Origin of the sequence: Providencia sp. PROV268 (assembly GCF_028477805.1) — a bacterium.
Taxonomy (GTDB): Bacteria; Pseudomonadota; Gammaproteobacteria; order Enterobacterales; family Enterobacteriaceae; genus Providencia; species Providencia stuartii.
In genome coordinates, this window is sequence record NZ_JAMPLW010000015.1 from 57672 (window position 1) to 173014 (window position 115343).

The window sequence follows — 115343 nt, forward strand, 5'->3', positions numbered from 1 at the left end:
GTTATAGGCGGAATAGCCTTTAATTTTCCCCTGATTGACTTGGCAACCTCTGCCGCATCTCATACCAAATAAATTACCGTTTTGCTGTGCTAGCTGTGACGTTCCCCAACCTGACTCAGTGGCTGCTTGGGTCGCAACCAAATGGGTTGGCATGATATCAACACGGCTTAACAGCTTATCCCAATTGACTCTATTTGGGCTGGTACAGGTCATACCATAGCTATTACATATTTGAGCTAGACGGCGAAGTTCTTGTGCGCTCCACTTTTTGTTTTTGCGTACAGAAAGTAACCATTTACGCTCAGCCATGATTTCTTGATTGACTTTTTCAATCACAGGGACAATCGTTTTTAAAAACGCTTTCTTACGTGGTGTACCGGATGGGTATTTTCGCAAATCAGGCAGAGGTGTATGAGCCTGATTTGAGCTCTGCACGGCCTTGTGAGAATACTCTTTCTTGAGTGTGGTACTGGTACTTGTTGAGCCAAAACTCAACCCCGAAAATAAAAATAACAGTAAGAAAGCGAAGACGGCGTTTGTCCTCATCGTTCGAGAGGGCATTTGCTTCTCCTAATTTCTCTGAACAAAAATCGAGCGAATAGTAACAGAATAATTTTTGGGTAGCTACTTTTATCCGGCTGACTTTAGCTAAATTACTGCATTTTCACATTGTGATTTATTTTTTGTTTAATTTATCCTTGTTTAATAATGTTTTTATGTTTCTTGTGTTAATATTACACTTAAAACTAATAAATATTAATGATGAATTGATGCAAAAAACAAGTTAACCTAACTCAAATATGGGTAAATAACATACAGTTCACCTCGTTATTATAAGGTTATTTTGCTTATTTATTAAGCGATCGATAGCCTGTTTTTTATACAAAATTGGTAATTTGCGTTTTTATCAAAGGGTGATGATATTAATATGAGCAGTTTTCGGGTGAAAAAATGAGCTAAAAAATGCGGGGGAGGGGGTGAAAAATCGGTGAAAATTTAGCCTAAGTGAGCAATCTCCACCTATTTTCGTTTAGGTTGTTTTAAAACGACAATCGCTGCTGCTGTTGATCCTGTTTTTGCGCTTTGGTGGATAAGGCTGGAAAATCAGCGACGGTCCAATAGGTTTGCGGAATAGGCAATTGGGCCATCTTTTTTGTCGGTAATAACCTAAGTTGCGCAAGCTGGTGTAAAACATAGCCTCGATACTCGTTAGGCAAACTTAAACGTAAGTGCTCAGTGGGTATCATTTGCAAAGGTATTAAAGGATAACGATTATCTGAGGTATCGTAGTCACGGGTTAACACAAGGAATTTTTCAGGAACTCGTTGGTAGCTATTCCACCATAAGCCATCGACACGGTCGAACATCTTCCGAGTTTGTGATTTACTATTCGCACCTAGCTGCTCCAATGCGATAGGCAGGGTGTTTTCCAGAGATTGAGAAAACATCGGTAATGATTGCGCTCTCCCCTGTAAAATTAATGTCATGGCTAAACGGGCGCCAAGTAGGTTGGAATAGAGGTCTTCTGGTGAAAAAGCTGAGATCCCCTCGGAAAAGCCGGGAACAGATTGGTAACCATACCATTGGGCAATTTCATGCCAAGCTGCTAGCTGGAATGCCAATTTTGCTGCTAAATAAGCGCTAAGTGTATAACGCTCCTGAGCGGAAGTCGGGGGCGCAAATGAGTGGAAGACGATTTGTCGGCTAGCCAGTTCATCACTTAATTTGAGCGTCCAGCCTTCCCCCAGTTTTGGGTAAATTTGACTAAACAAAAAGAGGGTATAGTCAGCCGTGTCCCTGACATGGGAAATATCGATAAACCCGCCTTTCTCGCTATATAACAGGCCAACCTTTTCCTTACTCACGCCCATTAAAGCGGCGGTGGCCCCGAAAAAGCTATCGTTATAATGATGTTCACCTAACTTATCGGCTTCGACGATATTATCAATCGTATAGAAAGGAACTGGGATACCCCAAAGTTGTGCGTGCAGATCATAGCCAAAAGCGCAACAGGCTCTTAGGCCTTGAGGCGGTGCTAGAGGGGATAATACTGGCCATGTCTGAGTCGCTGATTCGTGAGTATCACTACTCAGCTCAGGAAGAACGTTGGGTAGCTTGTAGGGGGTAGTGCTTTGGCATGCTGCTAATAATAAAGTGAATATAAGCATGATTAATCGCTGTAACATTAAAAAGCTTCCCCTACTTGAAAATAAAAACCAGTGCTATTGCGACCAACCCCAAAATCGAGCCGTACATTCATACGTGGTTTGAATTCAAAACGATAACCGACACCCGTGGTAGGCAACCAATGACCTTCACCTAATTCAGCCGTTTTATCGCTCATCGTGCCTGTACCTACCCAGCCGACGATACCATGACGCCAATCGAGTTTATGCCGTAACTCTAATTGTGTCGTAAAAATATTATTATCGCGATAGCGACCTTCATAGTAGCCTCGCATACGATTGGCGTTACCTAATAATGACAGCTGATCCCATGGTACTTCACCCGTGGTAAATCGTGCATAGTTATCGAGTGCTATGACTGTGTTTTCAGTGAGCTCGTGGTAATAGGCGTATTGTAATTGGGTACTTTGAAAACGTGTATCGCTGCCAAAACTCGGCGAAAAATAAGTGTAGACCGCTTCGAAAGCCTGCCCGTGATGCGCATTTGGCAAAAAGTCGCGTGTATCATAACTAAAGTAGGCACTCATGCCTGAATTAATAACAGACTGCCCGCCAATTGATTGTTGAAAATAACGTTTAGCACCATCATCAGGGTCGTTAGCATTAATAGAAGAAAAGTTCCAGCCGAGCCCAATATAAGTAGCGTCGGTGAGACGATAGAGTGCACGAGGCGTAATTTCAAATTCTTGAGAGTGATATTTTTCTTTATTATGGTCATTCTTACCGGCGGCGTAACCTTTCCCCCAATAGTAGGTTGGAATATTGTTTAACGTACCAGAAACAAATAACCGCCATTGGTCATGGTCAATAAAGTTATAGTTGGTAAAGTTAACGCCAAATGCGCCTGTAGAAGAGGCAAAGCCACTTAAACCTATTGAAGACGGTTGAGTCTCTTTATCATTTTTATCAATGCGGTATAACCCCACTAATGCAGTACCTATACCAATCCCCATTTCGGGGGTGTAGAAAGGGCCGGGCAATAACCCCCAATCAATGGTTTTACTCTCATCGAAATGGTTTGTACCACCAAGATCATTTAACCAGCCATCAATTTTTTGCCGATCAGGTAGCAGTTCCGCTTGCGTGGGGAGGGCAATAAAAAGGCTGAGCAGTGTCAGCCTTAATAAAGAAGAGTGTTGTTGCTGCAGCATTAAAAACGAAACTCACCTGAGATATAAAAACTATTGCGGTTATTAAAGCCAACTTCGGTCAGAACATTAAAATTGCGAGTCAGTTCAACGCGTGCGCCGACAATGTTATTCCATTTATGGGCAAGATGTTGTTTAACATCGAATTTTGTGTCACCGGGTGCAAATATCATCCATTTGCTTAAGTCAGGAGGTAGATCAAGCTTACTGATATCCCCTTTAAAACGTTGGGTAATATCTTGGTACATAGCACCAGTCCAAACTTGAATTTTTGTATTTCCTTGACCGCTAATCAGAGGATCAAAAATAAACTCATAACCCACACGTGGGGTAATAACTAAGGCTGAGATATCGCCGTCTAAAATATCTAGATTTGTTCTAGTATAGTTAGCATCTAAGGTTGTAAAGAATTGGTTGTACCCGCCAGCAAAAGTGACACCACCGCCGTATGTTTTCCCTTCATACTCTAATTCGAAAGGTAAATTCTTCCCGATAGGGATAATCCAATCTGTGCCCCAAGGTAATTTCATTCGGGCTTCTACGTTATTTAGATTTGTTTTTGATGTTCCTTTTGTTTTTCCATAGAGCCCATACACATTCATAAAAGGGAACACCCAAGCATCAAGCTTTAAGACATGTGACTCATTTTTACTACGTGTATGCCCAGTTTCGATATGGAGTAATTTCTCTAAGTCCATATTTGAATTAGAAATAAAACCGATTTTATCCACGACAACATCTTGACGCAGGTTCATATAGCCGTAGCTCACACCAAAAGGCTCTGGGATATCGTAACCGCGGGCGCGTGCTTCATCGCCCCAAATTGGTAATACACGAGATTCGCTTGAGGATGAGCGCGTAATACCACCTTCGCTGTTATTTTGTGGAACGCCAGACTCACTCATGGTGATTGAAAAAAGTGGGCGATCACTATCAGCAAAGCTGACAGGAATAGAAAAACAACAAGAGAGTAGCAACGCTTTGCTAAGTTGAATGCGTGTCATAAATAGGCTCAACATTGAAATAAACAAGGGAAAACAAGTCTATAAAAGACGAGTGATAAGTTTAGCATAATAGGGGAATTAATAGATGGCGTTAAATGCTGTGTTTGAAGAAAACTTGAGCTTGGTCAATTACTTTTATAGTCTATTAGATTGAGAAGGAAGTGTTCACAAACAATAAAAGAAGCGGGGAGCTTCTTTTATTGACGATCGTCTGATTATTTCTGTTTGTTTTGATGAAAATGCACACGCTCATGGAAGTAGGCTTTTAAATGATCTTCCATTTGGTGTACTTTTTGCTCTAATGCATTGATCAAAACATCATCATTGTTCATATCAAAAACACGCTCCATCGCGAGCTGATCAACGTACTGTTTTTGCTCTTTGGTGAGTTCTGCCATATCTAAAGCCCATATTTAAATGTCATAAAAGAGAGTATCCAAGAGGATAGTTGAATTAAGGTTATTGTGCCTGAGTGACTTCGGATTGAAAAGTAGAATAAGTTGTTGTCGAATAATGACTATTTCTAAATATACAGATAATCATTTTAATATGAATTCGTTAAGATTATTCACAATATAAAACGATAGACTAAGCTGCTATCCTTTGCCGAGTAAATAAATTATAGGCTTATATAATGAATAATAAACAACAATACCTCGATATTGCCGCCGGTAAAGGTGAAAAAGAAGCATCTATGATGGTGGCAATCCCTGCCTCTGAATTAACGTTATCTCTCTTAGAGCTACGTTTAGAAGAGCAAGACTATTTTACTGAAGGTGAAATTGATTATTTACCTGAAAGTGAAAGTGATTTTTTCTTTTCATGTAAACGCGGAGAAGAAGAACTGCGTTTTTATGTCTCATTAGTGGATAGTGATCCTGAGTACGTCATTAATCCCTATTTTTCAACCGATCCAATCAGCCCGGAATTGTATGCAGAGGCAAGCGCTGCACCGCAAGCGGTGATTGTGGAGTGTCTATTTCGAGACCAGCCATTGGTTAGCTATCTACAGCAACTAAAACTTATTCAAATATTAGTCCCTGATTTATTGTTGGGGCTTGATTTATCGGCGGCAGGGAAAGTCTTTACTCGTGAATGGTTAAATTTCCAACTTATCGATGACTTAATGCCAAGTATCGATTCTTTATATGTTGTTCACGCTATTTATGATCATGACGAAAGTGAAGAGCAAGAGAACGAGGAGCGTGGCCCAACCATGTATTGGTTCCACACGCATGGCCTTGCACGTTGTGGCTTATCCGAAGCGGAAATCATTATTCCACATCCGATTGCTTCCTATTACGGTATTCCAGAGCTATTTTGGAGCTTTGTTAATAACAGCATTACACATGGCAAAATTGAGTTTAATGAACCAATTTTTATCGGACAAACAGAAAGTGGTTATGAGTATTTAGTGGCGCTACCGTTTGAAGAAGGCTTAAAACATGTTGGGCAATCAACGCCAATTGATAATTTGAAACCACTCGAAGAGATGAATTATGAATTTGGCGATGCTGATTCCAATCGTTTTATGGGGGATTGGCAGGATCGTGATGAGTCTCATCAACATCCGTCTGTGATGCTCTTTAGAGTGACACAAGAAGAACCAGTTTTAGAAAGCTTTTTTAAAGGTTTTGAAGATCAAAACGCCATGATGTTTATGCGTACCGACGAAGAAACGGCGGATATGTCTCGTAAGGCTAAATTGCGTTGGGAATACTTTACCCATATGCTGGATAACTATGGTCCGAAACCTGTAGTACAGAAAAAAGGCTTCTTTTCTAAGCTACTTGGAAAATCAGACACCGAAGAAGAGAGCGAATGGCGTTTCTTGGTGAAATGTGGCATCGGTTATCGTGACGAGGAAGATGACTACGATGGCCATGAGCATATGTGGTTTGAACCCGTTTCATGGAACGGTGATCAGTTTGAGGGGCGCTTGATCAATCATCCTTTCTATGTGAAGACGATGCAGGAAGGGGAAGTATATCCTTTGACTCGTGATGATATCACCGACTGGACCATCTATTACCAAGACGGTAATTATACTCCGGATACCATTTATAAATTACTGTCTGGGTCTCAAGTGCATTAAATCTCTGCTTAGCTGCGCTCGGATAATTTAGCGTATAGAATGGGTACTTTGAGTACCCATTTTTATTACAGAGTGTCGTATATGAATGAAACTGAATTATATCAATATGCGTTATTTATGCTGTCTCGCCGTGATTACGGAACGGCGGAATTATCAGCACGCATGAAACGGCGTATGTATGAAAAAAATGACGGTATTATTGACGAGCCGTTGATTGAGCGGGTAATTGAACGTTTAGGTGAACAGCATTTCCTGAATGATACTCGCGTCATAGAGCTACAGTTACGTAGTTATATTCGTAAAGGTTATGGACCATTACGGATCAAGCAGGAATTACGCCAAAAAGGTTTTACTGCGACTTTAATTGAACAGCAGTTTGAGCAGCTTGATGTGGATTGGTTTGAGCTTGCGACGGATGTGCGTTGTAAAAAATTCGGCGATGAAATTCCTCGCGACTTTAAAGAAAAAAGCAAGCAAGTCCGTTATTTACAGTATCGAGGTTTTTCAGGTGATATGATTTTTGAACAGTTTCGATAATTCATCATTTAATTTTTTAATCACATTCCTGCGCGTACACGCCCCCTCAAAGCAACTAGGTTGGTGCGGCTAATCGGTTTTCTCCAATTCCAGATAAGTGCTATTTGCAATACGACGTGAATAGTTTTTACCCTAGGAGGCATTATTACGGCCTTGATGGTGCCTGTTTTTTTACACGCCGGACAAAAGACTTTCATACCCTCTGTAGCGATATCGATATCTTTCCGACTAGCAACATCGCTTCCTTCTAATACAGTACCGCCCGTTGATGTGGTATCTCCTTTTTGAATCACTTTACGGTTATCAATGGTGCAGCGCATTTTCTTCTTTGTGCCTAATCAATTCGTTTTCCTTGACGTACTAAATGCCAAATGGTTGTGCCTAGATCATTTTTACCCACATCAAAAGCAAAATCCCCTTGCTCAAAATAGGCCTCTAATAGAGATCCTGTTTTATTGTGGTAATACCTGTCCACTCCCCATTAATTAAGACACCCTTAACTAGCGTTTTCTAACTGTTGACTGATTTCCCTGTATTGCATGGCTAACTGACTGTCCTGTGTCGCGAATTCCCCGACACACTGAGATAACGTGCTGATAACGCGCTCTTACGCTTGTCGTCCATGGTGCAGTTGGTCAATTCGATATTGTGGCTCTGCGTCTGATATCTTTTGGCTGACCGTTTTCACTCGGTCAGGTTCTGATACTCGCTCATGCTCCAATACGTGAGAAACAGACTGATCCCTGCCAATATCAACACCAGTACGTCCCCTTTAAACGCAAATTTTTCCCTCCAGTTTATCCATCGCGATCAGGAAATAGCTGTCTACGGTGAAGCAAATTCTGTGCTGTTTGATGAGGTACAAACGGCGCTGCACGTGGCGTGTCGAGATAATGGTTTCTCCGCTCGGCAGTGGGCTAGTCTTTCTTTTCCCATCCTTATAAAATTATTTACCATTTAATGTATTGCTAATGTGTTTATTTGTCATAATTATCTGATATTGACATGATCCGCGTCAGTAAATCCCGTTCATATCTTGGGCAAAGTACCATCAAATAAAAAATGAAACAGGCAGGGGAAGTATATGATTGAGTTGTTAATTGGCGTCATCGTCGCGATAGGCGTTGGGCGCTATATTATCAAAGGCTATTCAGCAACGGGTGTGTTGATGACAGGCGGTATTTTACTCCTGATCATTACCGTGCTTATGGGGAAAAGTATTTTACCAGAAGCAGTAAAACCTACGGGATGGCGTGCGACCGACATTATTGAGTATATAAAATACTTATTGATGGATCGTGGTGGCAACTTAGGGATGATGATCATGGTGTTGTGTGGGTTTGCCTCTTATATGACCCACATTGGCGCAAATGATGTTGTTGTCAAAATTGCGTCAAAACCATTAAAGATGATCAACTCACCTTATATGTTGATGGTTGCCGCTTATATTGTCGCTTGTTTAATGTCATTGGCCGTTTCTTCGGCGACGGGGCTAGGGGTATTATTAATGGCGACCTTGTTCCCTGTCATGGTAAATGTGGGGATTAGTCGTGGCGCCGCAGCCGCTATCTGTGCTTCACCAGCGGCCATTATTTTAGCGCCAACTTCTGGCGATGTGATTTTAGCGGCAGAAGCTGCCGAAATGCCGCTCATTGATTTTGCTTTTAAAACGACGTTACCTATTTCAATTATTGCGATCGTAGCCATGTCTATCGCTCACTTCTTCTGGCAGCGTTTCCTCGATAAAAAAGAGCAGGTCAACACAGAAATGTTGGATGTGAGTGAAATTAAAACTCATGCTCCGACTTTTTATGCCATCTTACCGTTCACCCCGATTATTGGTGTGCTGATCTTTGATGGTAAGTGGGCGCCTGAATTACACATCATCACAATTATTGTTGCTTGTATTATTTTGGCGGCAGTTATTGAATTTTTACGTAGTTTCAATGCCAAACAGGTCTATTCGGGGTTAGATGCCTGTTATAAAGGTATGGCTGATGCATTTGCCAGTGTGGTGATGCTGTTGGTGGCCGCTGGGGTCTTTGCACAAGGCTTAAGTAGTGTTGGCTTTATCAAGGGGCTAATTGGTTTAGCGCAATCCTTCGGCTCTGGTGCAATAGTGATGATGATTGTACTGGTCATTATCACCATGTTAGCGGCGATGACAACAGGCTCAGGGAACGCGCCTTTCTATGCCTTTGTTGAACTTATTCCTCATTTAGCAAAACAGATGGGAGTGAATCCAGCCTATTTAGTGATCCCTATGTTGCAGGCTTCTAACCTAGGACGAACATTATCACCCGTTTCTGGCGTTGTCGTCGCGGTATCCGGTATGGCAAAAATATCACCATTTGAAGTGGTCAAAAGAACCTCCGTTCCTGTATTAGTGGGCCTTTTGGTGGTGATTATTGCAACGGAAATTTTGGTTCCAGTATATCGCTGATCACTTTTTAGTGTTGTGATTGGAAAAGCGGCTGAAGCGATCTTTTTTCAGCCGCTTTTTTATTTGAAGGCGGATAGTTAATCACGCTAGTAATCGAAAATTTGTTAATTTTTAGTGTGTTTCTTTAAATAAAATAAGGTTTTTTATTTTTTATTCTCCCCCATTTTTCCCTATTAAGCGCCTTTTTTGAGATCTGCACCAAAAAGACAAACAAAAGCCGGAAAATAAGCTAGGTACTCAATAGTAATTGATGCAAAATCCGCACATCTTTTTTATATGAACAATTAATGATAATGCTATGAAGACGACAGACAAACCAGTTAACAAATGGACTTATAAAGATTTTACATGGGTCTTATCTTTATTCGGCACCGCGGTTGGTGCGGGGGTGTTATTTCTACCGATTAAAGCAGGCAGTGGCGGTTTTTGGCCGCTGGTAATACTTGCATTGATTGCGACGCCAATGATTTGGTTAGCACATAAAGGATTGGCTCGTTTTGTTTTATCCGCGAAAAATCCCAATTCAGATATTACGGATACGGTAGAAGAGCATTTTGGTAAAACGGGGGCGAACATTATCACGTTTGCCTACTTTTTCGCAATTTACCCAATCGTTCTGATTTACGGTGTGGGTATCACTAACACGGTTGACTCCTTTTTAGTTCACCAGTTACACATGGAGCAGATGCCACGTTGGCTACTGTCTGGGATATTAATTGGTGCGATGACGGCGGGTGTGTTGTTTGGGCGTGACTTGATGTTACGCCTGACTTCCGTGATGGTTTATCCTTTAGTTTTCATTTTGTTAGCTTTGTCCATCTACTTTATCCCTAGATGGAATACCTCTATGCTAGAAGTGAGTCCCGATTGGGCCGCAATGCCAGTCGTTATCTGGATGGCGATCCCGCTTATCGTGTTCTCATTCAACCATAGCCCGATTATCAGCCAGTTTACAAAAGATCAGCGTCAGCAATTCGGTGATAATGCGGTCATTAAAACGGATATGATCACAGGCGGCGCAGCATTGATGCTCACTGGATTTGTGATGTTTTTTGTTTTTTCGGTGGTCTTGTCATTAAGTCCTGCTGAGCTTAAAACCGCAAATGACAAAAACATTAGTGTGTTATCTCATATGGCGAATATTGACTCATCGTCGATTATCTCTTACCTCGGGCCGATTGTTTCTTTTACCGCTATCGTATCAAGTTACTTTGGACACTTCTTAGGGGCACATGAAGGCTTAGTTGGGTTAATTAAATCTCGTACTTCTTTCTCAGTGAGAAAAATTCAAACGGTATCCATGCTGTTTATTGTTCTCACAACATGGATTGTCGCTATCAAAAACCCAAATATTATCTATATGATTGAGACGCTGGGTGCGCCAATGATAGCTGCTATTTTGTTTATTCTGCCAGTCGTTGCGATGCGTATTGTGCCGGCGATGAAAAAATTCAGCACATCAATTGTTGCGCAGATCTTCACCATTATTTGTGGTTTAGCGGCTATCACTTCCGTCCTTTATGGTCTATTGCAACAATTACTCTAACAACTCCCCTCCTGTATGAGGGGGCTCACCCTAATAGGTACATAACGCTCTGATATTTAGGCCCGTAAACGGGCCTTCAGATAGAGGAGCGTTCACTACGCAAAGATGCGTCTCGTATTCTTACTCACCATATCGACAGCGTTCCCTCTACATCAAAATGCGCTATAGCGATATTTAAATTGCCAAAGCGTTCACTTTTCTTTCAGATATTCTGTCGAATGTGTGCCTTCTGCATTTCGGTGAAAAATAATAGGATATTCACACTTCCATCTAGTAAACGCTAAGCTTTTCGCGTTCTCCATTAGGGGCCTTTTTGATTTCTTTTTTAATCTTTGTGATCGCTAGGTCGCGGCTGTTTTAACAAATTAAAAGAGGCTTTTTATATTTTAAAGTTATGATTAAGCACTTAATAAATCACGAATGACACGGCGTTACTCCTTCGCCCTTGTTAATCAATAGGATATTCAGCTATGTGAAATAATTTCACATTGAGATGGGTTGTCTGCTTAATACAATTAGATAATATCTATTGATATAACAGATACGTAGTAAATACAGATATGCTATATCAGGTCATATTGTTTACTGCGGCATAATAAGGATAACAAATGAAATTAGAAACATTATCGATTCATGCCGGCTACTCACCCGATCCAACCACCAAAGCGGTTGCTGTTCCTATCTATCAAACAACGTCTTACGCTTTTGATGATACACAACATGGCGCAGATCTGTTTGACTTGAAAGTCGCGGGAAATATTTATACCCGTATTATGAACCCTACCAATGATGTTTTAGAGCAACGCGTTGCCGCCTTAGAAGGCGGGATTGCTGGGCTGGCTGTAGCATCTGGGATGGCGGCAATTACGTATGCTATCCAAACTATCGCACAAGCGGGCGATAATATTGTTTCGGTTGCCAAATTGTACGGTGGTACTTATAACTTAATGGCGCATGCACTACCTCGTTTTGGTATCGAAACGCGTTTTGCAGAACATGATGATTTAGCCGCTTTGGAAGCTCTGATTGATGATAAAACCAAAGCCGTATTTTGCGAATCTATCACTAACCCTGCTGGGTTTATTGTCGATATTGCGGCATTAGCGGAAGTGGCTCATCGCCATGGTGTGCCTCTAATTGTGGATAACACGGTGGCAACGCCTTATTTATGCCGTCCATTTGAACATGGTGCTGATATTGTCGTGCATTCCTTGACTAAATATATTGGCGGTCATGGCACTTCTATTGGCGGAATGGTCGTAGACTCAGGTAAGTTCCCTTGGACTGAGCATGCAGATCGTTTTTCGTTATTGATTGAGCCAGATATTGCATACCATGGAGTTAGCTATACTGAGCATTTTGGTGCGGCAGCTTTTATTGCTCGCTGCCGCGTAGCACCATTACGCGGAACGGGTGCCGCGCTTTCTCCATTTAATGCCTTTTTGATTTTACAAGGGCTAGAAACGTTGGCTTTACGTATGGAGCGCCATACAGAGAATGCGTTGAAAGTCGCACAGTTTTTGGAAAAACACCCTCAAGTGGCTTGGGTGAAATACGCGGGGCTGCCTAGCCACCCTGAGCATGCGTTGGCGCAAAAATATATGAATGGCAAGCCTGCCAGTATTATGTCGTTCGGTATTAAAGGTGGGCAGGACGCTGGGGCGCGTTTTATTGATGCTTTAAAATTAATCGTCAGGCTGGTCAATATTGGTGATGCTAAATCATTGGCGTGCCATCCGGCTTCAACGACCCACCGCCAGCTTAACGATGCTGAATTAGCGAAAGCGGGTGTTTCACGTGACATGATCCGCCTTTCTATTGGTATTGAACATATTGATGATATTTTGGCGGATCTTGAACAAGCGCTGCATGCTGCGCAATAAAGCCATCTACTGAATCAAGCTACTTAATATGTGCGATTATTGATAATACAATATTTATTGATAATCGCTTTTTTGTATCGCTTTATTTTATTTAAGTCTATTACTCCATTGATGGGTATTTGTCATCGTTAATTGATGTTATCGAATTAAGAGAGTAATTAAACGAATGATTATGTCTTAAATATTTTATGGAATAATGTTTTAACGTTGAACTATTTTAAACCACTCCAGTCTTACATTACCGAAAAGCTTGAAATGTGCGTTAACACTTTATTTTATATTCATTTATTGATTGTTTAAGAACGGCAAATTAATTTTTTATTTGTTTATATGAGGTTTACTCACACTGATGATAATAGTGTGATTAACCTGATTAAAGCTAAATAATAGCCCGATGTTATGTCACTTTAAGGTGAACAATAATATTCAGGTTTATATCTAATTATTATTAAACATTTATAGAAAGAATGGTTGAGAAACATGATTATGGCAAATAATAAGGTTGCCTACCTTAAGTGGTGCCTGCTATTTGGGTTTGTATTACTCACTTATTTTATTCCTCTTCCGGGGCGGCTTCTTTGGCAACCTGATGAGTTACGTTATGCTGAAATAAGTCGAGAATTGATTCTAAGTTATAACTGGAGCGTACCTGAACTTCTCAATATTCGTTATTTTGAAAAGCCCATTTTTGGGTATTGGGTAAACGCATTTTTTCAAATGCTGTTTGGTGAGAACAACGTTTCCGTTAGGCTTGGTGTTGTTTTTAGTACCTTAATCAGTGCATTGTTTGTTTATCTCAGTGCAAAAAGGGCATGGCAAAAAGCCGATCTTGCATTTAATGCCACACTGATTTACCTCTCAATGCTCATGATACTCGCGATGGGAACATACAATATCCTTGACCCGATATTGACCGCGTTTATCACAATGGCGATTTTCTTTTATCAGTGGGGGCTAACAACACAGGTTTTTTCACAAAAGCTAACCGCCTTTATCTTATTAGGTATCGCAGGTGGATTGGGGCTGATGACAAAAGGCTTTTTGGTTTTAGTCATCCCAGGCTTAGTGATTTTTTTAACGTCAATTTACTATAAACAGTTTAAGGAAGTTTTCTGCTTTGCCTTTGTGGCTTTGTGCAGCATGTTTATTGTCTGCTTGCCTTGGGCCATCATGATTGCTAGTCGCGAGCCAGATTATTGGCGTTATTTCTTTTGGGTGGAACATGTGCAGCGCTTTATGTCAGAGAACGCCCAAAACCGTTCACCTTTCTGGTTTTATATTCCAATAATGCTTGCAGCAGTATTACCTTGGCTGGGCTATTTTTTTGCTTCACTGATAAACAGTGTTCGCCAAAAAGGGCTACATCTCTATTTCTTGCTGTGGTTCTTAGTTCCTTTCATCTTTTTTAGTATTACGAAAGGGAAGTTACTGACCTATATTTTGCCTTGTATTGCCCCCGTTGCGATCTTAATGGCCGCGTATATTGATAAGATACAGCAACAACAACAGACTGGCGCTATCCGCCTGAATGCCATTATCAATATTTGTATTGGCTTATTTACGGCAGCGGCAATCTTCTTTTTACCTTACTTTGGGCAACTCGATATTTATGCGGCAGATGAAGATAATAAGCGGTTACTTGCAGCAAGCGCATTTTTATTTTGGGGCGTGATTGGCATCATTTCATATCGCAGACGTTTTTGGGCGTGGGCAGCGGCATGTACTTTGGTATTGAGCCTCAGTGTGGGGTATGTGATCCCAAATCATATCGCCAGCAATAATACGCCACAAAAGCTCATCGAAAAATATCGCCCTCAGCTATCGAATAAAACCTATTTATTGACGAATAATGTGGGGTTAGGTACGGCACTCGCATGGGTCTTAAAGCGTAGTGATATTACGATGCTCCATCAAAGTGGTGAATTGAGTTATGGGTTGAAATACCCAGATGCAGCAAACCGCTTCTATCGGTTAGATCAGTTACCTACCTTGTTAGAGCAACATAATTATCAGGATGTTGCGGTCGTTGTTGAAGGCACGCAAGATAGGATATTAAATTCGTTACCGGGGAAACCGATTATTATTCGAGAGGGGAATTTAGTTTTAGTCCTCTATGAGGGCCGAAAATAATCGCATGCTCAACAAAAAAGCCGCATAGTGACTATGCGGCTGATTATGTATTTAGGCTATCTCGTGGCCTTATAGAAGGTTGGTACCTCTTTTTCATGCGAGGATTTAGCTTCGCTACTTGTTAGCCCATGATAAATCATTAGCATAGCAAAGCTATTGTTCATCGTACTCATTTCGTTGCCACTGATACCTCGACTATTTTTCGAATGACGATTCGTTATGCTGTGGTTCATGACGCTTTCTCCTCATCTTCTTTTAGCAGGCGGTTCGCTTCGGCAAGCTCATAACGCCTTGGTGTTAATGCGGTTGCACTGTGATTACGTGCAAGCAATGAGTAAATGGTTGGTAAAACGAACAGTGTGAATAGGGTTCCAACTAACATACCTGTGACAATCACTAAGCCCAGACCGAAACGGCTGTTTGCGCCCGCACCTGTCGCAAATAACAGGGGAACTAAGCCAATCACCATCGCGGCAGTTGTCATCAAAATGGGGCGTAAACGAATTTGAGCGGCTTTCAAAATAGCTTGGCGCTTGTCGAGGCCCTCATGAGCTTGTAATTCGTTAGCAAACTCCACCATCAAAATACCGTGTTTACTGATGAGGCCAATGAGCGTCACCAAGCCAATCTGGGTATAAATATTGAGGGTGGCATATCCCAAGGCGAGAGGAATTAATGCCCCACAAATTGACAACGGTACGGTGATTAAAATAATCAGTGGGTCGACTAAGCTTTCATACTGTGCAGCAAGAACCAGATAAATGATGATGAGCGCCGCCATAAACGCAAAGGTGAGGGTATTGCCTTCTTGCTTATATTGGCGCGAATCAGATTGCCAGTCATGGCTGAAACCTGCGGGTAGTGCACTAGCAATACTCTCTAAGTAAGAAACGGCTTGTCCTAATGTGACGCCCGGTGCAGGGATAGCTTGGAAAATCGCCGCATTTTGCTGATTGAACTGAGTTAACTTGTTCGGTTCAATTTGCGTATTGATCTCAACAACTGTTGATAGCGGGATCATTGTGCCATCTTGTGCTTTGACATAGTGACGAGCAAGCGCATCGGGTGTTAATCGTTGGCTGCGTACACTTTGAGGGATCACATCATATGAACGTCCGTCCATACCAAAGCGGTTAATATAGTTTTCACCAACCAATAATGTGAGTGATTCACCGATATCTTGCATGCTGATACCAAGACTATTGGCTTTGGAGCGGTTAATTTTGACTTCAACCACAGGGTTGTTGTAGTCAAGATCACTGTCTACGACCATAAACAATCCACTTTCGCGAGCTTGTTGCTTGATCTCTTCCATGGTTTTATACAAAACGGGGTAACCTTGTGGGCTACGCAGCACCATTTGTACTGGCAAACCGCCTGTAGAGCCAGGTAGAGCCGGTAACTGGAAGACAAAGATACTGTTACCTTCAACGTCACCTACTTTAGCTTGTAAGTCTGATTGAATGGCAGAAGCAGGGCGATCTCGTTTCTCCCATGAGGTGAGGTTAGTTCCCCCAAAGCTTGATGAGATACCGTCTGTGCCATTGATGATCCAAGTACTTTCCGTCTCAGGCAATTCCATCATCACATCATGCAGTTTATGAGAAAAACGCTCTACATACTCTAAGTTAGCGTGTTGTGGTGACTTAATTGCCGTCAATACGGCAGACTGGTCCTCAACCGGCGCGAGTTCACGGGGGGCTGATTGGTACAGGAGAGGTAAGCTGATGAAGACAAATACCGCGATAATGCCGGTGATCCAACGATGCCTCAGTGAGAAATTCAGCCCTTTGGTATAGTAATGAGCGAGGAAAGCGAAGAACTTTTCCGCCATATGTGCCATGCGGCCTTCATTCTGTTTTGAGTTCAACATAAACGAACTCATCACAGGTGATAAAGTTAAGGCCACAATACCTGAAACAATCACGGAGCCTGCGAGCGTCAAGGCAAACTCTTTAAACAACGCCCCTGTTAGACCAGACATCAAGCCAATCGGTGCATACACCGCTGCTAATGTGATGGTCATGGCAATCACAGGCCCTGCCACTTCACGAGCGCCTATCAGTGCAGCGAGAACTGGCGATTTACCTTCCTCAATATGACGATGGACGTTTTCCACGACAACAATGGCATCATCCACCACCAATCCGATGGCAAGCACCATGGCAAGTAACGTTAATAAGTTGATACTAAAGCCAAATGCCATCATTAGTGCGGCGGCCCCTAACATTGACAATGGGATCGCCAATATAGGAATAATAACGCTGCGAATAGAGCCTAAGCATAAATAAATAACAGCAATAACAATCAATAATGCTTCAACCAACGTATGGAATACCTGATCGATTGAGGCTTTGATAAAGCGAGAAGTTTCAAATGCCATCTCTACTTTAACGTTCGGTGGTAACGTTTTAATGATATCAGGCATCAATTTATTCATACCATCGACAATCACCAACGGGTTCCCGGTTGGGGTTGCAAATAGGCCTAAATAAATTGCAGGCTCTCCATTCATCAAACCACTGGTTTCAGTGGCTGCGGCACCTAGCTCTATAGTACCAACATCACGTAAACGAACTAACCCATTACCATCGTTGCGTATGACTAAGTCTTGGAATTCAGAGACGTTAGTCAGATCTGTATTCACATAGACGTTAGAAATCACATACTCGCCTTTCACTTTACCGGGCGCCGCTTGGTAGTTATTTTGGCGAACCGCTTGCGCAACATCAGCGGCAGATAATCCTCGACCCGCAAGTTTATCGGCATCTAACCATAAACGCATGGCTAACTGTTGACCACCAAACACTTGTACTTTTGCTACACCTTCGATGGAGGAGTACATCGGCTCAACAACCCGAGATAAATAGTCCGTCAGTGCCGGAATAGAAAGGGTTGTACTGGAAAAACCGATATATGCAACAGCGGTAGATTCACCGGAAGACAGCTCTATAACTGGGTCATAAGCTTCTTTTGGAAGCTTGTAGCGAACCTGATTAACTTTCGCCATGACTTGTGCAAGTGCTTGCGTTGAATCACGGTTAAGCTCCATTCGTACGGTCACTAAGCTACTGCCCTGTACAGAGGAAGAGGACAAGTAATCGACCCCTTCGACAGAAGAGACAGCTTGCGCAATAGGCTGAGTCACAAAGCCCTGCATCAACTTAGCGGATGCGCCGGGGTATTGTGTAGTGATAGTAATGGTAGAACTTTCCAATTGTGGATACTGGCGAATAGGCAATTTACTTAATGCAAACAACCCTATCAATACAATCAATGAACTCACAACCAGCGCCAAAACGGGTCGGCGCACAAAAACATCAGTAAATTTCATTGCGCCTTCCTTATGAATCCTGAGCGGTCTTAACCGGTGATTCTGCTAATGTATCTTGTGCGACAGGGGTGATGGCGGAGCCATTGTTAAGACGTAATTGCCCTGAGGTGATCACTTTGTCACCCAATTTTAGCCCTTGCTCAATTTCGATTTTGCCATCCCAGCGTTGGCCCGTTTTCACAGAGACTTGTTTTGCCGTCATTTTTTCGCCGCTGCCTTCAGCGATGAAAACTGTGTCACCATAGGCCGTATAAGTCACTGCCGTTTCAGGTATTGTTAGTACCTCACTGTTTGCTTGGCGTACGACATTCACATTGGCATACATACCCGCCTTTAACTCACCGTCACTATTTTCAAGCGTGGCTTGTAATTGGATGGTACGCGATTTACCCACTAATGGGTCGATGGCACTGATACGTGCAGGGAAGGTTTTACCTGGATAAGCATCGACATGAATATCAGCAATTTGGCCAACATGTAACTCTGGCGCAGCTTGCTCATCAAGGGAAAAATTAAGTTTTAATGTTTTGGTATCGACGAGGCTTGCAATGGCTTCGCCGGGGCTGAGGTATTGACCCTCGTGAACCTGACGAATACCGATAGTGCCGTCAAATGGAGCACGGATCGCCTTTTGTGCAATCAACGCTTGTGTTTGCCGGATCAAACCTTGCGCGATATCACGTTCCGCACGAGTGCTATCGACCTGTGCTTCTGCAACGAGATGTTTAGCAGCCAAGGTACGGGTTCTGTCGTACAAACGTGCCGCATTGCGCAACTGAGCCTGATAGCGAGCTAAGTCAGCTTGTTCAACTGCATCGTTGAGTTGAACCAGAAGCTGGCCTTTTTTCACTTGTTGACCCGATTCAAAATTGATTTTGGTAATGCGGCCACTGGTTTCCTCCGCAACAAAGACTTGGCTGCCAGCCTCTAATTCACCGACACCATAAAAAGTGCGTGGTGCATTGTCTTGAGTCACTGGTGCTAATGCGACTTTCACTGGTGGATATTGGTAAGCCGCCTGTTCGTCTTTTCCGTCTTGGGCGTAGGAGGTGTAAATCGCTGCGCCACCACCAGCAACAATCAGCAGTGAGCACAGCGTGACAATTGTTTTTTTATTCATTATAAATACCTACTATTTCTGTGCCTTAACAGCGAAATAAAGATCACGGAAATGACCTGCGATGGCGACAGCCATTAATCCCCCAATGACAGAGGTGTGCTCAATAGCCCAAAACATCGCGAGTTTGGCTTCTTCACCGGTATAGCTCCAAAAAGTATGAACAATCACGATGGTCAGGAATAAAAATACGGCGAGTGCGCCAGTTCCAAGCCAAAGTAGGCGGTTAAAGAGTACTAATAGCGAGCCTACTAGCAGCACAAATGCAGAGGCGATGTTGAAGAACCAGTCTGGATGTAAACCTGCTGCGCGCATTTCTGCTAGGCTATTTTCATAGTCAAAAACCTTTGCTAAGCCAGATGAAATAAACAGAATTAATATCAGCAAGCGAGCGATAATCCATAATGTGTTACTTTCTAAAATTTTGGCAATTACCGATGGCATAGCCTATCCCCTTTAAAATCAAGTTAGCCTGCATGTCACAAAATAAGCGCTGTCACCACCTCATGCAGAAAATAGAATGGAATAATCTGAATTGACAAATTCAGTGGCTAGAACTATAAAACCTTAAGTTAAGTTGAGGTCAAGAGCAGGTAGTCAAAAATGGCTGAGAAAAACACGAAAACGACAAAAAGGCGTGGAGACGGTGAACATAAGATTGATTTCACAAGGGCATTGACTGTCGGAGAGGTTGCTAAACGCTCTGGCGTTCCCGTTTCTACCGTGCATTTTTACGAGTCAAAAGGATTGATCCAAAGTACGAGAACACAAGGCAACCAACGACGTTTTCCGTCGGTGGTATTACGTTATATTGCGATTATCAAAGTGGCACAGAGCACAGGGATACCTTTAAAAGAGATCCAAGATGCGTTAGGTAAGTTTCCGGCCAACAGTAAACTGACTTCAGAGCAGTGGAAAGAGATGTCGACGGAGTGGAAAACCTCGTTGGATAGGCGGATCCGGCAACTGACTCGCTTACGTAATGAGTTAGACCATTGTATTGGTTGTGGCTGTTTATCTCTGAGTGAATGTCCACTGCGTAACCCTGATGATATTTTAGGGCGTAAAGGGCCGGGGGCTCGAATTTTAGAACGTCCATAACAAGTGGCGTGATGACTGGTGAAGTGAAATGTTATCGACTTGACCAGTCAACCCGCTTTGCGGGTCAGGGAAAGAGTCACTGAAAAATAGCACATTGAAAGATGAAAGCAGTAATAGGTAATTTAAATGATTTTAACGTTTTATGTGTTTGTTGATTTTTGAACAATAAAGTAATAGTGAGTATGGCAATGATGATTGTGACAACTTTTATTGTCAGTACCCTTTTATATGACTTAAATATAGCCTTAGGTGATTACGACAGATGTAAGTGAACACAAGATGGTATAAGAAAAATAGCAAAACAGATAAAACCAACGAGTTATTGATAATTTATCACGAATAATCGTTATAACTATTTAATTATCATCATAATAGGATTTTATTAAGCTCGGCTCGATAAAGTTTGTAATATTCTGTAACAGAATGATTGTACTGATAGTTTTCTGAAAATTCTGTTTTTTTATTTTCTAGTAAATAGATACTTTACATTGATTCAATTTATCTATTTACTTCACTACTGATAACTTCTGCTTAGCTTAATACTGGAGCAAATCCATGTCAGTTGTGACCCTTGTGTTAGTTTTTTTATTGGCCGTTATTGTGAGCGTATTTGTCTCTCGGCTACTTAAGGATATTATTCCTTTACCTATTATTCAGATAGCGCTAGGTGCAGCGTTGTCAGCTTTTGGTTTTGTGGTTGAATTTGAACCGCATCTCTTCTTGTTTTTGTTTATTCCTCCATTACTGTTCTTGGATGGCTGGCGTATTCCTAAGGAAGCGTTATTCCAAGAGATTAAGCCAATTATGTCATTGGCGATAGGTCTTGTGGTGGTGACAGTGGTTGGGATGGGCTTCTTTATTCATTGGTTGATCCCTGCAATTTCATTAGCCGTTGCTTTTGCGCTGGCGGCAATTTTGTCACCAACCGACCCCGTGTCTGTTTCTGCAATGACAGTCAATTCACCACTCCCTTCACGTATGGCACATATTCTTGAAGGTGAATCTCTGCTCAATGATGCGACAGGCTTGGTGTGTTTTAAATTCGCTGTAGCGGCAGCATTAACAGGTACCTTCTCTTTAACATCCGCAACAGGAGAATTTGCCCTTGTCGCGTTTGGCGGGATCTTAATTGGTTTATTAGTGGCTTGGGTTATTGGCTGGTTAAACCAATTTTTGGTGAAACGTACCGGTGAAGAGCCGGCAATCCAAATCATGATCAGCTTATTGATGCCATTTAGTGCTTACTTATTGGCTGAACATCTTCATGTCTCTGGGATCCTAGCCGCAGTGGTTGCGGGTATCGCTATGCACTATGAAAAAATTGCAGGGCGCATGCAGGCGGCAACTCGTATGCAAAGTAAAGCGGTATGGGACACGGTGCAAACGGCACTTAATGGGATGATCTTTATCTTATTAGGGGAACAATTACCAGGTATGTGGAATAACATGCCGCAAGTCGCGGAAGCGGCGGGAGCAAGCCACCCTTGGATGCTATTTGTGTATGTGATTGTTATCACCGTCGCATTAGCGATTTTACGCTTTGCTTGGGTTTGGATCTCAATGACCTTAACCGTATTTAACAACCGTCGTCGTGGTAAAGAAGCGGATGTTTTACACATTCGCATGATGGCGGTAATGGCAACGGCGGGGGTTCGTGGTGCGATTACTTTGGCGGGTATCCTAACATTACCACTGCTAATGCCGGATAATAGCCTATTCCCAAATCGTGATGTGGCTATCTTCTTGGCAATGGGGGTGATTTTGTGTTCATTGTTAATCGCTAGCGTTGCATTGCCTATTTTGACGAAAGGGTTGGTACAGGATTTACCGTATGATAATGATGAGATCCGTGCTCGTATGGCTCTCAATGAGGCTGCAATGGCACATTTACGTGAATTGATGAACCATCCTTCAGAAGATGTTGATGAAATTGCAATGCGCACCGAAGTAGGCTCTCAATTATTGGAAATCTACGGCAGACGCTTAGATAATACTGATGAAACTGAGTCTGATGTCTATGACCTACACAAAATGATTGATATGGAACGGGAAATGTCTCGCTCAGCTTTACAAGCAAAACGCGATGCCTTGTATCTCATGCGTAAAGGTAAGAATATCAGTGAGCGCGTATATCATCGCTTACGTGATGAATTAGATCTTAAAGAAGAAACGCTCAATCATCATAAAAGCAAAAAACACTAATTAAAATAGCGGCTAGAGTTTCGATTCTAGCCGTTTTTTTAATGTCCAATAGGAGGGAATAAGGCATGGAAAATAAGCAATTTTCAGATCAAGAATTAGATGAGCTATGGAAAAAAGCGTTATTTATTTCCCGTGATAATGAAGGAAAAGGCTTCCGCAAGGATGAACAGGGAAACTGGATCTGTCGTCATGAATATGGCAATCGGAAAAGTGAATATGGTTGGTTTCCAATGAAAATAGAACACAGCCAAGGTACCAATCAGCTTAATGATTATACCCCCGTGCATTGGAAGGTCGTTGACAAGTTAGGTCAGCCTTTTGAGCCGAAATATCGTTTAAAAATGCTACCAATAGAAAGTATCAGTGCTGAGCGGATTAACCAATTATGGCAAATGGCAGTAAAACACTCCGCGGATAATGAGCAAAAAGGGTTTCGAGTAGATATTTTTGGTCAGTGGGTTGGTCATAAGAACTATGGTGAGCAAAATAGCCCATATGGTTGGGCCGCGGTGTTAGTTGATGACATTTCCAATAAAGGCGCAGATAAAAAACTCGGCGTACTCCCCATTAACTTACAACTTCTGTTGACGTTGCAAAATGAGATGAATAAAGATGAAGAAGGGTGGACAGTGTGGGATACAGCTTGCTTAAGCGTTAATGCTTTACAGTTTGGTTTTGATTTTATTGGCGCTTCTTTTAGTGCCGCTTTCTCGGCTCCATTTTCTTTTTTTGACATATAGCACTCGTCGTTTCATAGACTCTATTTAAGCGGTTAGTTGGTATCGGCTAGATATGCTAAACGTTGCAGCTTGTACTATCTCTGAGTGGTAGGAATAAGTTGCACTCATCGCCCGCCAGATAAAGCGGGTTTTTTTGTTGTATTAAAGAAGGAAGCCCATGAATGGTCATACGGAGTGAAGTGAACATGGTGGAATAACATTATGGAATTTCTTCGATAAATAGGGCGTGCTTAAATTGAAATTCATGTTATATGCTTAAAATAGAAAAGCGCAACAGTTAATATCAGTCAGATTATGATTGGTTTTGGTTTTCAGTAGTAAAATAAAAGTTTAAATAGAGCATAGTCATACTATGGTTCTTTATTAAAAATTATTTGATATAAAATGGATAATGCCATGGTTAAAATATAATTAAATAATTAGTTTCTATATAAAAATATATCTTAATAATAATGGTGTAATTTCAATTTCTTATGTTGTAAGTGTTTTTTATTTAGTTTTCTTGAGTGGGATTATTACTTTTCTTAGCTTTAATATACTGTTTTATATCCTATAGTTTTGATTTAAATAATTACTTTAGATAAGTGTATTTTTATCTGTTTATTTTCGCTATTTTTATTGAAATAGCAAGAAAATTAATTGCAAAAAACATTATTCAATATTGAAGTATATTTTTTAACTATTTGATAATAATGATTTTATATTATTATCCCATCGTGATAAACGATCGATTTGCTTATTTTTGATAGGATTTAGCTATTGATAATTGGGTGTTTGATCGATATAAACGTATTTACACATTTAATTGATAAATCTATATTTTAATAAAATTATATTTTTATTTATTATCAGTGAATCCATTTGCTAATTTAATTATTAGTAATAAGAGAAGGCTATTTAAAAATAGTGACTTTATTATGAAACTTAAATATCTGACGATTGGTTTTTTAATATGAGCAAAAATAGAATTTTATTAAGACAAGATATTGGTGATTTTTTAAGAGCAGCGAGAAGAGGTAAATCTTTAACTGGTCTTCAACTTGGAAAAATGTTGCATATTAGCCAACAACAAATTTCCCGTTACGAACGAGGAGAAACAAGTATCAGCATTGAAACATTAGATGTTTTATTAAAAGGATTAGATATGGATTGGTCAGACTTTTTTTTCAAAGTGATGGCAAATTATTCGGCTGAAATAGCGGAATTAAAACTCTACAGATAGCCTCCAGTAGCAGAATTTAACGACGGTAATTTATACGCGAAGCGCCATTGCGTATGCAAGGAGACGAAAGCGGTTTGATCAGGGATGATTTTTTTATTGTTACCTATTAAGAATCAATTAGTAAATTCCATAATATCAATGCCTTATGATGAATTTATAGCAATTTAAGTCTTATTTTATATTGAAAGGAAAAACACATGAAACTAGTAAAATTCACGCAAGTGGTTGTTGTTGCTACATCTGTTGCCTCTTTCAACACGACTGCGGATAACTTAGGTACAGTGGATTTTATCGGTACAGTCGTCAGTACCCCCTGTAATATCGCCCAATCATCATTAAAACAAACTATTGATTTCGGACAGCTTTCTCGTCGTGCACTTGAGAATGGTAGGGTTGCCGAGGTGGATTTTAATATTGAATTCACGGGGTGTGATTTTACAGACTTCGATAAAGATGCAGAAGGAAAGCCAATGGCAGTGAAAACCATGGAATTGGTGTTTACAGGTAAAAGCTATGCTGACGCTGCAAGCACATTACTCTCAACATCGGTGGACAACACGAATAATGTCGGTGTTGGTATTGAGGGTTTCGAGTTCGGTAAAGCGAAGGATGTTTTATCGCGGATAGCGAACAAAAAAGGAGATAATACATTAAAATTCAAAGCATTTGCGAAAGCCGTAGACACAACAAAAGATGTTGTTGAAGGGCAGTTCAATGCAACCTCCAACTTCCGAATTACTTACCAGTAAACAGGATAGCCGTCCGCCAGCCTTTTGCTGGCGGAATCATCAAGGCATTCGGAGGGTGCTGTGAGTGCTTACAAACATTTTAGTCGCCACATTATACAATTCATGATGCTGTGGGTACTTGGTCACGCTACCGTGTATGCTGCGATTGATACACAGCGCCATTCTTTCAATGGAATGACCCGAATAGTAGGAACAGTGATTGCCACTCCCTGTTCAATAGCCATGACTGATCGTTACCAAACAATCAATTTTTCCCCGTTGACCTTAACGCTATTATCCACAGCCAGCGGTCGTGAGCGCTATAGCCAACCCTTTATCATTGAGCTACATGGTTGCGGCAGCATGCACTCGACAATCGACAGTAAAACATGGTCAATACGTTTTTCCGGACATACAACTCAAAATATAAATGCCTTTGTATTACAGGGGCCTTCACACGGTTTAGGCATTTCCGTATTGGATGAACAACGAAAAAGATTGGTTCCTGAGCAGCGCTATTTTTTGTCTAACCACGTGTTACGACAAGACAAATCTGGGGAGACTCTTTTTTTACGTTACTTCTTACAACTAGAGCTGACAGGGCAACCGATTCAAGCAGGTAGCTATCAAGGTTTGGTTCGTTTTTTCATCGACTATCAATAAGAAACAGAAATAAGGGCCTCATCACTTATTTTTGAGGTGCTTCTTTGTCGTATTAGGGATGGAACAGAGCATGGTGTTTAAACATAGCAAACTACGGCGGGTTATTTTATTGGCGTTTGGCCTGACGACATGGGGCGCGAGTGCTGCTGAATTCAATACTGATGTGCTGGATGCAGAAGATCTGCAAAATATCGATATAAGCCGATTCTCTGTCGCCGGATATGTACCGCCGGGAGATTATGTTTTAACTGTGTGGGTTAATGGGCTGCGCTTAGGCGCCCCACGTGATATTTCCGTATATGAGAAAAGCCCTTCTGCCGAGCAACGCTCTCCGTTTGTTTGTATACCAACAGATATGCTGCAATTAATAGGATTGACGCATTCTGCAAAGCGCAAATTAACCACGTTAAACGAAGGGCGATGCCTAGATTTATCATTGTTATCCGGGGCACAAACTCAAGTTGAGCTATCAACATTATCATTAAAAATAACTATCCCTCAAATGTGGATGGAGTACAGAGATCCCTACTGGATACCGCCAGCATTATGGGAGGAAGGTGTAAACGGGGGATTTATTGATTTCAATGCGAACGCGTCAGCAACAAAAGAAAAAGGCGGCACTAAACGAGTTTATTTATCAACCAATGGAACGATGGGGATAAATACCGGCGCTTGGCGCTTTCGCGGGGATTATAATGGAAGCTACCAAAAACAGCGTGGAGGATACTCGCCACAAGAAACACATCAGTTTGATTTCAGCCGGTTATATGCATTCACTTCATTAACAGAGTCAGCCGCTATTTTGACGTTAGGCGAGAATTATTTTTATTCTGATATTTTTGACGCTTGGCAATATAGCGGGGTGTCGTTAGAAAGTGACGATAGAATGCTCCCTCCCAAGCTGGTTGGTTATGCGCCTGAAATTATCGGCGTAGCCAATACCAATGCGACGGTGATCGTCCGTAGCCAAGATAGGGTTATCTCTGAAACGCTTGTTCCACCAGGGCCTTTTCGTATTCAAACATTAGAGAGTGGGATTCGAGGTATATTGGATGTCACCGTGAGAGAAGAAAATGGTGAAGAGAAGACATTTACGGTTAGCACAGCGTCACTGCCTTATTTAACGCGACCGGGACGCCTTATTTATAAGTTAGTCGGTGGAAAAACGCGTTATGATAGCCATCATCTTACAGGTAAGCCCGTTATTGGTGGCGAGTTTTCCTATGGCGTCTCTAATGCTTGGTCATTGTACGGAGGCTCTCAGTTAAATGGTTATTATCAGGCGCTAGCGGTAGGTTTAGGGCGTGATCTTTTTTCCATTGGCGCTATTTCCGTTGATATCACTCAGTCCTTTGCTGATCTTGAAGATAAGAAGCGACGAGGGCGCTCTTATCGAGTCAACTATGCTAAATCCTTTGATGATTTGCGTACGGATATTACATTTGCAGGCTACCGTTTTGCCGATAAAGACTACCGGACGTTGACACAATTTTCTGATGAGGCGCGTACAGGTATTACCCCCTATGCGCCGAAAACGAATTATCAAATTTACCTGAATAAGTACTTTGAACACTTTAATATTTCCTTAAATTATCAATACAGTACTTATTGGCAAAACGATCCTCAAACACAATATGGGATGTATGCAAGTACCCATCTCAACTTGCCAGCCTTATCTCAACATGGGGCGAGTTTATCGCTGTCTGCTACGCGAACAGAGCGGGATAATGGTTTTGAAGATGATGCAATTAATCTATACCTAACGGTTCCTCTTTATACAGGGCATAGCTTAACGTTTTCAGAGCTTTACTCTCGCTCATCCGGTCATAATCAATTCAATCACAACGTGGGTTATAGCGGCTACAACACGACCGATAATTACAGCTTAAATATGGGTTATCACCATGGCCAAAACATGGATAACCAAACCAGCCTTAGTGGTTTCTATTCTCGAGACTTATCGCAAGCGAATATCTCAGCAAATGCCAGCTATGTACCGCATGAATATCGTAGTGTGGGAGCCTCCATAAACAGTGGAATAACCGCGACCGCTAAAGGTGTTGCATTACATCGTTCAGCAAATGGTGACACGCGATTAATGATAGATACGTCGGGGATCAGCGGCGTGCCTTTAGATAATGGCGTGATCAAAACCAACGCTTTTGGGTTAGCGGTGATCCCAAATGTGAATAGCTATCGTAAGTCTACTGCATCCATTAATACCAGCAAATTACCCGATAATTTAGAGACGTTAACGTCGACAACCGATATTACGCTTACTAAAGGAGCGATTGGTTATCGCCATTTAACGGTGATGAAGGGAGAAAAACTCTTTGCCATTTTGTCATTAGAGAACGGCAAGAAACCGCCTTTTGGTGCCAGTGTACGCAATGCTGATAATCGTGAATTAGGTATTGTCGGGGAAGATGGAGTGACTTGGTTAGTGGGCGTTTCGGCACAAGAGTCGTTATTTGTTTATTGGGATAACCAAAAGCAATGCAGGATCAAATTGCCAGAGACGTTTGTTGTGTCGTCGGACATGTTGTTACTGCCATGCCTACGGGGGAAGTTGTAGTTTCATTCATCATCTAGGTAAAAAATAATTAAATTAGGTTTATGAGGTTAGGTATGTTGAATTTATATTTACGTCATGGGCTGTTTGTCGGTTGTTGTTTATTTCTGTTGCTAACCACGCTATATGCGCATAGTGCCGTCACATTAGATAGAACTCGGATCGTTTTTCCCGGAGATGAACGCGCGATCAATATCAGGATCACGAATGATAATCCTGAAGAAGTTTATTTGGCACAAAGCTGGATAGAAGATTTACAAGGAAATAAATTAACCAAAGGGGCGATTTTAGCGACACCACCTTTGCAGCGAATTGAACCCAATAGCGATAGTTTAGTGCGATTAAGTGTGACACCGCTGCTGGAACAATTACCGCAAGATAGAGAATCGGTATTTTATTTTAATTTACGGGAAGTACCTCCTAAATCGACAGAAGGAAATACATTACAAATTGCGTTGCAGTCTCGCGTTAAGTTGTTTTATCGCCCTAAGAATATTTTGTCAGAGTCGCAGACACAATGGGCACATAAGATCACACTGGCGAGAACGGCAAAAGGTTATCAACTGAATAATCATACGCCTTTTCATTTAACTGTTATTGGCTTAGGTAACAGCAAATCTCAATCTGAACAAAGTCGCTTTGATGTTGTTATGGTTCCACCTAAATCAACGCACGACATTATATCACCTTCATTATCAACTCCTTATCTTACTTACATTAACGACTACGGTGGCAAGCCAACTCTGGCATTTCGTTGTATTGATGCGATTTGCACCGTGAGAGAGGAGCTGTGATAGCCATCTTGGCAGCAAACAATAAAAAGGAAGGAAATAATGAATTCAAAAATTGTATTGCTATGTCTACTTGCTCTGATTGGCGCTATAGGTAATTGGGCAAAAGCCGCGCCATTGATATCCAATACATTGATAACGGGAGACAATGATGGGCAGCTATTACAAGGATGGGTAAGGGTTAATGCTGTTTTATTTCATGCTCCTTGTAATTTAATCAGCCACACTGAGGCTATTTTGACAGGATGTGGAAGTGGTGGGCTATTTCGTGACAGTGCCCTTTTGAAAGGGGCTGCGAAAACGCCTGTCAAAGTACAATTTATTGATAGGCGGCAAGGCGTTGTATTGGAATATTTTGAGATGAGCTTAGATAATGGCAATAACCCAATACCGCTTCCTGAACTCAATAAAAATCAAAATAGAGTGGGGCTAGAGGTGAGTTATGAATAAAGCATTTATCTTAATTGCCATATGCTCTTTCAGCCCATTAAATGCGTTGGGTAAAAATCATTTAGATGTTGAATTTAAAGGTGAACTTATTCATCACGATTGCCAAATTGCAGCGGGATCTATTAATAAACAAATTCAATTAGGTTATTTGCGTAAACAATATCTTAATGAACATAGCGTCAGCGACGTGTTTCCCTTTTTTATTGAAATTAATAAATGTAGCCCATCTGATCTGAATAAAATAATCCGTCTAACATGGCAAAGCCATCAATTAATCGACATTGATGGTAACCATTATCTAACGACGCAAGGCGCAAGCGGGGCGTTACTTGGATTGATAGAAATGGATAAAGACAAGCAGCCTGTTATTTGGAATCAACCCATTAAGGCTGGTGTCGTGTCAGTCGTAGATAATCGCCAACAATTAAACTTTGGGGTATTTGTTCGTAAACCTGCAAGCGGTGAAATTAAAACGGGGGATTTTAAAGGCACGGCGACATTTGTGGTGGAGTACGAATAATGAAACAACACAAGACACTGATCACCGTGTTAATGCTATTTGGCTCGTTAGTTCATGCAGATGTTTTAGTGGAGGTCAGTGCAACTATGGTGGCGCCTAGCTGCAATATTCACAGTGAACATCATGGCTCTACGTTAAAAATAGATTTCGGTACGGTAAAGTTTGATGAATTAAATAGCGCTTCGCACCATAGAGCGTTTGCGATTCAACTTTCAGGGTGTGACTTTAATAAAGATTTAGCGATTATGCTGGCGCCGAAAGGGAACAATACATTCATTCATAATGGGCAAACAGTATTAGCGACCTCAATTTCTGGATTAGGGATCTCTTTCAATGAAGTCATCGACGGGGGCATCCGTCCTTTGGCGATGAACAAGCTGCAACGAATTAACCCACAACGGCTTAGCGCTACCGAATACCAAACTGATTTACAGGCTCGCCTTGTTAATCGCATTCCTGCTGAACAATTAGCGGCAGGTAAGTTCACTTCTGCTATGACAATTTTAGTCGCGTATGACTAATAAGGGCTAAAGCGATGTGTGATTTTAAAGATGATGGTCGTAGGTATATGACAGCTAAAAATTATGCGTGGATGATAGGTTTATCTTTAATGATAAATAGCTTAGATGCAACGGCTGATTACGCAGCTCAAATTGTCGACCCCAACACAGGGTATGTGATCAAATTAGAGCGTAACAGTGAATTAGTGGCGACGCCACTTGTTGGCTCTAATGGAAAAAATTATTACCGCATTGGCAATACGATGCTAATTGATAGTGCCAGTAAAGATGTGAGTGTATCCGGTTATGTTAAATGCTTAGGTCGGCAATGGGGAGAGAGCAGTGTAGGCATCCCATCGGAAAACGCATTTCATCGCTTATTTATGTATGCGCCAATGGCTGGTGTCTATATTGAAGGGAGACCTGCCTATCAAATCAACAGTAATTTAGTCATGACGGTTGAAACAAACTTGATGAGTTGGGTCAATATTGACGCTGCGGTTTGTTCTAATGGCTTTGATGGAGACATTTTTCCTTCGGGGCAGTTCTATAGCCAATTTCCAATCAAATTAACCTTCTATATTAATGAGCGAATTATTGATGGGCAATTAGTGATAAATGCTATGGATTTAGGTGGCTATGTTCGCGCTTATACCGCCAAGAAAACGGTACCGCCTTACGACAGTTGGCCTATCAATGAGACAACGGTTCCATTACGGCTGGCTGCTTCACAAATTCATATTGGCTCTCTGTGCACGACCATGACTAGCACAGGGCAAGCAGAAACCGTCAGCCTACGTCATGGCAAACTCAGTAGTGTGAATTACGATAGTACAGTGGTAGAAAAAGTCACTTACAGTTGTAAGTTTAAATCATCGACTAACATCCGATTACGTTTGGATTACACCAAAGATGATGACCCTCAAAAGCGCTTGCCATTAAAAAGCCAGTTAAACCATCACGATGTCATTTATAGTGAATTAACAATGACCGATGAAGCGACAGGGCAAACGGGGCAAAGTTTAAACCTTGAGATCCATCAACTCGATACCATCAGCATTACCAGTCGCATTCAAGGGCAAAATGCAGCTGCGGGGGATTATCGAGGATCAGCGTGGTTGATTGCGACTTATGATTAACTTGTCTTGCTGACAATAAGCTATTCGGTTGAGCCGTAAGAGCCAGTTATCTTGAAACAGGTTTGGGAAGCGTGCCTTGGTCTGTTTTTGTTAGATAATCATCTCGCTGGCTTCATTTATTGCATTAGGAGGAAAATGGCGGCTCAACCCATCCTCTGTTATTGATGAATACGCTGAATAAAATTTGAAGGTGTTTTGCCCAACCATTTTTTAAACATGGTCGAGAATGCACCCACACATCGCGTTTTATGCTATCGACGCGATTTAGAGGGATATTTCGCATAATGGCTCGCATTAACTCAGATGGAAATATCATTTCTATTTTTGGCAGCTTGGCTAGCCTTGTTTGTTTTCTATTGCCATTTTTAGCGATAATGGATAGGGGCTATCCGTAGTTATGAGTGAAATACCGGTCATAATTATGACCGGCATAAATGAAAAGATAACGATCATTTGCTATTAAAAAACCTAAGCATCCAAGAAAAATAAATTTAATAAATTATTGTGTTAATTAAAAAATCGTAAATGGGGCAGTCACAATAAATTTGATATCTTTTTCATCTTGGAAAATGTTATTAAATCCTCCACCCCAGCTTGGGATATCGCTGTGGTTATCAAAACGAGTGTAATGTAATTTAAAGGTAGTATCCTTAGCTTTACCAGTTTGAATGGTGTAGAGAATATCAAAATTCCATGCACTTTCTCTGACGCGTTGGCTTTGGTCATAAATTGGATTATTACTCGGTTTTGCATCCCAAGCATAAACATAAGAGGTGCCGATTTTCCAACCCGCGAGATCCCAACTGGATAAATCATAGGTCACACCAGCAAATAGCGCTTTTTCATTGTCGGAGTTGAAATCTGAACGGGCATCCCACCAAACATCTATACGACCATTTGAAGTGCCGTAAGCCGAGGTCATGCGCTGTAAAAAGTAACCTTGTTGACCAGGAGAGTGCACCATCGTTCCTTCAACTTGGAAGTCTAAAGCATCGTAGGTATAGCCTAAAGTGAACGCCTGTAACCAAGCTAATCCATCATAGACATCATTAACACCACCACTATTATCTTTATCTTGTGCGCCGTAGAATTGATACGATACTCTTAAATCACGACCAGCGAGCGGGAATGCGTAAGAGATCTTGGCAAGATATTGATCCATATAACCTTCAGCTTGACCAACTGCACCCTCTAGCACCAGCTTGTTTTTGGCATCATATTTCACACCCAGTGAGTGTAAATAATCAATCGTGGTTGTTGAGTCGGCTTCGCGGAATTCATACATTTCACGATACCATGGCGCTTTATATTGATCCGTCCACATATAGGAAATATTAAATTTCCCACTGTCCTCGGTATCAAATTCAGCCCCCACTTCGGCACCACGGTAAGTACCGGGTAAAAAGCTCCAGTTGGTGGCTAACAAAGTTTGACCACTTGGTTGTATATAGCCTGCTTTACCCCAAAATGGCCCTAATTTTAATTTTGTTGCAGCGGTCGTGAAGGTAAACCCATTGCGGTCGCCTGTACCTTTCTCATCCCAAACATTTTTGGCATCACTAAAGCCAATTTCATTCGGTGCGGCAGGGCCGCCGTTTGATAATTCGACAGCAGTATACCCGGCAAAATCAAAGCCAATAAAATCTTGAATATAACCAGAAGAAAAGTCGAGAGCTATATTTAATGATGAGTGTTTAAGATTATCTGTATATTGACCATATTTATCACTGCCGGGTGTTAATTCTTTTCTTGATCTATCCCTTTGCCAATAATAGATACCACCTTTTAATGTTGCATCATCAAAAAATGGTTGAGCATTGATTTTAGGAATATAACAACTTGCGGTTAATATAGAAAATATCTCTAATGCTAATGGTTTTTTAGTATGCTTAATCATGGAATTAGCCATTCTTTATTCCTCAATATTGATTGAATTAATTAATTGATTTTTATTTTTTATAAATAATGAAGGGCAAAGTGATAAATAAAACACTAAGCCAATAACATTTATATTTTGTGATTAATATTAAGCAATCTGAAAAGTAGGGTTTTATGAATTTAAGAGAATGTCATTTGCCAATAGGGACCATGGTAGCTGTTGATATCGAGATATTATATAAGGTTGGGTTTTTATACTGAGTGATCTTGTTTTTTTTGGATTAAATTGCGGCGCTGGATTTCTAAATGCTGTTTTTAAAAGTGAAAACCTTTAATGCATTATCCAGTATTTTATTATGTGACGTATAAAAACAAAAAAATGTCACCTTTAGCTATTAAAAGTTTTTTAAATTTATATTTATATTATGAAAAATGGAAAATAAGAGGGTTTGATATGAGTGAATCAGTCGGATCTATGAAGTCTCAAAAAATGCAGTTATCAACATGGCGAGTTTATCTTTCACCTATTATAGGTGGAATATTTATTCCGATGATGTTCTTGTGGGCACCATTAATTACTATTCAAATGGATAAGGAACTTGGTTTTTCGCCAGAAAAAGTAGGTTTTATCTATATGATAGAAATTTTAACCGGGATGTTAGCAAACGTTATTGCCTTCTTTTGGTTAAAAACAAAGATAAACTGGTATCATATTTATGTGGCTATGATCCTACTTACCGCGGTATTAAACATTATCTCAGGTTTTTTAATTAAAGATCATTTTAATCTTTATATTGCTATCAGAATCCTCTCTGCAATATCAGGATCGACTATTTTTATCATAACCAATTCGTGTATGGCGTTATTGCCAAACTCGTATCGAGCGTTCAGTATCTCCCTATTTAGCCAAATTATATTAGGGAGTTTAGGGCTGTTTATTTTACCGCTATTCCTTGAAAGTTATGGCATATTTTCAGTTTATGTTTTCGTGTCCATACTGTTAGTTTGTGTTTTACCGCTAACTAAAGGTATAGATGCTATTTGGCGAATGAAAGAGGAAAATATTTTTAAAGAACAAGCCCAAGGAGCGGTAAAAAATCGTACAGTAAAAAATGAGATGTATCTATGCTTAGCAGGTATCTTCTTATTTAATGTCGTGGTTGCTGGTGTTTGGACATTTATTGGAGGTTATCTTAGCGCGTTACAAGTCGATCTTTCAGTCGTGTATAACATTTTAGGTTCGGCAAGTATGGTCGGTATATTGGGCGCGGGAACTTCAATTTTATTTAGTAAAAAAGTAAATTTAGTTTTTGTTACTTGCTTTATATTTTTAATCGCATCTGTGCTAGCAATGTACTTAAATACTAGCATCATGCTTGTGATTATCAGTTGTTACGCTTTTAAATATATATGGACACTAATATTACCATTTACGATGAGTATTGCTGCTGAATATGAAGTCGATGGAAATGTTATGAACCTTACATCACTTACATTGGGGCTGGGTATCGCATTAGGGCCGATGTTTAGCGGAATGTTAATTGAGCGTGTTAGTTTTTCTGCAATGTTTTTATTCAATTTATTATTACTTGTTGCCTCCATGGTAATCATTATGAAAATAATTTTTAAAAATAATAAAGATAAGGCTTAATAATGACAAAAAATTTAAATCATTATCATGTGCATACTACGTGGAATGAAGTACTAGACGGAATATCGTTGAAGAATAAAAAGTATTTAATCACAGGTGCTAATATTGGATTAGGCAAAGAGTCTGCTAAGGCAATATTAAGCCATGAAGGATATGTTGTTCTTACCGTCAGGACAGAGGAAAAAAAACAACAACTTTATACGGAGCTTTCTTCACAATTTGATGATGCTTTATTTGAAATTAAATTGCTTGATTTGTCATCGTTAAATGATATTCGGCGTTTCGTAAAGCAAATTATTCTAGAAGATGTGAAACTTGATGGGATATTGGCTAATGCCGGGGTAATGGCCACTGATTTTAAATTAACCGTCGATGGATTTGAACAGCAGTTTGGCATTAATCATTTAGGGCATTTTCTATTAATTAACAAACTGACACCTTGCTTATTAAAAGGTGCAAGGGTTGTTATGATGACATCGGGGGCGCATCGCTTAAGTAATGTCGATTTAGATGATCCAAATTTCAATCATCGACCATACAGCCGTTGGACTGCGTACGGGCAATCTAAATCAGCAAATGTATTATTTGCATTTGAGTTTGATAGGCGCTGGAAAGATTATAATATTCGAGCTTTTGCGGTAGCTCCCGGCATTGTTCTTGATACAAACCTACATCTGCATTTGCAGCACGATGATTTTAAAGAGTTAGCAGAGAAACAGGACACCAATAAAGTACCTGTAAAATCATTATCAGCCGGTGTTGCAACACAGATTATGGCATTGTGTCACCCTGAATTCGCGGATAAAGGGGGGATTTTTTTAGAACATTGCAGTTATTCTCAAATTAATGAGGATACGCGGCAGGGAACGGGGGTTATTCCATGGGTACTGGATGTCGCTTTTGGTCAAAAATTATGGCACCTCTCGGAAGAAATGGTGAATGAAACATTTACAGAATACGCCAAACTGAAATCTGAAGTGAGTTATGGGGAGTTGGCCCATAATCGTTTACCTCAAAGCAAAAAAATTAGCCTGACAGGGATAGAATTTAAAACAGAAAACGCAGTGATTGAGATCTTTTTCGATCAAAAGAGCTGCACGATAGAAGGTTATCACCAACAAGGTATTTTTATCCCGAAAGAGGCAAATTATGAAGCGGTTGAGGTGAGAAATAATCTGTTTTTTGTGGATCTTTTATTTCCAGAGCATACGGAAATTACGCTATCTATTGCACTCGATTTTACCACAAATAAAGCGCTATTTATTCTTACACAATATCAGCCTAAAAGTTTGCCTGATCACAGCAAGCCAATACCATTAAAGTTAGCGTCTAATTATCAGCAATATTTTACACCAGCAATAATACTGACTGGAAACCATAAAGTTAATGAATGCCGGTATCCTTTTATTACGAGTGATTTGATTGGCAGTCGGGCGTTATATTGTTATTCGAATTTACCACCGACAGTGTATGAGCATATTTATATCAATTCACATTGGTATTGCTATAACGTCATTAATGGTATCAGAAAAGGTGATGGGGGATGCGATCAAGTGAGTTATTATAAGTTTGACGATTCTACTTATGTGGTGACTTGGCGAGAGCTATTAATCGACCTATCCTTTGTTTTTGTTTATGACTTGGAGAATAAGACGACAACAGGGAAAGGCTGGGGAAATCTGTCTGAAGTGAATAAAATGATTAATATTCCAGCCGGTGCAAATATTATTTCTCTTAACTCATTAAATTACCCATTAAATTATATTCCAACATAAGGTGTTTATAATGAGTCAAGATGCTGATTTAGTCATTATTAATGCCAAGGTTGCAACGGTAGATAAAAACTTCTCTTTCTATGAGGCGATAGCGATTGCAAAAGAGAGAATTATTGCTGTTGGTGATAATGATGATATTTTTAAAAAAATAGGTTTTCATACTCAGATAATTGATGCAAAAAATAAGCTTGTGTTACCTGCTGCACATGATGCGCATATCCATGCGACACACACGGGCATGCTGATTTCTGGTGATTTCCTAAATTTGTTTGAGAGTAAATTAAAAAATGAGTTTGAAAGTCAGTTGGAGACTCATTTAACCGCTAAAAAAAACAGGGACTGGATCTACGGCATTGGATGCCCCTTTGAACTCCTTGATGATAACGACGAAAAAATCGCGGTTAACCAAGCTTACTTATCCCAAAAAACGAATGGGAAATTAGCAAGCTTTAGCGATTTTAGTTTACATAACCTAATTGTTAATCAGGAGGTTATAGAATTATCAGGGTTAAATTCTAAATCCATAGAGCTACCGAAAGAGGTCGGACGGATAGGTATTGATCAGCAAGGTGAGCCTAACGGTATTATTTCTGAATGGGGAGCCATGAACCTTGTCGGGAAATATTTACCTCAGCTATCTGATGAAGAACTTAAAAACTATATTTTACTTATCCAATATCATTTACTGCAAAATGGCATCACAAGTTACACCGATATTTTAGGGCCAGGAGGCGATAATCTATTTCATGGTGCTTGGAGTAGCAGAGTCATAAAGCTCTATAAGGCGCTTTATGATGAAAATAAGTTATTAACTCGGGTTAGTGTTAATTTATTTGCGGCAAAAGAAGGTGTGCACAGTTTTAAAAATATTATTTCTGGTGCCGAAGCGTTTTCATATCCACTTCATACCGATAAATCATGGTTAAAAGTCGATACGATAAAGTTATTTGGTGATAGTTCACCTTGTATTCGAAGATCATGCAATGGTTATCAAGGAGAGCTAACCTTTGCTGGTCATAGTGTTGAAGAACAAATTGCCGAACTTAATAAAACCATTGTTGAATTACACCGCTTAGGTTGGCAGGTTGGTATTCATGCAATTGGTGGAACAACGATTGATGCAGCAATAGATGCCTTTTCTTATGCAGAAAAGATCATGCCAAATAAAGACTTACGCCATTTTATTATTCATGGTGATGATCTCACGATTGAGAATGCGAAAACAATGGCAAAAAATAATATTTTGCTATCCTGCCAACCAATCGCAGGCTATAGCATGATCAATGATATTAAGCAGATTATACCCGATGAGTACAACGCTAAGTTATTTGACTGGCAGTCTTATATTAATGAAGGCGTTGTGGTTGCTGCTGGCTCTGATGCCTGTTGCTTCCCATTTAATTGGTTAAAAGGACTTGAATTTACGCTGACTAGAAAAGCTAAAAACAATCAAATTTATCAATCTGACCTAGGTTGTAAGATTGAGGATGCCATTCGCATGTACACCATTAATGGTGCCATTCAGGAACATCTTGAACATGAAAGAGGTTCGATAGAAGTAGGGAAATTGGCTGACTTACAAATATTAAGTCATGACCTATTTACTATTCCGGCTGAGCAAATAGGGAAAACCAATGTCATTATGACCATTTGTAATGGAAAAGTTGTGTATCAACGGTAATGGAATACCAGATGTGCTCGCGATTATTGAAGCTACACCAGATTATCTACTTAGGGGAATAATATGTTTTGCAGCATGAAAGACTCCACGATTAAAACTGGTCTTTTTTATCATGAATATTGTTTATGGGGGCGGAGTTATAAATCATCACCGCTAGCTTATAATCAAATGAATTGGATGCAACCTTTCGCGAATAATGAATTTGGGGCTAGCTCTGCAAGTTGCGTACGTCGTTTTAAATCCTTAATTGATGTGAGTGGTATGAATGAATTTTTATTTTCATACAGTGCACCCCCCATTACTTATAATGATGCGGCGCGTGTTCATACCCAAGAGTATTTGAATGATTTTATTGAACTGAGTAAAAATGAAGGGGGGGAATTAGGTTTACAGGCACCATTTGGACCGGGGGGGTATCAAATAGCGCTATTATCCGCAGGCCAAGCAAAAGCCGCTGTTCATCAAGTGATGGACGGTTCTTTAAATAGGGCTTATGCCGTATGTGTGCCAGCAGGCCATCATGCTTTGCCAGATAAAGCGATGGGGGCGACCTATTTAGCGAACAGCAGTATTGCCGCTAAATATGCCCTTGAGAATTTAGGGGCAAAAAAAGTCGCTATATTGGATTGGGATGTTCATCATGGAAATGGAACTCAAGCTATTTTTTATAACGATAATAAAGTGCTTACCATCTCTATGCATCAAGATAACTGCTTCCCAATTAACTCAGGAGGTATCGAAGAACAAGGTAACCGAGAAGGTTTAGGATTCAATATTAATATTCCGTTATTACCGGGATGTGGCCATGATGAATATTTATATGCATTAAGAACAATAGCAATCCCTGCTCTTAGGACCTACAAACCGGATCTCATTATTATTGGCAGTGGTTATGATGCAAGTACCTTTGATCCTCTAGGACATATGCAACTCCATAGCCAGAGTTATCGAGAAATGATAGAAAGTATTGTCGCGGTCGCTCAGGACGTTTGCCATGGAAAAGTGGTTGTCATACATGAAGGAGGCTATTCTGAGCATTATGTTCCCTTTTGTGCATTAGCACTACTAGAAGGGTTAAGTGGCATAAATACTCAGGTTGTCGACCCTTTTATTTCTTTTATCCAACAACAAACGATTCCTCAAGCACTCAAAGAGTTACAAGAAAATTTAATAAATCACCAAGCGATTAAATTGGGTTTGTAACAATATTCTATTAGAGCAAGCGTTACACATTAAATTGATCTATTAATTGGGTGAGACATAATGAATATATTAAAAACCAATGATAATGTCATTGTTGGGTGGCACTCTTCTTTTTCGGGAGGCGATTTTGATACTCAATTAGCAATAATTATCTCTGAAGTAAATAATGCATTAATAAAAATGGGGATTAGTTATGCGGATATGCTAAAACATACAATAGCGATTAAAAGTGATAAAGTTGATCCCATCTATGCGATTAATCAATTTCATAAAGTTAGCCACGAAATAGCACAAGGCTACGGTAATAAAAAGCCTGTTGGAACAATTATTCGGCTTCCGAATTTTAGCAATGATAATGCTCTGGTAGCCATTGAGTTTATTTTTCCTCGTCATAACAAGGCGGTTCAATGCTTACCTTTCTATAATATGGAAATGGACGTTAGCCGCTCTTTAATTTATGAGGAGCTACTTTATATTACAGGCACGGAAGCTTTGATTGTTTCCGATGATAATAGCCATGCTTATTACATCAATGATACCCTTGAAGAGCAAGTTGCGGTGATTTTTGATAAAATTAATCGTTCAATAATTGAGTTAGATTACTCAATGGATGATCTTATTTTATTAAATGTTTATCTTCGTAGTGATGTCGCATATCAGCCAGTAATAGATCTGATAAAAGACGAGATTGCTAAATATACTGGAAATATTCAAGCTATTAATTGTGAACTCAATGTCACCTATTGTGATGGGATGGCCGTTGATGAATTTTTAATAGAAATAGACGGTTTTGTAAAAAGCCCATTATCACAGTTGGCTGCACCTATTCACTATGCTTGCTTTCAACTTAACCTAGATTTATATGATAGCTTTATACATGCAAAAAAACATATAGATAATATATTGGAAAATAATTTTTCATCCAGTATTAGAGTCACAATAAAATATGTTAAGAGTAAAAATAGTAGTGAGGCTTATATTGATATTATACATGATGAGCTAATGACGAAGTTAACAAGCGCCCATGTGGAAAATTATATTGTAGAGACATTGCCAGTCAAAAAACTCATGAATAACAAGTCATTTTTAGAAATAAGCATTCATTCATTTTAATTTATATCACAGGTGATAACATGACAGAGCAAATAATTTCTGATACATCATTTGATATGTTTACGAATGAGTTAAAAAAGAATCGAATAAAGAGAAGTTATGACATTATTAATATTGAATTTAATCTTTATTTAAACAATGAAAGTTTTTATTTTCGTATTGATGAACATGACCATATTATAACGAATAGTGTTTTTTTAAGCTCTTATTTTGATAAGAAAAAAAGAAAAGTCAGCGATATGACCGAAGTTGCGGATAAAGTATTTTTAATTGAATTATCAAAAGGGAGCATTGATTTTGCTCACTCAATTTTAGTACTAGACCTCAATAATAGCCATGTTGTCCTGTTTAGCTCTCAATACCAGCCAAGTAAGAAAACGACGCCGAGATTCGAACAGCATTATCATGTTGGAAAGATTATTGGTGATAACGATAATACGCTTCTCCCCGCAGAAACACGAGATCTTATTGGCTTACATATTCTGAATGAATACAGTGAAAGTACCGCCGTTGAACATATTTATATTAATAGCCAATGGTATGCGTATCATATTTATGGAGGGGTAAGACATGGTGAATGTGATTGTGACCAAGCAACTTACCTAAAAATTAAAGATGATGTGTATTTACTTGGTTTTAGAGAGTTAGCGGTCGATGTCGCGATTATTTTGCTCTTAGACTTAAAGTCAATGCGCAACACCGGGTTTGCCGTTGGCTATACGGATGAGCAATGGTTTAGCATCCCTATTGGAGCCTATATGAAGCGGATTAATAAACGGCTTGAAGAGCACAATTTTCACGCTTTATGATAGCCCTGTTTTTTGATGTATTGAAGTGGCGGTGAGCCAGTCCAGCGTTTAAATGCTTTTGAAAAAGCGGCGCTGTCCGTATAGCCTAGTAGTTCAGCTAGGCTATCTATTCTAATCTTCTCTTCAACGAGTTTATCGATAGAAATATCACAGCGAATTTTATCCAGAATATCTGAATAATTAATATTTTCTTTTGCTAATTTACGTTGTAATGTCCTTGGTGAGATATACAGCTTTGCCGCTACCCAAGATAATGAAATGTCTTTTTGTGATAAAATATGTTGGTACATAATATCTTGCACTTTCATACTCATGGATTCGGGCATACAACTTGAGTGTTTAAGTTTATTTAGATGATTTTTTAAGAAAAAAATGAACGTTTCATCATGCTCTTTTTTATTAATACCAGCATTTAGCCACTCTTCATCAAATGAAATACCATTGAATTTAGCATTGTCTTCATAGTGAGTTGGAATGATTTTTTTCAAATTATCTTTATCTTTTCGACTTAATGCATATTGGAAATAAAATGTATCAGGTATCCAATCTTTACCAAGTCGCTCTCTTATTTGACTCACTAACCTAAATAAACTGTACTCAATGTCAAACTTATAGTATTCAGGCTTAAATATACTCACTTCATAATTGATTAAAACCTTTTTGTTTTCTATGAAAATATTAGTGTGTGTTTTGCCTTGAAATAGATCGGTATATTGGTTGAGTTCGATTAAAGCGGCATGTAATGTTTTTGCCGACATAAAAATTTCACTGATCGGTGAGTAACTATGATAGGGTGCTGCGATACCCGCTTTCGCACACCAATGCTGATCTTTTGTTTCATGAGCAATTAAACGTAGAAACTCGTTATAAGCTTGTATGGGGGCAACTTCTGTTAATTTTAGTAATTTAAATTTATTATATAAAATTTTTGATCTATATGAAAAAGGAATATCCAGTGACTGTAAATAACTCATGATCTCGGATATTTTTAGCTGATGTATATAAGAGTTATATGAATGATGGGCGTTAGTTTCAGGTTTCATTTTTATGCCTCGTATTAATGAGATGCTATTTTGCTTGAATTCATTAACCGCACATTCTTTGATATGACAAAATTACATGTTAGTAACAAAATAGCAATGAATTTATATCATTATTATTTTATATTGATGATATAAATATATTGTTATATTCTTTATTTTTGATTGAAATCTTAAATAAATAACAATTATTTTGAACATCAATTATCTTAATTCATTAACGCTCTTTTTAGAATGCTCTTATTTAGTATTTTTTGTTTTTTTTAAACTTGACTTAATTGTTGTTGATTGACCTTTTATTTTTTAGTTCATACCTTAGTTTTATGAATAAATGCTATTGGTGTCACCAAAGTAAGAGTAAAAGCTATTAAATAACTACAATGCTGCTATAACAATAATAAATAAAAGTCACTCTTATTGTATTGGTCGTAAACGCGTCATAGGTTGCAGTATATTTTTCTTGGAGAAGCACACAATGATAGGCACAGTAAATCGGTTATTGGCACATGACGATGCTGGAAAATTGTTATTACGTATTACTATTGGCGGATTAATGTTATTCCATGGCATGAGTAAATTGTTAACAGGCGCTAGTGGCATTAAAGCTATGCTTGCTGCATATGGTTTACCCGAATTTATTGCTTATGGAACTATTTTGGGGGAAGTTGTCGCACCGATTTTCATTATATTAGGGATACTCACTCGGCCAGCCGCGCTGCTTGTCGCTTTTACCATGTTTATTGCTTGGTTAATGGTAGGGCTTGATAAAACGTTTTTATTGGATAAAACGGGGGCATGGGCAATTGAAAGTATTGTTTATTTCTTTGTGGGATCAATTGCACTTGCGTTAATGGGAGCAGGGCGCTTTTCTGTTATGAAGAGTGCAACGTGGCGTTAAGGCTCAATACGATGAATATCAGGCCATCATAAATGGTGGCCTGTATCCTTAAAAGCTTATGATGCAATGCTTTTGGCGAACTTTGGATGAGATTTTAATGTGTCGAGATAATGATTAATGACCGCGGAGTTTTCGATAAAATTTATCTTTTCCATAAATAGAAGAAAAGCCCCGACATACACATCGATTGCGGTTAGTTGTTGGCCGCAAATATAAGGTGCAGCGTTACTAAGTCCTGTTTCTAGGCAATCCATAACGCGTTTAAATGAGCCAAAACCTGACATTTTTTGCTGTGCTTCATCTAACTGTAAGCCCATTGCATGCGTTGTAAATGCCGCTTCAATAGGGCCTGCGGTAAAAAAGAACCAGCGATAATAGGCTGCTCGTTGTGGGGAATTAAACGCCGGCGCTAACCCTTTTTCTATAAATTTATCGGCTAAATAGACACAGATAGCTGCAGTTTCAGTGATAATATGTTCACCATCGACTAAAGCGGGAACTTTTCCCATCGGATTAATAGCAAGATATTCGGCAGTATGCATTTGCTCGCCATATTCAAGCTCAATTCGCTGATAAGGTACATCTAACAGTTTAAATAGCAGGTCGACCGTATTGCCGCGTGACATCGAATTTGTATATAGGGTAAGTGAGCTCATCGCCTTTTCCTTATGATTAAGTTGAGTCGCTATCATAAGGTAGCGGTGTGTCAGATTCTGTCAGTAGTCACACATAAAGTCTCTTTTCGCCATTGCTCAAATAAATAATGTTTGGGATAGGGTAATTTATCCTCCAGAGCAATATAGGATTGGATCCGATCTAAGCGAAAATGGCGATAACTTTCTCTGAGTTCGCACCAAGCGGCTAAGACTTGGGTATCTTTCATATAGCCAATTGCGATTGGCCAGATAACTCTACTGCTAAATTTCCCACTTTCATCTTGATAGTCAATTTTAGCTTTTATTTCTTTTCGTAAACTCAGTCTTAGGTTTTTCGCAATCACATTATTAATCGGTGCAATTTGTGTGCTAGGTGCAAATAATGTTGTTTGGTTGATAAGGTTTTGTGACCCCTGTTTGACAACCGCATTGATTTTATTGATTGCGCGCATGGCGGATAATTTCAGCTCTTCATCGGCATTACTTTGTACCCAGCGTAAACCTAAGATCAGCGCTTCGAGTTCGTTGTCATCGAACATTAAAGGGGGAAGTAACAAACCGGATTTTAGCTGATAGCCGATACCTGCTTCACCTGTAATTTCGGCACCTTGGCAGCGTAGTTCATCAATATCACGGTAAACAGACCGAATACTGATGTGCAATTGTGACGCGAGAGACTCTGCCGTAATGGGATAGCGACTTTCTTTTAATATCTGTAATAAAGTCAATAAACGTTGAGTGCGGGTCATTGGTTACTCTGTGCGTTGGCTGGAAATCGTATTATAACATTGGTGCTTAAGGCGAGAATAAAAAATAGCGGCGAGAATGGCCTCACCGCTAATTAAAAATGACTGGATTGATGGTGGCTATCTATCGTTTGCTAAGATAGCTTTTTGCAAAAACTTATCTAATAAAGCGCTATCACGGCAATAAGGCTCTGGAAGATTGAGTTTTTCTGATTTTTCAATCGTCTCAATAATCAACCTGTCGATAGCAGGGCGCCGTGAACCATATTCGCTTTCATCTACATTTTGTTTGATCACTAACAGTTCATTGATTTCCGCCAAAACGGCGTGATCGGTGACTGTTGCACTGACCAATTGTGAAAAAGCCATTGGTGGCATGATTTTTGAGTGTTCAATCCAACGCAACGCCAGTATTGCCCTTAAGATATAAAAATATTTTTTTAGGCGTACTGTTTCCCCTTTAAAATCTTCCCGCAAGTTACGTTTTGCTATGGATAAATAGTGATAACGCGCCTTTAGCGGTGAATAGAATTTTGACGCTAATAATTCAAATTGTTGAATAAATGACGCATCCTTGTGGTAAACAATTGGCGAATGCAGCCATTCAATTAACGCAGGGTTAGAATTACGCATCAATTTTAAAGCTTTTGATAATTCCCAACCGGAAACATCCAGTTCATTATCAATGGGTTTTTCAATCACATCGCGTTTTCTATCGAGTGTTAAATACCAATCTAATTGATGAACATAAATAAACCTCACATCATAATCGCTATCACAAGAAGCAAGACCCCAACCGCGGCTTCCAGACTCGCACGCAAACAGGATTTTTACCCGATGGGCTGTTTCTATTTCAGCTAATGTTTTTTGTATGCGCTCTCGCATTAATGGCGTTATGCTTTCACTCTCCATGCCATTCTCCTATCCTTTCACACACACGACCTGACGCAGTGTATGTACGATTTCTACTAATGACGATTGTGCGGCCATCACGGCATCAATATCTTTGTATGCCATTGGGATCTCATCAATGACGTCACTATCTTTTCGACACTCTACATGGGCTGTTGCTAGTTTTTGATCTGCCACAGAATAGCGCTTTTTCGCTTCTGTTCGACTCATCACACGGCCTGCACCATGGCTGCAAGAGCAGAAACTTTCTTCATTCCCTAAACCGCGTACGATAAAGCTTTTAGCCCCCATAGAGCCGGGAATGATCCCCATTTGCCCTTTTCTCGCAGATACGGCACCTTTACGGGTTACCAGTATCTCTTCACCAAAATGGTGCTCTTTTTGTACATAATTATGGTGGCAATTCACCGCTTCTTGTTGTGTGGTGAATGGCTTCGTGATCGTTTTTGATAGTGCTTCTAGTACTCGGTGCATCATGACTTCACGGTTATGGCGAGCGAAATCTTGTGCCCAACCTACGGCTTCCATGTAATCATTAAAGTGTTGGCTCCCTTCTTCAAAGTACGCCAAATCGCGATCAGGCAGATTGGCAATATGCTGTTGCATATCTTTATGTGCTAATGAAATAAATAAGTTACCAATCGCGTTACCGACACCGCGAGAACCACTATGTAGCATCACCCATACACGATCTTGTTCATCTAAACACAGTTCAATAAAGTGGTTACCTGTTCCTAATGTTCCTAAATGGTTGTAGTGGTTTGTTCCACGCAGTTTTGGGTATTTATCACAAATACGTTTAAATTCTTCATCTAAATGCGCCCAATGCTGATCAACAATTTCGGGTGCTCGATGCCAGGCTCCTTTATCACGACCATGGCGTTGAGTTGTACGTCCATGTGGAACAGCCGCTTCAATTGCAAAACGGATATTTTGCAGGCTATCCGGTAAATCAGAGGCGGTTAGTGAAGTTCGCACTGCTATCATCCCACAACCGATATCAACGCCAACGGCAGCCGGAATAATGGCGCCTTTGGTTGGGATCACACTACCAATAGTGGAACCTTTACCGACATGTACATCAGGCATTACTGCTAAGTGTTTAAAAATAAAAGGCATTTTAGCGGTGTTTTGCAGTTGTACTACGGCTTTAGGATCAACCGGTACACCGTTAGTCCACATTTTTACAGGTGCGCTATTTTCCAAAATAAGTTCGTTAACAGCGTTATTGTTCATTCTTTATTCCTTAATTTTTACCAGTCCGTTTAATACTTGATCCAATCCACCATAAACGGATATTTGGTCGATTCGATGCGCAATGCTTTCTAGTGTTTCCAGCTCTTTTAAACGTAAAGCAATGGGGTTGTTTTCCATGACTTTTGCCGTGTTTAATAATGAGCGTGTTGCCGCGGTTTCTTCTCGACGGCGGATCACGTTTGCTTGGGCGGCCTTTTCCGCTTCTACCACTTGCGACAAAATAGTTCGCATATCACCCGGCAAAATAATGTCTTTTACGCCAATGCTATCGACATCCAAGCCAAATTCAGCGACACATTGGGTAATTTGTTCTAGCATCAATTCATCAATGAGTTGCTTGTTTTCCAGTAACTCATCTAATGAGCGTGTGCCGATAATTTCTCGTAAGGCAAACTGTAGCTCACGGTAGAGATAATCGACGGGTTGGCTCAACTTTGAGAAGGCCAACAAAATATCACGGTAGCGCCAGTTGGCTGACAAATTGATACGCAATGTCACTTTGTCTTTGGTTAGGATCTCTTGACCACTGACCTCAATCGCCAGTAAACGGGTATCAATAACGTCTACCTGAGGCTGGTGTTCAATACACCAGTAACCATAATTTCCGGGTTGCAATAATGTTTTGACTTCACCATCAACCTTTAATACCCCAACATGCCACGCTGGAACTTGGACCACTAAGCTGATATCTCGACCCTTAATCCATTTTTTGCTATTTAGGCGGTTGACTAATGTTTGTGGGATAGCAATATCACCAGTTTGTTGAATTTCTACACGTAATGTTTCTGCAATTTTCCAATACAGGCGTCGCGTTGCCGGCGCTAAAATTTCAGTCAAATTATTATGAAGATATAAAAAAGCGATCTCGTTATCCGATAAATTAATATCTATACAATGCGCTTCCACCCAATCAGGGTGATATTGGCGCAAATGATCAGCCAACTTTGCATCAATAGGTTCATGATTAAGTGTGAACAGGCTAACGGTGAGTTTATTAAACCAATCATTGATACGGTGTTCACCTGCTAGCAAAAGATGCTGAAAATTACCGTTTTTCTCGGTCAGCGCAATTTGTCCTTGTGCCACAATTATTTTTTTCATTATTTATTCCTTTATTATTATGAGCCACCATCGAAGAAAAGTATGGAGTGATGGGGGGAAAGTTAGAGTGCCGTCAAACTGGCTGTCTAAGGTTCTGCCCATGACCCGATAAAGATCTCGGAGGGTGGTGTGTTGCCTAATTTTTATAACCCGTTGTTATATCAAGTTTTTTGTTCTGGAAGGAACAGATTAACTATCATTAAGTTATTATCTTACTGACGGCGGAATACAGACCATGTAGTGACATCATTTCGCCACCATGTCTGCACCGGTAGAACCGAAGTTCTGACAATATCCGGCAGTGGATGATTTTAATATTGCGATAAGCGTGCCAACTTTGTTTAAAATAACAAAAAAATATTTATCTTATTGATATGTAATAACTTAATTTTTTTGGAATTATTCTGGTATGATTCAGATAAAAAATAACCTATGCTATTTTTTATCTTTAATTATCGTGATTTATAAATTTATATAAAATGAATAAGAAGCGTAAGGTTGTTATTGGCGTATTAGGTACGGCACTGGATCGACGTGGAAAAAGAACGAATCGGTGGACGAAATGGCGCCCTTCAGTTGGGCTATGTCAGCAACCTGACCTGGATATTCATCGCTTTGAATTAATCCATCAGGTAAATAATTATAATATGGCTCATCATGTGAAAGAGGATATTGAGCAAGTCTCACCACAGACGGAGGTCATATTACGCGAGGTGGATATTGCTGATCCGTGGGATTTTGAAGAGGTTTATACCTCGTTACTGGATTTTTCTTCAAATTACCCTTTTGACACTGAGAATGAAGAGTATTTGGTTCATATCACGACGGGTACTCACGTGGTGCAAATCTGCTGGTTCTTGTTAACAGAAGCACACTATTTACCCGCTAAATTATTGCAAACCTCACCGACAGAAGCGGGAAGAGAAAAAGATCCCGCGGGTATCTATACGGTGATTGATCTCGACCTCAGTCGCTATACGCACATCACGAGCCGTTTTCAAAAAGAGCAACAGGCTCAAGTGTCTTTTTTGAAATCAGGTATCGCAACTCGTAACGCGAATTTTAACGCGATGATTGAGCGGATCGAACGAGTCGCTTTACGTTCAAAAGCGCCTATCTTATTAAATGGCCCTACAGGGGCGGGTAAATCCTTTTTGGCGCGCAGAATTTATCAATTGCGAGAAAGTCGCCATCATATTAAAGGGCGCTTTGTTGAGGTTAACTGTGCCACGTTACGCGGTGATAACGCGATGTCAACGCTATTTGGGCATATTAAAGGCGCGTTTACAGGCGCGATTAACCCACGTCGTGGCCTGCTTAAAGAGGCTGACGGTGGTATCTTATTTTTAGATGAAATTGCTGAATTAGGGCTGGACGAACAAGCCATGCTACTAAAAGCCATTGAAGAAAAAAGTTTTTTTCCGTACGGTTCCGATGAGGAAGTGCAAAGTGACTTTCAATTGATAGCGGGTACACATCGTAATTTGGCGCAATGGGTTGAAGAGGGTAAATTTCGCGAAGATTTATTTGCACGTATCAATATGTGGACTTTCACCTTACCTGGGCTGGCGGAAAGACGTGAGGATATTGAGCCTAATATCGATTATGAGTTGGCTAAATTTAGTCAGGATGCACAAAGCCAAATCCGCTTTGATAGTGAAGCTCGCCAAGCTTACTTAACGTTTGCCTGTTCAGCGCAAGCTTTGTGGCGGGGTAACTTCCGTGAACTCGGAGCATCAATCAGCCGCATGGCAACCTTTGCTGAACGTGGTCGTGTGACAAAAGCGGTCGTTGATGAAGAGATCATGAGATTGCAATCACAGTGGGTCACAAAAGCAAAAGACACGTTGCCGCCAGAAGTTGGCGAAATTGACCTATTTGAACAGCAACAATTAGCCACAGTATTAGATGTATGCCGTCGCTCATCAAGTCTCTCAGAAGCGGGTAGAGTACTGTTTGCTGTTTCAAGACAGCAGAAAAAGCAGCCGAATGATGCAGATAGGTTACGTAAGTATTTGGCGCGTTTTGGATTAGATTGGGATAAGGTGAAAAAGGCTTAGTGCTTGGCGAAATTGATAAGATACTCAGTAATCTATTAGAAACATTAAGTTTATTTATTATAAAAATAATAAAAACAGTTAAGTATGGAGTGTGAAAAGATGGAGTTAACCTTTTTAGGAACGAGTGCCGGTGTGCCGACCAAAGAGCGTAACGTCACCAGTATGCTATTAAACCTAACAGGCATACGTAAAACATACTGGATGTTTGATTGTGGTGAAGGAACTCAACATCGCATTTTAAATAGCGTATTTAAGGCGCCAAGAATTGAAAAAATTTTTATTACCCATCTACATGGAGATCATATTTTTGGATTACCGGGGCTGTTATGTAGCCGCTCAATGGGGGGATCAACTGATCCATTAACGTTATATGGTCCAAAAGGTTTAAAACAGTATGTCGAAACAGTACTGACCCTGAGCAGCTCTTATATGACTTATCCTCTTGAAATGATCGAAATAGAGCCAGGGCAGTTGTTTGATGATGGTGAGTTAATCGTGACAGCCTACCCGCTTGACCATCGCGTTGAATGCTATGGTTACCGTATTGAAGAACATCCTAAACGAGGTTCATTAGATGTTGATAAATTAGCGCAAGATAACATTCCACGCGGCCCGTGGATGCAAGCGTTAAAGGCCGGTGAAACTATTATGTTAGCCGACGGTCGCCGTGTTAATGGTGCTGATTATTTAGGTGAGCCAAAGCCTGGCAAAGTCATTGCGATCTTTGGGGATACCAAACCAACGGAACAGGCTCTTTTCTTGGCAAAGAATGCCGATGTTATGGTGCATGAAACGACGCTGGAAAATGCGTATCATGAAAAAGCCAATGATCGGGGGCACAGTACCACAGGGCAAGCGGCGCAGTTAGCGCGAGACGCGGGTGTGAAACGTTTTATTGCGACGCATATCAGTGGTCGTTATAGCGCTGAAGATATGCCGATGCTGCTGGCGGAGTGCCAAGCCATTTTCCCTAATACCGAGATAGCGAGCGACTATTTAACCATTAAAATTTAGAGCGATGGCATGGCCTCTTGTTCGCTAATAGATGAACTCGGCACGTTATCATGCGTGTCGAAAAAATAGGCAGTAAATTGGGTATCACTGCTGTCAGTAAATGACTTTCACAAACCCATTGCGGCAATAGGTTTCATATTCATCAGCGAGTTGCCGATTGGTAATAATGACATCAAATTGCGAAAGTTCCCCCATATTGGCCGTGGCGACTTCATCAAACAGGTTGTATTTGGCGAGCAAAATTTTGCGGATTGATTTTTCCATCGCTTTTTTCTTCATTGCTAAATCGTCTAAGTTATAGCATGTGACGCCATAGTGACTATGAATACCGGCAGCCGAGATAAAGGCTTTTTTCGGGTTAATCGAATCAAGGAGAGAAGGTTGGGTCGGGTTATAAAATGAGTCGCTTTTAGGGCGATATTCCCCCCCACAGAGTAATGCGGTGGCATTTTTTTTCTGGCTTAGAGCCAAAAAAACGTTATGTGAATAACAAATCCCTGTAAAGCTTATCTCTTCTGGGATCAAGGCGATTAAGGTGGCCATTTCGATCCCATTATCGAAAAAGATCACATCGTCTTCTGACACCATACTCGCCGCTAAATTGGGGATATGTAGCTCTTCGGTTTGATCGGGGGTAAAGATGTCGGCTTGAGGATCATTTTGTGCCAGTGAGGAAGGTTGGGTGACAGAAACGATATAACCACCAAGCAGAGACATTGGAATAGGCCCTTCGGTCTCGGCATTCAGATCACGGCGGATCGTCATTTCAGAGACTTCAAGTATTCTTGCGGCATCTTTAAGGTGAATTCTTCCTGAGCGTTTAATACATTCACTCAAACGACGAAGGCGTTCTTTTTGTTTCGTTTCTATCACCGAGCAATCCTTTCTTTATTGGCGCGGGCTAACCGCGCCCCAACATTTAGTAGCCATTAGAGGTTACACTGTTTCCCGAAACAATCGCTACACTGGCACTTGCCCCAACGCGATTAGCTCCGGCTTTGATCATTTTTTCTGCGGTTTCGCGATCACGCACACCACCTGATGCTTTAACGCCGATTTTATCACCAACGACTTTACGCATTAACGCGACATGGTGCTCTGTAGCGCCCATTGTACTGAAACCTGTTGAAGTTTTCACAAAACCAACGTTTAATGTGCGGCAAATTTCACAAACTTGGGTGATTTCATCATCGGTTAATAGGCAAGTTTCCAAAATAACTTTTAAAGTTGCCTCACCACAAGCCGCTAAAACGGCGGCAATATCTTGGCGAACGAACTCAAGGTCACCACTTTTTAGCATACCAACGTTAATCACCATATCAACTTCATTAGCACCACGGCGTACGGCTTCTGCGGCTTCAAATGCTTTGGCCTCAGTTAAGCATGCACCGAGCGGAAAGCCTACCACACAACAGACCATAACATCGCTGTTTTTCAGACATTCGCTGGCTAAAGGAACATAACCTGTGTTCACGCAGACAGAAGCAAAGTGGTGCTCTGCGGCTTCGGCACAAAGCTGTTTGATGTCATTGACGGTTGCATTGGCGGCCAACAGAGTATGATCGATATATTGTGCTATATTTTTCATGTAAATTTTTCCTATTGAGAATAGAGAGAGTCAATAATAAGGAATGAAAAAATGTGGCGGATATGACACTTGCTCATTCGTTATTCGCGATCTTAATCACGAATGATATTTATGCAACATGATAATGTTAATATAGTATCATAATGTGATTTATTTAACATGAGAGGCGTTATGGATATAGCAGTTATAGGTTCAAATATGGTCGATCTGATCACTTATACGGATCAGATGCCAAAAGAGGGTGAGACCTTGGAGGCGCCTGCATTTAAAATCGGCTGTGGTGGTAAAGGTGCCAATCAAGCGGTTGCTGCGGCAAAACTTAATTCAAAAGTGATTATGTTAACAAAAGTCGGTGATGATATTTTTGCTGATAACACCATTCGTAATCTTGAGTCTTATGGTATTAACACCCGTTATGTGGAAAAAGTGCCATGTACTTCTAGCGGTGTAGCACCGATTTTTGTTAATCCGAATTCTGCTAATCGCATTCTCATTGTGAAAGGAGCAAATAAGTTTTTATCCCCTGAAGATATTGAGCGTGCGGCTGACGATTTGAAAAAATGCAAATTGATCGTATTGCAGCTTGAGGTTCAATTAGAAACGGTTTATCACGCGATTGCTTTTGGTAACAAACATAACATTCCTGTATTGCTGAATCCTGCACCAGCACAGCGTACGTTAGATCTTGATTTTGCTTGTCGTTGTGATTTCTTTGTGCCGAATGAAACTGAGCTTGAAATCCTCACTAATATGCCTGTTGATTCGATGGAAAACATCCGCCGTGCAGCCAAGTCTTTGCTCGATAAAGGGTTGAAAAATCTTATCGTCACGTTGGGTGATAAAGGTGCACTCTGGATGACTCGCGATAACGAGTTGTTGATCCCTGCCATTAAAGTGAATGCGGTGGATACCAGTGGTGCAGGAGATGCTTTTATTGGCTGTTTCTCTCATTATTATGTGCATACAGGCAATATCGCGGAAGCTTTGAAAAAGGCTGTCATGTTTTCTGCATTTAGTGTGACAGGTAAAGGAACGCAATCCTCTTATCTAAGTATTGAAGAATTTGCTGAATTCGTGCAGCTTAAATCGTGAATCGCTAAGAGCGAGAGTGGCAATTAGGCTGATAAGCTCATAAGGCTGACTCATGTGAGAAAGTTTTATTCCTTATGGCTAATTATCAGCCTAAATCGATGAGCTGCGGTGCTTACACGCTTCAATTAAATCTTGTAATAGCGACTTCGCTTCGGCAATCACATAAGTTTGGCATTGACTGTCTACCATCATGGCAACTGTCATATTTGCGCCATCCATATCTGGCAATATCTCTGTCATAAAGTGGGTCAGTGTTAGCTTGGTTGCCGTACACTTGGCCCATTGACCATTAAGATTACGCTGTGCATAGGCTTGAGCAGGCCAAACAGGTAATAATAAGCGTTTATTATTATCTCGCATGGTAACAAGCTCCTCTTGGCAGAAAATCACCCAAACTTCCTCCCAATCGGCAACTTTACTGACAAAATAGCGGTATTTTTGTTGTAGATTTAATCGAAGTACAGTATCAATTTCTTTGGGATCAGGGGTAAACATTATGCGTTATATCCATATTAGATGGTCTAAAAAAACAGTTGATAATTGTTGAGAAAATCACGTTTAAAGTTGCTATCTTAGTGAGGTTTTTTTATTGCTGCGTTTGATCCATCAAGAGTTTATCGAAAATAGCGTAGTAGACATATAAGTTTTATTAAAAAGTAAAATGGGCAGCTTGGAGCGGTGAGATATGATTGATTCATTACTCGAAAAATATGCCATTGGCGTTACTATCGTTGCGGTGTGTTTAGCCGTGGCTATTATTTTCGAGATGATAAGTAAAAAACGTAGGCATAAGCATAAGAATAAAAGTATTTTTATTCATGTTATTCAGACCGCTGTGCTGTGTAGTATGGTGATGGTTGCCGCTCAATATTTGGATATGGCGGCAACGGATTTTAATTTAACCTTTATTTCAACGCCGCTGATTAATTTCATCACTGTTGCCATCATTGCGATCATTCTCGTGCGTAAGCTGTTTCAGCTCGTCAATAGACTTGAAAAAACGCAAATAAAAAGAGGAAGTGATCCAACCTCTGCACGTATTATCGCTCGAGTCTTTAAAACCACCATTTTTGTCGTAATGGTTTTACTATTTGGCGAACATTTCGGCATGAGCCTATCGGGGTTGATGGCCTTCGGCGGGATTGGCGGCATTGCTATCGGTATGGCCGGTAAAGATATTCTGAGTAACTTCTTCTCAGGGATCATGCTTTACTTTGATAGGCCTTTTAATATCGGCGATTGGGTTAGCTCACCCGACAGAAACATTGAAGGTACGGTGGTTGAGATTGGTTGGCGAATTACTAAAATTATCACCTTTGACCATCGACCCTTGTATATCCCTAACTCACTCTTTTCGTCGATAAGCGTTGAAAACCCTGGGCGTATGACTAACCGCCGAATCAAAACGTCATTAGGTCTGCGCTATGAAGATGCCGATAAAATCGGCGCTATTGTGAGTGATATTCGGACTATGTTGCAACAAGAGCCAAGTATTGATACTGGGCAAACATTATTAGTTTATTTTGATGAGTTTGCGGATTCGTCACTGAATATTATGGTGTATTGTTTTACGAAAACCACCGTGTGGGCCGAATGGTTAGCCGCACAACAAGAAGTCTATTTAAAAATAATTGCCATCGTCAAACAGCATGGTGCGGACTTCGCTTATCCTACACAGACACTGTATATGGAAAAAAACAACTAAGCTCCCAGTTTAGAGAAATTGGCCGACTAATATTCTGCTAATAGGCTTAATGTTAGTCGGTTAATGAATTTCGCACCCATTTCTCCTTGTTTAATGCTGATAACTTAAAAATGGCATAGAAATTTTTTATGCTATTAAACAGTAGGTTATCAAATATTATCTCCTCCCGAAAAATTAGAATTATTCCCGCACTTTATGGCAATTCCAATCTGATTTCCTATCAAGTATATTGTCGGCCTCTTTTCCTCAGCTAACTAAGAGCCAGACTGTTATGAAAAAAATCAATGTGGCATGTAGCCAGGGGGTCGCTATCTACTTTACGGGAGAATTCCAATGGGTAGATATTCGCGATGCACAGTTAAACAATATTGCTGCTGTTGTGCTATCCGAGTTGGATGCCAATCAAGGGCTGTGGAAAAGGGTTGCAGAGAGTAAACTCAGTATTCCGCTGTTTATCATTAGTGATAAACAGCTTCCAGATGATATCCCTCATCCTCCTTATTTAACGGGAATTTTGCCGCCTGCACCGGCTGAGCGTAGTGAAAATAGTCGTCAATTATTTGCGGCGGCAAATCACTATCTTGAACAGCTATTACCGCCATTTTTTGCGCGAATGATGGATTATGCTGCGGGGCATAATGTCACTTTTGCTTGTCCGGGCCATCAAGGTGGACAATTTTTTCGCCGCCATCCAACTGGCGAACAGTTTTACCAATTTTATGGCGAAAACCTGTTTCGTACCGACTTGTGTAATGCTGATGTCGCGATGGGAGACCTGCTGATCCATGAAGGGGCTGCGAAAGAAGCACAGAAATTTGCGGCTCGCGTATTTAATGCAGATAAAACCTATTTTGTACTAAACGGCACCTCTTCTTCCAATAAAGTCGTGTTAAATGCCTTGCTAACACCGGGAGACTTGGTTTTATTCGATCGCAATAATCATAAATCAAACCACCATGGCGCCCTGATCCAAGCGGGCGCAACACCGGTTTACCTTGAAACGGCACGTAACCCATTTGGTTTTATCGGGGGAATCGATGCGCATTGTTTTGAAGAGGACTACTTGCGTTCATTGATTAATGACGTCATGCCTGAAAAAAATACGCGTGAACGTCCATTCCGCTTAGCGGTGATCCAGCTCGGTACTTATGACGGCACGGTTTACAATGCAAGGCAGGTTGTCGATAAAATTGGTCATTTATGTGAGTATATTTTGTTCGATTCTGCGTGGGTTGGCTACGAACAATTTATCCCTATGATGCGCCAATGTTCGCCACTATTACTTGAATTAAATGAAAATGATCCTGGTATTATGGTGACTCAATCGGTGCATAAACAATTGGCAGGGTTCTCGCAAGCGTCGCAAATCCATAAAAAAGATAACCATATTAAAGGGCAAGAGCGCTTTGTCTCGCATAAAAAGCTGAATAACGCTTTTATGATGCACGCGTCTACCAGTCCATTTTATCCGCTGTTTGCCTCGTTAGATGTCAATGCGCGTATGCATCAAGGGGATGCAGGGGAAATGATGTGGATGGAGTGCGTAAGACTTGGCATTGAGGTTAGAAAAGCCATTATCAACCACTGCCATTATTTTAGACCCTTTGTGCCTGAATTTGTCGACGGAAAACCATGGCAAGAGTACCCAACGGCGCAAATTGCTTCTGAACAGCGCTTCTTTAATTTTATTCCTAATGAACGTTGGCATGCGTTTGAAGGGTATGCGGAAAATCAATATTTTGTTGACCCTTGTAAGTTGATGCTAACAACGCCGGGTATCGATGCTCAAAGTGGTGAATACGAATCCTTTGGCGTTCCGGCGACTATATTGGCGCATTTCTTACGTGAACATGGTGTGATCCCCGAGAAATGTGACTTAAATTCCATCCTATTTTTACTCACCCCCGCAGAGAGTAAAGAGAAGTTAGAGCTACTAGTTACCCATTTGGTTCGTTTTGAACAATTACTGGATGAAGATGCTTCACTGGAAGAAGTGTTACCGTCCGTTTATCAACGCTACCAAGAGCATTATCAAGGCTACACATTACGTCGTTTGTGCCAAGAAATGCACCAGTTGAGTGTTCAGTATAATATTAAGCAATTGCAAAAAGAGATGTTCCGTAAGCAGCATTTTCCGACAGTGAAAATGAACCCACAACAAGCGCACCTTGAGTTTATTCGCGGCAACGTGGAGCTGCTTCCTCTATGTGAGCTAGAAGGGCGTATTGCCGCTGAGGGGGCGCTGCCTTATCCTCCGGGCGTATTGTGTGTGGTGCCCGGTGAAGTTTGGGAAGGGCCTGTCTTGCGTTACTTCCAAGCTTTGGAGGCGGGGATCAACTTGCTTCCGGGATTTGCGCCTGAGCTACAAGGGGTATATATCCCGAAAACAGAAGATGGACAAAAACGTGTCTATGCGCATGTTTTGAAGTAAACATTTTTTAAATCGGCGAAAGCTCATAGATTTTACTTTGTTAGCTGGTTACATTGGGAGCTTTAATAAAAGGCTCCCTTTTAATTCAATAAGGTAAGGTGTATGGCAAAGAAAATCATCCTTGATTGCGACCCCGGACATGACGATGCAATTGCGATGCTATTAGCTTATGGCAACCCTGAAATTGACTTACTGGCAGTGACGACCGTTGCTGGTAACCAAACGCTTGAAAAAGTGACTCGCAATGCCTTAGCCGTTGCTGAAATGGCAAAAATTCGTGGTATTCCTTTTGCAGCCGGCTCCTCACGACCACTGGTACGTGAAGTTGAAATTGCCCCCGATATTCATGGTGACTCTGGGTTAGATGGTCCTCAACTACCTGAGCCATCGTTGACTTTAGAAAACTGCCATGCGGTAGAATTGATCATTAAATTGATCATGTCGCATCCACCCAAAACAATCACTTTAGTGCCTACTGGGGCGCTAACCAATATCGCATTAGCCGCAAGGTTGGAGCCACGTATCGTCGAACGCGTCAAAGAAGTCGTGCTGATGGGCGGAGGCTACCATGTAGGAAATTGGAGTCCTGTGGCTGAGTTTAATATCAAAATTGATCCAGAAGCGGCACATATTGTTTTTAATGAAAAATGGCCACTAACGATGGTTGGTTTAGATCTCACCCATCAAGCGCTTGCCACCACAGATATCGTTGCTAACATTGCTGACGTGGGAACACCTTGCGCGAAATTTGTCGTCGAATTACTCGATTTCTTTGGCAAAATGTATAAACAAGCACAAGGATTTGATGCTCCACCAGTGCATGATCCCTGTGCCGTTGCCTATGTTATCGACCCTTCCGTCATGACGACACAGCGCGTACCTGTAGATATTGAACTGACAGGAACTCTCACCCTTGGAATGACTGTGGCCGATTTCCGCCATCCGGCTCCTGAAGATTGCCATACTCAGGTTGCCGTCAAACTCGATCATGCTAAGTTTTGGCAATTGGTCGTCGATGCATTAAAAAATATTGGTTAGTGAATAAGACAGTTTATAGGATAAATAAGATAAAAAACTGACGTTCGATAATCACGCTGTAGTTTAAGGAATATATGAATGAATCAAGAACTTGAAGATTTACCTTACGATACGTTAATCGAGCGAAGTATGAATGCTCTACAGCATAAAAGCCAATTCCACTGTGATACTTGGCATCTTGATCAGGCAAGTTGGTCAGTCGATCAAGAAGAGGGCACAATTGTTTTTCATGCTCCAGACGGTCTCGTTGCTGTTGCTCCCGTGCAAATCATTGGTACTTATGATCAAAACCAAGGGAGTTGGATGTGGGGATGGGCAAATAGCTCGATTGAGGAGCCATTGTTACAAGACGCATTGGCTGTACAAGAATTTGCTGAACGCAAAGGTTATGAGCAGCTTACCGATGCGATGTGTGACATCTCGGAAAATGAAGCATGGCTATTTACGGCACTCGCTTGCGAATTGAATCAGCAGCAAGGGGCTTATCGTGGGGTCGCAGGGAGCACATTGATTTTTATGACCTTTGGTGAGGTCAAACTGCATAAAACCCAAGCATAATCATGGGTTATGATTGCCATAATGTTATATTTTAAATAGGAGCCCACAGTATGCTGGCGATTGCGCTTGAAGCGGCAAAATCAGTCAGAGCGATGACCGTAGAAGCATTTCAAGGTGCGGGCAGTTTTGACTATAAGCCCGACCGTTCAGTGGTCACGGAAACAGATTTACGTGTTGAGTCGGCATTGCGTGAGCACTTTGCCCAACACACACCGGATGTGCCGATCCTTGGTGAAGAATTTGGCCTTGAAGGCGATACTGTTTTCGAATCTGGATGGGTGATTGACCCGATTGATGGCACGCGCGCCTTTATTTATGGCATTCCACTCTTTAGCACTTTGATTGCTTATGTTGAAAAGGGGGAGCCTATCGTTGGGGTGATCAGCTTCCCTGCCATTTCAACGGTAGTTTACGCAGCAAAAGGGCAAGGTTGCTACTTGGAAACACATAACGGTTTATCTCGGCGGCTAACATTAGGTACTGATGCGCCTAAAGAGGTCGCTAATGCCGTCATTTCCGCATCGGGGATCCACAGTAGCACTTACAATCAACGAGAAGGTACAACGATTTACCATCTTGACCGTGTTGTCAGTTGCGCTCGAGACTTTATTTTTGCCAACGATGCTTACCAGCATGCCATGGTGGCAACAGGGCGTCTACATGGGGCCATTGATACGATTATGAAACCGTGGGATAGCGCAGCATTGATACCATGTATTCGTGAAGCGGGGGGGGATGTGTGTTCGTTAAGTGGTGAGCGCGATAACGTCATGTTTAGTGGCAGCCTATTGAGTGCCTCAACGCCTGAACTTGCCGATCAACTGGTTAAGTTAATGAATCCGTAAATAGAGTAAACTCGACCGTAGGTAATGAAAGTTTCTACTCTAAAAAAATCGGCGTGCTTTATGGCCGCAAATCAGTTTTACGGCGGGGAGCCGTCATTTGTTGAGGACACCAAAGCCATGGTGTCCTTAGTCGTGTTTCCAATACAGCAAAAACAGATTAAATAGGTTAAGATACACCGAAACACGTCAAATATAAAAATGACTGAAAACAAGGTTTTTCAAGGTATGACAGGCTATAAAAACATAAATCGATTTTCCGTTGCGCCGATGCTCGACTGGACTGACCGCCATTGCCGATATTTTCATCGCTTATTGAGTAAAAATACGTTGCTCTATACTGAAATGGTTACAACAGGTGCCATTATTCATGGTAAGGGCGATTATCTGGCATTTAGTGAAGAAGAGCAGCCAGTAGCATTACAGCTGGGGGGGAGCGACCCTGAGGCATTAGCGCAATGTGCAAAGTTGGCGCAAGAGCGTGGTTATGATGAAATCAACCTCAATGTTGGTTGCCCTTCAGACCGCGTACAAAATGGTCGTTTTGGCGCTTGCCTAATGGCGGATGCTCAGCTTGTGGCTGATTGCGTGAAAGCGATGCAGGATGTTGTGTCGATACCTGTCACAGTGAAAACACGCATTGGCATTGATGAGCAAGATAGCTACGAATTCCTGTGTGATTTTATTGATACCGTCTCAACTAAAGGCGGTTGTGAAATGTTTATCATCCATGCGCGTAAAGCGTGGTTATCCGGCCTAAGTCCGAAAGAAAACCGTGAAATTCCTCCATTGGACTATCCGCGCGTTTATCAGCTAAAACGGGATTTTCCCCACTTAACCATGGCGATTAACGGGGGAATAAAAACACTGGAAGAGGCAAAAGAGCATTTACGTCACCTTGATGGCGTGATGGTAGGGCGTGAAGCCTATCAAAATCCCTCTATTTTGACTGCGGTAGATAACCAATTATTCGATAGCCAATTACCCGTGGTGAATGCGGTGGATGCTGTGCGCCAAATGTTCCCGTATATCGAAAAAGAGTTATCACAAGGCACTTATCTTGGTCATATCACTCGTCATATGTTAGGGATATTTCAAGGAATACCCGGTGCTCGCCAATGGCGGCGCTATTTGAGTGAAAATGCCCATAAGAAAGGGGCTGATCTGGCGGTGGTCGAGCAGGCTCTTGCATTCGTCACCCGCGACCAATAATGTAGTGTGAGGTGCCAACCGTCGTTGGCATCTCACTCAAAATTATGGGATTAGCAGGCTAGAGCCTTGGGTTTTTCTCGACTCTAATGTGCGGTGGGCCGTTTGCACATCTTTCAAGGCAAAGATCTGTTTTTCAGGGACATCCACATTCAATTTGCCACTTAAGATCATATCAAACAGCGCATGGCTTGCCTGATCTAACTCCGCCCGATTAGTGACATAGACCCCTAATGATGGGCGAGTGACGTATAAGCCGCCTTTTTGGTTTAAAATCCCTAAGTTCACGCCAGTCACAGGGCCGGATGCGTTACCAAAGCTCACCATTAAACCTCGGCGTTTTAGTGAATCTAATGAGGCAATCCAAGTTGATTGGCCCACTGAGTCGTACACGACATTCACCTTTTCACCTTGAGTGATCTCTTTGACTCGTGCCGCGATATCTTCTGTTTGATAATTGATGACTTCCCATGCCCCCGCAGCTTTAGCGCGCTCTGCTTTTTCAGCGCTGCCAACGGTACCAATCATTTTAGCGCCAAGCGCTTTTGCCCATTGGCAAGCAATCAGGCCTACACCACCCGCAGCCGCATGGAATAAAAAGATTTCATCTCGTTTGATTTGATAGGTTTGATTCAGCAGATAATAGACAGTCATACCTTTCAGGCCACAGGCGGCAGCCTGTTGAAATGAAATTCCATCAGGAAGATGGGCAACGGCATGTTCAGGAACATTATGAACTTCACTATAAGCACCTAGCGGGCCTTGAGCATACATCACTCGGTCACCTGAGCGAAAACCTGTCACTTGGGAGCCGGTTTTTACCACAATGCCCGCAGCTTCAGTACCAAGCCCCGATGGTAAACTCGCGACGGGGTATAACCCACTACGGACATAAGTATCAATATAGTTGATGCCGATTGCATGATTTTCTATCTGAATTTCGTTATCGGCAGGCTCTTTTAGGTCGAAATCGGAATAGCTGAGAACTTCTGGGCCACCATGTTGTGCAAATTCAATACGTTTTACCATGATCATCTCCGATAGGAACAGTCTGCTTGTACTTGTCGTATAATCAAATTACCGGCTGGATGATGGGCAGACAACGCCCATTTTCTCATCGCTGGCTCAATAGGGATAATTTCACTTGCCTTCAACAAACAACACAAATGATTTCACGTTTGATTTGCCTACCATATCAATCACGCAATAATAACGCTATGGTTTGATGATAGAATTATTGGTTAGTGCCACAACGACGAAAGGCACAATACCCGTTAGAAAAACACAAAGAAAGCCAACGTCAGTAACAAGTTTGGCGTATACTAATGTGCTAGTTAATTATGGATGTGGATAAGAAAGTATGGCTAAGAAATACCCTTCAGAAAACAAGTACAGTGCGCCGCGCGATCAGCAAATGGAAGGCTTAAAACTTCCACCACACTCTATCGAAGCCGAGCAGTCTGTATTGGGAGGGTTGATGCTGGATAATGACCGTTGGGATACTGTTTCCGAGCGTGTCACCCATGCAGACTTTTACAGTCATCCGCATCGTACCATTTTTGCTCAAATGCAAACTCTGCTTGAGCAGGGTAAACCCATCGATTTGATCACATTATCCGAATCCCTTGAACAGGAAGGTAAATTGGATGATGTCGGGGGGTTTGCTTACCTTGCCGAGTTATCAAAAAATACCCCAAGTGCCGCGAATATCAATGCTTACGCCGACATCGTCCGCGAACGTGCTGTTGTGCGTGACATGATCAAAGTCGCGAATGATATCGCCGATGCGGGTTACGACCCACAGGGGCGTAGCAGTGAAGATTTACTCGACTTTGCCGAAACGAAGGTGTTCCAAATTGCAGAGTCGAGAGCGAATAAGGACGAAGGGCCAAAAGATATTGAAGCAATTTTGGCTGAAACCATTGAAAAAATAGAAAAACTGTATCAGCAACCTCACGATGGTGTGACAGGGGTGTCGACAGGTTACCAAGATCTCGATAAGAAAACGGCGGGTCTACAAGGCTCTGACCTTATTATTGTTGCAGCTCGTCCATCAATGGGGAAAACCACTTTTGCGATGAACTTGTGTGAAAATGCAGCGATGACGGAAGAAAAACCCGTGTTGATCTTCAGTTTGGAGATGCCCGGTAGCCAGATCATGATGCGTATGTTGGCCTCCTTATCGCGTGTTGATCAAACACGTATTCGTACAGGCCAGCTTGACGACGAGGACTGGGCGCGTATTTCTAGCACCATGGGGATTCTGTCAGAAAAGCGCAACATGTACATCGATGACTCCTCTGGCTTAACACCAACAGAAGTACGTTCCCGTGCGCGTCGTATCTATCGAGAGCATGGTGGTTTAAGTCTGATTATGATTGACTATTTACAGTTAATGAGAGTCCCTGCATTATCGGATAACCGTACACTTGAAATTGCTGAAATTTCTCGGTCACTGAAGGCATTAGCTAAAGAACTTAATGTGCCTGTTGTGGCGCTATCACAGCTTAACCGGAGCTTGGAACAACGCGCGGATAAACGTCCAGTCAACTCAGACTTACGTGAATCAGGCTCTATTGAGCAGGATGCTGACCTTATTATGTTTATCTATCGTGATGAGGTTTATCACGATAACAGTGACTTGAAAGGGGTGGCGGAAATCATTATCGGTAAACAGCGTAACGGTCCGATTGGTACGGTTCGATTAACGTTCAATGGTCAATGGTCTCGCTTTGATAACTATGCGGGGCCTGCCTATGACGATGAGTGATCTGTCATACTAAAAGCGGCAGTGTTGTTGACTAGGCTCATGTGGGCTAGTCAGATGCGTATGTATGCAGCAAGCGGCTTATCTATCTTTGGCGCTGAGCTGCATCTTGGATGATTTATAAGAAAGTAAAAAGAGGACATAATGAAAGCGGCAACCGCTTTAATTAACCGCCGCGCTCTGCGACATAATCTGCAACGAGTTAGAGAACTCGCACCACACAGCCGTTTAATTGCCATTGTTAAAGCAAATGCTTATGGCCATGGATTAACCGAAGTCAGCACCACCCTTGAAGATCTCGTTGATGGTTTTGGTGTCGCCCGACTTAAAGAAGCTCTGGCACTGAGGGAACGAGGGATAACGGCTCCTATTGTATTACTTGAAGGTTTTTTCGAACATTCTGATCTCCCCTTGTTAGTGGAACATCAAATCGATACGGTTATCCACTGTGTTGAACAGCTTGTAATGCTGGAAGCAACCGAATTGGCGAACCCGATTAAAGTTTGGATGAAACTCGACACAGGCATGCACCGCTTAGGCGTGTTGCCTCAAGATGCGGAAGCATTCTATCAGCGCTTGCAAGCGTGTAAAAACGTCAAACACCCCATCAATATTATCAGCCATTTCTGTCAGGCTGATGAGCCTGAATTACCGACAACAGCAAATCAAATTCACTGCTTTAAACAGTTTGTTGCCAATAAGGCCGGAGAAAAATCGATTGCGGCATCGGCAGGGATCTTATTATGGCCAGATGCCCATTATGACTGGGTTAGGCCGGGGATCATCATGTATGGTGCCTCCCCTCAAGAAGGTACATCCGCCGAGCATTTTGGTTTACAAAGTGTGATGACACTAAAATCAACATTGATTGCTGTTAGGGAGCATGCTGCTGGGCAATGTGTGGGTTATGGTGCAACATGGTGTAGCCAGCGTGACACTCGGTTGGGCGTTGTTGCGATAGGTTATGGTGATGGTTATCCCCGAAGCGCGCCTTCAGGTACGCCAGTTTTGGTAAATGGGCGAAAAGTGCCTATTGTAGGACGAGTTTCAATGGATATGATCACCGTTGATCTTGGGCCAAATGCCAATGATAAAGTGGGTGATGAGGTGATTTTATGGGGGAAATCTCTGCCAGTTGAAGAAATCGCCGCACAAACAGGCATTATCAATTATGAGTTACTGACTAAATTAACCTCAAGAGTTGTCATGGAATATGTAGACGAATAGCAAACAAAGGGTTATTTTCAAAAGACGAAACAAAAAAATATTATTTTTATCTGATTATGGAGATGTACTGTGTACCAACATGTTGATTCTTACCCGGGCGATCCGATCTTATCGCTGATGGATGAATTTAATAAAGATACTCGTGAAAACAAGATCAACCTGAGTATCGGCTTATACTATGATGGGGAAGGTAAAACACCTGAGCTGAAAACTGTTGGTCATGCGAAAGCGGAATTAAACAAGTTACCAGCAAGCGCGTCACTGTATTTACCGATGGAAGGTCTCAAAGATTATCGCCTAGAGATCCAAAAATTACTCTTCGGTGCTGATTGTCCTCTTATTGCGCAAGAACGTATCGCGACAGTACAAACTATCGGTGGTTCAGGGGCACTAAAATTGGGTGCGGATTTCCTCAACCATTACTTCCCTAAATCAGAGGTGTGGTGCAGTGACCCTACATGGGAAAACCATGCATCAATTTTCTCTGGAGCAGGCACTAAAGTTCACTATTACCCTTACTTTGATGAAAAGAGTAAAGGGGTAAAATTTGCTGAAATGCTGGCAACATTTAAGACATTGCCGGAAAATAGCATCATTTTAATGCACCCTTGCTGCCATAACCCAACCGGTTCAGATCTCACGCCAGAGCAGTGGGATGAAGTGACTAAAGTGGCTAAGGCACAAAAACTGATCCCATTCTTGGATATTGCATATCAAGGATTTGCGGAAGGTATTGAAGAAGATGCTTATGCTATCCGTGCGATGGTAAAAGCAGGCTTGCCTGTGTTTGTGAGTAATTCATTCTCTAAAATTTTTGGTATCTATGGTGAACGTGCTGGTGGTTTGTCAGTTATTTGTGAAAGCCAAGAAGAACGTGACCGCGTATTAGGCCAATTAAAAGCAGGGGTACGTCGCCTATACTCAAGCCCACCGTCAAATGGGGCTAAAATTGTGGCGCAAGTTCTCACAAACAGTGAACAGAAAGCACAATGGTTGAAGGAAGTTGAAGAGATGCGCGTACGTATTTTAGAAATGCGTACTGTTCTGGTGGATGAACTGAAAAAAGCACTACCAGAAAAAAACTTTGACCATCTGTTAAAACAACGCGGTATGTTTAGTTACACAGGCTTCTCGAAAGAGCAGGTTGCGCGTTTGAAAGATGAGTTTGCTGTCTACTTAGTGGGTACGGGGCGTGTTTGTATGGCTGGTGTAAACCGTCATAATGTTCAACGTATTGTTGAAGCGTTCGCTGCTGTAAGCAAATAATTCGTGAATTATTGATTAAAAAACGCGGGTTTTGCCCTAATGCTTGCCAGTTAAGTCATTAATATCGCCGTAACGGATACCGTTGCGGCTTTTTCTTTACTGCTCGGGGTAATGCCTTTGTCGCCTACTAGGTAGTACAAAACTTCCAACCATAGCCAATATCTCATTGATGAATTTCGGTATTTTCCCCAGAGCTACTGCGGAAAGTAGGCTTAATTGAGCACTCAGGTATAGCGCAGTTTGTTTAAATCCCATCTGATACGGTTCTGTATCTTTCAGGCTGTATGCCATCTGTGCCATCATAAATCGCAGTAAGTTATACGCGAGTACTATTCTCCATAATTCTTGATTTACCAATGCTGGCTTTTTGCTCCTCAATGTGAGTTCATTATTCAACATATGCTGCTTCATTTCCCTGAAGCCATGCTCTATTTCCCAACGATGCCTATAAAGGTCTGCAATATCGGCTTTGGGGTATCGAAGTGGCTCACTCATTGATGTTAATATCTGAACACCCTTTCCATTGATATTTTTTGTTATCAATCGGGCTCTCAATGTTATTGGGGAGTTAGCCCACTTTTTGCGTGCTTGGGGTGTAAAAGGGTTAAAGCAATCTGGCACAGGGATATTTGAAGAGAGTTATACACCAATGAGAACGCAGTATCCGATCGAACGAGAAGAGGCGTTCACGGTGCCTGTTTCATTCCAGAATTATTTGGATGGCAAGAAAAATAATTTTTAGAAGCTTGATGTCATTGAAGTCACAGGTGATTTCCATAAACAGTATCCAAATATCGACAATCTCACGCCATCAGATAAAGGAACTATGATTCTATTTTTTGAATTTGCCAAATCGTCAGCGAAAATAGGCGGAGAGGCAACAAGTTTTGATGGTGGTGAAATGGGTGGCGATGTCTTGGGTAGCACTTATGATAAATAGAACGTTTTTAAGATGGTTTTTGACTATTTTGTTGGTTTTATTATTTTATTTAGGCTTGGGCATTTTTGAATTCGGGTTTAGTTCAAGCTTTACATACAACTACACAGTGATAGGTAATGATGATCCAGTTACCGTTTGGCGCGCTTTCGTAGAGAGTTTGCGAATGAATCATGACACTGCAATGGCTTATGTTATTTTTGGCACTCCTATTTTGCTAATATTGTTATTTTTCATTCATAAAAAGATAAGATAGCAACTGTCATGACAGCTTTGGTGAGGGGGCACCCTCATCGGTATCGTTCGACCGCATTGAACCGTTTGATCCGGTCCGGTAACGACTCAGTAAGCCCATGATAGGCAATGGCCTTTTCACTTGCAGTCTTCCCCATTATCCCATTTTCCACAACGAGAAAAGCCACTGTTCCGCGTATATCGTTAACTGAAATGCGCAGGAATATCTCTGGAGCCGTGGAGTATGCGCTCTATGCGTACTTCAGCTTCCAGTACGCGGAAAAATAACAGGTATCGGCCATAAGCACAGCTTCTCAAGCCTGGCAAAATTTCTGGGCGTTCAGCATAGAGGGTCGGAGAGTCTGCAATAAGAAGACATTTTTGATACAGCTCTTCAATAAAACTCAGGGCCCTAATGGGATTATCCTTTGCTATCCAGTCACCGATCGATTCTAAATCCTGTACTGCCAGCGGTGATATACCCAATTTCATTTGCTACCGTTATCCTCAGCCAATGTGGCATACTTACTTGATAAACGGCTAAATACCGCGCTCGCATCTTTACTTTCACCGCTATTAATACCGTCAACTATTGCCGTTTGAAGTGCGGCAAGTTTTAATTGATTTTCCTGCTCTTCTAAAGCGCGAAGTCCTGCACGGATCACTTCACTTGTATTATTATATCGCCCGCTCTTAATCTGACTTTGGATAAATTCCTCAAAGTAAGGGCTTAAAGCTACACTCGTTGACATGGTTAAAATCCCTACTAGTTACCAACTATTATTAACTATTAGTATAAACCCGTTCTTATTTTTATCAATATCGAACAATCAACAATACCGTTCACCTGCATTATAACGGCGGATAAGATCTGGCAAGGACGTTTCCAAACCATAATAGGTGACCGTATGCGCACTGGCGGTCTGGCGCATAAAACCGTTCTCAACAGCAACGAATGCACTGATACGTGCAAAAATGGCGTTTTCGTCATGGTTAACTTCGACGAGAATGCCAGGTTCGATCAGCACACGTCGTTTCTTTCCCGTTTTACGACTCGTTGAACAGTGCTCGCCTTTAACGGTACTGGCACTCCTCGGCATAAATTGACCACCTTTGTAATACTCGCCATTGACGCCTAATTCCCCTCCTTTCTTTGCTTGGCCTTTCATTGGAACCCCCTTATTAAAGAAAGCCGGGGTTAGCCCGTAATGCTTGTCAGTTGAGTTATTAATATTGCCGTAACGGATACCGTTACGGCTTTTTCTTTACTGCTCGGGGTAATGCCTTTGTCGCCTACTAGGTAGTACAAAACTTCCAACCATAGCCAATATCTCATTGATGAATTTCGGTATTTTCCCCGGAGCTACTGCGGAAAGTAGGCTTAGACTTGAGCCATGGAAAGAGAACGAAAAAGAGAGATTTCCATTACAGCCCATACCATCATTCCCATCGGAAGACGGCGTTTTCTTATTGTAACAACCCCAGTATCCACGAGACATTCGTCAATGAGTTCAGCGGAAAGGAGCTCAGAAAGGGCTGTAAATTATTTTGGCGAGAAAGCCTGAACAGTCTTGAGAGCTTGACTAAGTAACATAAAAAAATCCGTAATCTTGGGATGATTACGGATTTTTACAGCACTGTAGGATCGTTCAACCTATTATTGAGTTCTTAACTGACTGATCGGCATTAGGGTTTTGCCCGCGTTTTTCGATTTCAAAATAAGGCGCTGTCACGCTTGTGGTTAGTAGCCCCGTGCTAAGATGGGTTTTAAGAAACGAGCAGTATGCGATTTTTCACATTCAGCCACTTCTTCAGGTGTACCAGAAATCAAGATTTCACCGCCACCACTTCCCCCTTCAGGACCTAAATCAACAATCCAATCAGCGGTTTTGATCACATCTAAGTTATGTTCAATGACGACAATCGTATTGCCTTGGTCACGTAATTGATGTAGTACCGTCAAGAGCTGCTGAATATCGGCAAAATGCAGCCCAGTGGTTGGCTCATCAAGGATATAGATGGTTTGCCCAGTACCGCGTTTCGATAGCTCACGAGCCAGTTTCACACGTTGTGCTTCACCACCGGATAAGGTCGTCGCTGATTGGCCTAAGCGGATATAGGATAACCCCACATCCATCAAGGTTTGCAGCTTACGAGCCAGTGCTGGCACAGCATCAAAGAAATCACGAGCCTCTTCGATAGTCATATCAAGCACTTCGTGGATACTTTTGCCTTTATATTTTATCTCTAATGTTTCGCGGTTATAGCGCTTACCTTTACATTGATCACAGGGCACATAAACGTCAGGTAAGAAGTGCATTTCAACTTTGATAACACCATCACCTTGGCAGGCTTCACAGCGCCCCCCTTTAACGTTAAAGCTAAAACGACCTGGATTGTAGCCACGAGTACGAGATTCCGGTACACCAGCAAATAACTCACGAATCGGTGTAAACACCCCCGTATAAGTCGCCGGGTTTGAGCGAGGCGTTCGCCCGATAGGGCTTTGGTCGATATCGATGACTTTGTCAAAGTGTTCAAGCCCTTCAACATCAAGATAAGGTGCTGGTGTAATTGTGGTGGCACCATTCAATTGACGTTGTGCGATAGGGAATAAGGTATCGTTGATCAATGTGGATTTCCCTGAACCCGACACCCCAGTGATACAGGTAAATAGGCCAACAGGGAGTTTTAAGGTCACATTTTTCAGGTTATTCCCTTTAGCGCCAAACAGTTTGAGCATCTTGTCTTTATTGACGGGAACCCGTTTTTTAGGGATATCAATGCGCCGCTCGCCACTTAGGAACTTGCCTGTTAAAGAGTCTGTATTGGCGACGATATCTTCTAAGGTACCTTGTGCAACGATTTGACCACCATGGACGCCAGCCCCCGGACCAATATCAATGATATGATCTGCGGCGCGAATAGCATCTTCATCGTGCTCTACCACAATAACGGTATTACCTAGATTGCGTAGATGAATGAGGGTTTCCAACAAGCGATCATTATCGCGTTGATGGAGACCGATCGACGGTTCATCCAGAACATACATGACCCCGACAAGGCCTGCACCAATTTGGCTAGCGAGACGGATACGTTGCGCCTCACCGCCCGATAAAGTATCTGCCGAACGAGAAAGCGTTAAGTAATTAAGACCAACATTCACCAAAAATTTTAATCGGTCACTAATTTCTTTAAGGACTTTTTCTGCAATTTTTGCCCGTTGCCCGCTGAGTTTAAGATTTTGGAAAAACGCCATCGCATGACCAATACTGTAGTCAGCAATTTCAGGCAACGTGGTATTTTCGACAAAAACAAAACGTGCCTCTTTACGTAAACGTGTTCCGTGACATGTCACGCAAGGGCGATTGCTAATGTATTTGGCGAGTTCTTCCCGTACCGCCGTTGATTCCGTTTCTTTATAGCGGCGTTCCATGTTATTGAGCACCCCTTCAAAAGGGTGGTGACGAACCGTAATATCGCCGCGATCATTACGATATTTGAACTCAATCGTCTCTTTACCTGAGCCGTACAGAATAATTTTCTGAATGGAAGGACTCAGAGAATCATAAGGGGCCTCAACATCAAATTTATAATGCTCAGCAAGGGATTGCAGCATTTGGAAGTAGTAGAAGTTCCGGCGATCCCAGCCGCGAATAGCCCCACCTGCGAGTGATATCTCGGTATTTTGGATCACCCTTTCAGGATCAAAAAATTGTTGAACACCAAGGCCATCACAGCTCGGACATGCCCCGGCGGGGTTATTAAAGGAGAATAAGCGAGGCTCTAATTCCACCATGCTATAGCCGCATACCGAGCAGGCAAAATTGGCTGAAAACACTAACTCTTCTGCGTCGGGATCATCCATATCGGCAACAATCGCGGTACCGCCGGATAGCTCAAGAGCGGTTTCGAAAGATTCAGCGAGGCGCTGTGCGATATCATCACGGATCTTAAAGCGGTCAACCACAACTTCAATGGTATGCTTCTTTTGTAACTCCAACGTTGGAGGATCGGACAGATCACACACTTCACCGTCGATACGTGCACGAATATAGCCCTGAGAGGCCAAGTTATCTAACAATTTGACATGTTCACCTTTGCGGTCTTTCACGACAGGGGCTAATAACATCATGCGACGATCAACAGGCTGTGCTAGCACGTTATCGACCATTTGACTCACGGTTTGAGCCGCTAGCGGAATATCGTGATCTGGGCAGCGTGGTTCACCTACACGGGCAAATAATAAACGTAAGTAGTCATGGATTTCGGTGATTGTGCCCACCGTTGACCTTGGGTTATGAGAGGTGGATTTTTGTTCAATCGAAATAGCGGGTGATAACCCTTCTATATGATCAACATCGGGTTTCTCCATCAGTGAGAGAAATTGCCTTGCATAGGCGGATAAGGACTCTACATAGCGCCGTTGACCTTCTGCATAGAGTGTGTCAAAAGCTAATGATGATTTCCCTGAACCTGACAACCCCGTAATAACTATCAGTTTGTCTCGGGGGATGATGAGATTGATGTTTTTCAGATTATGAGTGCGGGCACCGCGTACTTCGATATTATCCATTTACCACTTCCCGGATGATTTGATAGTGAACAATCATAAGTGAATCATTATCGCACAATTCAGACTGAATGAATATACAGTGTTTTATTAAAAAACAGATTATAATCATGTGATCTTGAGTTGTCGCGTTGTTGATTATATTCATTCGCACTGAACAAGGCTGGTGTTTGCATTGTCGAATTATTAATGTATCGCGTAGCTGCACAGTAAATTATTCAGGTTGTCAGTTTGTGAACCTTCAAGAACGATACAATTTAAATTTTCAAAGCTGCTCGCAACTTGAGCAAGCTACATCTATTTTAGTATGCAATTCGTATGCATTATGGGTTGGTCGTGCTAAACTTCACGACTAATACAGAGATTAAATTTAATGGATCAGGAGTGTTTAAATGGCCAGCAGAGGCGTAAATAAAGTAATTCTTATCGGTAACTTAGGGCAAGATCCTGAAATCCGTTACATGCCTAACGGTGGTGCTGTTGCAAACCTGACTCTGGCAACTTCTGAAAGCTGGCGCGATAAGCAAACTGGTGAAATGCGTGAGAAAACAGAATGGCATCGTGTCGTGATTTTCGGCAAATTAGCTGAAGTTGCTGGTGAATATCTGAAAAAAGGTTCTCAAGTCTATATTGAAGGTTCTTTGCAGACTCGCAAATGGCAAGACCAAAGTGGTCAAGACCGTTACACCACTGAAGTTGTGGTTAACATCGGTGGCTCAATGCAAATGTTAGGCGGTCGTGGTGGCGAATCATCAGGCCAAAGCCAAGGTGGTCAAAGCGGTTGGGGTCAGCCTCAGCAACCAGCGGCTCAGCAATTCAGTGGCGGCGGCGCCCCAGCGCGTTCACCAGCACCTGCGCCACAAAGCAGCGAACCACCAATGGACTTCGATGACGATATTCCGTTCTGATTGGAATAAAAATCGAATTAAAGTAGATCTGAGGTTTTTTTAGCCGTCTGATTTACAAAGTGCAGAAAACAAACTTCAGCCTTCTAAGTGTGAGAGCATTTAGAAGGTTTTTTGTTTTAGACAAATGTTGGGTGTTGAATAAATACTAAAAATATTATTTTTTATTTAGGTAAATAGTGGTCGTTCCCTCTCTTTTCACCAATCAGAATCATTCCATTAGACTGAAAGATAATTCCCTAAAAGAAGCTATATGTAATGGCTAACAATACGGAAAGAGTGTTTGTGCTTTTACCAAATGAATTTATTGTTTCAGAAGCATTTTAATATCAATAAATTGAACAGAAATTTGAGAACGTTCGCAGTTTTTTACCTCCGGCTGGAAAAGGTAAAATGTGGCTTTATTATGCAGTTCATGAAGCGAGAAAATAATAATGGAAGTCGTGCTATTGCCTTTAAATATAAATAATATTAATGCAGTTGATATTTTTTGTTTCCTATTAGCTTGAATGAATACACGTGATATTCAGGTTGAAAATCGATGCTCTAAATTATCAGGCTGTTTGAATATAGCGAACATTATGTAATTTCACGACTTGTTGCTACCCAAACTTATCAACGGTGAACTTACCGAATAAATTAAGGAGTAATAATGAACCGTGCCGAAGCCCTACAACTACTAAGAACCGCTCTAGCTAGCCCTACTGCCGAATTTCGAGATGGTCAGTGGGAAGCGATTGATACACTAGTAAATCATCGACAGAAGTTACTCGTTGTACAGCGAACAGGTTGGGGGAAGAGTTCGGTTTATTTTATCAGTACGAAGATTTTCCGCGATAGAGGTATGGGGCCAACGATTATTGTATCGCCATTGTTGGCCTTGATGCGCAACCAAATTGAATCAGCGGAACGTTTGGGGATTGTGGCTGAGACGATGAACTCAACTAACCAAGATGATTGGCAAAGTGTTACGCAGCGTATTCACAATAATCAAATTGATTGTTTGTTGATTTCACCTGAACGGTTAGCTAATGATAGTTTTATTGAAACAGTACTTCAGCCTATTGCAGATCGTATCGCTTTGATGGTGATTGATGAAACTCATTGTATTTCCGATTGGGGGCATGATTTCCGCCCTGACTACCGTCGCATTGTGAATATTTTGCGTCAGTTACCTGCAAACACCCCAGTATTAGGCACCACTGCGACGGCTAATAATCGTGTTGTCGATGATATTCAGGCCTTACTTGGTCATATCCGGATCCAGCGTGGTTCATTGATCCGAGAGAGCCTTGCATTGCAAACCATGGTTCTGCCCGATCAAAGTTCTCGTCTAGCATGGCTAGCTCAGGTAATTCCCAATTTGCCGGGTACAGGCATCGTTTACACATTAACAGTACGTGATGCTGAACAAGTTGCTGAATGGCTAAATCGTAACGGTATCGATGCGAAGGCTTATCATAGCAGCGTTGAAAGTGATGATTTTGAAAATAGTAATGTTTACCGTCAACATTTAGAGGAATTACTATTTAATAATCAATTAAAGGTGTTGGTGGCGACGACCGCGTTAGGCATGGGTTATGATAAACCCGACCTAAGTTTCGTCATTCACTATCAAGCTCCGGGGTCTATTGTCGCTTATTATCAGCAAGTAGGGCGTGCTGGCCGTGGTATTGACCATGCAGTAGGCGTATTAATGTCTGGTGTAGAGGATCGGGACATTCATGAATTTTTCTGGGGCTCAGCGTTTCCATCTGAAATGCAAGTCAATGAGGTTTTACAGGCGCTAGAACAGGGTGATGGTTTATCAATACGTAATATCGAGGAGAAAACTAACCTGCGCTACGGGCAGATTGAGAAGGTACTTAAATTATTGAGCGTGGAAAACCCGGCGCCCGTCATTAAAAATGGTAGCCGCTGGGTAAGGACGCCTGTACATTACCAAATGGATCATGCGCGTATTGAACATTTAACAGGACAGCGTGTTCAAGAGTGGCAAGAAGTACAGGCCTATTTGAAAGACAGTGGATGCAAGATGACCTTTCTGCGCAAAGCTCTAGACGACCATGACCCGACTCCTTGCGGTAAGTGTGCATCCTGTATAGCACGCCCAGTTGTCAACCAAGCCATCGACCCCGCTTTGGTTCATCGGGCGGGAACTTTTCTTAAGCACGCCGAGATGGCGATTAAACCTAAAGCACAGGTTGCCGCTAATGCTTTCTTGGAGTATGGCTTTAAAGGTAGTCTGCCACAAAATCTCCGTGCTCAAGAAGGACGGGTTTTATCACGTTGGGGGGATGCTGGTTGGGGGCGTTTAGTTGCAAACAACAAATATGCTGGGTATTTTAGTGATGAATTAGTTGAAGCGATGGCAGAAATGATCCAAAACCGCTGGAAACCAACCCCTGCACCACAATGGGTCTGTTGTGTACCATCGCGAAACCATCCAGAATTAGTACCAAGTTTTGCTCGCCGTTTAGCCTCGCGACTAGGCTTGCCATTTGTGAATTCTGTGAGCAAAATTAAAGATAACCAGCCACAAAAAAGTCAGCAAAATCGTTTCCACCAGTGCCAGAATTTGGATGGCGCATTTGCTATTACAGAATTATTATGTGGGCAGCCCGTACTTTTGGTCGATGACATTGTGGACTCCGGCTGGACGCTAACAGTCATCGCGGCATTATTACAGCAGGCAGGCAGTGGTATGGTATATCCAGTTGCACTTGCCTCTTCTTCGGTAAAAGACTCATGAATGTATCTAGCTCATTGTCACCAACAGCGCAAGCGACTTTATTGCTAACTAGCTATTTTTCCAAGGCGAGTAGTGAAGCCGTCAAGCCGCTCACTAATACGGAGTGGGGGCGGTTTGCGTTATGGTTGAAAGAAAAATCAACGACACCAGCAGACCTTTTAGTCTCTGATCCGAAGGCACTACTCAGTGGGTGGCACGATGCTCGTATTAGTACAGAACGGATTGTGGAGCTATTGAACCGTGGGCATAGCCTTGCTCTTGCCATAGAAAAATGGCAACGGGCGGGTTTGTGGGTGGTTACGCGTTCTGATCCTGAATACCCAAAACGTTTAAAACAGCGGTTAAAAACAGATTCTCCCCCCGTGTTATTTGGTTGTGGGAATAAAGCGTTATTGAATATGGGGGGATTAGCCGTTATTGGTTCACGTAATGCAAGTGTGTCTGATCTCACTTATACAGACCAAATTGGTGCTAAAGCAGCATCCGATAATGTCGCGATTATTTCAGGGGCAGCACGTGGTGTCGATGAAACGGCAATGTTAGGCGCTATGCGGCAAGGTGGCGTAATTATTGGTGTGGTGGCGGATAATTTACTAAAAGCCGCAACGAGTAGTAAATGGCGTAAAGGGCTAATGGAGGGGCATGCGGTATTAGTATCACCTTTTTATCCAGAAGCGGGTTTTAGCACCGGTAATGCGATGGCACGCAATAAGTATATTTACTGTTTAGCAGATAGCGCTCTTGTGATCCATTCAGGTAAAAAAGGGGGCACGTTAAGTGGTGCTGAAGAAAATCTAAAAAAAATGTGGGTGCCTCTATGGGTCAAGCCGACAATTGACAAAAGTGCTGCTAATGCTGATTTGGTCGCTAAAGGCGCGCGCTGGTTAACGGATGATGTGCAACATTCTAATATTGCAGAACTCATTAGAAATGACGTCAATAGTGTTGAGCAGGTAAAAGAAGAACAGCCTGATCTTTTTTCATCTACCGTTCCTGAACAACCAGAATTATTTGCAGAGCCTAATCCAATATTAGAAGTCAACCTGCCAGAGATAGAGAGCAATGTATCAAGTGGTGTGGAGCAAACAGACAGTTTGGCCGTTTCAAAGCAGTCTATAGAGATTGAGGAGCTGCGTTCAACCCCTGTGGATTTTTATCAATTATTCACAATGGAGCTTCAAGGGTTGGCTAAAGAACCAATTTCACTTGATGAACTTATTGCAAAGACAGAATTACACAAATCACAATTAAATGAGTGGTTGAAGCGCGCAGAAAAAGATGGCTTAGTAAAAAAACTCAAACGGCCAGTCCGTTATCAAGCGGTAATTGAGAAAGAGCAGGGCTAAATACCACGCAGTGGAACAAGGATGTTTTACTTAATTGGTAACAATTGAACGAGTGATGGCAGAGTAAGGGGGTTTTAGGGATTTATAGCATTGATAAACAATATCGCTTAATATGCCGATGATCCAATGGGGGAAGCTATTACAATATAGGAAATTAATACTGAGTATCATATTATTGTGATTTGAATGTAGAAAATGACACTAATATTATCACCGTATGCAATAGGTCTAGAAAAACACCTAAATATAAAAAGTTTCTAATTAGTATGGTTTTTTATTTAACCTAATAATGAAAATTTGTCTTTTTATATCAATTATAAAATATTTATCGAGGATGAACATTAAGGGTTTCTTAATATTCAATCAAAAGGAAAAAGGATAACAAATGGATTTAAATAAAAATAAAGCTCCAGTAAGTATTATTACTAGGAGTATATTCGTCAGTAATACAGTAATGCGTCAAATTTCGATGTCTTTTCATATTCAATGGTTAAGCGACCTTAGGCTCTAGTAACAAGAGGTCATTATAACCAGTGTCGGAAAGACGATATAAAGAAGGTGAAATACCTAAATAAGCTTTAAACCTTTTGGCAAAGGATTGTTGGGAGTCAAATTGGTATTTCAATGCAATATCAATTACTTGAAGGTTTGTGGTTTGTAGCTCTTTCGCCGCTTCACAGATCCGTCGACGGCGTATATATTCCCCTAAAGGCATACCGACAATTTTACGAAATACCCGTTGCAAGTGCCATTTGGTATATCCAGAATGTTGTGCAATATCATCTAATGATAATCGATTAGTAAGGTTTCCTTCTATCCAAACTAGGATTTCAGAGATAATAGAGGACTGAAATTGAGTATGTTTTCTGCTATATGAAATGGGTAATTTATTATACATAATACATTTCCTATTTGTTAGATTATAAGCATATTACTCATCGGATAGCTTTTGAATAAATAAAACTTAAACAGGTTATAATACAGTGTATTCCACTATGGCAGACGACGATTACACCTGTATATATAAAATTAAATACCTATCTTATTGTTTAATTCATTGCGTAATATGTTTTTTTAAAGCAATACAAAAAACAAGAATGAAAATTGAAATGACCATTGACAGGACATTCATCAATTGCCAACCGAGCGAGAAAAATAACACACCGGCTGCAAGGCTACCTAAAGCACCAAAAGAATAAATAAGAAAATCTGTCATACCTTGCACTTTTGCTCTTTCGTGATCTTCATAGCCGAGAGGCAATAGTTGGGTGGTACTGATTAAAATAAAATTCCACGCGACACCAACGAATATGCCTGATAGTAGATAGTGATAAAATTGGCTTCCCAGCAGGTTTATTGTGGCAGAGAGAAACAGCAACAAAATACCGATAACGATGATCTTTTTTGTTCCAATACGATGAATAAGGTGCCCTGTAAAAAAAGAGGGTGCGAACATACCGAGTACATGGCACTGGAATACAAGAGCTATTAAAGAGAAGGGGAAATTGTGTTGTTTCATAGAGAGTGGAATGGAAGCGAAAGTCAATACCACTAACGCATAGCCAACCGCACTTACGATAGTAATTAATTTTAATATCGGTTGTGAATACAGTTGTTTATAACTACGTTTCGCTTTGATATGGTTTTGCCTTTGTTGTTCGACTTTTTTCAAAGGCACTCTTAATAATAAAATAAAAGCGATAACATAGATGAGCGTTAATGCACTAAAGGGGCCAGCAAAAGGGTATTCAGTGAAAAAGCGCTGTGTCATAACGGCCAACGTTGGGCCGATTAAGGCGGCTGCAATTCCTCCACTCATCACTAACCCAACCGCTTTAGCATGTAAAGCTTTAGGAGCTTCTTCGAGCGCTGCAAAACGAAATTGTTGTGCTGTACCAATGGCAATTCCTGTAAAGAATAGGCCAATTGAGAAATAGGTTAAGTTGTAATAAATAATACCAACAATGGATAGAATGGCTCCGATCATCCCAGAAAAACTCCCCAGTATAAAGCCGAGTTTTCTTGAGTATTTCTGCATTAAATATGCAATAGGAATGGTTGCCATAATTAAACCAATATATTGGCTCAGGAGTGGAACCGTAGAGTAAGTCGGATCTACGGAAAGTTTCTCGCCGATCACGACTGCCACTGAAAGTACAATAGCATTCCCCGTTGTAAACAGTGCTAATGCGATAGCTAACCACCAAACATTTTTAGGCATAATACCCTCTAAAAATCAAATAAACTAATAGAAATAATCAGTTAAGCTGAGTTTGCTTTGCCAGTTTATTGTTGTGAAATACAGGAAATGTGCAGCTTACAACTTCAAGTCAACTTGAAGTCAAGAGGGAATATCAGTCAATTTAAGAGCCTGGTTGTTATCTCGGTTTAACGAGTGGATAAAACCAAAAAATAACTAATTGCCAGTTAAATGCTCTGGTAAGTTAGTAGTGTGATATTGATCGCGTTTTAAATGTGAGATGAATAAAAATGGAAAAAATGATTGTCATTGTGAACAAGATGTGTTTTCTTAAATGCACTTACACAAAATAATGATTAATAATTTAAACCAAATTAATATCGACAGACAGGAATAACCCGTGAACATGACTCTTCATCATTCAAACCTACTACTAACCGCGCCACGTGCCGCGGTGGTCGTGCGTGTGGTGGTGGTCGTGGGCTTAGCGCCGTAACGGGAACAATCAACGCAGATTAAAAACCCCGCCGGCGCAAACCGAGCGGGGTTTTTTTATGAATCGCCGCTCGAATCTCACCGGCTAGTGTGAAGGATAAGATTATGAGCGAATCGGGTACAACATCATCAGATAAAACCTGCTACACAGGTGCAGAACTGATAGTCCATTTGTTAGAAAAACATGGCATTACCATTGTTTCAGGGATCCCTGGCGGTGCAGCCCTCCCTTTTTATGATGCTTTAGGTAAAAGCAAGCAAATCCGCCATATTTTGGCGCGTCATGAACAAGGTGCTGGCTTTATTGCACAAGGTATTGCGCGTACAACCGGAAAAGCGGCAGTGTGTATTTCATCGAGTGGCCCAGGAGCAACGAATTTAGTCACGGCCATTGCGGACGCTAAGCTTGACTCTATTCCACTGGTTTGTATTACAGGCCAAGTTCCTTCTTCAATGATTGGCACCGATGCTTTTCAGGAAGTTGATACTTATGGGATTTCTATTCCTGTCACAAAACACAACTATTTAGTTCGTAACATCAATGAATTACCGCAAGTAATTTGTGACGCCTTCCGAATCGCAGAGTCCGGTCGTCCCGGCCCAGTATGGATTGATATTCCTAAAGATGTGCAGACGGCAACGATCGAATTAGACGCATTGCCAGATATTCAGCCAAAAGATAAGGCGCCGAACTTTGAGATGGAAAAAGTGATCCAAGCGGCGGAAATGATTAATCAGTCGAAACGTCCTGTACTTTATTTTGGGGGCGGCGTGATTAGTTCAGGCTCCACAGAAACGGCGATTGCGTTTGCAGAGAAAGCGACATTACCAACGACGATGACACTGATGGCATTAGGGACTATTCCTATGCGCCACCCGCTCTACTTGGGAATGTTGGGAATGCATGCGGCGCGTAGCACGAATATGGTGATGGAAGAAGCTGATTTGCTAATTGTTATCGGTGCTCGCTTTGATGACCGAGCGATAGGTCGTGCAGAAAAATTCTGTCCTAATGCCAAAATTATTCATGTAGATATTGATAAAGCAGAGATCAGTAAAATTAAACGACCTGATATTGCTATCAATGCAGATGCAGGGCAAATTCTCGAGTTATTACTGCCGTTAGTTGAAAAAAATCAACGTGAAGAGTGGATGACAAGAGTTAATCAATTAAAGCAGGACTACCCATTAAATTTAAGCGAAGCCGATAATCCATTAAGCCATTACGGCTTAGTGCTTGCTGCTGCAAGAGCCGCGGGCGAAGAAGCGATAGTGACCACTGACGTTGGGCAGCATCAAATGTGGGCGGCACAGGTTTATCCGCTATCACGTCCTCGCCAGTGGTTAACATCTGGCGGTTTAGGCACGATGGGCTTTGGCCTTCCTGCCGCGATTGGTGCGGCATTGGCGAACCCAGAGCAAACCATCGTATGTTTCTCTGGTGACGGCAGCTTGATGATGAATATTCAAGAGCTTGCCACCGCAGTTGAGCACCAATTAAATATCAAAATTGTTCTGATGAATAACCAAGCATTGGGGATGGTGTATCAGCAACAAGAGCTGTTTTTTGATAACCGCATATATGCCGCAGCTTATCCATATCAAACAGATTTTATTAAAATTGCGGCGGGGTTTGGTTTGAAAACCTGTGATTTAAATACGGAAGCGGATCCTGAAATGGCATTAGAAGCGATTATGAACACGAAAGGTCCTTGCTTAATTCATGCCCTGATCGATGTGAATCAAAAGGTTTATCCAATGGTTCCACCGGGTGCAGCAAATATTGATATGATCGGAGCGTAATTATGGTTTTTGAACATCACCCAATTGCATTAGAACTTATTGTCCGCAACCATCCTGGTGTTATGTCGCATATTTGTGGCCTGTTTGCGCGTCGTGCTTTTAATGTGGACGGCATTTTATGTATGCCAATAAAAGATAAAGATGAAAGCCGAATTTGGCTATTAGTACAAAAAGATGAGCGCTTGTCACAAATGGTGAATCAAGTTGAAAAACTAGAAGATGTTAGGGAAGTCCGTTTTAGTGATGACCTAAGACTATTTGAGACAATGCAAAACTATTTGCAATAACATTGCATCGCCACTGGCTCTCTATATTCAACCTACATTTATCCTGTAGGTTGAATTTTTTATTTGGTTTGAACGCACAATTTAAGCACATTTGTTTGTTTTAATGTTCTATTGTTTCTTAAAGTGAACAATGGTGGTATAACAAACTCAGCATTACGCTGTAAAGCATCAACAAATAAGTGGGGCATTTTATGCAGAATAATATTTATCTGACTGATACTTATCGCTATGAAATTCAAACAACTGTACTTGAAAAAGGCCAAGATGATGAGGGGCAATGGGTTGCGCTAAGGGATAATATTTTTCATCCACAAGGCGGAGGTCAACCAGCCGATGCCGGGTGGATCAATGATCAGCCTGTTCGTATTAAGAAACACCCAAATGGCTGGATAATTGCTTATTTAGCGCCGGATCAGAATTTGAATGTTGGTGATGCTGTCAGTGCGAAAATTGATAAGGCACAGCGCCAATATCATGCGGCTTTGCATACGACGGGGCACTTATTAAGTTGGGAAATGGCTTGTTTTGGATGGAAGGGGCAAAAAGGGCACCATTTTCCGAATGAGTCACGAGTAGAGTTTAGTGCAATTAGTGATAACCCCACCCCCATTGAACAACTAGATGAAAGGGAAATAGAAGCTTTAGTCAATCAACGCTTGCACGGTGACTATCCTGTATCTGTTGAACAACGAGGAGAGTTACGCCTTTGTCGCGTTTCTGAAGGTGATGAGGTGCCTTGTGGCGGCACTCATGTTGATTCACTCGGTAAAATTTGCCAGTTTGTGATTAAGTCGATGAAATATAAAAAAGGGATCTTGCGGATCAGTTATGATGCGAAGCATGTCGAAGTTTAGATACTGTCACTAAGATGCGAGTACGTCATCACGACTGTTGCATTTAATTCCCCCTCCATGCAGAGATAGGAGTGGGGAAAATCACAACTAAAGGCATAAAAATCCCCTTCTTCTAATAACACGGTTTGTTCATCTTTTAAGCGTAACATCAATGAACCAGTATGCAGCATGATATGTTCATGAGTTCCGCTCATATGTGCGGGGCTATTAATAATGGCGCCTCGTTTCATATTCAACTGCCATATTTCAGAAATATTGCCCATATTGATACGAAATTTAAATTGTTGTGAATAATCCCCTTGCTGAGGAGCTGACTTCACAAAGTAGGGGTAGGCTTCATGCTGTAATGTAAATAGATCACTCAATGGGAAGCGTAATGCGATGGCGATGGCTTCTAAGGTATCAACTCTTGGGTTTGAATCGCCAGACTCCAGTTTAGAAAGAGCCGCTTTTGAGATCCCTGATAAACGTGCTAGTTCATTCAAGGAGAGGTTCCTTGCTTGCCGGAGTAAGCGTACTTTTTGACCAATTTTAATGTTGATTTTTTTATCCACCCTGTGTCTTCCTTGAAAGTTAAATTATGCTGCTAATTCTACCATCATAACAACGTTATGTCAGAAACGTACTGATAAAGGCATAATATTTCGACAATGGAAGAAAATGAAGATGGCAACCTGATTTAATAATCAATCCGTTCACTTAGGTAATAAAAACAGGGCTTTTTTATTTATTCAGAAAAAATTATAGTGAACAAAAATACTCCCTGTAAGGGCTAATTATGCCGTTTGATTTTTTCTCGCTAGAAATGGCGATCTGTTTTTTTACACTACTGTGCGCTTATTTAGTTTTTGGGATGGCTGGGTTTGGATCCGCTTTGATAGCCACGCCTGTATTAGCAATGTATCTTCCTTTAAATATGATCGTGCCTATATTAGCACTGATTGATTTAACGGCGGCGCTGATCAATCTAGTAAAAGATGGTAAAAACGCGGATTATCAAGAAATAAAATGGATTATTCCACTCATGGTTGTGGGGAGTTTAATTGGTGCGGCTATCTTACTAAAAACACGCCCAGATATTCTGATTTTATTACTTGGTATATTTGTGATTTTTTATGTCATGAACGCCTTTTTTTCAAAGAAAGGCCAATCGCATTTTTCTAAGATATTAGTTGTTCCTTTCAGCTTGATCGGCGGTATTTTTAGTGCGTTATTTGGTAGCGGTGGCTTTATTTATGCTATGTACTTATCAAGCCGCATAGCCGATAAACAGCGCTTTCGCATCACCCAAATGACATTAATAGGCTTTAGCACGTTAACGCGTGTCACAATCTTTTTAGTGATGGGTGTCTATGTGAATGTCGATATTCTGCTGATGGCATTAGCGTTCTCACCCGCAATGTTGATTGGTATTTGGGCTGGGCGCCATATTACCTTGAAAATATCGCGAGAATCTTTCCTGAAAATTATCAATATTATTATTTTAATTTCAGGTATTGCCTTGCTATATCGTTATTTTTTTATTTTGTAACTCACGTCACTGTTAAAGATTTATCAGTATAAAATATAAAGCATGATACAATTACCTTTCGTCATCTCCGGTAATTCCAGATGATGAAGGGTTTTTATATTGTGTTTAACGTTAATAAATAGAATTTAAAATGGAAGCTTTCATTAATGAAAGCAGATTAATATCAAAATGAGCTCTGATAATCAGCGTTTACAGCATTTTCGTCGTACCCCTTCGTTCGCTATTTTTACCATTACAACCAGTATTGCTGTCATTGGTATCGTTATTGGTTTAAGTATCCCAATGGTCGCTTTGCGATTAAATAACTATGGTGTTAGCGAACTCTATATTGGCATTATTTCAGCTGCACCTGCTTTAGGGATGTTTTTAATTGCCCCTATGGTGCAACGGATTGTTCGTTGGTGTGGGAAACGACAAGCAATGCTTATCGCAACCATTATTTCTGCAATAAGTTTGCTACCGTTACTGAGTTCGTTACCATTGTGGCTGCTCTTTCCATTACGTTTGATTACAGGGTTAGCCAGCGGTGTACTGATTTGTTTAGGGGAAACATGGATTAATGAACTTAGCCCTGAAAGCAAGCGAGGCCGTATCCTCGCCATCTACACCACCGTTTTTACCGTGAGCCAACTACTCGGCCCCTCTTTTATTGCTTACTATGGCGTAGAAGATAAATCTCCATTATTGATTTGCACCTTACTTCACCTGATATCTATAGCACTCTTTTTAATTATGGAACAAAAGGTGGGTGACCGTATTTCCGCGACAGCCAGTGAATCACGTTTTTCAATTATTCAGTTTGTTAAAGTCGCTCCGGGCATTTGTGCTGGTATTCTATTTTTCGCTTTTTTTGATGGCACGATTTTATCGATGTTCCCTATTTATGGTATGGGAATGGGGCATACTGAGGCGATTGCCGCGATGATGATCAGTGCAATTTTAGCGGGGGATGCGGTGATGCAAATGCCATTTGGATGGTTAGCGGACCATATGAACCGTGAAAAACTGTATCGGATTTGCGGCGTTGTCACATTAGGAGCGAGTTGTTTATTACCTTTCTTGATAACTCACCATTATTTAATTTGGGTCTTGTTATTTGTTTTGGGGGCAACAGCCGGTGCTATTTACACCATTGCGCTTGTGCAAATTGGTCAATATTTTAAAGGCAATGACCTAATTATTGCGAATGCCGCTGCGGCTATGTTATGGGGAATTGGTAATTTGTCCGGGCCGTTATTAGCTGGCGTCGCGACATCTCTTTCGTTGGCGGGGTTACCCGTATTACTCATTTTTATTGCTACAGAGTTTTTGTGGTTTACGCGTGAAAAATATAGCGCCCAAAGCACGCAACAAGCTTAACTAAAAAATAGTGTGCCAGTGGTGATAAACTGGCACAGATTTTTCATTTCTCTACTCAATGCTTTTATAAACAACTAAGTTTTCGGTGAATTCATCGGGGCGGTGGTTGCTCCAAAATAGCGTCATACCTGCGGGAGCTGGCTTGATCTGTTTTGATAACACAATTAACCAGCGGCACTGCTCTGGTTTTTCAAAGCGATCTTGCCGTTGATGTAAGATCTTTGTGTAGTAGTACAGCATAGGGGCTTCGGATTCACCGATATTATCAGATGCCATACAGTCATTAGCATGATAATGGCCTTTTAGATGTTGTTCTAAATCGACAAAGACATCTTTAAACCCTTTGGTATAGTCTATCCAGCCCAAAAATAAGCTGAATGTGATCCCCCATACGATACACATGCCTAGCGTCCAGTTTTGCATGGCACGTAAGGTAATCTGTCGGCTCAATAACACTCCGCGTAAAAACCAGATGGCGGTGAGGATTGTCGCGACTAGCAAAGCAACTATCGAAAATGGCATTTGGTAACTCATCGGTAGCCATTTACTAAAAGGTGTAAGCCACACCTGCGTCTGACCCGAAAGGGCGATAAAATAGCAAACCCACAGGAAAATAATAAGTAGTGACCATAGCGTAGCCGCAAAGCATGAGAAACCGCGTAGCACTTTTTCAGGAAGCGCAAGCACGGTTTGGGTCCCTAAGATTGCAAGTGGGGCGATGAAAGGGAGCAAATAGAGCGCTCTACCTGTTGCTGAAATTTGTAAAAATACAATCCCAAGTAGCGGGAAAATGGTGACTAAGTACTCGTTACGGCTACGTAATCGTTTTAACGGATTTCTAATAAAATAGAGGGTAGCCAGTATGCCTGCTGGCAGTGCAAATAGCAGCACGGATGCTGGAACACGTGTTAAGTTCGCTTTGGCACCTAATTTTTCAACAGAGAAGCCTAGAAAACGACCGATATTATTTTCCCAAAACCAAGTCATAAACAGATCGGGATGTTGGCGATAGAGTAAAATAGGCCAAGGTAAAATCAAGATAAGAGCAGCGAGACCGGCGATGATTGCAGGTAGCCAAAAAAGCTTTTGGCGGCAGTGTGGTAGAAAGATCGGGGCTAGCAGTAAGCTTAACCATAACACACCCGGAATAAACACCCCTTTTGATAGCATGGTGATCACTGTGCCAAACATTAGCCATAATGCGGACATCGCAACCTTTTCTTGGCGTATTAGTCCAAGAATGCCGTACAAACCGATAGTAGCACCTGTAATGAGTGCAACATCCGTAAACATATCATGGCTATGCCTTAAAATGCCGGGGGCGCAAAGGTAGAGTGCGAATGCAATCCAAATACGTTTATCACTAATATGGTCTGTATTGAAGGCACGGCGAGCAAGTAGAATAAAAAATGAAAAGTTAATCACTGAAAATAACAATGTCGCACTGCGCGCCGCATCATAAAGCGGCATAAAGCCAGATAGCAAATGGGCACTGATGGTGGCGACCCAATAGTACAGTGGTGGCTTCTCCATAAACGGTTCGCCAGCATTCGTTGGTACGAGCCAATTACCTGTTTCGAACATAGTTTGGATAATACCAAAGCTATAGTTTTCATCTTGCTTCCACGGAGTGTGCCCGTAAATACCAGGTAAAAGATAGATGGCGAGAAAGCCAATAAATAAAATTAATGACTTTTGATTAGGTGTTAATTTTTTTTGCATTGTTCTTGCAGTGAATATATGTCAGTAATTAATAATTTTATGTGATATTTAATTTTAACGAGATCAAATATAATTAATGTTTACACATAAAAATTGTTAACATGATGAAATTAAAGTTGATTTTTATTTAAATTCTCGTTGTCAGATTATATTTTTGCAGCATTATATTCTATGTAATAAATGCGATTTAAAAAATAAGTTATTTGTCATCCTCTCGCTAATACCTCTCACTATTATTTAGCGAAGCAACACTTAACTCTAACAAAATATTTATTAACTGTAGCTAAACGAAAAGAAAATCCATTCACAATAGAGAGGGTTAATAAGTCGGATAGTAAGGATGCCAAATTCGGTAAAACCTCCTCACTGTGCTAGGGATAAAATCTAAAAATTTATGTTAAGTTTGCTTTGTTGTGTGCGATTGCCCCATGTAACTTGAAAACACTTGATCAATACGTCGATTTCGATTGATAATTGCCCGCTTCATAGTCTGCCATCTCTATTGTTAAAGCCAAACGATTGCGTGAGAGTGGGGAGTGAGTAAATCACTCGCTCAATCAGTTTTTTCTAAAAACGTAATCGTTTTCGTCAGTGAGATTAGGCGCTTTTTGTCATATTTAGCAGGGGTATTTCCATGTCTGGCCAACAGGCTTCAACCAATTGCAAATTGGATAAATATTTTAAAATTTCTGCGCGCGGCTCTTCGGTTCGCCGTGAAATTATTGCAGGGTTAACGACATTTTTGGCGATGGTGTATTCCGTCATTGTCGTTCCGGGAATGTTAGGGCAGGCAGGGTTCCCTCCTACAGCTGTCTTTATTGCGACCTGCTTAGTGGCGGGTTTTGGCTCACTATTGATGGGGCTGTGGGCTAACCTGCCAATGGCGATTGGTTGTGCGATTTCACTTACCGCATTTACGGCTTTTAGCTTGGTGTTAGGCCAGAAAATCAGTATCCCTGTTGCTTTAGGGGCCGTGTTTCTTATGGGGTGCCTGTTTACTATTATTTCGGTGACAGGAATTCGTAGCTGGATCCTGCGTAATATGCCTATGGGGATTGCGCACGGTACTGGGATTGGTATTGGGTTATTTTTATTACTGATAGCCGCAAATGGTGTCGGGCTGGTCGTTAAAAACCCAAATGAAGGGCTACCTGTTGCACTTGGCGATTTTACCTCTTTCCCTGTATTAATGGCATTAGCGGGTTTAGCGGTTATTTTTGGCTTAGAGAAGCGTCGCGTGCCCGGTGGTGTTCTGTTGGTGATTATTGCTATTTCAATCATAGGGTTAATTTTTGACCCTGCCGTTAAGTACCAAGGTTTCTTTAAACTTCCTTCATTAGGTGAAGATGGTTTATCACTGATCATGAGCATGGACATTATGGGGGCCTTGCAACCTATCGTGTTGCCAAGCTTATTAGCATTGGTCATGACCGCAGTCTTTGATGCGACAGGAACCATCCGTGCGGTTGCTGGTCAAGCTAACTTGCTGGATAAAGATGGGCAAATTATTAATGGTGGTAAAGCATTAACTGCGGACTCGGTAAGCAGTATCTTTGCTGGAGCGATTGGGGCTTCTCCTGCTGCGGTTTATATCGAATCTGCTGCTGGTACTGCTGCTGGTGGTCGTACGGGGCTTACTGCGGTGGTCGTTGGCCTGTTGTTCTTATTGATTCTATTTTTATCACCTCTGTCTTATTTAGTACCTGCGTATGCGACGGCGCCAGCTTTGATGTATGTCGGTCTGTTGATGTTGAGTAATGTTTCTAAACTGAACTTTGATGACTTTGTCGATTCGATGTCCGGTTTATTATGTGCTGTGTTTATTGTTCTGACCTGTAACATTGTTACTGGCATTATGTTAGGTTTCGCCGCATTGGTGATTGGACGTATCTTTGCAGGTGAGTGGCGTAAGCTGAATATTGGAACCGTGGTTATTGCTGTTCTATTAGTGGCATTTTATGCTGCTGATTTAGCGATTTAAGATTCGTTGTTCTGTGGGGGCTGGCGCATCGGCTGCCCCCTAATGTATTATCGCGATTAATCTTAAAGTTTGAATTATTTTCCCGCCTAGTAGTTAGTTAAGGATAGAATAGACAAAAGGCGGTGAAACATGTGAAATCCGCGGGTTTTCACGAGTTGCTGGCTTTACTGAAAAATTTCATGGCCTGACGAGCTACCTAATATTCTGCTGCGACGGGTCATATTTGGGTTTGGTTCATTTCGTTAATCAGTAAGGGCAACATGGAAATTTTCTTTACTATTCTCATCTTAATTTTGGCAGTTTCTGTTTCAGGTGTGGTGACAAAAGTCATCCCTGTTCGCGTTCCATTACCCTTAATTCAAATCGCGATTGGTGCATTGCTTGCATGGCCTCAGTTTGGATTACATGTCACGTTTGACCCTGAACTCTTTATGGTTCTATTGATCCCGCCATTGCTATTCGTTGATGGCTGGAAAACGCCAACACGTGAATTTTTCCAAAATGGTCGTGAGATTTTCATCCTAGTATTAGTACTGGTATTGGTAACCGTTGTGGGTATCGGTTATCTCATTTACTGGTTAATGCCGGGTATTCCTTTGATTGCTGCATTTGCACTTGCTGCTGTCCTTTCGCCAACGGATGCGGTAGCGCTCTCTTCGATTGTCGGTAAAGGTCGTATACCTAAGCGTATGATGAGCGTGTTGGAAGGCGAAGCATTGATGAATGACGCTTCAGGTCTGGTTGCATTAAAATTTGCGGTTGCGATTGCAATGGAAACCATGATGTTCTCAGTGTCTGGTGTCACGATTGAATTCTTTAAAGTGGCGATAGGTGGTTTGCTATCCGGTATCATTGTGACTTGGGTTTACAGCAAGTCATTGCGCTTAATGAGTCGCTGGAGTGGCGATGATCCTGCAACCCAAATTGTCTTTATGTTATTGCTGCCTTTTGCCTCTTATATGATTGCGGAGCATATTGGTTTCTCAGGCATTTTGGCTGCGGTGGCTGCGGGGATGACAATCACCAAATCTGGGGTGATCCGTAATGCGCCATTAGCGATGAGACTGCGTGCTGACAGCGTATGGTCAATGTTAGAATTCGTATTTAACGGTTTGGTGTTTATCATGCTTGGCTTACAATTGCCGGGGATTTGGGAAACATCAGTACTGCAAGCGGAACTGGATCCTAGCGTAGAAACGTGGATGTTGTTTGCGGCAGTCGCCATTATCTACTTTGCCTTGCTAATTTTGCGTTTTTGTTGGTTATGGCTCATGAAAAGGTTTAGCCGCCTGTTCCTGAAAAAAAGGCCACTGCAATTTGCTAACTATACGGTACGTGAGCTGTGGCTAGCTTCTTTTGCGGGAGTTCGTGGGGCGATTACCTTAGCCGGTGTGCTTTCAGTACCCCTCTTTTTAAGTGATGGTTCACCTTTCCCAGCGCGTTATCAATTAGTCTTTATTGCGGCAGGGGTGATTTTATTCTCAATATTCGCGGGCGTCATCGCGTTACCGCTGTTGCTGCGCAACTTTAAAGTCGGTGATAAAGAAGCGGATATTAACGAAATTCGTATGGCGAAAGCCGCAATGGCTGAAGTCGCCATTGTGAGTTTAAACAAGATGGAAGAGCGTTTATCGGCGGATGTTGATGAAAAATTAGACCCAGAGGATATTAGTGAAGTGGCCTCAAGGGTTACGGGGCATTTGCGCCGACGTACCGCTAGCCAAGATGAAATCGAACATAACTTACAGATTGAAGATTTAGAGCGGCGCTTTAGGCTAACCGCATTACGTGCTGAACGTGGTGAGTTATATCACCTGCGTGCAACGCGTAAAATTAGCAATGAAACGCTGCAATCTTTACTGACGGATCTCGATTTGTTGGAAGCTGTATTGATTGAAAAAGAGCATTAATTGAGAACAATACAATAATGTGGTTACTTGTGATTACGACGCTGCTTTGGGCAGCGTCTTTTAGTCTTATTGGTGAATATCTCGCTGGGCAAGTGGATAGCTGGCTATCCGTCCTAATACGTGTTTCTTTAGCGGCATTGGTCTTCTTGCCATTTTTACGTTGGCGAGGGCTGGGATTCAAAGTGATTGTGCTGTACATGATTGTTGGTGCATGCCAACTCGGTATTATGTATTTCTTTGTGTTCCAAGCGTATCGCCATCTCACCGTCGCGGAATTTTTGTTATTTACGGTACTCACCCCTCTGTATGTGACGCTCATTTATGATCTATTGGAGCGCCAACGTTTACGGATGGGCTATTTGTTTAGCTCGCTACTTGCCGTTATTGGTGCAGCCATCATTCGTTATGACCATCTTAGTGAATCTTTCTGGGTAGGTCTGATATTTGTGCAATTAGCTAATATCTTCTTTGCTGTCGGTCAGGTGGGATATAAGCGTTTGATGGAAATATATCCTATCCCTCAGCATCAAGCTTTTTCATGGTTTTATATCGGTGCAACGCTGGTCGCACTGTTCGGATGGGGGCTATTTGGGGATAAATCGCTAGTGCCAACCACACATGTTCAATGGTGGGTTTTACTGTGGTTAGGTGTTGTGGCTTCTGGCATCGGTTACTTTATGTGGAATTATGGCGCCACAAAAGTAGACGCCGGAACCCTTGCTATCATGAATAATATGATGGTTCCAGCGGGGCTACTGGTTAATTTTGCCATCTGGCAACAGCATCCAGATTGGTTGAGTTTTACCATTGGAGCGAGCCTGATTGTCGCGTCTCTGTGGGTACATAGGCGTTGGATACTTTCACCGGTTTCACGTAAGACAGATTCTCAACGGCATGATTAGTGGCCGTTTTGGTAAAAGCTTCAATAGCGGGTTGGCGTTGCTCTCCTTCACGGCATGCAGCGTACAACCGGCTCCACAAACCACTCCCTAATGTTTTTATACTAATTAACCCCTGTTTTTCAAACGAATCCACCGCCCAATGTGGTAATGCGGCGATCCCCATTTTAGCTGCCACCATCTGTATTAAAATCAATGTATTATCAACGGCTTTCACCTTTGGTGAAACCCCGGCTGGCTGTAAGAAATGGCGCCAAACATCAAAGCGATGACGTTGTACTGGGTAAATTAGTAAGGTCTCATCGGCGAGATCATGAGGCTCGATAATCGGTTTTTTTGCTAAAGGGTGATCATTAGCCACAATTAATTTTACTTCATAATCAAACAGCGGCGTGTAGTGGATCTCTTTATCAGCCAAGATATCTGAAGTCAGTACAATATCCAGCTCTCGTGAAAGTAATTCGGGCTGCGGGTCAAAAGTCACTCCCGATTTAAAATCCACTGAAACTTGCGGCCATGTTTGCCTAAATTGCTGTAATGCAGGTGTTAGCCATTGAATGCAGCTATGGCATTCGATAGCGATACGTAGCGTCGACACGCCCGGTTCATTACAAATACGAATAGCATCTTTCACCATTGGTAATACTTGGTGTGCCAGTTGCAATAGCACTTCCCCTTGCGGTGTAAATCGTAATGGCTGGCTTTTACGAATAAATAGCTTAAAGCCCAAACGATGTTCTAAGTCACTAAATTGATGTGACAATGCTGACTGAGTCTGGTGCAGGTAAGTTGCAGCCGCTGCCAATGAGCCATGTTGGCTGAGCGCATGCAATGTTTTTAGATGTTTTAATTCGATCATGAGAAACCTTCAAGATGACAATGAATAATTTGCGCTTGTGCTTTATACAGTACCTGTTGATTATAGATGTGTAAACATCTAGACGGCTAAAAATTTTAAGGGGTCAATATGTCTGTTATAAATCATACACTTGGATTTCCTCGTGTCGGTCTGAAAAGGGAGCTAAAACGCGCACAAGAAGATTATTGGGCTGGAAAAATTGACCAAGCAGCGCTTTTAGCAACGGGTCGTGAATTACGTGCTCGTCACTGGCAACAACAAAAAGATGCCGGTGTGCAACTATTACCGGTCGGTGATTTTGCTTGGTATGACCAAGTATTAACGACGAGCTTATTGCTGGGGAATGTACCTCCACGTCATCAAAACGAAGATGGCTCAATTGATTTAGATACACTATTTAGAGTGGCTCGTGGCCGCGCGCCAACAGGAAAGCCAGCAGCGGCAGGCGAGATGACTAAGTGGTTCAATACCAATTACCACTACATCGTACCTGAGTTCCAAAAAGGGCAGAAATTCAGCTTATCATGGACACAACTGTTTGATGAAGTCGATGAAGCGTTAGCACTAGGCCATACTATCAAACCTGTTGTAATTGGTCCGTTGACTTACCTATGGTTAGGCAAAGTAAAAGGTGAATCATTCGATCGTTTATCATTATTGAATGATCTGCTACCTGTCTATCAAGAAATTCTTGCACGTTTAGCGCAAAAAGGAATTGAGTGGGTACAAATTGATGAGCCAGCACTGGTGTTAGATTTACCAACAGAGTGGCAGCAGGCGTATCAAACGGCTTATCAAGCGTTAGCTGGGAAAACCAAACTGTTGCTGACAACCTATTTTGATGGCATCAGTCACCATCTGGATCTGATTAAACAGCTACCAGTACAGGGATTGCATGTTGATGTTGTCGCTGGGCAAGATGACATCGAAAAATTACACCAAGCGTTACCACAAGATTGGGTGCTCTCATTAGGCATTATCAATGGTCGTAACGTATGGAAAGCTGACTTAGGTGAAAAGTTTGCACGTATTAAGCCGTTGTTAGGCCAACGTAATTTGTGGGTCGGCTCATCGTGTTCACTACTCCATAGCCCTATCGATCTCAACGATGAGACTCGCTTAGATGAAGAAGTGAAAAGTTGGTTTGCTTTTGCGCTACAAAAATGTGCGGAATTAGCATTACTAAGCCAAGCGTTAAATGAGCCAACGGCAGAGCATCTTGCTGGATTAGAACAATACAGCGCTCCGGTTCGTGCTCGTAAGACATCAACTCGTGTCAATAATGTGGCGGTCAATCAGCGTTTGCAAGGGATCCGTAAAGGGGATGCCGAACGTAATAGCCCATATGAAATACGCGCTCAACGTCAACGTGAACGCTTTAATTTGCCATTATGGCCAACCACAACAATTGGTTCGTTCCCACAAACGAGTGAAATTAGAACACTGCGCCTTGATTTCAAAAAAGGTAACTTAGATAAAACGCACTATCGTACCAGTATCAGTGAACACATTAAGCAGGCGATTAAAGAGCAAGAACTGCTTGATATTGATGTGTTAGTGCATGGTGAAGCCGAACGTAACGACATGGTTGAATACTTTGGTGAGCATTTTGACGGTTATGTCTTTACACAAAATGGCTGGGTACAAAGCTATGGTTCTCGCTGTGTGAAACCCCCCGTCATTATTGGAGATATTAGCCGACCAGAAGCTATCACGGTAGAGTGGGCGAAATACGCACAATCGCTGACTGAAAAGCCAGTCAAAGGGATGTTAACGGGGCCTGTGACTATCCTATGTTGGTCATTCCCGCGTGAAGACATTAGTCGTGAAACAATTGCCAAACAAATTGCTTTGGCGCTACGCGATGAAGTGGATGATCTACAAAAAGCGGGGATTGGCATTATTCAAATCGATGAGCCTGCACTTCGCGAAGGCTTGCCATTACGTAAGGATGAGTGGGCTGAATATTTAAATTGGGCAGTAGAAGCATTTAAACTCAGTGCGGCAATTGCCGATGATGACACTCAGATCCACACCCATATGTGTTATTGCGAGTTCAATGACATCATGGATTCGATTGCTGCGCTGGATGCTGATGTGATCACGATTGAGACTTCGCGCTCTGACATGGAATTGTTGGATGCTTTCGAAGACTTCCATTATCCCAATGAAATTGGCCCAGGTGTATATGATATTCACTCACCAAACGTGCCAAATGTTGAGTGGATTGTGGCGCTACTGAGAAAAGCTGCTAAACGTGTTCCGGTTGAACGTCTGTGGGTGAACCCTGACTGTGGCTTGAAAACCCGTGGTTGGACAGAGACACGTCAATCATTGGCTAACATGGTGGAAGCTGCTAAAAGGTTAAGAAGCGAATACTAAGCTAAATATTGGTGAGTGGTAGGTTAGCATGTTGGTTAACCTACCACTTTTGCTTTGATGAGGCAGTATTAACCAAACAACTTTTCTTTCAGCATATTCATGCCAACTGCAGACAAATCAACGTGTTCTGGCAGAACACCTTCTGGTGTAGCTTGATTAACGAGTTTTGGGAGATATTTGGCGATCAATTCTGTCGTTTCTTGCGGGTCAATACCCACTTTTTGAGCTAATTGTTGGATATCTAAGTTACCAAAAACTTGAATTAATTGGTTAACGCTCACAGGTAGGTTCTCAGAGTTACTGATCCATGATTGAATAATGTCACCTAAGCCTTGTTGGTTAAATTTATCAACAACCCCTGCTAACCCACCTTGTTTATCAATCCATTCAATTACGGATTGAAACTGGCTCATTTTATCACCGGCAACCATGGTGATCAGTTGATCGAACAAACCCATTTAATACTCCTCATTATTTCTCAAATTGTGGGCTTCAACAGCGTGTTCAGTGCGTTAAAGGATCCCTAAAAATTAAGTAATCGGCTATTTTGGTCAATTTCAGCGAGGCGTCAATCAAAAATGATGCTATTGCGATTTAACTGAACGGAAAAGCGGAAAAGTTTTATTTTTTACACTTGATAGGTATAAACCACGCTCTCATCACATTTTTTATCACATTGCGATGTGAATTGTTTTGTGAATTACCAAAAATTAAAAATGCATTAAAAACAATAAATTAAAATAATATTGGTGATTTTTTATATTATTCATAATGTGATATCCATCATGTGTTTGTGAATTTTGTTATGTGAGAATTCACATCAATAACAAAGATTAACAACATCAGGGGTTGTTATGGGAAATTTCGTTAAGAACGTCGGTGTTATTGGCTTAGGCTCAATGGGTATGGGGATCGCTAAATCCCTAATAAAAAATAATATTCCTACCTATGGCTTTGACCTAAACCAAGATGCCTGCCAAACCTTAAAGCAAGCCGGTGCTGTCGCAGTAGGCCAAAATGCGGCGGAGTACGCTCAACATCTGCAAGCTTTACTGTTAGTTGTCGTCAATGGTCGCCAAGTCGAGGCAATCCTATTTGGTGGCGATAAGCCTCTGGTAGAGCAGTTGCAGCCAGGCACTATTATTATGTTGCATAGTACGCTATCTGCTGAGCAAACAAAACAGATTGCTCAGCGTTTGGCGCAATATCAGTTACCACTGATGGATGCACCTATTTCAGGCGGCGCGCTGAAAGCGGCAGAAGGCAAACTAACGGTGATGGCATCTGGCGCTCCGATCTTGTTTGAACAGCTTAACGAAGTTTTTGAGGCGATAGCTGAGCGTTTATATCGTGTCGGTGATGAGGTGGGGTTGGGGTCGACAGTAAAAACCATCCATCAACTACTTGCTGGGGTTCATATTGCGGTTGCTGCCGAAAGCATGGCATTAGCCGCCAAAGCGGGTATCGACCTGAATATGATGTATGACATCGTGACACATGCAGCGGGTAACTCGTGGATGTTTGAGAACCGTATGCAGCATGTTCTTGATGGTGATTATACGCCCAAATCGTCCGTTGATATTTTTGTGAAAGACTTAGGGTTGGTCATGGAAACAGGGAAAGCCTTGAACTTCCCATTACCTATCGCGGCCACTGCTCATCAAATGTTTATCTCTGCAAGTAACGAAGGTTTTGGCCTTCAAGATGACAGTGCAGTGATCAAAACTTTCAAAGGCATTGCTTTACCGGAGAAAAAAGTATGACTGTGAAATTAGGTGTGATTGCCGATGATTTTACTGGTGCAACCGACATCGCAGGATTTATGGTCCAGAACGGCTGGCGAGTCGTTCAATTACTGAATGAACCAGATGACAATACAGTCGTACCACACGATGTTGATGCGATTGTTATCAGCCTAAAAAGCCGTTCTTGTCCTGTTGATGAAGCAATTAACGCATCGTTAAACGCATGTCGTTGGTTAAAGCAACAAGCACACTGCCAACAAATTTTCTTTAAATATTGCTCCACATTTGATTCTACTGACAAAGGCAATATTGGCCCAGTGACTGACGCGTTGATGAAGCAGCTTGATACTCAAGTTGCACTGATTTGTCCTGCACTGCCCATTAATGGCAGAACCGTGGTTCACGGACATTTATTTGTCAATGGTCAGCTGCTCAATGAAAGTGGTATGCAGCATCACCCCGTGACGCCAATGACGGATGCTAACTTGATGAGGGTGATGGAAAAGCAATCTGAAGGTAAAGCTGGGCTGATCCCATTATCTGATATTCAGCAAGGCAGCACGCTAATTAAACAGCGTTTAGCAACCTTAGCCGAGCAAGGTGCGAGTTACATCGTTGTTGATTCATTAACAATGAATGATTTGTTACCGATCGCCAAAGCGGTAAAAGAGATGCCTTTACTGACAGGTGGCTCTGGACTTGGGGCGGCATTAGCCAATGTGGATACCGGATGTGAATGGGGGGCAGGTGGTAGCCGTGGTGAAACGCCTAGCCGCCAAGGCCGTCAGACCGTGATTTTATCTGGCAGTTGCTCAGCAATGACCAACAAACAAGTGCAAAACTACCAACAAATTGCACCAGCTAAAATCGTGGATGTCGGGGAGTGTATTGATAACCCTCTCTATGCCCAACAATTAGCAACGTGGGTTCAAGAGCAAAAATTAACAGGACTCGCACCACTATTATATGCGACCCAACCACCTGAAATTCTGAGAAAAATTCAAGAGACGTATGGGGCAGATATAGCGAGTAGCGCAGTGGAAAATGTGTTTGGGGAAGTGGTAAAACTTTTACAAGCACAAGGTTATAACACCTTTATTATTGCGGGTGGCGAAACATCCGGCAAAGTCGTTCAAAGCCTAGGAACCGAGCAATTAAGCATTGGTGCGCCAATCGCACCGGGCGTTCCATGGGTTCAAGATTTAACAAGCGGTCACTGGTTGGCACTCAAATCGGGTAATTTCGGCCAAGAGAATTTCTTCCAGTACGCACAGGAGATGTTTAATGAGTGAAGAAAAGGCACTACGCCAAGAGCTGGCTGATTGGGCTAAATCGATGTTTAACCGTGGCTATAGTAGCGGCGGAGCTGGAAACATCAGTGCCAAACTTCCGGATGGGAACATTATCGTCACGCCAACTAACTCCAGCTTTGGGGATTTAGATCCTGAAAGACTAAGTAAGTTGGATGCAGAAGGGAACTGGATCGATGGCGATAAGCCCACTAAAGAAGTCTCTATGCATATGGCGATGTATCGACAGCGTCCTGATTGCCGAGCGGTGGTTCACTTACACTCCCCTTGGCTAACCGCACTGTCGTGTTTATCAGGGCTTGATAGCAGCAATTGCTTGCCGCCAATCACGCCTTATTACGTGATGCGAGTCGGCAAATTGCCATTAATTCAATACTTGCCACCGGGGGATGACCGTATTGGTGAAGAAATTGAAAAATTGGCTCCTAACCATAACGCAGTACTGCTATCGAATCATGGACCCGTAGTTGGCGGTAAAACCTTAAGGCAAGCTTTCTTCAATGCTGAAGAGTTGGAAGATACGGCGCGTTTATATATCACATTACGCCAGCAAGGTTTTACAACACTCACTGAAGAGCAAGTTAACGAGCTAGAAAGCCGTTATCCAAAGAAATGAGGCACCTGATATGGCTAAATTTGCAGCAAACCTCAGTATGATGTTTAACGAAGTTCCTTTTATTCAGCGCTTTGAACGCGCTGCACAAGCGGGCTTTACTGGCGTTGAATATCTTTTCCCCTATGAAGAACAACCTGAAGCGATAGCTGAACAGTTGGAAAAATATGGTTTAACTCAAGCGCTGTTCAACATGCCAGCGGGCGATTGGGCGGCGGGTGAACGCGGCATGGCATCTATTCCGGGTCGTGAAGATGAGTTCGCACAAGGCGTACAGACGGCACTGAAATATGCCAAAGCGTTGGGTTGTAAGCAGGTGCATGCAATGGCAGGTAAATTGGATGCCCGATTTACCCCTGAACAGCAGCAAGCGTGTTTTATTAAAAATATTCAATATGCCGCAGATATTATGGCTGAGCATGGCATTCGTGTATTAATTGAGCCTATCAATACGCGTGATATGCCGGGTTACTTTTTGACTACGCAAAAGCAAGCTGAGGCATTGCTACCAAAGATCGCACGTGAAAATGTGTTTATTCAATTGGATCTCTATCACTGCCAAATCATGGAAGGTGATTTATTGAAAACAATTGAGCGTTTATGGGGTAAATTTAGTCATATTCAGATAGCTTCAGTTCCTTATCGTCATGAGCCTGATAGCGGTGAAGTCAATTACCCATGGATTTTCAAACAATTAGATGAAATGGGATATCAAGGTTGGCTTGGATGTGAATATCACCCCGCAGGTCGTACCGAAGACGGTTTAGGTTGGCTGAAGCAAGCACAGTCTTAAACAGGAGAGCCTATGATCCCTTCAGAGCGTCGTGATTTTATTTACCGTTACGTCCATGAGTACCAAACCGTGTCGATTAACGACTTGGTGGAGCTAATGAATGTGTCGCATATGACGGTAAGACGTGATATCCGCATGCTAGAAGAGGAAGGGAAAGTCGTTGCAATAAGCGGTGGTGTTCGGTTAAACGATGCGTTACGCCAAGAGCTTCCTTGGAGTGAGAAAGCGCGTTTACATCACCGAAGCAAACGTGAAATAGGTAAATTTGCCTCATCGCTCGTTGAAGATGGGCAAGTGGTTTATCTCGATGCGGGAACAACGACATTTGAGATAGCCCGTGTGCTGGGTGAACGGTTTAATTTGACGATTGTGACTAATGATTTTTCTATCATGCAATATTTGATGAACAAATCACAACTCAATCTGTATCACACGGGGGGGCAAGTGGATAAACGTAACCATTCGTGTGTTGGCAATACCGCCGCAATGATGCTGAAAACCCTAAATGTTGATGTGGCATTTATTAGCACTAGCTCTTGGGATTTACTGCATGGGGTTTCCACGCCTCATGAAGAAAAAGTACAAATAAAACAAACATTACTGGATGTTGCTCGGCGCTGTGTGCTGGTTTCTGACAGTAGCAAATTTGGTAAATATGGCATGTTCCGTGTTTGCCCACTAAATCAATTGCACGACATTATTTGTGATGATCAGCTACCAAACGATGCTGTGCAGCGGATAACAGAACAAAATATAAAACTTCATTTAATAAAGACATAAATAATCTTACCTAATGATGAATAGCTCAAATTAGGGCTATTCAAGGAGAATAACAATGAAAGTTATCATTACAGGCGGCGCTGGCTTTTTGGGTCAGCAGCTAGCCGCCGCTTTACTTAAAAACAGCCAGGGTTTTAAATTTGACCAACTCGTTTTAGCGGATATTCAGTGCCCTACATCGCCAATTGAAGACGCTAGAGTGAGTTGTGTTGCAACAGATTTAACTCAGCCGGGTGCCGCTGATAAGCTGATTGATGCGCAAACCGACATCGTTTATCACCTCGCTGCTATTGTGAGTAGTCATGCTGAAAGCGATTTTGATTTAGGCATGAAAGTAAATTTCGAAGCGACTCGCCAATTATTGGAAGTGGCTCGTGCTAAAAACCCTGCAATGAAGTTTATCTTTACCAGTTCATTAGCAGTATTTGGCGGTGAACTACCTGACGTTATCACCGACCTTTGTGTGGTTAACCCGCAATCATCGTATGGTGCACAAAAAGCGATGTGCGAATTGATGGTTAATGACTATTCACGTAAAGGCTATGTTGATGGACGTGTGTTACGCCTACCAACAATCAGTGTGCGCCCTGGCGTTCCGAACAAAGCCGCTTCTTCATTTGCCAGTGGCATCATTCGTGAGCCATTAAATGGGGTTGAGAGTGTTTGCCCTGTTTCACCTGAACTTGCGTTGTGGCTCTCGAGTCCAGAAACGGTTGTCAGTAATTTCATTCATGCTGCAACCATTTCAGCAGAGCAATTTGGCTTGTCTCGTACGGTTAACTTACCGGGGATCACTGTGACAGTTCAAGGGATGATTGATGCTCTACGTGATGTCGCAGGCCAAAAAGCGGTTGATCTGATTCGTTTTGAGCCGGATGAAGCCATTAACCGTATTGTCGCAAGTTGGCCGGGTAAATTCGATATTAGCCGTGCTTTAGGCCTTGGTTTCCGTGCAGATGGTTCGTTTGCTGATGCAATTCGTTCATTCATCACTCACCACGGCTCACAGCAATAGGGGATAAGCTATGTCCTATATTCCTATTATTGGCCTCGCGGTGGCCATATTTGTCCTGATCTTCTTGGTATTGCGAACGCGTATTCATGCGTTACTTGCCATGTTGATTGCAGCAGCTATTGCAGGTATCTCAGGTGGGTTAACCGCCGCAGAAACCGTCTCTGTAATTACAAAAGGTTTTGGTAGCACACTCGGTGGTATCGGTATTGTTATCGGTCTCGGGGTAATGATGGGAAGGGTACTAGAAGTTTCTGGTGCCGCTGAACAAATAGCGTATAGCTTTATTCGTTGGTTAGGGAAAAAACGCGAAGAATGGGCGCTGGCTATCACAGGTTATATCGTCAGTATTCCAATTTTCGTTGACTCCGCATTCGTGATCCTCTACCCATTAGCGAAGGCATTAGCGAAAAATGGTAAGCGTAGTCTGCTGACACTTGGTGTCGCATTAGCTGGTGGCTTAGTGGTTACTCACCACACTGTGCCGCCGACTCCGGGTCCTTTAGGGGTTGCTGGGATCTTCGGTGTGGATATTGGTGCCATGATCTTAACGGGGATGACCCTTGCTATCCCTTGCGTTATTGGGATCGTATTTTACGCGAAGTGGTTAGCTGTTAAATACCCTGAGTTTATGCCCGATGAAAGCAACAACGCAGATCTGAAAGAAATTCACGACCGCTATATGGAAGAAAAGGCGAACAAGCCGTTACCAAGCCTCTTCTTATCTGTATTACCTATCGTAACACCGATCTTGTTGATCTTTATCAATGCGGTCAACGGGTTATTGCTAAAAACCGACGCCTTTCAAGGGATGGAGAATAATTGGTATTTCCAAACCTTTGAATTCCTTGGTGCACCAATAATCGCTCTGTCTATCAGTGTGTTGATTGCCGTTTATACGCTGATGCCAAAAGCGACGAAAGAAGAAGTCATCGACCGCATGGAAGAAGGCTTACAGTCAGCCGGGATCATCTTACTGGTAACAGGTGCGGGTGGTGCGTTAGGTGCGGTTTTACGTGACAGTGGTACGGGGAATATTTTAGCGGAGCATGTGGCGAGTTTACCAATCACTCCAGTGTTGATCCCATTTATTATCGCCACATTGGTACGTTTAATTCAGGGGTCGGGCACCGTCGCGATGATCACAGCGGCATCGATTTCTGCTCCCATTATTAGCCAGATCCCTGATATCAATCTGCTTGTTGCGGCTCAAGCTGCGACAATGGGGTCACTGTTCTTTGGTTATTTCAACGACAGCCTCTACTGGGTTGTTAACCGAATGATGGGTATTAAGGACGTTAGACAACAGATGATGGTTTGGTCTATCCCAACAACGATAGCTTGGGCCATTGGTCTAGTAGGCGTTCTGATCCTTGATGTAGTTCTCTGATAGATAAACTATCTTTTATTTCTGCCAATAATTCAAAGCGCCTTCGGGCGCTTTTTCGTGACTTTCTTTCATATCGTCTATACTGATTGCATATTTGTATTTAAAACAATTAATTTGTGATCTAAATCACCATTTAATGAAATCTAGATAAAATCATTTCCATTAAAAGTGACTATGGTCACTAAATTGACATGGGTTTACCGCTATATTAATCACAACGTATAAATTCAATGATGCCATTGTGTAAAGGAGTTTGATATGTCTGACGTATTCCACTTAGGGCTAAAAAAGAGTGACTTACAGGGTGCAACCGTTGCAATTGTTCCCGGTGATCCAAATCGTGTCGAAAAAATCGCACGCCTGATGGATAATCCGGTACATCTCGCTTCTTTACGTGAGTTCACCTCTTGGCGTGGTGAGCTTGATGGTAAAGCAGTCATTATTTGTTCAACGGGAATTGGTGGTCCTTCAACCTCTATTGCTGTAGAAGAACTTGCGCAGCTAGGTATTCGTACTTTCTTGCGTATTGGTACTACAGGGGCTATTCAAGAAAATATTAATGTTGGTGATGTGTTAGTGACAACCGCAGCCGTAAGATTAGACGGTGCGAGCCAACATTTTGCGCCATTGGAATACCCAGCCGTTGCTAACTTTACTTGTACGAATGCACTCTATGATGCAGCGAAAGAAGCGGGTGCAACAGTCCATGTGGGTGTGACTGCTTCATCGGATACCTTCTATCCAGGCCAAGAGCGTTATGACACCTATACTGGTCGTGTGATGCGCCATTTCAGAGGTTCAATGAAAGAATGGCAAGATATGGGCGTGATGAACTATGAGATGGAATCAGCGACGTTGCTGACCATGTGCTCAAGCCAAGGCTTACGTGCGGGTATGGTTGCAGGTGTGATTGTTAACCGTACTCAACAAGAAATTCCAGACGAAGCACTGTTGAAGAAAACAGAAAGCAATGTATTAAGCATTGTTGTTGAAGCTGCGCGTCGTCTACTTTAATTTCTCCTATTACTGGCTCGTTTACTTTGATGTTCGCTCGGTTGTGAATAAACCGTAGACGAGCCCAGTTTTCTTTCTCTTTTTCGATATTGATTACATTTCGATGCACTCTTTTTTATGAATACCTGCTTAACGGCGGGTATTTTTTCTGATTTTTTCCGGTCATAATCTGTTATAGTTTTAGTCATAATCAATATCATAGGTAGCGATAATTATGACAAAAACACCTTATTTACACCCTTCAGTATTACCGTTAAAAGGTGGAATTAACTTCCGTGACCTCGGCGGAAAAAAATTAGCCAATGGCAACAAAATAAAATCAGGCGTGCTATTTCGTTCAGGAGCTTTGAACCATTTAACGACAGAGGATTTGGCCGTTTTACAATCACAAAACCTTTATCAAATCTTGGATTACCGTGATGTGGCGGAAACAAAAGCAAAACCAGATATGATTTGGGATGGTGCTCATTATGTTAATGCCCCAGCGAACCCTATGGCAAAGGAGGTCAGTGCCGACTTAGGTCAACTGACACCAGAGTCACTTGAACAGTTTGACCCTAAAATATTTATGGGGCGCCTTTACGAGCTATTGCCTTTAAATAATCCTGCTTACCATCAACTTGTGAGTATGTTAAAGCAGCCTGAAAAAGGGGGGATCGTTCAGCATTGTGCGGTCGGTAAAGATCGTACTGGTGTTGGCGCCGCTTTGGTACTATTTGCGCTGGGTGCAGACTTAGATACCGTCATGGAAGATTACCTACTGACAAATGAAACCCTCGCGCCATTCCGTAAGCATTTATTGGAAGAGCATGCACAAAGGATGAGTGACAGTGTGGTGAAAAAGTTTGAGTATGTCTATTCTGTGCGTGAAGAATTTCTTATGACAGCCATAAATAGCATAAAAACACATTATGGTAGTATTGATAAATGGCTGGAGAGTGATTTTGGACTGGATAATGCTGGCAGAAGCTTACTTCAAAGTTATTTCCTCGAATAATTAGTTTAAGATTGGTTTATTACATATTAGTTAATGTATTAAACCAATCCATTATAAGGGAGAAAGGCTGTGACGTTGAATGAAATCGTCCATACAGTGACCGAATTTACCCGTGAACATGAAATATGGGCGCTGCCAATCATCTTCTTTCTAGCATTTGGTGAATCTTTAGCCTTTTTATCTTTGCTGTTGCCTGCAACTGTCATCCTGTTAGGTTTAGGTGCCCTCATCGGCGAAAGTGGTATTACATTCTGGCCTGTATGGCTTGCGGCAACGTTAGGGGCATTTTTTGGTGATTGGCTCTCTTATTGGTTTGGTTTTCACTATAAAGATAACGTCCGTAAAATGTGGCCGATTTCTCGCAAACCTCAAATGATTGATAGAGGGCAGCACTTTTTCAATCGTTGGGGCATATGGAGTGTCTTTTTAGGGCGTTTCTTCGGGCCATTCAGAGCTGTCGTACCTTTAGTGGCTGGGATTTGTAAAATGCCTAAACGCTATTTTCAGGCGGCAAACCTAGTGTCTGCGATGATTTGGGCATTTGGTATATTAGCGCCAGGTGCATTTGGATTACGTTGGCTAGCTCAGTGGATGGGCTAAGCTGCGAATCGTCTCGCAATTTAGGGCTTGTTTTAAATTACTTCTGGACTGATATACAGTATCCGATTACCTTACCCTAGATCTCGTCATGTAAGGATTTAACAGTGGATACCTCTCTTTTATATGGGGTTATTGGCGCCCTTGGCGGTATATTAATTGGCGGCTTAGCCGTTTGGCTGTTTATTGCGCAAAAACTTAACCAAAAAGAGCAAGAACTCCAACACATTAATCGTCAACTTGCGGCCAGTGATGAAAAAAACATCCATCTTTCTGAGTGGAAAATGGAATATGAACGTCTCGATCAAGAGTTGCGAACACTCAGAGATATTAATCGTGAGCAAGAAGCTGAATTACGAGAAATCACAACACGTTTTGAGCAAAGCCAGCTAGCCAATGAAGAGAAACAGCGCCTGCTGCAAAACAGTGAGCAGCGGTTAACGATTCAATTTGAAAATTTAGCCAACCGAATTTTTGAGCAGAATGAGCGTAGGGCATCAGAGCAGCAGCAAAAAAGCTTGATTGCCATGCTATCCCCATTTCGTGAACAGCTTGAGGGGTTCCGCCAACAGGTACAGCAAAGCTTTGGTGAAGAAGCCAAAGAGCGGCATACACTGGCGTATGAAATCCGTCAGTTACAGCAGCTAAATACTCAAATGACCAAAGAAGCGGTTAACCTGACTCGAGCCCTTAAAGGGGATAACAAGATCCAAGGAAACTGGGGAGAAACCATTCTGACGCGGATCTTGGAAGCTTCTGGTTTACGCAAAGGGAGTGAGTTTGAAACACAAGTCAGTATTAATACCAGCTATAACAGCCGTTATCAGCCCGATGTGATTATCCGCTTGCCTGAAGGTAAAGACGTGATTGTTGATGCAAAAATGTCACTGGTCGCTTATGAAAGATATTTCAATAGTGAAGACCCTGACGAACAAACTCAGGCTATCAAAAACCATGTAGCTTCAATTCGTAATCACATGCGTATGTTAAGTCATAAGGACTATCATCAACTACCGGGGATACGCTCTTTAGATTATGTATTGATGTTTATTCCAATTGAACCTGCTTACTTATTGGCTTTAAAAGAATCGCCTGAGCTACTTGATGAAGGTATAAAACAGAATATCATGTTAGTTTGCCCTTCCACATTATTAGTGGCGGTGCGAACAATTAACAATTTGTGGCGCTATGAACGCCAAGGGCAAAATGCGCAAGAAATTGCCGCAAAAGCCGCAAAAATGTACGACAAATTACGCCTTTTTGTTGATGACATGCAACTTTTAGGGGCAAGCCTTGATAAAGCGGATAATGCTTACCAATCCGCAATGAAAAGGTTGGCTGAGGGGCGTGGTAATTTAATTAGTCAGGCAGAAAGCTTTAAAGAAATGGGGGTTGAGGTAAAACAGCCTATTTCACCACAGCTCGTTGAAAAGTCAGATAAGCCATATTGTGCGGAATCTTAGACTTCTTGATAGGGTTTTACCTCAAAGACTGTTACACTTCCTACAAAAGTTTGAATTATAAACAGGCATAATAGAAATGACAGAACCATCAAAAGAAACTATTGATTTTGGTTTCCGTACCGTAGGTAAAGAAGATAAAGTTGGCCTTGTGGCTAATGTTTTTCACTCTGTAGCATCAAAATATGACTTGATGAATGATTTAATGTCTTTCGGCATTCATCGTGTCTGGAAACGTTTTACGATAGAAGCCAGTGGTGTACGTCGTAACCAACGTGTTTTAGATCTTGCTGGTGGTACTGGTGATTTAACCGCGAAGTTTTCTCGTCTTGTCGGTGAAAAAGGTGAGGTGATCCTCGCTGATATTAACGACTCTATGTTAAAAATGGGACGTGAAAAATTACGTGATCTTGGTATTGTTGGTAATGTTAGCTATGTTCAAGCCAACGCAGAAGAACTGCCATTCCCTGATAACTATTTTGATTGTATCACCATCTCTTTTGGGCTACGTAATGTGACCGATAAAGACAAAGCTTTACGCTCAATGTTCAGAGTGTTAAAGCCAGGTGGTCGTCTGCTAGTACTTGAATTCTCTAAGCCTGTAATTGAGCCGCTTAATAAGGCTTATGACGCGTATTCATTCCATGTTCTACCTCGTATTGGTCAAGCTGTGGTTGGGGATCCTGATAGCTATCGTTATCTTGCAGAATCTATCCGTATGCACCCAGACCAAGAAACACTGAAATCAATGATGGAAAATGCAGGCTTTGAACAAGTCTCCTATACCAATATGACAGGTGGTATTGTCGCATTGCATAAAGGGTTTAAATTCTAAGATGGAAGCCACATCAGCACAGGCTGAAAGCCAAAATACAGTGTTATATTCTTTAATGACGGCATTCATGGAAACATGTTTGAATCATATGTTATTTAAAGAATCGGTCTTAAAACCCGCTAGAGCACGCTTAGCGGGTAAAGTCATGTCTATCGATTTGAAAGAGCTGAATAAAACATTGACGTTGATTTTCAGTGATAACCATGTCGATGTTTTAAGCCAATGGCATGAGCCTGCTGATTGTACAATCAAAACATCCCTCTTTACGCTAATTAAGCTAAAAGACAAACAACAGTTATCACAGCTAATCAATAGTGGTGAAATTGTTATTGAAGGTGATATGCAGGTTGTACAGCATTGGTCGTCATTATTAGATATGGCAATTTGGGATCCTGCACACTATCTATCCCCTTACTTAGGCGATGTCGCGGCACAAGGTATTAGCCAAGTACTACGCAAGGGCGCGAGTTTAGCTTCACATTTAGCATGCAGGCAAAAAAACTATATCAAAGACACACTGCTTGAAGAGTGGAAAATGGCTCCAAACCCACTCGAACTGGCTTATTTTAGTGATGAAGTAGAACAAGTTTCTGATTCACTAAGTGAGCTAGAAAAACGATTGAGCCAGTTGGAGGAGTATAATGACGCCCGGTGAAATAAAACGTCTCTACTTTATTATTCGGGTATTCCTTTCGTATGGTTTGGATGAGCTCATCCCAAAAGTAAAGCTGACGTTACCACTGCGTATTGGTCGTTTTGGTTTCTTTTGGATTAAAAACCAGCATAAGGGCAAAGAGCTTGGTGAGCGTTTACGTTTAGCTTTACAAGAATTGGGGCCTGTCTGGATCAAGTTTGGGCAGATGCTATCTACCCGACGCGATCTGTTTCCACCCGCTATCGCTGACCAACTCTCTTTGCTGCAAGATAAGGTCGCTAGCTTTGACGGCAAACTGGCTCGTCGTTACATTGAAGAATCATTAGGCGGCCCACTCGAACAGTGGTTTGATGATTTCGATGAAAAGGCACTAGCGTCAGCTTCGATTGCTCAAGTACATACCGCAAAACTCAAAGAAAATGGTAAGGAAGTCGTTTTAAAAGTTATCCGTCCTGATATCCTGCCGGTTATCAAAGCGGATGTAAAACTCATGTATCGTATCGCTAATTGGGTGCCTTTACTGCCTGATGGTCGCCGTCTACGCCCTAAAGAAGTGGTTCGTGAATATGAAAAAACCTTGATCGATGAGCTAAATCTCTTACGTGAATCGGCTAATGCTATTCAGCTTCGTCGTAATTTTGAGAATAGCTCAATGCTATATGTACCAGAGGTTTATGCCGATTATTGTCGCGAAAACGTTATGGTCATGGAGCGTATCTATGGTATTCCTGTTTCCGATATTGCGGCTTTAAAAGCGCAAGGGACAAACATGAAAATCTTGGCGGAAAGGGGCGTGAAAGTCTTCTTTACTCAAGTTTTTCGTGACAGCTTTTTCCATGCAGATATGCACCCCGGCAATATTTTTGTCAGCTATGAGCACCCTGAAGATCCGCTGTATATCGGCATCGATTGTGGTATTGTTGGTTCACTGAATAAAGAAGATAAGCGCTATCTTGCAGAGAACTTTATTGCTTTCTTTAATCGTGATTACCGTAAGGTCGCTGAACTGCATGTCGACTCAGGTTGGGTGCCAGCAGATACTAACGTTGAAGATTTTGAGTTTGCTATCAGAACCGTTTGTGAACCTATTTTCGAAAAACCGTTAGCTGAAATTTCATTTGGGCATGTGCTATTAAACTTATTTAATACTGCGCGCCGTTTTAATATGGAAGTGCAGCCCCAACTTGTACTGCTACAGAAAACCTTACTCTATATTGAAGGCTTAGGCCGTCAGCTTTATCCTCAATTGGATCTATGGAAAACGGCGAAACCATTTTTAGAAGATTGGGTACACAGTCAAGTCGGTATTCCTGCAATTACCCAAGCGTTAAAAGAGAAAGCCCCTTACTGGGCCGAGAAAATGCCTGAAATTCCAGACTTAATTTATGGTGCTTTGCGTCAACATAAGTTCTTACAGTCCAATATCGAACAATTGTCAGAACAATTAAAACAGCAACGTAATAAACAGCGTAAGTCTCAATACCTATTAGGAATTGGTGCAACACTGATTCTTTGCGGGAGTTTATTCTTTATTTCCGCTTCAAATAGAATGGCTATAGCATTTATGTCTGCTGGCGCGTTATCATGGATTATAGGCTGGTATAAATCGGGGAAAAGTTAAGTAAACCTTGTTTTGCGACAAGTTTATAAGCCTGTGAATATTTCCGTATTGTGAGCAGGTTGTATATAATGGGATAAATAACTATTGATCCCACTTTTACAGAGGTATAAACAATGGAATCAACTATTGCAACGGCCGCTTTTGGTAGCCCTTGGCAACTTATTATTATTGCTCTACTTATTATTTTAATTTTCGGCACCAAAAAATTACGTTCTCTGGGGTCGGATTTAGGTGAATCATTGAAAGGCTTTAAAAAAGCGATGAACGATGATGAAGCTGCTAAGGCTGCAAAAGAAGAGCAAGAAAAACAAGATGCTGACTTTGCACCTAAAAATATTACAGAACAGCAACAGGCTGCTGACAAGAAAGACAGCCCAGTTGAGAGCAAAAATAAAGAGCAGGGTTAAACCGTGTTTGACATAGGTTTCAGTGAACTGCTGCTTGTTGCAGTTATTGGTCTTGTCGTCTTAGGCCCTGAGCGCCTACCAGTAGCAGTGAGAACTGTTGCTGGTTGGATCCGTGCGATGCGTTCATTAGCCTCCAATGTGCAAAATGAATTGTCACAAGAACTCAAATTGCAAGAGTTACAAGACACGTTGAAAAAAGTTCAGGAAAAAGCGGGTATGGAAACGCTTTCCCCTGAACTGAAACAATCTATGGATGAGCTTCGCCAAGCTGCACAATCATTAAAAACAGGATATCACTCGACAACAGAGAGCGTTGCAAGTGAGCTACAAAAAGCAAAAGAGTTAACTGATAACTACGACAATGCAGTTAAAGATGCTCAAAATAAAGCTTCGCAACCACCAGAGTCTGAATCGGATCCTGATCCTGAATATGCAGCAAAAATGGCAGCTGTCGTCGATGAGCCGACAAAGCCATCGCTAAACAATGACAGCGACCAGCAAAATGGCGTTACAGAGAAAAAAAATCCTAATCAGACAGAAAGCGAAAAATAGAACATGGCTGTAAATGATACACAACCACTTATTAGCCACCTCATTGAACTCAGGAAGCGGCTGTTAAACTGTTTGATTACGGTTTTGATTGTGTTCGCTGCCTTAGCTTACTTTTCAAATGATATATATCGGCTAGTCGCCGCACCTTTGATTGATAAGCTTCCTGTTGGTTCTCAAATGAGTGCGACAGATGTGGCATCAACCTTTTTCACTCCAATTAAACTGACCATGATGGTATCGGTATTTATTTCGATACCGGTGATCCTATACCAAATTTGGGCCTTTATTGCGCCAGCGTTATATAAGCACGAACGTCGGCTGATGCTGCCTTTATTGGTCTCCAGTAGCTTCCTTTTCTATTTAGGGATGGCTTTTGCTTACTTTGTTGTCTTCCCATTAGCCTTTGGTTTCTTTGTCAAAACAACACCGGATAGCGTCAATTTCATTCCTGATATTAGTAAATATCTCAGTTTTGTAATGACCTTATTTATGGCATTTGGTGCGGCCTTTGAAGTACCGATTGCTATTATTCTGTTGTGTTGGACCGGCGTCACAACCCCTGAATCACTAAAACGCAAACGGCCTTATATTTTAGTCGGTGCATTTATTGTGGGGATGTTTTTAACACCACCAGATGTACTTTCTCAAACGTTACTTGCCGTGCCAATGTATCTGTTGTTTGAGCTTGGTGTGCTTTTATCTAACTTTTATGTGGGTAAAGGTCGGCGAGATCGGGAAAATAATGAAGAAGACGATGAAGAGAAAGAAGAGCCTTAATTTATCGTTATTCAGTCTATAAAAACTCGATTTATAACTGCACTCAACAGGTTGGTAGCCAACCCAATTAAGGTGCAGTTTTTTTATGTGGGTTAAGATAGCTTTTTAAACTGAGTATTATCGAGTACTTTAGACACATTTTTATTTAAAATATTCAGTAATAAGATTGAGCGTGATTCACCATTAGGCTCATCATAAATTGCCTGAATACCTGCAAAAATGCCTTCGGTAATCAAGACATTATCACCATGAGTTGGCGTTTCGGGATCGACGAGATGCCCAAGGGGCGCTTGTTGCAAAAGTTCGATGATTTCGTCTGGTACAATGGCGGGGTGTAGGCCAAAACGGACAAAATGGCTGACACCGCGAGTGGATTGTATTGTAGTGGTATGGATTTCGTTATGATCGAACTTCACGAACAGATAATTAGGGAATAGCGGCTCTTGTACTTTTGTTCGCTTTCCTCTAACCACTTTTTCTATTTCTGTCATGGGAGTCATGCAGATCACATTTTGCCTATTTAGGTGCTCTATGGCCCTATCAATTTGGCCACGTTTACAATATAGCAGATGCCATTTTTCCATTTCTTAAACCCAATACAACAAAATTATGCTCATCATAACAAATTAAAGTATAAAAATGTGACTAATCGACAAAGTAAGAATAGCATTTAGAATCAGAAATATATACTAACTAAAAATCAATAAATTATAGTTAGTGATAATGTAATAACAGGTTATCTAGGAGACAGCATGGAAATTTTTTTATTGAGTAACGGTAAGCTTCCAAACAATCCAGTATGGCTAAGTTATGCCTTACCTCGTATCCATGAAATGATCGCACGTAGGAACATTACATCAGCGGTATTGGTGCCTTATGCGATATTACGGGATCCTCATGATGAGCGAGCAGAGCAATTAAGCGAAGCTTTAGGTATTAAAGTTACGTCAATTGAACATTTTTCCAGCCCTGTCGAAGCGATTGAACAAGCAGAATGTATCCTTGTAAGTGGGGGCAATACATGGTGGTTAAATAAATGCCTGCATGAAAATGGGTTGATTGTTGCTATCCAGCGCGCGGTTAAAGAGCGTGATGTTCCCTATATTGGTTGGAGTGCGGGTTGTAATGTGGCTACACCAAGTATTCGTACGACCAATGATATGCCTGTGAGTAATGCGGTGATTATGCCGTCTTTGGGGTTGTTTCCCGTACAGATAAATCCCCACTATATCGATTCTCATATCTCAGGTCATATGGGGGAAACGCGAGATGAGCGATTACAAGAGTTTTGTGTCATCAACCCTCATGAAGTCGTGGTTGCACTGAGAGAAGGTAGTGGATTACAGATTAAAGGCAACACATTGACTTATTTCAGTGGTAAAAATGAAGGTTTTAAACTCTTTCAGCACAACCAATCATTCCCTGAACAGTTTGATACTTTATCATTAAAAGCATTGGTTCCATTCGATTGCCAGTAAAATAAGATGTTTTTGACTATAACCATATTGATTATGAATAGTTTTTATGGGTAACTTGTAACCTTGGCCGGACGTCTTATAATGAGACTCCCTCTGTAATAGTAAAAGATGACAATGAAATACCGTGACCTAAGAGACTTCATTGCCCAGCTTGAAAAGCAAGGCGAACTAAAACGTATTACGATGGAAGTCGACCCTTACCTCGAAATGACGGAAATAGCTGATCGCACGCTTAGAGCAGGGGGCCCTGCCTTATTATTTGAAAACCCTAAAGGCTATGATATGCCCGTTTTGTGCAACCTATTTGGCACAACCAAACGTGTTGCGATGGGAATGGGGCAGGAAGATATCAAGGCACTACACGATGTTGGTAAGCTGCTTGCTTTTCTAAAAGAGCCGGATCCACCGAAAGGTTTTCGTGACCTGTTTGATAAATTACCTAAGTTCAAACAGGTACTCAACATGCCAGCAAAACGGCTAAGCTCAGCCCCTTGCCAAGAGCAAATTTGGGCGGGGAATGACGTCGATTTAACCAAAATCCCTGTTATGCACTGCTGGCCTGAAGATGCTGCGCCGCTGATTACATGGGGATTAACGGTAACAAGAGGCCCTAATAAAGAGCGTCAAAACTTGGGTATTTACCGCCAACAGGTGTTGGGGAAAAATAAAGTGATCATGCGTTGGCTCTCTCACCGCGGTGGTGCGCTGGA

General features: G+C 41.7%; 105 protein-coding genes and 1 pseudogene (2 of these 106 cut by a window edge). 72 read left to right on the forward strand and 34 right to left on the reverse strand.

Features of this window, described 5'->3' with window-relative positions; all coding sequences use genetic code 11:
• The 3 genes from PR699_RS12165 to PR699_RS12175 all read right to left on the reverse strand — a co-directional run.
• Nucleotides 1–561, reverse strand: partial view of a protein bax gene (locus tag PR699_RS12165; protein ID WP_014656915.1) — the 5' portion only. It extends 246 nt beyond the left edge of the window; the window shows 561 of its 807 coding nt (coding positions 1–561); its start codon is at nucleotides 559–561; its stop codon lies beyond the left edge, outside the window.
• Nucleotides 562–1040: 479 nt separating this feature from the next.
• Nucleotides 1041–2186, reverse strand: a complete 1146-nt coding sequence (locus PR699_RS12170) for a DUF4056 domain-containing protein (RefSeq protein WP_014656914.1) — start codon at nucleotides 2184–2186, stop codon at nucleotides 1041–1043.
• Entirely contained in the window at nucleotides 2186–3139 is a 954-nt protein-coding gene (locus PR699_RS12175) for a BamA/TamA family outer membrane protein (protein ID WP_225829661.1), read from the reverse strand. Before PR699_RS12175 ends, PR699_RS12170 begins: the two co-directional genes overlap by 1 nt.
• A gap of 36 nt (nucleotides 3140–3175) precedes the next feature.
• On the opposite strand from PR699_RS12175, the gene PR699_RS19700 reads away from it, so the two are divergent.
• On the forward strand, nucleotides 3176–3226 hold the full coding sequence (locus PR699_RS19700) for a prepilin-type N-terminal cleavage/methylation domain-containing protein (protein WP_223854871.1): 51 nt from the start codon (nucleotides 3176–3178) through the stop codon (nucleotides 3224–3226).
• Between the two features lie 110 nt (nucleotides 3227–3336).
• Here the strand turns inward: PR699_RS19700 and PR699_RS12180 are convergent, their stop codons facing one another.
• The gene (locus PR699_RS12180; RefSeq protein WP_014656912.1) at nucleotides 3337–4338 is read right to left on the reverse strand and encodes a hypothetical protein; all 1002 of its coding nucleotides are present in this window, start codon (nucleotides 4336–4338) and stop codon (nucleotides 3337–3339) included.
• A gap of 215 nt (nucleotides 4339–4553) precedes the next feature.
• Nucleotides 4554–4736: a hypothetical protein gene (locus PR699_RS12185; protein ID WP_004925981.1), complete on the reverse strand. Its 183-nt coding sequence runs from the start codon at nucleotides 4734–4736 to the stop codon at nucleotides 4554–4556.
• Between the two features lie 236 nt (nucleotides 4737–4972).
• Between PR699_RS12185 and PR699_RS12190 the strand changes: the two genes are divergently transcribed.
• Together PR699_RS12190 and PR699_RS12195 are read left to right on the forward strand one after the other, a co-directional pair.
• Nucleotides 4973–6433 carry a DUF4026 domain-containing protein gene (locus PR699_RS12190; protein WP_004925984.1) on the forward strand — a complete coding sequence of 487 codons (1461 nt, stop codon included), beginning with the start codon at nucleotides 4973–4975 and terminating at the stop codon, nucleotides 6431–6433.
• 81 nt (nucleotides 6434–6514) lie between these two features.
• Nucleotides 6515–6970: a regulatory protein RecX gene (locus PR699_RS12195; protein WP_014656910.1), complete on the forward strand. Its 456-nt coding sequence runs from the start codon at nucleotides 6515–6517 to the stop codon at nucleotides 6968–6970.
• Nucleotides 6971–6990: 20 nt separating this feature from the next.
• Here the strand turns inward: PR699_RS12195 and PR699_RS12200 are convergent, their stop codons facing one another.
• Nucleotides 6991–7290, reverse strand: a complete 300-nt coding sequence (locus PR699_RS12200; protein ID WP_004925989.1) for a PAAR domain-containing protein — start codon at nucleotides 7288–7290, stop codon at nucleotides 6991–6993.
• A 764-nt stretch (nucleotides 7291–8054) separates the two neighbouring features.
• Here PR699_RS12200 and dcuC point away from each other — a divergent pair.
• The 4 genes from dcuC (at nucleotide 8055) to arnT (ending at nucleotide 14972) form a co-directional block, all read left to right on the forward strand.
• On the forward strand, nucleotides 8055–9413 hold the full coding sequence (gene dcuC, locus PR699_RS12205; RefSeq protein WP_004925992.1) for an anaerobic C4-dicarboxylate transporter DcuC: 1359 nt from the start codon (nucleotides 8055–8057) through the stop codon (nucleotides 9411–9413).
• A gap of 298 nt (nucleotides 9414–9711) precedes the next feature.
• Complete coding sequence (locus tag PR699_RS12210; RefSeq protein ID WP_004925994.1) at nucleotides 9712–10959, forward strand: aromatic amino acid transport family protein; 1248 nt, start codon at nucleotides 9712–9714, stop codon at nucleotides 10957–10959.
• A gap of 608 nt (nucleotides 10960–11567) precedes the next feature.
• The gene (locus PR699_RS12215; protein WP_004925996.1) at nucleotides 11568–12842 is read left to right on the forward strand and encodes a bifunctional O-acetylhomoserine aminocarboxypropyltransferase/cysteine synthase; all 1275 of its coding nucleotides are present in this window, start codon (nucleotides 11568–11570) and stop codon (nucleotides 12840–12842) included.
• Nucleotides 12843–13328: 486 nt separating this feature from the next.
• A complete protein-coding gene (gene arnT / locus PR699_RS12220) occupies nucleotides 13329–14972 on the forward strand; it encodes a lipid IV(A) 4-amino-4-deoxy-L-arabinosyltransferase (protein WP_014656909.1) in 1644 nt (547 codons plus the stop codon).
• Nucleotides 14973–15028: 56 nt separating this feature from the next.
• Here the strand turns inward: arnT and PR699_RS12225 are convergent, their stop codons facing one another.
• The 4 genes from PR699_RS12225 to PR699_RS12240 are packed head-to-tail and all read right to left on the reverse strand — an operon-like array spanning nucleotide 15029 to nucleotide 19867.
• Nucleotides 15029–15205, reverse strand: coding sequence for a hypothetical protein (locus PR699_RS12225; protein WP_004926002.1), 177 nt, complete (start codon nucleotides 15203–15205; stop codon nucleotides 15029–15031).
• A complete protein-coding gene (locus tag PR699_RS12230) occupies nucleotides 15202–18306 on the reverse strand; it encodes a MexW/MexI family multidrug efflux RND transporter permease subunit (RefSeq protein WP_014656908.1) in 3105 nt (1034 codons plus the stop codon). The genes PR699_RS12225 and PR699_RS12230 overlap by 4 nt, the downstream gene beginning before the upstream one ends.
• Nucleotides 18307–18316: 10 nt before the next feature.
• Complete coding sequence (locus PR699_RS12235; RefSeq protein ID WP_272577843.1) at nucleotides 18317–19426, reverse strand: efflux RND transporter periplasmic adaptor subunit; 1110 nt, start codon at nucleotides 19424–19426, stop codon at nucleotides 18317–18319.
• A 12-nt stretch (nucleotides 19427–19438) separates the two neighbouring features.
• Nucleotides 19439–19867, reverse strand: coding sequence for a DoxX family protein (locus tag PR699_RS12240; RefSeq protein ID WP_004926011.1), 429 nt, complete (start codon nucleotides 19865–19867; stop codon nucleotides 19439–19441).
• Between the two features lie 159 nt (nucleotides 19868–20026).
• Between PR699_RS12240 and soxR the strand changes: the two genes are divergently transcribed.
• From soxR to PR699_RS12300, 12 genes are all read left to right on the forward strand, one after another.
• On the forward strand, nucleotides 20027–20524 hold the full coding sequence (soxR, locus tag PR699_RS12245) for a redox-sensitive transcriptional activator SoxR (protein ID WP_004926014.1): 498 nt from the start codon (nucleotides 20027–20029) through the stop codon (nucleotides 20522–20524).
• Nucleotides 20525–21079: 555 nt separating this feature from the next.
• Nucleotides 21080–22726, forward strand: coding sequence for a Na+/H+ antiporter (locus PR699_RS12250; RefSeq protein WP_004926020.1), 1647 nt, complete (start codon nucleotides 21080–21082; stop codon nucleotides 22724–22726).
• Nucleotides 22727–22791: 65 nt separating this feature from the next.
• Complete coding sequence (locus tag PR699_RS12255) at nucleotides 22792–23466, forward strand: hypothetical protein (protein WP_014656907.1); 675 nt, start codon at nucleotides 22792–22794, stop codon at nucleotides 23464–23466.
• Between the two features lie 952 nt (nucleotides 23467–24418).
• Nucleotides 24419–24688: a helix-turn-helix domain-containing protein gene (locus PR699_RS12260; protein ID WP_004926025.1), complete on the forward strand. Its 270-nt coding sequence runs from the start codon at nucleotides 24419–24421 to the stop codon at nucleotides 24686–24688.
• Nucleotides 24689–24885: 197 nt separating this feature from the next.
• A complete protein-coding gene (locus PR699_RS12265; protein WP_014656906.1) occupies nucleotides 24886–25437 on the forward strand; it encodes a fimbrial protein in 552 nt (183 codons plus the stop codon).
• Nucleotides 25438–25539: 102 nt separating this feature from the next.
• Nucleotides 25540–26079 carry a fimbrial protein gene (locus tag PR699_RS12270; RefSeq protein ID WP_050979634.1) on the forward strand — a complete coding sequence of 180 codons (540 nt, stop codon included), beginning with the start codon at nucleotides 25540–25542 and terminating at the stop codon, nucleotides 26077–26079.
• Between the two features lie 58 nt (nucleotides 26080–26137).
• A complete protein-coding gene (locus tag PR699_RS12275; RefSeq protein WP_041705092.1) occupies nucleotides 26138–28654 on the forward strand; it encodes a fimbria/pilus outer membrane usher protein in 2517 nt (838 codons plus the stop codon).
• 53 nt (nucleotides 28655–28707) lie between these two features.
• The gene (locus tag PR699_RS12280; RefSeq protein ID WP_014656903.1) at nucleotides 28708–29445 is read left to right on the forward strand and encodes a molecular chaperone; all 738 of its coding nucleotides are present in this window, start codon (nucleotides 28708–28710) and stop codon (nucleotides 29443–29445) included.
• 39 nt (nucleotides 29446–29484) lie between these two features.
• Nucleotides 29485–29892, forward strand: coding sequence for a hypothetical protein (locus PR699_RS12285; RefSeq protein ID WP_014656902.1), 408 nt, complete (start codon nucleotides 29485–29487; stop codon nucleotides 29890–29892).
• The gene (locus tag PR699_RS12290; protein ID WP_014656901.1) at nucleotides 29885–30412 is read left to right on the forward strand and encodes a fimbrial protein; all 528 of its coding nucleotides are present in this window, start codon (nucleotides 29885–29887) and stop codon (nucleotides 30410–30412) included. The genes PR699_RS12285 and PR699_RS12290 overlap by 8 nt, the downstream gene beginning before the upstream one ends.
• Nucleotides 30412–30933: a fimbrial protein gene (locus PR699_RS12295; RefSeq protein ID WP_004926037.1), complete on the forward strand. Its 522-nt coding sequence runs from the start codon at nucleotides 30412–30414 to the stop codon at nucleotides 30931–30933. Before PR699_RS12290 ends, PR699_RS12295 begins: the two co-directional genes overlap by 1 nt.
• 14 nt (nucleotides 30934–30947) lie before the next feature.
• On the forward strand, nucleotides 30948–32051 hold the full coding sequence (locus tag PR699_RS12300; RefSeq protein ID WP_004926039.1) for a hypothetical protein: 1104 nt from the start codon (nucleotides 30948–30950) through the stop codon (nucleotides 32049–32051).
• 511 nt (nucleotides 32052–32562) lie between these two features.
• Here the strand turns inward: PR699_RS12300 and PR699_RS12305 are convergent.
• The gene (locus PR699_RS12305) at nucleotides 32563–33948 is read right to left on the reverse strand and encodes an OprD family outer membrane porin (RefSeq protein ID WP_041705447.1); all 1386 of its coding nucleotides are present in this window, start codon (nucleotides 33946–33948) and stop codon (nucleotides 32563–32565) included.
• A 315-nt stretch (nucleotides 33949–34263) separates the two neighbouring features.
• On the opposite strand from PR699_RS12305, the gene PR699_RS12310 reads away from it, so the two are divergent.
• The 6 genes from PR699_RS12310 (at nucleotide 34264) to PR699_RS12335 (ending at nucleotide 42161) form a co-directional block, all read left to right on the forward strand.
• Nucleotides 34264–35580: an MFS transporter gene (locus PR699_RS12310; RefSeq protein ID WP_004926045.1), complete on the forward strand. Its 1317-nt coding sequence runs from the start codon at nucleotides 34264–34266 to the stop codon at nucleotides 35578–35580.
• Nucleotides 35581–35582: 2 nt separating this feature from the next.
• Nucleotides 35583–37355, forward strand: a complete 1773-nt coding sequence (locus tag PR699_RS12315) for an SDR family NAD(P)-dependent oxidoreductase (protein WP_004926047.1) — start codon at nucleotides 35583–35585, stop codon at nucleotides 37353–37355.
• A 10-nt stretch (nucleotides 37356–37365) separates the two neighbouring features.
• Nucleotides 37366–39036, forward strand: a complete 1671-nt coding sequence (locus PR699_RS12320) for an amidohydrolase (protein WP_014656897.1) — start codon at nucleotides 37366–37368, stop codon at nucleotides 39034–39036.
• A gap of 63 nt (nucleotides 39037–39099) precedes the next feature.
• Entirely contained in the window at nucleotides 39100–40239 is a 1140-nt protein-coding gene (locus PR699_RS12325; RefSeq protein ID WP_014656896.1) for a class II histone deacetylase, read from the forward strand.
• Nucleotides 40240–40299: 60 nt separating this feature from the next.
• Nucleotides 40300–41352 carry a RidA family protein gene (locus tag PR699_RS12330; RefSeq protein ID WP_014656895.1) on the forward strand — a complete coding sequence of 351 codons (1053 nt, stop codon included), beginning with the start codon at nucleotides 40300–40302 and terminating at the stop codon, nucleotides 41350–41352.
• A gap of 20 nt (nucleotides 41353–41372) precedes the next feature.
• Nucleotides 41373–42161 carry a MoaF C-terminal domain-containing protein gene (locus PR699_RS12335; protein WP_036942028.1) on the forward strand — a complete coding sequence of 263 codons (789 nt, stop codon included), beginning with the start codon at nucleotides 41373–41375 and terminating at the stop codon, nucleotides 42159–42161.
• Here the strand turns inward: PR699_RS12335 and PR699_RS12340 are convergent.
• Nucleotides 42149–43204, reverse strand: coding sequence for an AraC family transcriptional regulator (locus tag PR699_RS12340; protein WP_014656893.1), 1056 nt, complete (start codon nucleotides 43202–43204; stop codon nucleotides 42149–42151). The two genes, PR699_RS12335 and PR699_RS12340, sit on opposite strands and share 13 nt — an antisense overlap.
• Before the next feature lie 472 nt (nucleotides 43205–43676).
• On the opposite strand from PR699_RS12340, the gene PR699_RS12345 reads away from it, so the two are divergent.
• Nucleotides 43677–44099 carry a DoxX family protein gene (locus PR699_RS12345; RefSeq protein ID WP_014656892.1) on the forward strand — a complete coding sequence of 141 codons (423 nt, stop codon included), beginning with the start codon at nucleotides 43677–43679 and terminating at the stop codon, nucleotides 44097–44099.
• Between the two features lie 56 nt (nucleotides 44100–44155).
• On the opposite strand, the gene PR699_RS12350 is transcribed toward PR699_RS12345, so the two are convergent.
• The 5 genes from PR699_RS12350 to PR699_RS12370 all read right to left on the reverse strand — a co-directional run bounded on the left by PR699_RS12350 (nucleotide 44156) and on the right by PR699_RS12370 (nucleotide 48774).
• The gene (locus PR699_RS12350; RefSeq protein WP_014656891.1) at nucleotides 44156–44755 is read right to left on the reverse strand and encodes a glutathione S-transferase family protein; all 600 of its coding nucleotides are present in this window, start codon (nucleotides 44753–44755) and stop codon (nucleotides 44156–44158) included.
• Between the two features lie 50 nt (nucleotides 44756–44805).
• Nucleotides 44806–45504, reverse strand: coding sequence for a YafY family protein (locus PR699_RS12355; protein WP_004926059.1), 699 nt, complete (start codon nucleotides 45502–45504; stop codon nucleotides 44806–44808).
• 117 nt (nucleotides 45505–45621) lie between these two features.
• Entirely contained in the window at nucleotides 45622–46413 is a 792-nt protein-coding gene (locus PR699_RS12360; RefSeq protein ID WP_014656890.1) for a nucleotidyltransferase domain-containing protein, read from the reverse strand.
• 9 nt (nucleotides 46414–46422) lie between these two features.
• On the reverse strand, nucleotides 46423–47649 hold the full coding sequence (locus tag PR699_RS12365; protein ID WP_004926062.1) for an RtcB family protein: 1227 nt from the start codon (nucleotides 47647–47649) through the stop codon (nucleotides 46423–46425).
• Nucleotides 47650–47652: 3 nt separating this feature from the next.
• A complete protein-coding gene (locus PR699_RS12370; protein WP_183124506.1) occupies nucleotides 47653–48774 on the reverse strand; it encodes a slipin family protein in 1122 nt (373 codons plus the stop codon).
• Nucleotides 48775–49250: 476 nt separating this feature from the next.
• Here PR699_RS12370 and rtcR point away from each other — a divergent pair, with 476 nt between their 5' ends.
• Together rtcR and rnz are read left to right on the forward strand one after the other, a co-directional pair.
• On the forward strand, nucleotides 49251–50831 hold the full coding sequence (gene rtcR, locus PR699_RS12375; protein WP_004926065.1) for an RNA repair transcriptional activator RtcR: 1581 nt from the start codon (nucleotides 49251–49253) through the stop codon (nucleotides 50829–50831).
• A gap of 99 nt (nucleotides 50832–50930) precedes the next feature.
• Nucleotides 50931–51845, forward strand: a complete 915-nt coding sequence (gene rnz, locus PR699_RS12380; RefSeq protein WP_014656888.1) for a ribonuclease Z — start codon at nucleotides 50931–50933, stop codon at nucleotides 51843–51845.
• Between the two features lie 93 nt (nucleotides 51846–51938).
• Here rnz and deoR read toward each other — a convergent pair whose 3' ends face one another.
• Nucleotides 51939–52718 carry a DNA-binding transcriptional repressor DeoR gene (deoR, locus tag PR699_RS12385; protein ID WP_014656887.1) on the reverse strand — a complete coding sequence of 260 codons (780 nt, stop codon included), beginning with the start codon at nucleotides 52716–52718 and terminating at the stop codon, nucleotides 51939–51941.
• Between the two features lie 46 nt (nucleotides 52719–52764).
• The gene (deoC, locus tag PR699_RS12390) at nucleotides 52765–53433 is read right to left on the reverse strand and encodes a deoxyribose-phosphate aldolase (protein WP_014656886.1); all 669 of its coding nucleotides are present in this window, start codon (nucleotides 53431–53433) and stop codon (nucleotides 52765–52767) included.
• A gap of 171 nt (nucleotides 53434–53604) precedes the next feature.
• Between deoC and rbsK the strand changes: the two genes are divergently transcribed.
• The gene (gene rbsK / locus PR699_RS12395) at nucleotides 53605–54525 is read left to right on the forward strand and encodes a ribokinase (RefSeq protein WP_014656885.1); all 921 of its coding nucleotides are present in this window, start codon (nucleotides 53605–53607) and stop codon (nucleotides 54523–54525) included.
• 90 nt (nucleotides 54526–54615) lie between these two features.
• Here the strand turns inward: rbsK and PR699_RS12400 are convergent, their stop codons facing one another.
• The gene (locus PR699_RS12400; protein WP_014656884.1) at nucleotides 54616–55020 is read right to left on the reverse strand and encodes a DUF2750 domain-containing protein; all 405 of its coding nucleotides are present in this window, start codon (nucleotides 55018–55020) and stop codon (nucleotides 54616–54618) included.
• A 190-nt stretch (nucleotides 55021–55210) separates the two neighbouring features.
• Between PR699_RS12400 and PR699_RS12405 the strand changes: the two genes are divergently transcribed.
• The 6 genes from PR699_RS12405 to dusA all read left to right on the forward strand — a co-directional run bounded on the left by PR699_RS12405 (nucleotide 55211) and on the right by dusA (nucleotide 62311).
• Nucleotides 55211–56230 carry a mechanosensitive ion channel family protein gene (locus PR699_RS12405; RefSeq protein ID WP_004926073.1) on the forward strand — a complete coding sequence of 340 codons (1020 nt, stop codon included), beginning with the start codon at nucleotides 55211–55213 and terminating at the stop codon, nucleotides 56228–56230.
• A gap of 271 nt (nucleotides 56231–56501) precedes the next feature.
• On the forward strand, nucleotides 56502–58661 hold the full coding sequence (locus PR699_RS12410) for an ornithine decarboxylase (RefSeq protein WP_014656883.1): 2160 nt from the start codon (nucleotides 56502–56504) through the stop codon (nucleotides 58659–58661).
• Between the two features lie 102 nt (nucleotides 58662–58763).
• Complete coding sequence (locus PR699_RS12415; protein ID WP_004926079.1) at nucleotides 58764–59699, forward strand: nucleoside hydrolase; 936 nt, start codon at nucleotides 58764–58766, stop codon at nucleotides 59697–59699.
• A gap of 78 nt (nucleotides 59700–59777) precedes the next feature.
• Entirely contained in the window at nucleotides 59778–60257 is a 480-nt protein-coding gene (locus PR699_RS12420) for a DUF6882 domain-containing protein (protein ID WP_036942011.1), read from the forward strand.
• 50 nt (nucleotides 60258–60307) lie between these two features.
• A complete protein-coding gene (locus PR699_RS12425; protein ID WP_014656881.1) occupies nucleotides 60308–61102 on the forward strand; it encodes an inositol monophosphatase family protein in 795 nt (264 codons plus the stop codon).
• A 198-nt stretch (nucleotides 61103–61300) separates the two neighbouring features.
• Nucleotides 61301–62311 (forward strand): tRNA dihydrouridine(20/20a) synthase DusA, encoded by a 1011-nt coding sequence (dusA, locus tag PR699_RS12430; protein ID WP_004924554.1) that lies wholly within the window; start codon nucleotides 61301–61303, stop codon nucleotides 62309–62311.
• Nucleotides 62312–62353: 42 nt separating this feature from the next.
• Here the strand turns inward: dusA and PR699_RS12435 are convergent, their stop codons facing one another.
• The gene (locus PR699_RS12435) at nucleotides 62354–63337 is read right to left on the reverse strand and encodes an NADPH:quinone reductase (protein ID WP_014656879.1); all 984 of its coding nucleotides are present in this window, start codon (nucleotides 63335–63337) and stop codon (nucleotides 62354–62356) included.
• A gap of 331 nt (nucleotides 63338–63668) precedes the next feature.
• Here PR699_RS12435 and dnaB point away from each other — a divergent pair, with 331 nt between their 5' ends.
• The 3 genes from dnaB to PR699_RS12450 all read left to right on the forward strand — a co-directional run bounded on the left by dnaB (nucleotide 63669) and on the right by PR699_RS12450 (nucleotide 67568).
• Nucleotides 63669–65078 (forward strand): replicative DNA helicase, encoded by a 1410-nt coding sequence (gene dnaB, locus PR699_RS12440; protein WP_004924545.1) that lies wholly within the window; start codon nucleotides 63669–63671, stop codon nucleotides 65076–65078.
• A 141-nt stretch (nucleotides 65079–65219) separates the two neighbouring features.
• Nucleotides 65220–66302, forward strand: a complete 1083-nt coding sequence (alr, locus tag PR699_RS12445) for an alanine racemase (protein ID WP_014656878.1) — start codon at nucleotides 65220–65222, stop codon at nucleotides 66300–66302.
• Nucleotides 66303–66371: 69 nt separating this feature from the next.
• Nucleotides 66372–67568, forward strand: coding sequence for an amino acid aminotransferase (locus PR699_RS12450; protein ID WP_014656877.1), 1197 nt, complete (start codon nucleotides 66372–66374; stop codon nucleotides 67566–67568).
• Between the two features lie 58 nt (nucleotides 67569–67626).
• On the opposite strand, the pseudogene PR699_RS12455 reads toward PR699_RS12450, so the two are convergent.
• Nucleotides 67627–68162, reverse strand: a pseudogene (locus tag PR699_RS12455) (transposase); the annotation flags it as partial.
• On the opposite strand from PR699_RS12455, the gene PR699_RS12460 reads away from it, so the two are divergent.
• Together PR699_RS12460 and PR699_RS12465 are read left to right on the forward strand one after the other, a co-directional pair.
• Complete coding sequence (locus tag PR699_RS12460) at nucleotides 68149–68310, forward strand: hypothetical protein (RefSeq protein ID WP_162470585.1); 162 nt, start codon at nucleotides 68149–68151, stop codon at nucleotides 68308–68310. The pseudogene PR699_RS12455 and the gene PR699_RS12460 overlap by 14 nt on opposite strands.
• 169 nt (nucleotides 68311–68479) lie before the next feature.
• Nucleotides 68480–68761, forward strand: coding sequence for a hypothetical protein (locus PR699_RS12465; protein WP_179078408.1), 282 nt, complete (start codon nucleotides 68480–68482; stop codon nucleotides 68759–68761).
• Between the two features lie 182 nt (nucleotides 68762–68943).
• Here PR699_RS12465 and PR699_RS12470 read toward each other — a convergent pair whose 3' ends face one another.
• The 5 genes from PR699_RS12470 to uvrA form a co-directional block, all read right to left on the reverse strand.
• Entirely contained in the window at nucleotides 68944–69231 is a 288-nt protein-coding gene (locus tag PR699_RS12470) for a type II toxin-antitoxin system RelE/ParE family toxin (protein ID WP_014656874.1), read from the reverse strand.
• Entirely contained in the window at nucleotides 69228–69491 is a 264-nt protein-coding gene (locus PR699_RS12475; RefSeq protein ID WP_004924521.1) for a type II toxin-antitoxin system ParD family antitoxin, read from the reverse strand. The genes PR699_RS12470 and PR699_RS12475 overlap by 4 nt, the downstream gene beginning before the upstream one ends.
• Nucleotides 69492–69569: 78 nt before the next feature.
• The gene (locus PR699_RS12480; protein ID WP_004924517.1) at nucleotides 69570–69908 is read right to left on the reverse strand and encodes a hypothetical protein; all 339 of its coding nucleotides are present in this window, start codon (nucleotides 69906–69908) and stop codon (nucleotides 69570–69572) included.
• Between the two features lie 212 nt (nucleotides 69909–70120).
• Nucleotides 70121–70231, reverse strand: coding sequence for a transposase domain-containing protein (locus tag PR699_RS19705; protein ID WP_368913000.1), 111 nt, complete (start codon nucleotides 70229–70231; stop codon nucleotides 70121–70123).
• Between the two features lie 249 nt (nucleotides 70232–70480).
• Nucleotides 70481–73315, reverse strand: coding sequence for an excinuclease ABC subunit UvrA (gene uvrA / locus PR699_RS12485; RefSeq protein WP_014656873.1), 2835 nt, complete (start codon nucleotides 73313–73315; stop codon nucleotides 70481–70483).
• A 389-nt stretch (nucleotides 73316–73704) separates the two neighbouring features.
• Between uvrA and PR699_RS12490 the strand changes: the two genes are divergently transcribed.
• From PR699_RS12490 to PR699_RS12500, 3 genes are all read left to right on the forward strand, one after another.
• Nucleotides 73705–74220, forward strand: coding sequence for a single-stranded DNA-binding protein (locus PR699_RS12490; protein WP_004924506.1), 516 nt, complete (start codon nucleotides 73705–73707; stop codon nucleotides 74218–74220).
• Nucleotides 74221–74869: 649 nt separating this feature from the next.
• Nucleotides 74870–76969, forward strand: a complete 2100-nt coding sequence (locus PR699_RS12495; protein ID WP_004924500.1) for a RecQ family ATP-dependent DNA helicase — start codon at nucleotides 74870–74872, stop codon at nucleotides 76967–76969.
• Complete coding sequence (locus PR699_RS12500) at nucleotides 76966–78315, forward strand: DNA-processing protein DprA (protein ID WP_014656872.1); 1350 nt, start codon at nucleotides 76966–76968, stop codon at nucleotides 78313–78315. Before PR699_RS12495 ends, PR699_RS12500 begins: the two co-directional genes overlap by 4 nt.
• Nucleotides 78316–78805: 490 nt before the next feature.
• Here PR699_RS12500 and aarP read toward each other — a convergent pair whose 3' ends face one another.
• A complete protein-coding gene (aarP, locus tag PR699_RS12505) occupies nucleotides 78806–79213 on the reverse strand; it encodes an HTH-type transcriptional activator AarP (protein WP_004924490.1) in 408 nt (135 codons plus the stop codon).
• A 156-nt stretch (nucleotides 79214–79369) separates the two neighbouring features.
• Nucleotides 79370–80536, reverse strand: coding sequence for an MFS transporter (locus PR699_RS12510; RefSeq protein WP_141173192.1), 1167 nt, complete (start codon nucleotides 80534–80536; stop codon nucleotides 79370–79372).
• 379 nt (nucleotides 80537–80915) lie between these two features.
• Here PR699_RS12510 and ivbL point away from each other — a divergent pair, with 379 nt between their 5' ends.
• The 4 genes from ivbL to PR699_RS12530 all read left to right on the forward strand — a co-directional run bounded on the left by ivbL (nucleotide 80916) and on the right by PR699_RS12530 (nucleotide 83954).
• Nucleotides 80916–81011, forward strand: coding sequence for an ilvB operon leader peptide IvbL (gene ivbL, locus PR699_RS12515; protein WP_101495238.1), 96 nt, complete (start codon nucleotides 80916–80918; stop codon nucleotides 81009–81011).
• Nucleotides 81012–81115: 104 nt separating this feature from the next.
• Nucleotides 81116–82813 (forward strand): acetolactate synthase large subunit, encoded by a 1698-nt coding sequence (ilvB, locus tag PR699_RS12520; protein WP_014656869.1) that lies wholly within the window; start codon nucleotides 81116–81118, stop codon nucleotides 82811–82813.
• A gap of 2 nt (nucleotides 82814–82815) precedes the next feature.
• Entirely contained in the window at nucleotides 82816–83100 is a 285-nt protein-coding gene (ilvN, locus tag PR699_RS12525; protein ID WP_004924476.1) for an acetolactate synthase small subunit, read from the forward strand.
• Nucleotides 83101–83291: 191 nt separating this feature from the next.
• Complete coding sequence (locus PR699_RS12530) at nucleotides 83292–83954, forward strand: hypothetical protein (RefSeq protein WP_014656868.1); 663 nt, start codon at nucleotides 83292–83294, stop codon at nucleotides 83952–83954.
• On the opposite strand, the gene PR699_RS12535 is transcribed toward PR699_RS12530, so the two are convergent.
• Nucleotides 83951–84508, reverse strand: coding sequence for a helix-turn-helix transcriptional regulator (locus PR699_RS12535; RefSeq protein WP_004924471.1), 558 nt, complete (start codon nucleotides 84506–84508; stop codon nucleotides 83951–83953). The two genes, PR699_RS12530 and PR699_RS12535, sit on opposite strands and share 4 nt — an antisense overlap.
• A 224-nt stretch (nucleotides 84509–84732) precedes the next feature.
• On the opposite strand from PR699_RS12535, the gene PR699_RS12540 reads away from it, so the two are divergent.
• Together PR699_RS12540 and PR699_RS12545 are read left to right on the forward strand one after the other, a co-directional pair.
• On the forward strand, nucleotides 84733–85485 hold the full coding sequence (locus PR699_RS12540; protein ID WP_014656867.1) for a sulfite exporter TauE/SafE family protein: 753 nt from the start codon (nucleotides 84733–84735) through the stop codon (nucleotides 85483–85485).
• A 168-nt stretch (nucleotides 85486–85653) separates the two neighbouring features.
• Nucleotides 85654–86844, forward strand: a complete 1191-nt coding sequence (locus PR699_RS12545) for an MFS transporter (protein WP_014656866.1) — start codon at nucleotides 85654–85656, stop codon at nucleotides 86842–86844.
• A 51-nt stretch (nucleotides 86845–86895) separates the two neighbouring features.
• On the opposite strand, the gene PR699_RS12550 is transcribed toward PR699_RS12545, so the two are convergent.
• The gene (locus tag PR699_RS12550; protein WP_014656865.1) at nucleotides 86896–88566 is read right to left on the reverse strand and encodes a glycosyltransferase family 39 protein; all 1671 of its coding nucleotides are present in this window, start codon (nucleotides 88564–88566) and stop codon (nucleotides 86896–86898) included.
• 634 nt (nucleotides 88567–89200) lie between these two features.
• Here PR699_RS12550 and PR699_RS12555 point away from each other — a divergent pair.
• From PR699_RS12555 to PR699_RS12565, 3 genes are all read left to right on the forward strand, one after another.
• On the forward strand, nucleotides 89201–90547 hold the full coding sequence (locus PR699_RS12555; protein ID WP_004924678.1) for an NCS2 family permease: 1347 nt from the start codon (nucleotides 89201–89203) through the stop codon (nucleotides 90545–90547).
• A 260-nt stretch (nucleotides 90548–90807) separates the two neighbouring features.
• Nucleotides 90808–92457 (forward strand): Na+/H+ antiporter, encoded by a 1650-nt coding sequence (locus tag PR699_RS12560; RefSeq protein ID WP_004924681.1) that lies wholly within the window; start codon nucleotides 90808–90810, stop codon nucleotides 92455–92457.
• Nucleotides 92458–92474: 17 nt separating this feature from the next.
• Entirely contained in the window at nucleotides 92475–93359 is an 885-nt protein-coding gene (locus PR699_RS12565; RefSeq protein ID WP_014656864.1) for a carboxylate/amino acid/amine transporter, read from the forward strand.
• Here the strand turns inward: PR699_RS12565 and metR are convergent.
• Nucleotides 93259–94215, reverse strand: coding sequence for an HTH-type transcriptional regulator MetR (gene metR / locus PR699_RS12570; RefSeq protein WP_004924682.1), 957 nt, complete (start codon nucleotides 94213–94215; stop codon nucleotides 93259–93261). The two genes, PR699_RS12565 and metR, sit on opposite strands and share 101 nt — an antisense overlap.
• Before the next feature lie 108 nt (nucleotides 94216–94323).
• On the opposite strand from metR, the gene metE reads away from it, so the two are divergent.
• Nucleotides 94324–96597 carry a 5-methyltetrahydropteroyltriglutamate--homocysteine S-methyltransferase gene (metE, locus tag PR699_RS12575; RefSeq protein WP_014656863.1) on the forward strand — a complete coding sequence of 758 codons (2274 nt, stop codon included), beginning with the start codon at nucleotides 94324–94326 and terminating at the stop codon, nucleotides 96595–96597.
• Between the two features lie 68 nt (nucleotides 96598–96665).
• On the opposite strand, the gene PR699_RS12580 is transcribed toward metE, so the two are convergent.
• Nucleotides 96666–97055 carry a YidB family protein gene (locus PR699_RS12580; RefSeq protein ID WP_004924685.1) on the reverse strand — a complete coding sequence of 130 codons (390 nt, stop codon included), beginning with the start codon at nucleotides 97053–97055 and terminating at the stop codon, nucleotides 96666–96668.
• A gap of 396 nt (nucleotides 97056–97451) precedes the next feature.
• Between PR699_RS12580 and ltnD the strand changes: the two genes are divergently transcribed.
• The 17 genes from ltnD to tatC all read left to right on the forward strand — a co-directional run bounded on the left by ltnD (nucleotide 97452) and on the right by tatC (nucleotide 113155).
• A complete protein-coding gene (ltnD, locus tag PR699_RS12585; protein WP_004924688.1) occupies nucleotides 97452–98360 on the forward strand; it encodes an L-threonate dehydrogenase in 909 nt (302 codons plus the stop codon).
• The gene (gene otnK / locus PR699_RS12590) at nucleotides 98357–99634 is read left to right on the forward strand and encodes a 3-oxo-tetronate kinase (RefSeq protein ID WP_272577844.1); all 1278 of its coding nucleotides are present in this window, start codon (nucleotides 98357–98359) and stop codon (nucleotides 99632–99634) included. The genes ltnD and otnK overlap by 4 nt, the downstream gene beginning before the upstream one ends.
• Nucleotides 99627–100268, forward strand: coding sequence for an aldolase (locus tag PR699_RS12595; RefSeq protein WP_004924692.1), 642 nt, complete (start codon nucleotides 99627–99629; stop codon nucleotides 100266–100268). The genes otnK and PR699_RS12595 overlap by 8 nt, the downstream gene beginning before the upstream one ends.
• 10 nt (nucleotides 100269–100278) lie before the next feature.
• Nucleotides 100279–101058 carry a 2-oxo-tetronate isomerase gene (gene otnI / locus PR699_RS12600; protein ID WP_004924693.1) on the forward strand — a complete coding sequence of 260 codons (780 nt, stop codon included), beginning with the start codon at nucleotides 100279–100281 and terminating at the stop codon, nucleotides 101056–101058.
• 12 nt (nucleotides 101059–101070) lie between these two features.
• Complete coding sequence (locus PR699_RS12605; protein ID WP_004924695.1) at nucleotides 101071–101838, forward strand: DeoR/GlpR family DNA-binding transcription regulator; 768 nt, start codon at nucleotides 101071–101073, stop codon at nucleotides 101836–101838.
• Nucleotides 101839–101893: 55 nt separating this feature from the next.
• Entirely contained in the window at nucleotides 101894–102853 is a 960-nt protein-coding gene (gene denD / locus PR699_RS12610; RefSeq protein WP_004924696.1) for a D-erythronate dehydrogenase, read from the forward strand.
• Nucleotides 102854–102863: 10 nt separating this feature from the next.
• Complete coding sequence (locus tag PR699_RS12615) at nucleotides 102864–104240, forward strand: GntP family permease (protein ID WP_004924699.1); 1377 nt, start codon at nucleotides 102864–102866, stop codon at nucleotides 104238–104240.
• A gap of 258 nt (nucleotides 104241–104498) precedes the next feature.
• On the forward strand, nucleotides 104499–105254 hold the full coding sequence (gene udp / locus PR699_RS12620; RefSeq protein ID WP_004924702.1) for a uridine phosphorylase: 756 nt from the start codon (nucleotides 104499–104501) through the stop codon (nucleotides 105252–105254).
• Between the two features lie 214 nt (nucleotides 105255–105468).
• Nucleotides 105469–106251: a tyrosine-protein phosphatase gene (locus PR699_RS12625; RefSeq protein WP_004924704.1), complete on the forward strand. Its 783-nt coding sequence runs from the start codon at nucleotides 105469–105471 to the stop codon at nucleotides 106249–106251.
• Nucleotides 106252–106320: 69 nt separating this feature from the next.
• A complete protein-coding gene (locus PR699_RS12630) occupies nucleotides 106321–106851 on the forward strand; it encodes a DedA family protein (RefSeq protein ID WP_004924706.1) in 531 nt (176 codons plus the stop codon).
• A gap of 104 nt (nucleotides 106852–106955) precedes the next feature.
• Entirely contained in the window at nucleotides 106956–108311 is a 1356-nt protein-coding gene (rmuC, locus tag PR699_RS12635) for a DNA recombination protein RmuC (protein WP_004924708.1), read from the forward strand.
• Between the two features lie 76 nt (nucleotides 108312–108387).
• A complete protein-coding gene (gene ubiE / locus PR699_RS12640; protein WP_004924710.1) occupies nucleotides 108388–109143 on the forward strand; it encodes a bifunctional demethylmenaquinone methyltransferase/2-methoxy-6-polyprenyl-1,4-benzoquinol methylase UbiE in 756 nt (251 codons plus the stop codon).
• A gap of 1 nt (nucleotide 109144) precedes the next feature.
• Nucleotides 109145–109798 (forward strand): SCP2 domain-containing protein, encoded by a 654-nt coding sequence (locus PR699_RS12645; protein WP_004924712.1) that lies wholly within the window; start codon nucleotides 109145–109147, stop codon nucleotides 109796–109798.
• The gene (gene ubiB, locus PR699_RS12650; protein WP_004924714.1) at nucleotides 109785–111419 is read left to right on the forward strand and encodes a ubiquinone biosynthesis regulatory protein kinase UbiB; all 1635 of its coding nucleotides are present in this window, start codon (nucleotides 109785–109787) and stop codon (nucleotides 111417–111419) included. The genes PR699_RS12645 and ubiB overlap by 14 nt, the downstream gene beginning before the upstream one ends.
• Nucleotides 111420–111532: 113 nt before the next feature.
• Nucleotides 111533–111826: a twin-arginine translocase TatA/TatE family subunit gene (gene tatA / locus PR699_RS12655; RefSeq protein WP_004924718.1), complete on the forward strand. Its 294-nt coding sequence runs from the start codon at nucleotides 111533–111535 to the stop codon at nucleotides 111824–111826.
• A 3-nt stretch (nucleotides 111827–111829) separates the two neighbouring features.
• On the forward strand, nucleotides 111830–112378 hold the full coding sequence (gene tatB / locus PR699_RS12660; RefSeq protein ID WP_014656861.1) for a Sec-independent protein translocase protein TatB: 549 nt from the start codon (nucleotides 111830–111832) through the stop codon (nucleotides 112376–112378).
• Between the two features lie 3 nt (nucleotides 112379–112381).
• Nucleotides 112382–113155, forward strand: a complete 774-nt coding sequence (tatC, locus tag PR699_RS12665) for a Sec-independent protein translocase subunit TatC (protein ID WP_014656860.1) — start codon at nucleotides 112382–112384, stop codon at nucleotides 113153–113155.
• Between the two features lie 92 nt (nucleotides 113156–113247).
• Here the strand turns inward: tatC and rfaH are convergent, their stop codons facing one another.
• Nucleotides 113248–113739, reverse strand: coding sequence for a transcription/translation regulatory transformer protein RfaH (rfaH, locus tag PR699_RS12670; RefSeq protein ID WP_004924724.1), 492 nt, complete (start codon nucleotides 113737–113739; stop codon nucleotides 113248–113250).
• A gap of 168 nt (nucleotides 113740–113907) precedes the next feature.
• Here rfaH and pepE point away from each other — a divergent pair, with 168 nt between their 5' ends.
• Nucleotides 113908–114633, forward strand: a complete 726-nt coding sequence (gene pepE / locus PR699_RS12675) for a dipeptidase PepE (RefSeq protein WP_004924726.1) — start codon at nucleotides 113908–113910, stop codon at nucleotides 114631–114633.
• 114 nt (nucleotides 114634–114747) lie between these two features.
• Nucleotides 114748–115343: the 5' portion of a 4-hydroxy-3-polyprenylbenzoate decarboxylase gene (gene ubiD / locus PR699_RS12680; RefSeq protein ID WP_014656859.1), read on the forward strand. 877 nt of this gene lie beyond the right edge of the window; 596 of the gene's 1473 nt are visible here — the first part of the coding sequence; it begins with the start codon at nucleotides 114748–114750; the stop codon falls past the right edge of the window.

What these genes read in the sequence shown, in the direction of transcription:
- tatC (WP_014656860.1), top strand. Translation starts at nt 112,382, where the DNA reads ATGGCTGTAAATGATACACAACCACTTATTAGCCACCTCATTGAACTC.
- PR699_RS12260 (WP_004926025.1), top strand. Translation starts at nt 24,419, where the DNA reads ATGAGCAAAAATAGAATTTTATTAAGACAAGATATTGGTGATTTTTTA.
- PR699_RS12180 (WP_014656912.1), bottom strand. Translation starts at nt 4,338, where the DNA reads ATGACACGCATTCAACTTAGCAAAGCGTTGCTACTCTCTTGTTGTTTT.
- udp (WP_004924702.1), top strand. Translation starts at nt 104,499, where the DNA reads ATGTCTGACGTATTCCACTTAGGGCTAAAAAAGAGTGACTTACAGGGT.
- PR699_RS12580 (WP_004924685.1), bottom strand. Translation starts at nt 97,055, where the DNA reads ATGGGTTTGTTCGATCAACTGATCACCATGGTTGCCGGTGATAAAATG.
- PR699_RS12235 (WP_272577843.1), bottom strand. Translation starts at nt 19,426, where the DNA reads ATGAATAAAAAAACAATTGTCACGCTGTGCTCACTGCTGATTGTTGCT.
- PR699_RS12470 (WP_014656874.1), bottom strand. Translation starts at nt 69,231, where the DNA reads ATGAAATTGGGTATATCACCGCTGGCAGTACAGGATTTAGAATCGATC.
- otnK (WP_272577844.1), top strand. Translation starts at nt 98,357, where the DNA reads ATGACTGTGAAATTAGGTGTGATTGCCGATGATTTTACTGGTGCAACC.
- metR (WP_004924682.1), bottom strand. Translation starts at nt 94,215, where the DNA reads ATGATCGAATTAAAACATCTAAAAACATTGCATGCGCTCAGCCAACAT.
- PR699_RS12645 (WP_004924712.1), top strand. Translation starts at nt 109,145, where the DNA reads ATGGAAGCCACATCAGCACAGGCTGAAAGCCAAAATACAGTGTTATAT.
- PR699_RS12425 (WP_014656881.1), top strand. Translation starts at nt 60,308, where the DNA reads ATGCTGGCGATTGCGCTTGAAGCGGCAAAATCAGTCAGAGCGATGACC.
- tatA (WP_004924718.1), top strand. Translation starts at nt 111,533, where the DNA reads ATGGAATCAACTATTGCAACGGCCGCTTTTGGTAGCCCTTGGCAACTT.
- rbsK (WP_014656885.1), top strand. Translation starts at nt 53,605, where the DNA reads ATGGATATAGCAGTTATAGGTTCAAATATGGTCGATCTGATCACTTAT.
- soxR (WP_004926014.1), top strand. Translation starts at nt 20,027, where the DNA reads ATGGCTGAGAAAAACACGAAAACGACAAAAAGGCGTGGAGACGGTGAA.
- PR699_RS12200 (WP_004925989.1), bottom strand. Translation starts at nt 7,290, where the DNA reads ATGCGCTGCACCATTGATAACCGTAAAGTGATTCAAAAAGGAGATACC.
- PR699_RS12315 (WP_004926047.1), top strand. Translation starts at nt 35,583, where the DNA reads ATGACAAAAAATTTAAATCATTATCATGTGCATACTACGTGGAATGAA.
- PR699_RS12510 (WP_141173192.1), bottom strand. Translation starts at nt 80,536, where the DNA reads ATGCCTAAAAATGTTTGGTGGTTAGCTATCGCATTAGCACTGTTTACA.
- PR699_RS12365 (WP_004926062.1), bottom strand. Translation starts at nt 47,649, where the DNA reads ATGAACAATAACGCTGTTAACGAACTTATTTTGGAAAATAGCGCACCT.
- uvrA (WP_014656873.1), bottom strand. Translation starts at nt 73,315, where the DNA reads ATGGATAATATCGAAGTACGCGGTGCCCGCACTCATAATCTGAAAAAC.
- PR699_RS12290 (WP_014656901.1), top strand. Translation starts at nt 29,885, where the DNA reads ATGAATAAAGCATTTATCTTAATTGCCATATGCTCTTTCAGCCCATTA.
- PR699_RS12480 (WP_004924517.1), bottom strand. Translation starts at nt 69,908, where the DNA reads ATGAAAGGCCAAGCAAAGAAAGGAGGGGAATTAGGCGTCAATGGCGAG.
- metE (WP_014656863.1), top strand. Translation starts at nt 94,324, where the DNA reads ATGTCTGTTATAAATCATACACTTGGATTTCCTCGTGTCGGTCTGAAA.
- PR699_RS12560 (WP_004924681.1), top strand. Translation starts at nt 90,808, where the DNA reads ATGGAAATTTTCTTTACTATTCTCATCTTAATTTTGGCAGTTTCTGTT.
- PR699_RS12225 (WP_004926002.1), bottom strand. Translation starts at nt 15,205, where the DNA reads ATGAACCACAGCATAACGAATCGTCATTCGAAAAATAGTCGAGGTATC.
- PR699_RS12615 (WP_004924699.1), top strand. Translation starts at nt 102,864, where the DNA reads ATGTCCTATATTCCTATTATTGGCCTCGCGGTGGCCATATTTGTCCTG.
- PR699_RS12565 (WP_014656864.1), top strand. Translation starts at nt 92,475, where the DNA reads ATGTGGTTACTTGTGATTACGACGCTGCTTTGGGCAGCGTCTTTTAGT.
- PR699_RS12540 (WP_014656867.1), top strand. Translation starts at nt 84,733, where the DNA reads ATGCCGTTTGATTTTTTCTCGCTAGAAATGGCGATCTGTTTTTTTACA.
- ltnD (WP_004924688.1), top strand. Translation starts at nt 97,452, where the DNA reads ATGGGAAATTTCGTTAAGAACGTCGGTGTTATTGGCTTAGGCTCAATG.
- PR699_RS12545 (WP_014656866.1), top strand. Translation starts at nt 85,654, where the DNA reads ATGAGCTCTGATAATCAGCGTTTACAGCATTTTCGTCGTACCCCTTCG.
- PR699_RS12310 (WP_004926045.1), top strand. Translation starts at nt 34,264, where the DNA reads ATGCATTATCCAGTATTTTATTATGTGACGTATAAAAACAAAAAAATG.
- PR699_RS12210 (WP_004925994.1), top strand. Translation starts at nt 9,712, where the DNA reads ATGAAGACGACAGACAAACCAGTTAACAAATGGACTTATAAAGATTTT.
- ilvN (WP_004924476.1), top strand. Translation starts at nt 82,816, where the DNA reads ATGGTTTTTGAACATCACCCAATTGCATTAGAACTTATTGTCCGCAAC.
- PR699_RS12185 (WP_004925981.1), bottom strand. Translation starts at nt 4,736, where the DNA reads ATGGCAGAACTCACCAAAGAGCAAAAACAGTACGTTGATCAGCTCGCG.
- arnT (WP_014656909.1), top strand. Translation starts at nt 13,329, where the DNA reads ATGGCAAATAATAAGGTTGCCTACCTTAAGTGGTGCCTGCTATTTGGG.
- PR699_RS12240 (WP_004926011.1), bottom strand. Translation starts at nt 19,867, where the DNA reads ATGCCATCGGTAATTGCCAAAATTTTAGAAAGTAACACATTATGGATT.
- PR699_RS12405 (WP_004926073.1), top strand. Translation starts at nt 55,211, where the DNA reads ATGATTGATTCATTACTCGAAAAATATGCCATTGGCGTTACTATCGTT.
- PR699_RS12230 (WP_014656908.1), bottom strand. Translation starts at nt 18,306, where the DNA reads ATGAAATTTACTGATGTTTTTGTGCGCCGACCCGTTTTGGCGCTGGTT.
- alr (WP_014656878.1), top strand. Translation starts at nt 65,220, where the DNA reads ATGAAAGCGGCAACCGCTTTAATTAACCGCCGCGCTCTGCGACATAAT.
- PR699_RS12320 (WP_014656897.1), top strand. Translation starts at nt 37,366, where the DNA reads ATGAGTCAAGATGCTGATTTAGTCATTATTAATGCCAAGGTTGCAACG.
- PR699_RS12345 (WP_014656892.1), top strand. Translation starts at nt 43,677, where the DNA reads ATGATAGGCACAGTAAATCGGTTATTGGCACATGACGATGCTGGAAAA.
- PR699_RS12335 (WP_036942028.1), top strand. Translation starts at nt 41,373, where the DNA reads ATGACAGAGCAAATAATTTCTGATACATCATTTGATATGTTTACGAAT.
- PR699_RS12530 (WP_014656868.1), top strand. Translation starts at nt 83,292, where the DNA reads ATGCAGAATAATATTTATCTGACTGATACTTATCGCTATGAAATTCAA.
- PR699_RS12280 (WP_014656903.1), top strand. Translation starts at nt 28,708, where the DNA reads ATGTTGAATTTATATTTACGTCATGGGCTGTTTGTCGGTTGTTGTTTA.
- PR699_RS12305 (WP_041705447.1), bottom strand. Translation starts at nt 33,948, where the DNA reads ATGATTAAGCATACTAAAAAACCATTAGCATTAGAGATATTTTCTATA.
- PR699_RS12465 (WP_179078408.1), top strand. Translation starts at nt 68,480, where the DNA reads ATGTCTTGGGTAGCACTTATGATAAATAGAACGTTTTTAAGATGGTTT.
- PR699_RS12330 (WP_014656895.1), top strand. Translation starts at nt 40,300, where the DNA reads ATGAATATATTAAAAACCAATGATAATGTCATTGTTGGGTGGCACTCT.
- PR699_RS12270 (WP_050979634.1), top strand. Translation starts at nt 25,540, where the DNA reads ATGATGCTGTGGGTACTTGGTCACGCTACCGTGTATGCTGCGATTGAT.
- PR699_RS12490 (WP_004924506.1), top strand. Translation starts at nt 73,705, where the DNA reads ATGGCCAGCAGAGGCGTAAATAAAGTAATTCTTATCGGTAACTTAGGG.
- ilvB (WP_014656869.1), top strand. Translation starts at nt 81,116, where the DNA reads ATGAGCGAATCGGGTACAACATCATCAGATAAAACCTGCTACACAGGT.
- PR699_RS12550 (WP_014656865.1), bottom strand. Translation starts at nt 88,566, where the DNA reads ATGCAAAAAAAATTAACACCTAATCAAAAGTCATTAATTTTATTTATT.
- PR699_RS12495 (WP_004924500.1), top strand. Translation starts at nt 74,870, where the DNA reads ATGAACCGTGCCGAAGCCCTACAACTACTAAGAACCGCTCTAGCTAGC.
- PR699_RS12595 (WP_004924692.1), top strand. Translation starts at nt 99,627, where the DNA reads ATGAGTGAAGAAAAGGCACTACGCCAAGAGCTGGCTGATTGGGCTAAA.
- PR699_RS12300 (WP_004926039.1), top strand. Translation starts at nt 30,948, where the DNA reads ATGTGTGATTTTAAAGATGATGGTCGTAGGTATATGACAGCTAAAAAT.
- dcuC (WP_004925992.1), top strand. Translation starts at nt 8,055, where the DNA reads ATGATTGAGTTGTTAATTGGCGTCATCGTCGCGATAGGCGTTGGGCGC.
- rtcR (WP_004926065.1), top strand. Translation starts at nt 49,251, where the DNA reads ATGAATAAGAAGCGTAAGGTTGTTATTGGCGTATTAGGTACGGCACTG.
- PR699_RS12500 (WP_014656872.1), top strand. Translation starts at nt 76,966, where the DNA reads ATGAATGTATCTAGCTCATTGTCACCAACAGCGCAAGCGACTTTATTG.
- PR699_RS12275 (WP_041705092.1), top strand. Translation starts at nt 26,138, where the DNA reads ATGGAACAGAGCATGGTGTTTAAACATAGCAAACTACGGCGGGTTATT.
- PR699_RS12420 (WP_036942011.1), top strand. Translation starts at nt 59,778, where the DNA reads ATGAATCAAGAACTTGAAGATTTACCTTACGATACGTTAATCGAGCGA.
- denD (WP_004924696.1), top strand. Translation starts at nt 101,894, where the DNA reads ATGAAAGTTATCATTACAGGCGGCGCTGGCTTTTTGGGTCAGCAGCTA.
- PR699_RS12255 (WP_014656907.1), top strand. Translation starts at nt 22,792, where the DNA reads ATGGAAAATAAGCAATTTTCAGATCAAGAATTAGATGAGCTATGGAAA.
- PR699_RS12360 (WP_014656890.1), bottom strand. Translation starts at nt 46,413, where the DNA reads ATGGAGAGTGAAAGCATAACGCCATTAATGCGAGAGCGCATACAAAAA.
- PR699_RS12350 (WP_014656891.1), bottom strand. Translation starts at nt 44,755, where the DNA reads ATGAGCTCACTTACCCTATATACAAATTCGATGTCACGCGGCAATACG.
- PR699_RS12605 (WP_004924695.1), top strand. Translation starts at nt 101,071, where the DNA reads ATGATCCCTTCAGAGCGTCGTGATTTTATTTACCGTTACGTCCATGAG.
- rnz (WP_014656888.1), top strand. Translation starts at nt 50,931, where the DNA reads ATGGAGTTAACCTTTTTAGGAACGAGTGCCGGTGTGCCGACCAAAGAG.
- PR699_RS12285 (WP_014656902.1), top strand. Translation starts at nt 29,485, where the DNA reads ATGAATTCAAAAATTGTATTGCTATGTCTACTTGCTCTGATTGGCGCT.
- ubiE (WP_004924710.1), top strand. Translation starts at nt 108,388, where the DNA reads ATGACAGAACCATCAAAAGAAACTATTGATTTTGGTTTCCGTACCGTA.
- PR699_RS12175 (WP_225829661.1), bottom strand. Translation starts at nt 3,139, where the DNA reads ATGGGGATTGGTATAGGTACTGCATTAGTGGGGTTATACCGCATTGAT.
- PR699_RS12215 (WP_004925996.1), top strand. Translation starts at nt 11,568, where the DNA reads ATGAAATTAGAAACATTATCGATTCATGCCGGCTACTCACCCGATCCA.
- PR699_RS12190 (WP_004925984.1), top strand. Translation starts at nt 4,973, where the DNA reads ATGAATAATAAACAACAATACCTCGATATTGCCGCCGGTAAAGGTGAA.
- PR699_RS12415 (WP_004926079.1), top strand. Translation starts at nt 58,764, where the DNA reads ATGGCAAAGAAAATCATCCTTGATTGCGACCCCGGACATGACGATGCA.
- aarP (WP_004924490.1), bottom strand. Translation starts at nt 79,213, where the DNA reads ATGTATAATAAATTACCCATTTCATATAGCAGAAAACATACTCAATTT.
- deoC (WP_014656886.1), bottom strand. Translation starts at nt 53,433, where the DNA reads ATGAAAAATATAGCACAATATATCGATCATACTCTGTTGGCCGCCAAT.
- PR699_RS12355 (WP_004926059.1), bottom strand. Translation starts at nt 45,504, where the DNA reads ATGACCCGCACTCAACGTTTATTGACTTTATTACAGATATTAAAAGAA.
- PR699_RS12195 (WP_014656910.1), top strand. Translation starts at nt 6,515, where the DNA reads ATGAATGAAACTGAATTATATCAATATGCGTTATTTATGCTGTCTCGC.
- PR699_RS12400 (WP_014656884.1), bottom strand. Translation starts at nt 55,020, where the DNA reads ATGTTTACCCCTGATCCCAAAGAAATTGATACTGTACTTCGATTAAAT.
- pepE (WP_004924726.1), top strand. Translation starts at nt 113,908, where the DNA reads ATGGAAATTTTTTTATTGAGTAACGGTAAGCTTCCAAACAATCCAGTA.
- PR699_RS12170 (WP_014656914.1), bottom strand. Translation starts at nt 2,186, where the DNA reads ATGTTACAGCGATTAATCATGCTTATATTCACTTTATTATTAGCAGCA.
- dusA (WP_004924554.1), top strand. Translation starts at nt 61,301, where the DNA reads ATGACTGAAAACAAGGTTTTTCAAGGTATGACAGGCTATAAAAACATA.
- PR699_RS12435 (WP_014656879.1), bottom strand. Translation starts at nt 63,337, where the DNA reads ATGGTAAAACGTATTGAATTTGCACAACATGGTGGCCCAGAAGTTCTC.
- PR699_RS12555 (WP_004924678.1), top strand. Translation starts at nt 89,201, where the DNA reads ATGTCTGGCCAACAGGCTTCAACCAATTGCAAATTGGATAAATATTTT.
- PR699_RS12340 (WP_014656893.1), bottom strand. Translation starts at nt 43,204, where the DNA reads ATGAAACCTGAAACTAACGCCCATCATTCATATAACTCTTATATACAT.
- PR699_RS12475 (WP_004924521.1), bottom strand. Translation starts at nt 69,491, where the DNA reads ATGTCAACGAGTGTAGCTTTAAGCCCTTACTTTGAGGAATTTATCCAA.
- otnI (WP_004924693.1), top strand. Translation starts at nt 100,279, where the DNA reads ATGGCTAAATTTGCAGCAAACCTCAGTATGATGTTTAACGAAGTTCCT.
- ubiB (WP_004924714.1), top strand. Translation starts at nt 109,785, where the DNA reads ATGACGCCCGGTGAAATAAAACGTCTCTACTTTATTATTCGGGTATTC.
- PR699_RS12265 (WP_014656906.1), top strand. Translation starts at nt 24,886, where the DNA reads ATGAAACTAGTAAAATTCACGCAAGTGGTTGTTGTTGCTACATCTGTT.
- PR699_RS12410 (WP_014656883.1), top strand. Translation starts at nt 56,502, where the DNA reads ATGAAAAAAATCAATGTGGCATGTAGCCAGGGGGTCGCTATCTACTTT.
- PR699_RS12625 (WP_004924704.1), top strand. Translation starts at nt 105,469, where the DNA reads ATGACAAAAACACCTTATTTACACCCTTCAGTATTACCGTTAAAAGGT.
- rfaH (WP_004924724.1), bottom strand. Translation starts at nt 113,739, where the DNA reads ATGGAAAAATGGCATCTGCTATATTGTAAACGTGGCCAAATTGATAGG.
- PR699_RS12295 (WP_004926037.1), top strand. Translation starts at nt 30,412, where the DNA reads ATGAAACAACACAAGACACTGATCACCGTGTTAATGCTATTTGGCTCG.
- dnaB (WP_004924545.1), top strand. Translation starts at nt 63,669, where the DNA reads ATGGCTAAGAAATACCCTTCAGAAAACAAGTACAGTGCGCCGCGCGAT.
- PR699_RS12250 (WP_004926020.1), top strand. Translation starts at nt 21,080, where the DNA reads ATGTCAGTTGTGACCCTTGTGTTAGTTTTTTTATTGGCCGTTATTGTG.
- PR699_RS12325 (WP_014656896.1), top strand. Translation starts at nt 39,100, where the DNA reads ATGTTTTGCAGCATGAAAGACTCCACGATTAAAACTGGTCTTTTTTAT.